This is a genomic window from Kitasatospora sp. NPDC004614 (genome assembly GCF_042873675.1).
Taxonomy (GTDB): Bacteria; Actinomycetota; Actinomycetes; order Streptomycetales; family Streptomycetaceae; genus Kitasatospora.
Genome location: NZ_JBIALR010000014.1, coordinates 1 through 115,343, shown reverse-complemented (window position 1 = coordinate 115,343; position 115,343 = coordinate 1). Strand labels below are relative to the sequence as shown.

The 115,343-nt window shown below is 72.1% G+C and carries 98 protein-coding genes (1 of these 98 running past the window's edge); 66 read left to right on the top strand and 32 right to left on the bottom strand.

What is annotated here, in order from left to right; all coding sequences use genetic code 11:
• On the top strand, positions 1-310 hold the 3' portion of the coding sequence (locus tag ACFYST_RS25875; RefSeq protein WP_387638595.1) for an HAD family hydrolase. It extends 296 nt beyond the left edge of the window; 310 of the gene's 606 nt are visible here — the last part of the coding sequence; its start codon lies beyond the left edge, outside the window; the stop codon is at positions 308-310.
• Between the two features lie 8 nt (positions 311-318).
• On the opposite strand, the gene ACFYST_RS25870 is transcribed toward ACFYST_RS25875, so the two are convergent.
• Positions 319-573, bottom strand: coding sequence for a hypothetical protein (locus ACFYST_RS25870; protein WP_387865787.1), 255 nt, complete (start codon positions 571-573; stop codon positions 319-321).
• A 169-nt stretch (positions 574-742) separates the two neighbouring features.
• Between ACFYST_RS25870 and ACFYST_RS25865 the strand changes: the two genes are divergently transcribed.
• Together ACFYST_RS25865 and ACFYST_RS25860 are read left to right on the top strand one after the other, a co-directional pair.
• Positions 743-1,876: an alpha/beta hydrolase gene (locus ACFYST_RS25865; protein WP_387865784.1), complete on the top strand. Its 1,134-nt coding sequence runs from the start codon at positions 743-745 to the stop codon at positions 1,874-1,876.
• A gap of 325 nt (positions 1,877-2,201) precedes the next feature.
• Complete coding sequence (locus ACFYST_RS25860) at positions 2,202-2,585, top strand: cold-shock protein (protein WP_387638587.1); 384 nt, start codon at positions 2,202-2,204, stop codon at positions 2,583-2,585.
• Positions 2,586-2,592: 7 nt separating this feature from the next.
• On the opposite strand, the gene ACFYST_RS25855 is transcribed toward ACFYST_RS25860, so the two are convergent.
• From ACFYST_RS25855 to ACFYST_RS25840, 4 genes are all read right to left on the bottom strand, one after another.
• Positions 2,593-3,444, bottom strand: a complete 852-nt coding sequence (locus tag ACFYST_RS25855; RefSeq protein ID WP_387638584.1) for a 1,4-dihydroxy-6-naphthoate synthase — start codon at positions 3,442-3,444, stop codon at positions 2,593-2,595.
• Between the two features lie 4 nt (positions 3,445-3,448).
• Positions 3,449-4,126: a futalosine hydrolase gene (locus ACFYST_RS25850; RefSeq protein ID WP_387865781.1), complete on the bottom strand. Its 678-nt coding sequence runs from the start codon at positions 4,124-4,126 to the stop codon at positions 3,449-3,451.
• An 11-nt stretch (positions 4,127-4,137) separates the two neighbouring features.
• Positions 4,138-4,656, bottom strand: a complete 519-nt coding sequence (locus ACFYST_RS25845) for a hypothetical protein (RefSeq protein ID WP_387865778.1) — start codon at positions 4,654-4,656, stop codon at positions 4,138-4,140.
• A 61-nt stretch (positions 4,657-4,717) separates the two neighbouring features.
• Positions 4,718-6,058 carry an MFS transporter gene (locus ACFYST_RS25840; RefSeq protein ID WP_387865904.1) on the bottom strand — a complete coding sequence of 447 codons (1,341 nt, stop codon included), beginning with the start codon at positions 6,056-6,058 and terminating at the stop codon, positions 4,718-4,720.
• Positions 6,059-6,558: 500 nt separating this feature from the next.
• On the opposite strand from ACFYST_RS25840, the gene ACFYST_RS25835 reads away from it, so the two are divergent.
• Positions 6,559-7,440 (top strand): DUF3027 domain-containing protein, encoded by an 882-nt coding sequence (locus ACFYST_RS25835; RefSeq protein WP_387638576.1) that lies wholly within the window; start codon positions 6,559-6,561, stop codon positions 7,438-7,440.
• A gap of 278 nt (positions 7,441-7,718) precedes the next feature.
• Positions 7,719-10,958 (top strand): sacsin N-terminal ATP-binding-like domain-containing protein, encoded by a 3,240-nt coding sequence (locus tag ACFYST_RS25830; protein WP_387865776.1) that lies wholly within the window; start codon positions 7,719-7,721, stop codon positions 10,956-10,958.
• Positions 10,959-10,974: 16 nt separating this feature from the next.
• On the opposite strand, the gene ACFYST_RS25825 is transcribed toward ACFYST_RS25830, so the two are convergent.
• Both ACFYST_RS25825 and ACFYST_RS25820 read right to left on the bottom strand, forming a co-directional pair.
• Positions 10,975-13,407, bottom strand: coding sequence for an HAD-IC family P-type ATPase (locus tag ACFYST_RS25825; protein ID WP_387638570.1), 2,433 nt, complete (start codon positions 13,405-13,407; stop codon positions 10,975-10,977).
• Between the two features lie 72 nt (positions 13,408-13,479).
• Positions 13,480-13,755: a DUF2530 domain-containing protein gene (locus ACFYST_RS25820; protein WP_387638567.1), complete on the bottom strand. Its 276-nt coding sequence runs from the start codon at positions 13,753-13,755 to the stop codon at positions 13,480-13,482.
• 204 nt (positions 13,756-13,959) lie between these two features.
• Here ACFYST_RS25820 and ACFYST_RS25815 point away from each other — a divergent pair, with 204 nt between their 5' ends.
• Positions 13,960-15,420 (top strand): NCS2 family permease, encoded by a 1,461-nt coding sequence (locus ACFYST_RS25815; RefSeq protein WP_387638565.1) that lies wholly within the window; start codon positions 13,960-13,962, stop codon positions 15,418-15,420.
• A 122-nt stretch (positions 15,421-15,542) separates the two neighbouring features.
• Positions 15,543-15,842: a type II toxin-antitoxin system VapB family antitoxin gene (locus ACFYST_RS25810; RefSeq protein WP_387638562.1), complete on the top strand. Its 300-nt coding sequence runs from the start codon at positions 15,543-15,545 to the stop codon at positions 15,840-15,842.
• Here ACFYST_RS25810 and ACFYST_RS25805 read toward each other — a convergent pair.
• Both ACFYST_RS25805 and ACFYST_RS25800 read right to left on the bottom strand, forming a co-directional pair.
• Positions 15,726-17,036: a diaminopimelate decarboxylase gene (locus ACFYST_RS25805; protein WP_387865774.1), complete on the bottom strand. Its 1,311-nt coding sequence runs from the start codon at positions 17,034-17,036 to the stop codon at positions 15,726-15,728. The two genes, ACFYST_RS25810 and ACFYST_RS25805, sit on opposite strands and share 117 nt — an antisense overlap.
• Before the next feature lie 280 nt (positions 17,037-17,316).
• Complete coding sequence (locus tag ACFYST_RS25800; protein ID WP_387865771.1) at positions 17,317-18,948, bottom strand: helix-turn-helix domain-containing protein; 1,632 nt, start codon at positions 18,946-18,948, stop codon at positions 17,317-17,319.
• Positions 18,949-19,166: 218 nt separating this feature from the next.
• On the opposite strand from ACFYST_RS25800, the gene aspS reads away from it, so the two are divergent.
• Positions 19,167-20,483, top strand: a complete 1,317-nt coding sequence (aspS, locus tag ACFYST_RS25795) for an aspartate--tRNA(Asn) ligase (protein ID WP_387865769.1) — start codon at positions 19,167-19,169, stop codon at positions 20,481-20,483.
• Between the two features lie 50 nt (positions 20,484-20,533).
• Here aspS and ACFYST_RS25790 read toward each other — a convergent pair whose 3' ends face one another.
• A complete protein-coding gene (locus ACFYST_RS25790; RefSeq protein WP_387865767.1) occupies positions 20,534-21,019 on the bottom strand; it encodes a hypothetical protein in 486 nt (161 codons plus the stop codon).
• 183 nt (positions 21,020-21,202) lie between these two features.
• Here ACFYST_RS25790 and ACFYST_RS25785 point away from each other — a divergent pair, with 183 nt between their 5' ends.
• The 3 genes from ACFYST_RS25785 to ACFYST_RS25775 all read left to right on the top strand — a co-directional run bounded on the left by ACFYST_RS25785 (position 21,203) and on the right by ACFYST_RS25775 (position 23,949).
• On the top strand, positions 21,203-21,748 hold the full coding sequence (locus ACFYST_RS25785) for an FHA domain-containing protein (RefSeq protein ID WP_387638551.1): 546 nt from the start codon (positions 21,203-21,205) through the stop codon (positions 21,746-21,748).
• Positions 21,749-21,821: 73 nt separating this feature from the next.
• Positions 21,822-22,256: a MarR family winged helix-turn-helix transcriptional regulator gene (locus tag ACFYST_RS25780; RefSeq protein ID WP_387638549.1), complete on the top strand. Its 435-nt coding sequence runs from the start codon at positions 21,822-21,824 to the stop codon at positions 22,254-22,256.
• A gap of 418 nt (positions 22,257-22,674) precedes the next feature.
• Positions 22,675-23,949, top strand: coding sequence for an MFS transporter (locus ACFYST_RS25775; RefSeq protein WP_387638900.1), 1,275 nt, complete (start codon positions 22,675-22,677; stop codon positions 23,947-23,949).
• Here the strand turns inward: ACFYST_RS25775 and ACFYST_RS25770 are convergent.
• Positions 23,946-24,476 (bottom strand): GNAT family N-acetyltransferase, encoded by a 531-nt coding sequence (locus ACFYST_RS25770; protein WP_387865764.1) that lies wholly within the window; start codon positions 24,474-24,476, stop codon positions 23,946-23,948. The two genes, ACFYST_RS25775 and ACFYST_RS25770, sit on opposite strands and share 4 nt — an antisense overlap.
• 52 nt (positions 24,477-24,528) lie before the next feature.
• Here ACFYST_RS25770 and thpR point away from each other — a divergent pair, with 52 nt between their 5' ends.
• Positions 24,529-25,065: an RNA 2',3'-cyclic phosphodiesterase gene (gene thpR / locus ACFYST_RS25765; RefSeq protein WP_387865762.1), complete on the top strand. Its 537-nt coding sequence runs from the start codon at positions 24,529-24,531 to the stop codon at positions 25,063-25,065.
• A 206-nt stretch (positions 25,066-25,271) separates the two neighbouring features.
• On the opposite strand, the gene ACFYST_RS25760 is transcribed toward thpR, so the two are convergent.
• Positions 25,272-27,038, bottom strand: a complete 1,767-nt coding sequence (locus tag ACFYST_RS25760; RefSeq protein WP_387865759.1) for a glycoside hydrolase family 35 protein — start codon at positions 27,036-27,038, stop codon at positions 25,272-25,274.
• A gap of 95 nt (positions 27,039-27,133) precedes the next feature.
• Here ACFYST_RS25760 and ACFYST_RS25755 point away from each other — a divergent pair, with 95 nt between their 5' ends.
• Positions 27,134-27,979, top strand: coding sequence for an AraC family transcriptional regulator (locus tag ACFYST_RS25755; RefSeq protein ID WP_387638538.1), 846 nt, complete (start codon positions 27,134-27,136; stop codon positions 27,977-27,979).
• A gap of 276 nt (positions 27,980-28,255) precedes the next feature.
• On the top strand, positions 28,256-28,597 hold the full coding sequence (locus ACFYST_RS25750; RefSeq protein WP_387865756.1) for a hypothetical protein: 342 nt from the start codon (positions 28,256-28,258) through the stop codon (positions 28,595-28,597).
• On the opposite strand, the gene serC is transcribed toward ACFYST_RS25750, so the two are convergent.
• Positions 28,554-29,678 (bottom strand): phosphoserine transaminase, encoded by a 1,125-nt coding sequence (gene serC, locus ACFYST_RS25745; RefSeq protein WP_387638532.1) that lies wholly within the window; start codon positions 29,676-29,678, stop codon positions 28,554-28,556. The two genes, ACFYST_RS25750 and serC, sit on opposite strands and share 44 nt — an antisense overlap.
• A 181-nt stretch (positions 29,679-29,859) precedes the next feature.
• Positions 29,860-30,960, bottom strand: coding sequence for a citrate synthase 2 (locus ACFYST_RS25740; RefSeq protein WP_387638529.1), 1,101 nt, complete (start codon positions 30,958-30,960; stop codon positions 29,860-29,862).
• 391 nt (positions 30,961-31,351) lie between these two features.
• Between ACFYST_RS25740 and pdxH the strand changes: the two genes are divergently transcribed.
• From pdxH to fxsT, 10 genes are all read left to right on the top strand, one after another.
• On the top strand, positions 31,352-31,993 hold the full coding sequence (gene pdxH / locus ACFYST_RS25735; RefSeq protein ID WP_387638898.1) for a pyridoxamine 5'-phosphate oxidase: 642 nt from the start codon (positions 31,352-31,354) through the stop codon (positions 31,991-31,993).
• Positions 31,994-32,181: 188 nt separating this feature from the next.
• Positions 32,182-32,586 carry a CU044_2847 family protein gene (locus ACFYST_RS25730; RefSeq protein WP_387865754.1) on the top strand — a complete coding sequence of 135 codons (405 nt, stop codon included), beginning with the start codon at positions 32,182-32,184 and terminating at the stop codon, positions 32,584-32,586.
• A 23-nt stretch (positions 32,587-32,609) separates the two neighbouring features.
• Positions 32,610-34,679: a trypsin-like peptidase domain-containing protein gene (locus ACFYST_RS25725; RefSeq protein WP_387865751.1), complete on the top strand. Its 2,070-nt coding sequence runs from the start codon at positions 32,610-32,612 to the stop codon at positions 34,677-34,679.
• A 108-nt stretch (positions 34,680-34,787) separates the two neighbouring features.
• The gene (locus tag ACFYST_RS25720) at positions 34,788-35,684 is read left to right on the top strand and encodes an AAA family ATPase (RefSeq protein ID WP_387865902.1); all 897 of its coding nucleotides are present in this window, start codon (positions 34,788-34,790) and stop codon (positions 35,682-35,684) included.
• Entirely contained in the window at positions 35,681-38,293 is a 2,613-nt protein-coding gene (locus ACFYST_RS25715) for an SAV_2336 N-terminal domain-related protein (protein WP_387865748.1), read from the top strand. The genes ACFYST_RS25720 and ACFYST_RS25715 overlap by 4 nt, the downstream gene beginning before the upstream one ends.
• A gap of 272 nt (positions 38,294-38,565) precedes the next feature.
• The gene (gene fxsA / locus ACFYST_RS25710; RefSeq protein ID WP_387865746.1) at positions 38,566-38,739 is read left to right on the top strand and encodes an FxSxx-COOH cyclophane-containing RiPP peptide; all 174 of its coding nucleotides are present in this window, start codon (positions 38,566-38,568) and stop codon (positions 38,737-38,739) included.
• 32 nt (positions 38,740-38,771) lie between these two features.
• Complete coding sequence (locus tag ACFYST_RS25705) at positions 38,772-41,153, top strand: FxsB family cyclophane-forming radical SAM/SPASM peptide maturase (RefSeq protein WP_387865743.1); 2,382 nt, start codon at positions 38,772-38,774, stop codon at positions 41,151-41,153.
• Positions 41,150-41,992: an aminoglycoside N(3)-acetyltransferase gene (locus ACFYST_RS25700; protein WP_387865740.1), complete on the top strand. Its 843-nt coding sequence runs from the start codon at positions 41,150-41,152 to the stop codon at positions 41,990-41,992. The genes ACFYST_RS25705 and ACFYST_RS25700 overlap by 4 nt, the downstream gene beginning before the upstream one ends.
• 102 nt (positions 41,993-42,094) lie before the next feature.
• The gene (locus ACFYST_RS25695) at positions 42,095-43,345 is read left to right on the top strand and encodes a TIR-like protein FxsC (RefSeq protein WP_387638511.1); all 1,251 of its coding nucleotides are present in this window, start codon (positions 42,095-42,097) and stop codon (positions 43,343-43,345) included.
• A 105-nt stretch (positions 43,346-43,450) separates the two neighbouring features.
• Positions 43,451-47,452, top strand: a complete 4,002-nt coding sequence (fxsT, locus tag ACFYST_RS25690) for an FxSxx-COOH system tetratricopeptide repeat protein (protein ID WP_387865737.1) — start codon at positions 43,451-43,453, stop codon at positions 47,450-47,452.
• Between the two features lie 206 nt (positions 47,453-47,658).
• On the opposite strand, the gene ACFYST_RS25685 is transcribed toward fxsT, so the two are convergent.
• The 3 genes from ACFYST_RS25685 to ACFYST_RS25675 all read right to left on the bottom strand — a co-directional run bounded on the left by ACFYST_RS25685 (position 47,659) and on the right by ACFYST_RS25675 (position 50,406).
• Positions 47,659-48,477, bottom strand: coding sequence for an alpha/beta fold hydrolase (locus tag ACFYST_RS25685; protein ID WP_387865899.1), 819 nt, complete (start codon positions 48,475-48,477; stop codon positions 47,659-47,661).
• A 65-nt stretch (positions 48,478-48,542) separates the two neighbouring features.
• Positions 48,543-49,505, bottom strand: coding sequence for a DUF4231 domain-containing protein (locus tag ACFYST_RS25680; RefSeq protein WP_387865734.1), 963 nt, complete (start codon positions 49,503-49,505; stop codon positions 48,543-48,545).
• A gap of 151 nt (positions 49,506-49,656) precedes the next feature.
• Complete coding sequence (locus ACFYST_RS25675) at positions 49,657-50,406, bottom strand: sugar isomerase domain-containing protein (protein WP_387865732.1); 750 nt, start codon at positions 50,404-50,406, stop codon at positions 49,657-49,659.
• Between the two features lie 206 nt (positions 50,407-50,612).
• Between ACFYST_RS25675 and ACFYST_RS25670 the strand changes: the two genes are divergently transcribed.
• Complete coding sequence (locus ACFYST_RS25670) at positions 50,613-51,302, top strand: metal-dependent transcriptional regulator (protein ID WP_387638500.1); 690 nt, start codon at positions 50,613-50,615, stop codon at positions 51,300-51,302.
• 414 nt (positions 51,303-51,716) lie between these two features.
• On the opposite strand, the gene ACFYST_RS25665 is transcribed toward ACFYST_RS25670, so the two are convergent.
• Positions 51,717-52,424, bottom strand: a complete 708-nt coding sequence (locus ACFYST_RS25665; RefSeq protein WP_387638497.1) for a bifunctional DNA primase/polymerase — start codon at positions 52,422-52,424, stop codon at positions 51,717-51,719.
• Between the two features lie 255 nt (positions 52,425-52,679).
• Here ACFYST_RS25665 and ACFYST_RS25660 point away from each other — a divergent pair, with 255 nt between their 5' ends.
• A complete protein-coding gene (locus ACFYST_RS25660) occupies positions 52,680-54,056 on the top strand; it encodes a transcriptional regulator (RefSeq protein ID WP_387638495.1) in 1,377 nt (458 codons plus the stop codon).
• 217 nt (positions 54,057-54,273) lie between these two features.
• Complete coding sequence (locus ACFYST_RS25655) at positions 54,274-55,449, top strand: hypothetical protein (RefSeq protein ID WP_387865729.1); 1,176 nt, start codon at positions 54,274-54,276, stop codon at positions 55,447-55,449.
• A 202-nt stretch (positions 55,450-55,651) separates the two neighbouring features.
• Here the strand turns inward: ACFYST_RS25655 and ACFYST_RS25650 are convergent, their stop codons facing one another.
• Complete coding sequence (locus ACFYST_RS25650; protein WP_387865727.1) at positions 55,652-56,926, bottom strand: ABC transporter substrate-binding protein; 1,275 nt, start codon at positions 56,924-56,926, stop codon at positions 55,652-55,654.
• A gap of 286 nt (positions 56,927-57,212) precedes the next feature.
• On the opposite strand from ACFYST_RS25650, the gene ACFYST_RS25645 reads away from it, so the two are divergent.
• From ACFYST_RS25645 to ACFYST_RS25615, 7 genes are all read left to right on the top strand, one after another.
• A complete protein-coding gene (locus tag ACFYST_RS25645) occupies positions 57,213-57,653 on the top strand; it encodes a hypothetical protein (protein ID WP_387638487.1) in 441 nt (146 codons plus the stop codon).
• Positions 57,654-57,766: 113 nt separating this feature from the next.
• Positions 57,767-58,630: a formyltetrahydrofolate deformylase gene (gene purU, locus ACFYST_RS25640; RefSeq protein WP_387638485.1), complete on the top strand. Its 864-nt coding sequence runs from the start codon at positions 57,767-57,769 to the stop codon at positions 58,628-58,630.
• 354 nt (positions 58,631-58,984) lie between these two features.
• The gene (locus ACFYST_RS25635) at positions 58,985-59,437 is read left to right on the top strand and encodes an ATP-binding protein (RefSeq protein WP_387638482.1); all 453 of its coding nucleotides are present in this window, start codon (positions 58,985-58,987) and stop codon (positions 59,435-59,437) included.
• A gap of 381 nt (positions 59,438-59,818) precedes the next feature.
• Positions 59,819-61,087 carry an MFS transporter gene (locus ACFYST_RS25630; protein WP_387638480.1) on the top strand — a complete coding sequence of 423 codons (1,269 nt, stop codon included), beginning with the start codon at positions 59,819-59,821 and terminating at the stop codon, positions 61,085-61,087.
• A gap of 92 nt (positions 61,088-61,179) precedes the next feature.
• The gene (locus ACFYST_RS25625) at positions 61,180-62,520 is read left to right on the top strand and encodes an MFS transporter (protein ID WP_387865725.1); all 1,341 of its coding nucleotides are present in this window, start codon (positions 61,180-61,182) and stop codon (positions 62,518-62,520) included.
• Positions 62,521-62,648: 128 nt separating this feature from the next.
• Positions 62,649-62,978: a DUF4229 domain-containing protein gene (locus tag ACFYST_RS25620; RefSeq protein ID WP_387638475.1), complete on the top strand. Its 330-nt coding sequence runs from the start codon at positions 62,649-62,651 to the stop codon at positions 62,976-62,978.
• A gap of 5 nt (positions 62,979-62,983) precedes the next feature.
• Positions 62,984-63,994, top strand: a complete 1,011-nt coding sequence (locus ACFYST_RS25615) for a LacI family DNA-binding transcriptional regulator (protein WP_387638472.1) — start codon at positions 62,984-62,986, stop codon at positions 63,992-63,994.
• Positions 63,995-63,998: 4 nt separating this feature from the next.
• Here the strand turns inward: ACFYST_RS25615 and ACFYST_RS25610 are convergent, their stop codons facing one another.
• Positions 63,999-64,433, bottom strand: coding sequence for a GNAT family N-acetyltransferase (locus tag ACFYST_RS25610; protein ID WP_387638469.1), 435 nt, complete (start codon positions 64,431-64,433; stop codon positions 63,999-64,001).
• A 43-nt stretch (positions 64,434-64,476) separates the two neighbouring features.
• Positions 64,477-65,667, bottom strand: coding sequence for an MFS transporter (locus tag ACFYST_RS25605; protein ID WP_387638467.1), 1,191 nt, complete (start codon positions 65,665-65,667; stop codon positions 64,477-64,479).
• Positions 65,668-66,094: 427 nt separating this feature from the next.
• Between ACFYST_RS25605 and ACFYST_RS25600 the strand changes: the two genes are divergently transcribed.
• Both ACFYST_RS25600 and ACFYST_RS25595 read left to right on the top strand, forming a co-directional pair.
• Positions 66,095-67,411 carry a dicarboxylate/amino acid:cation symporter gene (locus ACFYST_RS25600; RefSeq protein WP_387638464.1) on the top strand — a complete coding sequence of 439 codons (1,317 nt, stop codon included), beginning with the start codon at positions 66,095-66,097 and terminating at the stop codon, positions 67,409-67,411.
• Positions 67,412-67,532: 121 nt separating this feature from the next.
• A complete protein-coding gene (locus tag ACFYST_RS25595) occupies positions 67,533-68,093 on the top strand; it encodes a Uma2 family endonuclease (protein ID WP_387865722.1) in 561 nt (186 codons plus the stop codon).
• Positions 68,094-68,149: 56 nt separating this feature from the next.
• Here the strand turns inward: ACFYST_RS25595 and ACFYST_RS25590 are convergent, their stop codons facing one another.
• The 5 genes from ACFYST_RS25590 to ACFYST_RS25570 form a co-directional block, all read right to left on the bottom strand.
• Positions 68,150-69,682, bottom strand: a complete 1,533-nt coding sequence (locus ACFYST_RS25590) for an FG-GAP-like repeat-containing protein (protein WP_387865719.1) — start codon at positions 69,680-69,682, stop codon at positions 68,150-68,152.
• Positions 69,683-69,789: 107 nt separating this feature from the next.
• Entirely contained in the window at positions 69,790-71,151 is a 1,362-nt protein-coding gene (locus tag ACFYST_RS25585) for an FG-GAP-like repeat-containing protein (protein ID WP_387638456.1), read from the bottom strand.
• Between the two features lie 309 nt (positions 71,152-71,460).
• Positions 71,461-72,813, bottom strand: coding sequence for an FG-GAP-like repeat-containing protein (locus ACFYST_RS25580; RefSeq protein WP_387865717.1), 1,353 nt, complete (start codon positions 72,811-72,813; stop codon positions 71,461-71,463).
• A gap of 126 nt (positions 72,814-72,939) precedes the next feature.
• Positions 72,940-73,251 (bottom strand): hypothetical protein, encoded by a 312-nt coding sequence (locus tag ACFYST_RS25575; RefSeq protein WP_387638451.1) that lies wholly within the window; start codon positions 73,249-73,251, stop codon positions 72,940-72,942.
• 4 nt (positions 73,252-73,255) lie between these two features.
• A complete protein-coding gene (locus ACFYST_RS25570; protein WP_387638449.1) occupies positions 73,256-73,486 on the bottom strand; it encodes a hypothetical protein in 231 nt (76 codons plus the stop codon).
• A gap of 408 nt (positions 73,487-73,894) precedes the next feature.
• Between ACFYST_RS25570 and ACFYST_RS25565 the strand changes: the two genes are divergently transcribed.
• Positions 73,895-74,866, top strand: a complete 972-nt coding sequence (locus tag ACFYST_RS25565; protein ID WP_387638446.1) for a LuxR C-terminal-related transcriptional regulator — start codon at positions 73,895-73,897, stop codon at positions 74,864-74,866.
• A gap of 32 nt (positions 74,867-74,898) precedes the next feature.
• On the opposite strand, the gene ACFYST_RS25560 is transcribed toward ACFYST_RS25565, so the two are convergent.
• The 3 genes from ACFYST_RS25560 to ACFYST_RS25550 all read right to left on the bottom strand — a co-directional run bounded on the left by ACFYST_RS25560 (position 74,899) and on the right by ACFYST_RS25550 (position 76,930).
• Positions 74,899-75,450 (bottom strand): DUF1707 domain-containing protein, encoded by a 552-nt coding sequence (locus ACFYST_RS25560; RefSeq protein ID WP_387865714.1) that lies wholly within the window; start codon positions 75,448-75,450, stop codon positions 74,899-74,901.
• Positions 75,447-76,478 carry a bile acid:sodium symporter family protein gene (locus ACFYST_RS25555; protein WP_387865712.1) on the bottom strand — a complete coding sequence of 344 codons (1,032 nt, stop codon included), beginning with the start codon at positions 76,476-76,478 and terminating at the stop codon, positions 75,447-75,449. The genes ACFYST_RS25560 and ACFYST_RS25555 overlap by 4 nt, the downstream gene beginning before the upstream one ends.
• Before the next feature lie 248 nt (positions 76,479-76,726).
• The gene (locus ACFYST_RS25550) at positions 76,727-76,930 is read right to left on the bottom strand and encodes a cold-shock protein (protein WP_031063656.1); all 204 of its coding nucleotides are present in this window, start codon (positions 76,928-76,930) and stop codon (positions 76,727-76,729) included.
• Positions 76,931-77,319: 389 nt separating this feature from the next.
• On the opposite strand from ACFYST_RS25550, the gene ACFYST_RS25545 reads away from it, so the two are divergent.
• From ACFYST_RS25545 to rarD, 27 genes are all read left to right on the top strand, one after another.
• Positions 77,320-78,219 (top strand): menaquinone biosynthetic enzyme MqnA/MqnD family protein, encoded by a 900-nt coding sequence (locus tag ACFYST_RS25545; RefSeq protein WP_387638438.1) that lies wholly within the window; start codon positions 77,320-77,322, stop codon positions 78,217-78,219.
• A 105-nt stretch (positions 78,220-78,324) separates the two neighbouring features.
• The gene (locus tag ACFYST_RS25540) at positions 78,325-79,902 is read left to right on the top strand and encodes a serine/threonine-protein kinase (protein WP_387865710.1); all 1,578 of its coding nucleotides are present in this window, start codon (positions 78,325-78,327) and stop codon (positions 79,900-79,902) included.
• 75 nt (positions 79,903-79,977) lie between these two features.
• On the top strand, positions 79,978-81,186 hold the full coding sequence (gene mqnC, locus ACFYST_RS25535; RefSeq protein WP_387638433.1) for a cyclic dehypoxanthinyl futalosine synthase: 1,209 nt from the start codon (positions 79,978-79,980) through the stop codon (positions 81,184-81,186).
• Positions 81,187-81,196: 10 nt separating this feature from the next.
• Positions 81,197-81,796: a hypothetical protein gene (locus tag ACFYST_RS25530; RefSeq protein WP_387865707.1), complete on the top strand. Its 600-nt coding sequence runs from the start codon at positions 81,197-81,199 to the stop codon at positions 81,794-81,796.
• 258 nt (positions 81,797-82,054) lie between these two features.
• Positions 82,055-82,624: a hypothetical protein gene (locus ACFYST_RS25525; protein WP_387638428.1), complete on the top strand. Its 570-nt coding sequence runs from the start codon at positions 82,055-82,057 to the stop codon at positions 82,622-82,624.
• A gap of 44 nt (positions 82,625-82,668) precedes the next feature.
• The gene (locus ACFYST_RS25520) at positions 82,669-83,364 is read left to right on the top strand and encodes a demethylmenaquinone methyltransferase (RefSeq protein ID WP_387638426.1); all 696 of its coding nucleotides are present in this window, start codon (positions 82,669-82,671) and stop codon (positions 83,362-83,364) included.
• Positions 83,365-83,454: 90 nt separating this feature from the next.
• Positions 83,455-84,735, top strand: a complete 1,281-nt coding sequence (locus tag ACFYST_RS25515; protein WP_387865706.1) for a geranylgeranyl reductase family protein — start codon at positions 83,455-83,457, stop codon at positions 84,733-84,735.
• 207 nt (positions 84,736-84,942) lie between these two features.
• The gene (locus ACFYST_RS25510) at positions 84,943-85,881 is read left to right on the top strand and encodes a restriction endonuclease (RefSeq protein ID WP_387865703.1); all 939 of its coding nucleotides are present in this window, start codon (positions 84,943-84,945) and stop codon (positions 85,879-85,881) included.
• A gap of 532 nt (positions 85,882-86,413) precedes the next feature.
• Positions 86,414-86,773 carry an NADH-quinone oxidoreductase subunit A gene (locus ACFYST_RS25505; protein WP_014137597.1) on the top strand — a complete coding sequence of 120 codons (360 nt, stop codon included), beginning with the start codon at positions 86,414-86,416 and terminating at the stop codon, positions 86,771-86,773.
• A gap of 66 nt (positions 86,774-86,839) precedes the next feature.
• Positions 86,840-87,394: an NADH-quinone oxidoreductase subunit B family protein gene (locus ACFYST_RS25500; protein ID WP_035865125.1), complete on the top strand. Its 555-nt coding sequence runs from the start codon at positions 86,840-86,842 to the stop codon at positions 87,392-87,394.
• On the top strand, positions 87,391-88,110 hold the full coding sequence (locus ACFYST_RS25495; protein ID WP_387865700.1) for an NADH-quinone oxidoreductase subunit C: 720 nt from the start codon (positions 87,391-87,393) through the stop codon (positions 88,108-88,110). Before ACFYST_RS25500 ends, ACFYST_RS25495 begins: the two co-directional genes overlap by 4 nt.
• A complete protein-coding gene (locus ACFYST_RS25490) occupies positions 88,110-89,438 on the top strand; it encodes an NADH-quinone oxidoreductase subunit D (protein ID WP_387865698.1) in 1,329 nt (442 codons plus the stop codon). The genes ACFYST_RS25495 and ACFYST_RS25490 overlap by 1 nt, the downstream gene beginning before the upstream one ends.
• Before the next feature lie 17 nt (positions 89,439-89,455).
• A complete protein-coding gene (gene nuoE, locus ACFYST_RS25485; RefSeq protein ID WP_387638887.1) occupies positions 89,456-90,175 on the top strand; it encodes an NADH-quinone oxidoreductase subunit NuoE in 720 nt (239 codons plus the stop codon).
• A complete protein-coding gene (nuoF, locus tag ACFYST_RS25480; protein ID WP_387865695.1) occupies positions 90,175-91,533 on the top strand; it encodes an NADH-quinone oxidoreductase subunit NuoF in 1,359 nt (452 codons plus the stop codon). The genes nuoE and nuoF overlap by 1 nt, the downstream gene beginning before the upstream one ends.
• Positions 91,530-93,977, top strand: coding sequence for an NADH-quinone oxidoreductase subunit G (locus ACFYST_RS25475; protein ID WP_387865692.1), 2,448 nt, complete (start codon positions 91,530-91,532; stop codon positions 93,975-93,977). The genes nuoF and ACFYST_RS25475 overlap by 4 nt, the downstream gene beginning before the upstream one ends.
• A complete protein-coding gene (gene nuoH / locus ACFYST_RS25470; protein ID WP_387638411.1) occupies positions 93,974-95,308 on the top strand; it encodes an NADH-quinone oxidoreductase subunit NuoH in 1,335 nt (444 codons plus the stop codon). The genes ACFYST_RS25475 and nuoH overlap by 4 nt, the downstream gene beginning before the upstream one ends.
• Before the next feature lie 8 nt (positions 95,309-95,316).
• Entirely contained in the window at positions 95,317-95,898 is a 582-nt protein-coding gene (nuoI, locus tag ACFYST_RS25465; protein ID WP_387638409.1) for an NADH-quinone oxidoreductase subunit NuoI, read from the top strand.
• On the top strand, positions 95,895-96,746 hold the full coding sequence (locus ACFYST_RS25460; RefSeq protein ID WP_387638406.1) for an NADH-quinone oxidoreductase subunit J: 852 nt from the start codon (positions 95,895-95,897) through the stop codon (positions 96,744-96,746). The genes nuoI and ACFYST_RS25460 overlap by 4 nt, the downstream gene beginning before the upstream one ends.
• Positions 96,743-97,042 (top strand): NADH-quinone oxidoreductase subunit NuoK, encoded by a 300-nt coding sequence (nuoK, locus tag ACFYST_RS25455; RefSeq protein ID WP_043915678.1) that lies wholly within the window; start codon positions 96,743-96,745, stop codon positions 97,040-97,042. The genes ACFYST_RS25460 and nuoK overlap by 4 nt, the downstream gene beginning before the upstream one ends.
• 15 nt (positions 97,043-97,057) lie before the next feature.
• Entirely contained in the window at positions 97,058-98,953 is a 1,896-nt protein-coding gene (nuoL, locus tag ACFYST_RS25450) for an NADH-quinone oxidoreductase subunit L (protein WP_387865690.1), read from the top strand.
• Positions 98,953-100,566: an NADH-quinone oxidoreductase subunit M gene (locus ACFYST_RS25445; RefSeq protein ID WP_387638399.1), complete on the top strand. Its 1,614-nt coding sequence runs from the start codon at positions 98,953-98,955 to the stop codon at positions 100,564-100,566. The genes nuoL and ACFYST_RS25445 overlap by 1 nt, the downstream gene beginning before the upstream one ends.
• Entirely contained in the window at positions 100,563-102,200 is a 1,638-nt protein-coding gene (nuoN, locus tag ACFYST_RS25440) for an NADH-quinone oxidoreductase subunit NuoN (protein ID WP_387865688.1), read from the top strand. The genes ACFYST_RS25445 and nuoN overlap by 4 nt, the downstream gene beginning before the upstream one ends.
• A gap of 287 nt (positions 102,201-102,487) precedes the next feature.
• Positions 102,488-103,501 carry a polyprenyl synthetase family protein gene (locus tag ACFYST_RS25435; RefSeq protein WP_387865687.1) on the top strand — a complete coding sequence of 338 codons (1,014 nt, stop codon included), beginning with the start codon at positions 102,488-102,490 and terminating at the stop codon, positions 103,499-103,501.
• 115 nt (positions 103,502-103,616) lie between these two features.
• Positions 103,617-104,276: a response regulator gene (locus ACFYST_RS25430; RefSeq protein ID WP_387638885.1), complete on the top strand. Its 660-nt coding sequence runs from the start codon at positions 103,617-103,619 to the stop codon at positions 104,274-104,276.
• Positions 104,277-104,418: 142 nt separating this feature from the next.
• Positions 104,419-106,371 carry a 2-oxoacid:acceptor oxidoreductase subunit alpha gene (locus tag ACFYST_RS25425; protein ID WP_387865685.1) on the top strand — a complete coding sequence of 651 codons (1,953 nt, stop codon included), beginning with the start codon at positions 104,419-104,421 and terminating at the stop codon, positions 106,369-106,371.
• Positions 106,368-107,405 carry a 2-oxoacid:ferredoxin oxidoreductase subunit beta gene (locus ACFYST_RS25420; protein WP_387638390.1) on the top strand — a complete coding sequence of 346 codons (1,038 nt, stop codon included), beginning with the start codon at positions 106,368-106,370 and terminating at the stop codon, positions 107,403-107,405. Before ACFYST_RS25425 ends, ACFYST_RS25420 begins: the two co-directional genes overlap by 4 nt.
• Positions 107,406-107,507: 102 nt before the next feature.
• Positions 107,508-108,443 carry an EamA family transporter RarD gene (rarD, locus tag ACFYST_RS25415; protein WP_387638387.1) on the top strand — a complete coding sequence of 312 codons (936 nt, stop codon included), beginning with the start codon at positions 107,508-107,510 and terminating at the stop codon, positions 108,441-108,443.
• A 51-nt stretch (positions 108,444-108,494) separates the two neighbouring features.
• Here rarD and ACFYST_RS25410 read toward each other — a convergent pair whose 3' ends face one another.
• Entirely contained in the window at positions 108,495-109,694 is a 1,200-nt protein-coding gene (locus ACFYST_RS25410) for an outer membrane lipoprotein carrier protein LolA (RefSeq protein WP_387638385.1), read from the bottom strand.
• Between the two features lie 183 nt (positions 109,695-109,877).
• Here ACFYST_RS25410 and ACFYST_RS25405 point away from each other — a divergent pair, with 183 nt between their 5' ends.
• Positions 109,878-112,466: a bifunctional FO biosynthesis protein CofGH gene (locus ACFYST_RS25405; protein ID WP_387865684.1), complete on the top strand. Its 2,589-nt coding sequence runs from the start codon at positions 109,878-109,880 to the stop codon at positions 112,464-112,466.
• Positions 112,467-112,739: 273 nt separating this feature from the next.
• Complete coding sequence (locus tag ACFYST_RS25400; RefSeq protein ID WP_387638380.1) at positions 112,740-113,840, top strand: ADP-ribosylglycohydrolase family protein; 1,101 nt, start codon at positions 112,740-112,742, stop codon at positions 113,838-113,840.
• A gap of 70 nt (positions 113,841-113,910) precedes the next feature.
• On the opposite strand, the gene ACFYST_RS25395 is transcribed toward ACFYST_RS25400, so the two are convergent.
• Together ACFYST_RS25395 and ACFYST_RS25390 are read right to left on the bottom strand one after the other, a co-directional pair.
• Positions 113,911-114,117, bottom strand: a complete 207-nt coding sequence (locus ACFYST_RS25395; RefSeq protein WP_387638378.1) for a DUF397 domain-containing protein — start codon at positions 114,115-114,117, stop codon at positions 113,911-113,913.
• Positions 114,114-114,971, bottom strand: coding sequence for a helix-turn-helix domain-containing protein (locus ACFYST_RS25390; protein ID WP_387638375.1), 858 nt, complete (start codon positions 114,969-114,971; stop codon positions 114,114-114,116). The genes ACFYST_RS25395 and ACFYST_RS25390 overlap by 4 nt, the downstream gene beginning before the upstream one ends.
• Positions 114,972-115,343: the final 372 nt, after the last annotated feature.

The following is a 115,343-nucleotide window of genomic DNA, read 5'->3' as shown; positions in this document are numbered from 1 at the left end:
GGTGCTGGTGATCACCGGCAAGTGGGAGCCGAACGCGCGCCGGCACCTGGACGGCATGGGGCTGGAGGTGGACGTGCTGCTCGGCGACCTGTGGGCGGAGGGCAAGGGCGAGGCGCTGCGCGCGCACGGCGCGAACGTCTACGTCGGCGACCACCTGGGCGACATCCGGGGCGCCCGGGCCGCCGAGGCCGTCGCGGTGGGCGTGGCCACCGGCCCGTACAGCGCCGCCGAACTGGCCGCGGCGGGCGCGGACGTGGTGCTGGGCGACCTCACCGAGTTCCCCGGCTGGCTGTCCGCGCACCTGGCCTGACGGGCCGGTCAGCGCGCGGCGGCGGCCTCCCGGGCGGCGCGCCGGCGGCGGGACTCGGTGCGGGCGGTGACGAACAGCCCGACCAGCGTCACCAGCAGCCCGAACGGCATCATCATGGACAGGCCCCAGGCGATGGACGGCAGGCGCGGCAGGTCCAGGACGTACGGCACGAAGGTGGCGATGACGGCGAGCGTGCCGAGGACGAACACCACTCCGCCGACGCGGACCAGGGTGTCGCCGGCGTCGCGGGACTGACGGGTCACTTCTGCACTCCTTCGTGCGGTCTTTTGTGCCAGTTTCCCACGTACGCCCCCGCCGATCGGCGGGGGCGTGACGGTTCGCGCTCCACCTGAACGCTCAGGGTTCCCAGGAAACTCTCAGGCATTCTGATCCTCCGGGGGAAAACGGCGGGGAGCGAGGTCGCGCGCGGTCATGGGTCTTACCAGTCACAAGGTGCTTGCGCTGTCGGCACTTTTCTCCGCACTGATGATCGCGGGCACCGTCTGGTTGTGGCCCCGACTGGCCAAAAAGAGCTGGCAGGCGGTGCTGGGCCGGCTGGGCACCATCATCGGCACCCAGCTTGCCGTGATGTGCACCCTGGGTCTGGTGGCCAACAACTACTTCGCCTTCTACAGCAGCTGGGCCGACCTGCTGGGCACCAACGAAGACGGCCCGGTGACCATCCAGAACCAGATGCTGGGCCGCACCAAGGGTGTGGAGAAGATCAGCTCGGAGAACGTCCGCGACACCGGCGCGATGGGCCGCGACCCGGCGCAGGTCGGGCGGCTGGAGAAGGTCCGGCTGCCCGGCGCGGCCACCGGCCTGTCCACCGAGGGCTACGTGTACCTGCCGCCGCAGTACTTCCAGCCCGCCTTCCGGGACAAGCACTTCCCGGCGGCGATCGCCATCACCGGCTTCCCCGGCGACGCCAAGAACCTGATCACCAAGCTGAACTACCCGGCGGTGCAGCTGAAGCTCAGCACCGAGGGCAAGGCCAAGCCGACGGTCCTGGTGCTGATGCGCCCGTCCCCGGCGATGCCCCGCGACACCGAGTGCGAGGACGTGCCGGGCGGCCCGCAGTCCGACCGCTACTTCAGCGCCGACGTGCCGGCCGCGCTGCGATCGTCGTACCGGATCGCGGAGGGCCCGGGCAGCCTGGGCGTGATCGGCAACTCCACCGGCGGGTACTGCGCGCTGAAGCTGGCGATGCGTCACCCGGAGGTGTTCTCCGCGGCGGTGTCGCTGTCCGGCTACTACAAGGCCGCCGACGACCCGACCACCGGCGACCTGTTCGGCGGCGACCAGCAGCGCCGCGAGGAGGCCGACCTGAACTGGCGCCTCGCGCACCTGCCCGCGCCGGGCACCGCGCTGCTGGTCGGCGGCAGCCGCGAGGGCGACGGCGACTACTTCTCCGAGACGGAGCGGTTCCGGGCCGCCGCCAAGGGCACCGCGACCACCGTCAGCGCGATCACGCTGGACACCGGCGGGCACAATTTCAACACCTGGTCGCGGATGCTCCCGGCCTCGCTCGGCTGGCTCGGCGAGCACCTGGCCAACCCCTCCTGACCGGCCCGGCGTCACTGCGCGCAACTCGGTGCGCGCGAAGAGTTTCGACCCTCGTCGGGGCCGGGTATGCAGCCATCGCGCGGGCGGACCAGCGGCTGGTCCACGAGTAACCCGCCCGGAACCGATGGGGGGTGTGGACCGATGGAGGGCGCGACAGGCGCGAGGCACGGCCGCACCCCGGTCCGGAATCCCGTCGCCGCTGAGGCGCACGCTGAGGGATCATTGCCGCACTGAGTGGCACCGGCCGCCAGTTCCGGCAGCCGAGCCGCACATCCATCCGCGACCCGACGAGGTCGCTCGCACCCGACACCGAGGACTTTTCGAGATGCCCACCGGCCAGGTCAAGTGGTTCAACGAGACGAAGGGCTACGGCTTCCTGTCGCGCGACGACGGCGGCGAGGTCTTCGTCCACACCAAGGCGCTGCCCGCGGGCGTCACCACCCTGAGGCCGGGGCAGCGCGTCGAGTTCGGCATCGCCGCGGGGCACCGCGGCGACCAGGCGATGAGTGTGACGCTGCTGGACGCGCTGCCGTCGCTGGCCGTGGCCAACCGCAAGAGCGCCGACGACATGGCCCCGATCGTGCAGGACCTGATCACCAAGCTGGACAGCGTCCTGCCCGGCCTGCAGCGCGGCCGCTACCCCAGCAAGCCGGAGGGCCAGAAGATCGCCATGGTATTGCGCGCGATCGCCGACCAGTTCGACGTGTGACGCGGGCTCAGGGGAACGCCAGCGCGCCCGGGTCGACGGCGGGGACGAGTCCCTGTTCGGCGGCCCGGGTGAGCAGGCCGCGCACCGCCGCGTAGCCGTCCTCGCCGAGGTCGGCGGTGAACTCGTTGACGTACAGGCCGATGTGCTGCTCGGCGACGGCCGGGTCCATCTCCTGGGCGTGCGCCAGCACGTACTCCCGGGAGGCCGCCGGGTCCGCCCAGGCCTGCCGGACCGAGGAGCGCACGGTGGCGGCGAGTTCGCGCAGCCGCTCGGCGCCCAGCGAGCGCCGGGCCACGATCGCGCCCAGCGGGATCGGCAGCCCGGTCGCCGCCTCCCACGCCTCGCCCATGTCGGCCAGGCAGTGCAGGCCGTACTGCTGGTACGTGAACCGGGCCTCGTGGATCACCAGCCCGGCGTCCACCCGGCCGTCCCGGACGGCCGGCATGATCTCGTGGAACGGCAGCACCACGATCTCGCCGAACCCGCCCGGCACCGCCTCGGCCGCCCACAGCCGGAACAGCAGATACGCGGTCGAACGCTCGCTCGGCACCGCCACCCGCCGCCCGGCCAGCCCGGCCGCGTCGATGGGCCCGGCGGTCAGCACCAGCGGCCCGCAGCCGCGGCCGAGCGCCCCGCCGCACGGCAGCAGCGCGTACTCGTCCAGCACCCACGGCAGCTGGCCGTAGGAGATCTTCAGGACGTCCAGTTCGCCGCGCTCGGCCAGCCCGTTGGTGATGTCGATGTCCGCGAACCGCACCTCGGGGGCGTCCGCGCCGGCGACCTGGCCGTGCGCCCAGGCGTGGAAGACGAAGGTGTCGTTCGGGCAGGGCGAGTAGGCGACACTCAGCGGCTCGGCCATGGGGTCAGACCTCCTGGAGCAGACGGGACACCGGCAGCGCCGCGAAGGCCCGCTCCAGGGCCGCCAGCGCCTCACCGATCCGCCACGCCGCGCGGTCGCGCGGCCCGACGGCGTTGGACACGGCCCGCAGCTCCCCCGCCGCGAGCCCGAAACGGGCGGCCGCCTCGGCCACCCCGAACCCCTCCATGGCCTCGGCCAGCGCCCGCGGATGACGCGCCCTCAGCTGCTCGGCGCGCGCCGCCGAACCCGTCACCGTGGAGACCGTCAGCACCTCGCCGACCGCACCGCCGGTGGCCGCCGCGACCAGCTCCACCACACCGCCCGGAACCGCGTGCCGCACCGTGCCGAAGCCCAGCTCGGTGACGTCGGCGAAGCCGTCCGGCGTCTCGGCACCCAGATCGGCCGCCACCAAGGCGTCCGCCACCACCAGCGACCCGGTCGGCGCGGCGGGCGCGAAACCGCCCGCGATGCCCGCCGACAGCACCAGCCGGAACCGGCCGCGGGCCAGCGCCACCGCCGTACCGGCCGCCGCGGCGGCCGGGCCGACGCCCGCCGCCAGCACCTCGACCGGCGCGCCCTCGCCCAGACCCCGGCGGACCGCCTCGGCCTCCGCGGGCACGGCAACAACGACGAGCAGTCCGGCGGCGGGGCCGGACTGCTCGTCGGGACGCTCAGCGGTCATCGACCGGAGATTCAGCTCTTCTGGTTGTTCATGTTGAAGAACCACACCGCGTAGTACTCGTTGGTGTCCTTGTCGACCGCGGCGACCGTCACCATGGTCGTCTCGTCGCTGGTCATCAGACCGGAGGCCGACACCGAACCCGAGTAGGTCCGGCCGCTGGCGTCGGTGATGATCGGGGCGCGGTTCTGGCCCGAGCCGGTGAACGCGTACCAGCCCTTGTCCGCCAGGTCCTTCGGCACGCCCACGCCGACGCGGTCGCTCGCGCGCACGTCCAGGTTGGTGAGCTTCTTCTGCTCGGAGTCCTTCGAGGCCTGCTGGGCACACTTGGCGAGCTCGGCGTCGGAGATCGCCTTGCCGCCGTTGTAGCAGGTCGGCTCCGCCCGGACCGACGAGGTGCCGACGACCAGCGTGGCCTCGTTCTTGGGCGGCTTGCCGTTGTCCACGGCCTGGTAGACGCCGAAACCGACGAGGCCGGCACCGACGACGGTGGCGGCTGCGAGTCCGGCGGTGACGCTGGTGCTGAGGCTCATGCGCAAGAGGCTACTCGCCTTCCGTGATCACGTAACAGCGGGGTGGCCGAGTCGCGCGAGGTTACGCCACGCGCGGACGGGCCGCCGACCGGCGCGGCCCGATCCGCAGCAGCGACCGGAACGTCCACAGCAGCATCGCCGCCGTCACCCCCGCCGCCAGCCACAGACCCAGCTCCGCGTTCAACGGCAGCGAGATGCCCACCACGCCGCCCACCACCCAGCTCAGCTGAAGCGCCGTCTCCGAGCGGGCGAACGCCGACGTGCGCACCGCCTCCGGCACATCACGCTGGATCAGCGCGTCCAGCGCCAGCTTCGCCAGCGACGCCGCCATGCCCGCCGCCGCCGCCACCACCGTCACCGTCACGATGCCGTACCAGAGCGCCGCCGCACCCGCCGCCAGCGTCGCCAGCGCCAGCATCACCGTCACCGTCAACTCGGAACCGCGGGTGCGCAGCCACGAACCCAGCACCGAACCCAGCGCGTTGCCCAGACCCGCCGCCGCCGCGACCGCGCCCAGCGCCACCGTCTCCGGCAGCCCGCCCGGCGGGTTCTTGCGGATCAGGAACGCCAGGAACATCACCAGGAACCCGACCAGCCAGCGCAGCCCCGCCACCCCGCGCAGCGCCATGATCACCGACGGCCCGACCGCCCGCAGCACCCCCTTCGGACGCGCCTCGGACGGCTCCGCGAGCAACTCCGCCCGCTGCTCGCCCTTCGCCGAATCCACCTGGTGCGGCAGGTGAAACGCCATCAGGGTGCCGATCACGAACACCACGAACGCCCCGCGGAGCGGCCAGTCCGGCCCGATCAGGTGCAGCAGCCCGCCCACCCCGCCCGCCACCAGCGTCGCCACCAGACCCGCCAGCGTGACCCGCGAGTTCGCCTTCACCAACGACAACTGGGCCGGCAACAGCCGCGGCACCACCACGCTGCGCACCACCCCGTACGCCTTCGACGCCACCAGCACACCCAGCGCCGTCGGATACAGCGCCAGCCCGCCGCCGGGTACCAGACCCGCCATCACCCAGGCCAGTACCGCCCGGGCCAGCATCGCCATCGCCATCGCGGAACGCCGGCCGTTCGGCAACCGGTCCAGCAGCGGGCCGATCACCGGGGCCAGCACCGCGAACGGCGCCATCGTGATCACCAGGTAGAGCGCCACCCGGCCGCGGGCCTCGCCGGTCGGCACCGAGAAGAAGATGGTCGACGCCAACGCCACCGTGATCAGCATGTCGCCGAACGAATTCAGCGCGTGCAGCTCGATCAGCTTCGCCAGGCCCGACTCGCCCGCGCCCTCCGCCGACGTCGCCCGCCGGATCCGCCGCCCCGTGCCGTGCACCACCCGCCCCGTGCGCGCCCCCGCCGCCGACGCGCCCCGCGCCCACACCCCGCGCGGCTTCACCGTCGGAGGTTCCTTCGCGTCCTCCTGGCGCGCGGTCGGGCGTGGCTCGTCCGCCTCCGGCTCGCCGGGGGCTACGGGATGCTGCCGCGGCGCGTTCGACGGCTCCGGCCGGCTCTCGTCCTGCCCGGGGCGCAGTCCGTGCTGCGGCGGGTTCTCCTCCGCCACAAGCCCATCCTGCCCGACAAACGCACGCCGTACGAGTGATTGCCACGGGCGCGGCGCGCCCGTCCCCGCGGCCCCGGACTGTGCTCCACCGCCGACCGGCGGGTAGCCTGCACTACGCGCCTGCCCGGCCTGCGCAGGGGGTGGCCGACCGGGGCGGCGCGGCCCGGCCACGGAGCGGTCCCCGGTCGAGCAGAATAGATCGGTCCCGCGTCAGCGGGGGTTGCTCTGGTGACGTGGCAGCGGCAACCGGCGCGAGCCCGCCCTGTGCGGGGGCCGTCTCGGGACAGACCGCAGGATGACAGGACTGGGAGAGAACCGACGCCGTGAGTGCTGCGATGCGAAGCCGTACCCCTGACCGGCTCTGTGCCGAGGCCGTCGAGCTCGCCCGCCAGGCAGCCGTGGAGAGCGTCGGAGAGTCCGTCGTCGGCTCCCACGTGAAGGCCAACGCCGACGCCGAGCGCCTGGTCACCCACACCTTCGAGTGCCTCGACCCCGCCTACCGGGGCTGGCACTGGGCGGTGACCGTGGCCCGCGCCCCGCGCGCCAAGAACGTCACGCTCGACGAGATCGCACTGCTGCCCGGCCCCGACGCCGTCCTCGCCCCCCAGTGGGTGCCGTGGAGCGAGCGCCTGCTGCCCGGCGACCTCGGCCCCGGCGACCTGCTGCCCACCGGCGCGGACGACCTGCGCCTGGAGCCCGGCTGGACCGGCGAGGACGAGCCCGCCCCGAACTCGGTGCTGGTCGAAGCCGCCGAGGACGACCTGGTGATCACCGAGGCCGGGATCCAGCCGCCGCCGGCCCGCGCCGAGATCGGTGCCGTGGCCGACGAGCTGGGCTTCGGCCGCCCCCGCGTGCTCTCCCGGAGGGGCCTGCACCAGGCCGCCGAACGCTGGGAGACCGCGTACGGACCTCAGACGCCGATGGCGCAGTCCGCACCCGCCTCCTGCAGCACCTGCGGCTTCCTGGTGCCGATCGGCGGCTCGCTCGGGCAGGCGTTCGGCGTCTGCGGCAACGAGTTCAGTCCTGCCGACGGCCAGGTCGTCTCGCTCGCGTACGGCTGCGGCGCGCACTCCGAGGCCGCGGTGCTGCCGGCTCCGCCGGTGCCGTCCGAGCTGATCCTCGACGAGACGGTGGTCGAGCCGCTGCACATCCACGCGGACCGCGACTCGGGCTCCGTCGAGCCGGACGCTCCCGCTGAGGAGCTCGGGCACTCGTAGCGGGCGCGAGAACAGGGGCGGGGAACTGCGCGACAAGCGCTCACCACGTCCGCAAGGTCGCGATCAAGTGCAGGTCATTGTCCTGCGTCGCGATCTTGCGGTGGGGTGCCTTCCGCTTCGCGCAGTTCCCCGCGCCCCTGGTTGCGCTCCCTGCTTGTGGCTCTTGCCGTCGTTGGCCCCTGGCAGAATGCCGAGTCGTTACGCAGACCACGCGAAGGGCGGCTCGGCACGTGGAGTCTCGGATCATCGGCAGCGCGGCGGCACCCGAGGGGCCGGATGTGTTCGACACGGCTCGGCTGCGGCACACCGTGGTGGCTGCGTGGACGGCTGCGCCGGCGAGATTCCGGGAGGATGCGAACGCCGAGGAGGAGCTGGCGCTCGGGGGGTACCGGGATCGGCTGGTCGTCGAGCTGGCGCAGAACGCCGCCGATGCGGCGGCCCGTGCGGGGGTGGCCGGGCGGCTTCGGCTGACGTTGCGGGACGGGGTGCTGGCGGCGGCCAACACGGGGGCGCCGCTGGACGCGGAGGCGGTGGAGTCGTTGTCCACGCTGCGGGCGTCCGCGAAGCGTGGGGACGAGCGGCCGGTGGTCGGGCGGTTCGGCGTGGGGTTCTCCGCGGTGCTGGCCGTCAGTGACGAGCCGGCGGTGCTGAGCCACTCCGGTGGGGTGCGCTGGTCGCTCGTCGAGGCGCGGGCGCTGGTCGCGCAACGGCCGGAGCTGGCCGAGGAGTTGACGCGGCGGGAAGGGCACGTGCCGCTGTTGCGGCTGCCGTTCCCGGCGCAGGGGCAGGCCCCGGAGGGCTATGACACGGTGGTGGTGCTGCCGCTGCGCGACAGTGCCGCCGAGGACCTGACGGGCCGGCTGCTGGCGGCGATCGACGACGCGCTGCTGCTGACCCTGCCGGGCCTGGCCGAGGTGGTGGTGGAGACCGCCGAGGGCGTGCGGACGCTGACCCGCGGTGAGCGGGCGCCGCGGCCCGAGCAGCTGCCGGTCGTCACCGTCACCGACGGGGAGCGGAGCACCGGCTGGCAGATCGTCAGCGCGTCCGGGACGGCCTCGGCGGAGCTGCTGGCCGACCGCACCACCGAGGAGCGGGCCCGGCCGCAGTGGACGCTGACCTGGGCCGTCCCGGTGGACGGGCAGGGCCGGCCGCAGCGGCCCGATACCGCGGCCGTGGTGCACGCCCCGACGCCGAGCGACGAGCCGCTCGGGGTGCCCGCGCTGCTGATCGCCTCGTTCCCGCTCGACCCGACCCGCCGGCACGTCGCGCCCGGCCCGCTGACCGACTTCCTGGTCGAGCGCGCCGCCGAGGCCTTCGTCGAGCTGCTGCGGGCCCGCGGCGCCGACGCGCACTCGCTGGACCTGGTGCCGTCCCCGCTCGGCGGGAGCGCGCTCGACAACGCGCTGCGCACCGCGATCCTGGACCGCCTGCCCGGCACGCCGTTCCTGCCGCACCCGCGCGGCACCGAGGAGGGCACCCCGGCGCTGCGTCCGCGCGACGCGCTGGTGCTGGAGGGCGCCGACCACTCGGTGGTGGAGGCGCTCGCCCCGATCTTCCCCGGCCTGCTGCCGGCCGGCCTGGAGCGCCGCACCGAGCTGCGCACGTTGGGGGTGCGCCGGGTGCCGCTGGCCGAGGTGGTCGACCAGCTGGGCGGCCTGGAGCGGGATCCGGCCTGGTGGCGGAGCCTGTACGCGGCACTGGCCGGCGCCGACCCGGAGGCGCTCGGCGCGCTGCCCGTCCCACTGGCCGACGGCCGTACGGTGACCGGCCCGCGCCGGGTCCTGCTGCCGTCCGACGCCGCCGACTGGGCCGGCTTCGAGGGCTACCCCGAGTCGCTGGCCGAGGCCCTGGACCTGCTCGACCTGCGCCTCGCCCACCCCGAGGCCGCGCACCCGCTGCTGGCCAAGCTCGGCGCCGCCACCGCCACCCCCGGCGGCCTGCTGGAGACCCCCGAACTGCGCGCGGCCGTTGCTCGTTCGCTGGAGCTCGGCGAGGACGACTACGACGCCGCGGTGGACCTCGCGGACGCCGTGTTGGCCGTGGTGAAGGCCGCCGCGCCGGCCCCCGGCGAGTACCCGTGGCTGGCCCGGCTGGCGCTGCCCGACGACGAGGGCGAACTCGCCCGGGCGGGCGAACTGCTGCTTCCCGAAAGCCCGTTGGCGAACCTGGCGGGCGAGGACGACGCCGCGTTCGTGGACGAGGACCTGCTGGAGCGCTGGGGCCCGGAGGTGCTGGCCGCGGCCGGTGTGCTCACCACGTTCACCCTGGTGCGCGCCGAGGACGTCGTGCTCGACCCCGACGACCTGGAGCGCCTCGACCCCACCGCCCCCGCCGACCGCGCGGCCGGCGGCGCCCCCACCGGCCTGATCGACGAGGCCCCCGACGGCCTCGCCGACTGGTGCGAGGACGCCCTGGAGGCCCTGCACGCCGACGACGCGGGCGAGTTGGGTGTCCCGCCGGTCGCCGCCGAACTGCTCGCCGTCCGCGACCTCGACCTGGTCGCCGACGACGCCTGGCCCGAGGCGCTCGCGCTGCTCGCCCGCCCCCCGTACCGGGACGCCGTCGTCACGCCGGTGCGCACCCTGCTGCCCGACGGCACCTACACCGACCTGCCGTCGTACACCGCCTGGTGGCTGCGCGACCACCCCGTGCTGGACGGCCGGGAGCCCGCCGGCCTGCGCGCGGCCGGCGCCGACCCGCTGCTGCGCGGCCTGTACGACGAGGCCCGGACGAGCCTGGACCCGCAGTTCCTGCACGCCCTCGGGGTGCGCACCACGCTGGCCGCGCTGCTCGCCGAACCGCACGGCCCCGAGGAACTGATCGACCGCCTCACCGACCCGCTGTCCGACATCACCCACCGCCAACTGCACGGCGTCTACAGCGCGTTGGCGGCCCTCCCGGCCGAGCGGGTGGAGGGCCTGGACGTGGTGCGGGCACTGGCCCCGCTGGACGGCGGCACCGGCCGCCGGGACGACCGCACGGTGATCGTCGACGCCACCGCCGCGGTCGTCGCCGACGCCCCCGACCTGGTCGAGCTGCTGCACGACCACCCGGTGCTGCCCGTCCACCCCGCGCTCGCCCCCGCGCTCGCCGAGCGGCTGCACGTCTCGCTCGCCAGCGAGGTGGCCGGCGGCCGGGTGCTCTCCGAGGGCACCCTGCACCGCACCCCCGCCGTGGTCCGCGAACTGCTCCCCGGCTGCCCCGCCGTGTACGAGGAGCACGAGGAACTGCTGGTCGTCGGCCCCGACGGCGAGGACGCCCGGGTGGACTGGCGCTGGGACACCGCCGCCACCGCCCCCGAGCTGCCCTACGACCCCGAGGACGCGGACGAGGCCGACGAGAACGACGAGTTCGAGGTGCCGCCGGTGCCCGGACTGCTGCACGCCTCGACGCCCGAGGGCCTGGCCGCCGGCCTCGCCTGGTCCGTCCAGCAGTGGCACCGCCGGTTCGAGATCCTGGCCGCGCTCACCGAGCCCGACCGGGCGTACGAGCTGCTGGCGGCCCGCGACTACGAGTGACGCCCCGGGAGGAGGCCTACGCCGCGTGGGCCTCCTCCTTCTTCTCGACGTTCTTCTCGACGAACACCCGCGAGGTGATCTCCAGCAGACACCCGGCGACCGCCGCGATCGCGACGCCGATCAGGGGGTCGCGCCAGCCGACCAGCTGGAGCTGGAAGAAGTCGGACAGCCACGGCACTACCAGCACCAGCGCGAACGCGCCGGACATGGCGCCGATCAGCAGCAGCCGCCACCAGGTGTAGGGGCGGGCGACGATCGCCAGCACCCAGATCGCGGAGATGAACAGCGTCAGGGTGGCGACCGAGGTGTCCGCCTTCAGCTCGGTGGCGTGGTCGGCGCGGGCCAGCGCGTAGGCGACGAACGTGGCGGTGCCGCAGATGATGCCGCCCGGGATCGCCAGCCGCAGCACCCGTCGCACGAACCCGGTCCGGGCCCGCTCGTTGTTCGGGGCCAGGGCCAGGAAGAACGCCGGGATGCCGATGGTCAGCGAGGACAGCACCGTCGAGTGCCGGGGCAGGAACGGGTACGGGACCTGGGTGAACACCACCAGCAGTGCCAGCAGCACCGAGTAGACGGTCTTCACCAGGAACAGCCCGGCCACCCGCTCGATGTTGCCGATCACCCGGCGGCCCTCGGCGACCACCGACGGCAGGGTGGCGAACCGGTCGTCCAGCAGCACGATCTGCGCGACCGCCCGGGTCGCGTCCGAGCCGGTGCCCATCGCCACGCCGATGTCGGCGTCCTTCAGCGCCAGCACGTCGTTCACGCCGTCGCCGGTCATCGCGACCGTGTGGCCCTTCGACTGCAACGCGCCGACCAGCGCCCGCTTCTGCTGCGGGGTGACCCGGCCGAACACCGCGGTGCGCTCGGCGACCTCGGCCAGCTGCTCGGGGTCGGTGGGCAGCTTGCGGGCGTCCGTCGCGGTCTCCGCGCCGGGCAGGCCCAGGTGGGCGGCGACCGCGCCGACCGAGACCGCGCTGTCGCCGGAGATCACCTTCGCCCGGACGTCCTGCGAGCGGAAGTAGCGCAGGGTGTCCGCGGCGTCCTCGCGCACCCGCTGCTGGAGCACCAGCAGGGCGAGCGGCTCCAGCTGGGCTGCCGGGTCGGGGTCGTCCAGCGGCAGCGGGCTGCGGCCCAGCAGCAGCACCCGCAGGCCCTTCGCGCCGAGCTCGTCGACCTCGGCCAGCGCCGGATGCCCGGTCGGCAGCAGCACGTCGGGGGCGCCCAGCAGCCAGCTGCCCTCGGTGCCGCCCGGCTCCAGCAGCTGCACGCCGCTCCACTTGCGGGCCGAGGAGAACGGGATCGCCTCCAGCAGCCGCCAGCGGCCCTCCTCCGGCGGCCCGTACGCGTCGATGACGGCCCGCATGCTCGGGTTCGGGCGGGTGTCGGCCGCGCCGATCGCGCCGAGCGCCTCGGCGATCCGGGCCTTGTCGGCGGCGCCGATCGGGCGCAGGTCGATCAGGTCCATGCCGCCCTCGGTGAGGGTGCCGGTCTTGTCCAGGCAGACCGTGTCGACCCGGGCCAGGCCCTCGATCGCGGGCAGCTCCTGCACCAGGCACTGCTTGCGGCCCAGCCGGATCACGCCGATCGCGAAGGCCACCGAGGTCAGCAGCACCAGGCCCTCCGGGACCATCGGCACGATGCCGGCCACCATCCGGCGGACGGCCTCCTGCCAGTCGTGGCGCTGCACCGCGAGCTGGCTGATGATCAGGCCCAGCGCGGTCGGGATCAGCAGGTACGTGATGATCCGCAGGATCTGGTCGATGCCGGTGCGCAGCTCCGACTTGACCAGCGTGAACTTGCTGGCTTCCTCGGCGAGCTTGGCGGCGTACGCCTCCCGGCCGACCTTGGTCGCGGTGAACGCGCCCGCGCCGGCCACCACGAACGAGCCCGACATCACGTGGTCGCCCGGGTGCTTGTGCACTGGGTCCGGCTCGCCGGTCAGCAGCGACTCGTCGATCTCCAGGCCGTCCGCCTCGGTGACCGTGCCGTCCACCACGACCTTGTCGCCGACGCCGAGCAGCACGGTGTCGTCCAGCACGATCTCGCTGGTGGCGACCTGGACGGCCGCGCCTTCGCGACGCACCTGCGGGCGGGCCTCGCCGATCAGTGCCAGGCTGTCCAGGGTCTTCTTGGCGCGCAGCTCCTGCACGATGCCGATCGCCGTGTTGGCGACGATGACCAGGCCGAACAGGCCGTCCTGGATCGGGCCGACCACCAGGATGATGCCGAACATCACGCCGATGATCGCGTTGAACCGGGTGAACACATTGGCCCGGACGATCTCCCGCACCGAGCGGCTGGAACGCGCCGGCACGTCGTTGACCTGCCCGCGGGCGACCCGCTCCGCCACCTCGGCCGCCGTCAGGCCGGGTCGGTACGACCCGCCCGCGCCGGAGGGGTGCGCGCCGGGGCTCGCAGGGGCGGTGCCTTCCGCTGGGTGCGTCATGGCACCGACTCTAGGTGGGCGATTTGGGCGCTGCGCCGTGCCTCGGCCGTTTCGTGCCGGACGAGTGGAGCGTCACACCTTCTGGTCGGAGTTCTCCGCCGCCTCGGCGGCACGGGCGCGGCGGATCGCGTCCCGGCGGGCCCGGCAGTACTTCAGGCCGATCAGGCCGAGCAGGCCGCCGGACAGGCAGATCCACGGCCAGCTGCCGTGGTCGTGGTCGGACAGCCAGCCCTGGAACGGCAGCAGCACCACGAAACCGACGAACCACAGCACCGTGCCGGCGCCGACAATGGCGACGTCGTTCGCCTCGAGCGGCGGGGGAGCGGAGCGCAGCGCGGTCTTGGGCATGCGCCTAGCCTACGGGGCGGGCCAGGGCGGGCGGCGGGGTCCGGCGGGTGCGCCGCTGTTTCGTATTCGACCGATGCTGATCGCAAGAGGGTTGCGGGGGGATCGTAAGGGCCTCGCTCTACGCGCGAAGATGGCGCGTCCACGACGGGGATCGCCATACTGAAACTCCCCCCACCCTTGCCTCACCCGATCGAGGACGCCCGAATGTCTCAGGCCCAGTCGACCACCGCGTCGCCCGAGCCCGCCCAGCCTGCGCCGCAGCCCTCGTCCGGCGCGCTGGATCGTTACTTCAGAATCTCCGAGCGCGGCTCCACGCTGCCCCGCGAGATCCGCGGTGGTGTCGCCACGTTCTTCACCATGGCGTACATCCTGGTGCTCAACCCGATCATCCTGGCCTCGGCCACGGACATGAACGGCACCCACCTCAACAGCGCCCAGCTGGTCACCGCGACCGCGCTCACCGCCGGTCTGACCACCCTGCTGATGGGCGTCATCGGCAACGTTCCGATCGGTCTCGCCGCGGGCCTGGGCGTCAACACCATCGTGGCGCTCCAGCTCGCCCCCAAGATGACCTGGCCCGACGCCATGGGCATGGTGGTGCTGGCCGGTATCGCGATCATGCTGCTGGTCGCCACCGGCCTGCGCGAGCGCGTCATGAACGCCGTCCCGCTCGGGCTGCGCAAGGCCATCGCCATCGGCATCGGCCTGTTCATCGCGCTGGTCGGCCTGGTCGACTCCGGCTTCGTCTCCCGCATCCCGGACGCCGCCCACACCACCGTCCCGCTGCAGCTCGGCGTCGGCGGCCACCTGCACGGCTGGCCGGTCCTGATCTTCATCATCGGCCTGCTGCTCACCATGGCGCTGGTCGTGCGCAAGGTTCCCGGCGCGATCCTGATCTCGATCGCCGTGATGACCGCCGCCGCGGTGATCATCCAGCAGTTCGCGAACCTCGCCCCCGAGCACTGGGGCCTCACCGTCCCGGCCTGGCCCGGCAACCCCGTCGCCACCCCCGACTTCGGTCTGGTCGGCCAGGTCAGCCTGTTCGGCGGCTTCTCCAAGGTCGGCGTGCTGACCGGCATCCTGTTCGTCTTCACCGTGCTGATGAGCTGCTTCTTCGATGCGATGGGCACCATCCTCGGCGTCGCCGACGAGGCCCACCTGCTCGACGAGAAGGGCGACCTGCCCGGCATCAACAAGGTCCTGATGATCGACGGCATCGCGACCGCCGCCGGTGGCGCGACCTCGTCCTCCGCGAACACCTGCTTCGTCGAGTCCACCGCCGGCGTCGGCGAGGGCGCCCGCACCGGCTTCGCGTCCGTCGTCACCGGCGCGCTCTTCATGATCGCGCTCTTCCTCACCCCGCTGGCGACCATGGTCCCCGCCCAGGCCGCCACGCCCGCGCTGGTCACCGTCGGTTTCCTGATCCTGGCGAACTCGATCAAGGACATCGACTGGACCGACTACACCATCGCGATGCCGGCCTTCCTCACCATCGCGATGATGCCGTTCACCTACTCGATCACCAACGGCATCGGCTTCGGCTTCATCGCCTTCTGCCTCCTCCGCGTGGTCGCCGGCCGGGCCCGCACCGTCCCGATCCCGATGTACGCGGTTGCCGCGGTCTTCGCGTTCTACTACCTGATGCCGGCCCTCGGCCTGCTCTGACCTCAGGTCGTACGACGGCCCTTCCCCGCGAATCTTGCGGGGGAGGGCCGTTGTCGTTCTCGGTGTGGGGACGAGGAGGATCTCTCTATCGTGGTGTGGACGGTCCGGCGGAGGGACGATCCATGACGCGCACGGTCATCGACCTCGACGACGCCCTTCTCGCGGAGGCGCAGCAGCTCTTCGGAACGACCACCAAGGTCGCCACGGTCAATGCGGCGCTACTGGAGGCCGTGAAGCGGGCCAGGCGGACAGAACTTGCCGACGCTATTGCCAGCGGGGAGTTCGACCTCCTGGATGCGGACCGGTCAGGCGGTGGTGCGGGTGACCAGGTCGTCGATGGTTTGGGCGGGGCGGAGGGTTTCGAAGTGGATGGTGCCCGAGGCGTCGGTGCGGGCGCCGTACACGGGGGGTTCGGGGAGTGAGTTGTAGCTGAAGTGGTGGGAGGCGTAGTAGGCGCCGGTGTCGAGGAGGCAGACCAGGTCGCCGGGTTCGAGGAGGGGGAGGGGGCGGTTGCGGGCGACCAGGTCGCCGGCGAAGCAGCAGGGGCCGGCGATGTCCTGCGGGACGGTCTCGCCGTGCTTGGCGGCGCCGGACGGGGTGTGGGCGGTGAGGCGCAGGGGCCAGCTGTCGGGCATGAAGACGGTGCGGGTGGCGACCTGGGCGCCGGCATGGCCGACGGCGATGGCGCGGCCGCCGGCCTGCTTGGTGTATTCGATGTAGGAGGCGGTGAAGCCGGCCTTGGCGAGCACGGAGCGGCCGAATTCGGTGACGAGCCGGTAGCCGCCGTCGAAGAGCGCGGGGGCGTGCCGGCGCAGCTCGTCGACGTAGGTGTCCCAGCCGGGGGTGATCCGGTCGTCGGTGAAGTTGACGGGGAGGCCGCCGCCGAGGTCGATGCCGGTGATCTGGCGGCGGCCGAGCTCGCGGTTGACGCGTTCGGCGAAGTCGACGGTCGCGCCGACGCCGGCGGCCATCAGGGAGAGGCCGATGCCCTGCGAGCCGATGTGGCAGTGCAGCCAGGTCAGCCAGGGGCGGGCGCGGAAGGCGTCGATCAGGCGTTCCGCGTTGCCGGGGTCGGCGAGCGGGATGCCGAACTTGGAAGTGGCGGTCGCGGTGCTCATCGCCGCGATGCTGCCGCCGCCGACCTGCGGGTTGACCCGGACGCCGATCCGGGAGGTGGTGGGGCGGCGGGCGAGCAGGTCGTCGACGCGGGTGAGTTCCTGCCAGTTGTCGATGTTGACGGCGACGCCGAGGTCGAGCGCGAGGGTCAGCTCGCGGCGGGTCTTGGCGGGGGAGTCGAGTACGATCCGGTCCGGCGCGAAGCCGGCCGCCAGGGCCTGTGCGAATTCGCCGGGGCTGGCGACCTCGCAGCCCATGCCGAGGCCGCGGAGTCGGCGCAGTACCGGTCCGAGCGGGTTGGCCTTGGCGGCGAAGGCGTGCAGCACGTCGAGCCGGGCGGGGAACGCGGCGTGCAGGGCGGCGACGGTCTCGGTGACGGCGTCGAGGTCGAGGAAGGCGGCGAGCGGGGCGTCCTCCGGGTCGAGCAGGCCGTGCTGGACGGCCGCGCGGAGGACGAGTTCACGGCGTTCGGCGCCGATCAGGGGCTGGTGGTCGGTCATGGGGCACGCTCCGCGCGAGGTCGGCAGGAAGGGGGGCCGGGCCCGGTCGTGGTTCCGGGCCGTGGCTCCAGCGTGCGGTTCGGGGTGCCTTGGTGTCTGTGCCCGCCGCGCCGGGTTTCGGCGGGTGCGGCAGGGCGCGTGCACCGCCGGAGGCGCCCGTTCGGGTGAGGCCGGTGCGGGGCGGCGGTTCGGGCGGGCCGGGGGTGCGCGGGCGGACGGGCGGCGGGCGGGCGGAGGGCGGAGTGGTGTCCGGGCACCGGTTCGCCGGCCCGATGTGGTGTCAGGGCGTGGTGGGGTGGTCCAGCAGCCGGAGTTGGAGGTGGGCGAGCAGGCGGGCGTCGGAGTTGGAGACGTCCAGGCCGGAGATCTTCAGGACCTTGTTGTGGAACCGGTTGGCGAAGGTGGTGCGGGCCACGCCCAGGGTGTCGGCGGCGCGGCCGAGTTCGCGTGAGTGGTCGAGGTAGGCGCGCAGGGCGTCCAGTGGGGTGCGGTCGCCCTTCTGCTCGGCGTGCTCGACCAGCCGGGAGACCGAGGTGCGGACGGGGAGCGGCAGGTCGCGCAGGGCTTCGACGATGTGTCGCAGGGCGACCGCGTCGGCGACCTGGTCGACGGTGGCGCTGTTGAGCTCGCCCCGGCCGAACAGCAGCCCGCTGAGGGCGAGTTCGGCGGATTCGCGGGAGCGGGAGGCGTGGTCGAGGCGGTCCTGGACCGGGCCGAGGCCGACCAGGACGCGGGTCTTCAGGTGGGCGGACAGGTCGGCGGTCAGCCGGCGGCCGTAGTCGGCGACCTGGAGTTCGGCGGTGGGCAGGTCGGCGGCGAGGCCGGCCAGCAGGATCAGCACGCCGCGTTCGCCGGGGAGCAGCAGGGAGCTGCGGCCGGGGCCGGTGGGGTGCCAGCCGGCGTGCCGGGCGAGCCGGACCCGCAGGTCGTCGTCGAGGGGGCCGGTGACGCCGACGGCGAGGACGGCGCAGTGGGTGTCGGCGGGCAGGCCGCTGTGCCGGGCGAGCAGGGTGCCGGAGCCCCGGCCGTCCAGGACGGCGCGGGTGGCTTCGGTGAGCAGTTCGCTGCGGCCGTGGTGCCGGGAGTGGTGGTGCAACAGGTGGGCGGCGGCCAGTCGGGCGGCGACCCGCAGGGCTTCGACGGCGCTGTCCTGGAGGGTGTGTCCGTTCAGTGCGGCGACCCAGATCGAGCCGAGGCGTTCGCCGCCGGCCTGGACCGCCACCGCCATCCGTTCCGGGATGTCGCCGGCGGCGCGGCGGTGCAACACCTGTTCGGTGGACCAGAGTTCTTTGAAGAAGCCGTCCTCGGTCATCGCCCGGCGGCGTTCCTCGGGGACCTGGCCGGTGGAGATGGTGAGGATCCGGATCGGGTCGAGGGCGGCGCTCTCCGCGTAGTGCGCGAGGACCCGGGAGTCCGGGTCCTCGATGGTCACGGCGCCCTGTACCTGGACGGCGATCAGGCGGGCCAGTCCGCCGAGGTCGCCGAGCGGCACGTTGGCGCTGTCGGGGACGGGGCCGATCGCGGCGGCGGCTTCCAGGGTGCCGATCAGCCGCGGCCAGTTCATCCACGCGGCGCGGAACAGCAGTGCCGTACCGGCCTGTTCGGCGAGCGCCCGCAGCTCCTGCTTGCGGTCGAGGTGGCGGGCCTCGCGCAGCACCACGCCCGCCGCGCCGGCCGCTCCGGCCGTGCGCAGCAGGTCCTCGGCCTCGGTGCTGTGCGAGTCGAGGCCGGCGGCGACCACCAGGTCGCCCCGGCCGATCGGCCGGTCGAGCGGGTCGTGCACCACCAGCTGCCGGACGGTCGTCTGCGCCCGGGGCAGTGCCGCCACCTCGATCCGGGAGCCGACCAGGTCGATCAGCCCTTCCAGGGTCTGCGGCCGCACCATCGGCCGGTCCCACGCGTCCTCGCCCATCGGACGACCTCCCCAGCTGCGCGTATCGCCGTTCGGCCTTCAACTCCCCCTGGATTCAGCCGAGTCGGGCCATTCTAGGTCGCTCTGGCGTCGGCGGTGCGGAAAACCGGAAGCTCCGCAGGTGGGCGGGCCGCTAGTGTGGGCGCGTCCTAGGGCGGCTGTTTACCGCTCTCTTCGTGGCGCGAACAACGCGCCCGCAACCCAGGGAGTTGCTGATCATGGTACGTACCCTCGTCGGCGAGCTGCCGTCCGCACTGGACGGGACAGTGACGGTCAAGGGGTGGGTGAACACGCTGCGACTGCAGAGCAGGATGCAGTTCGTGGTGGTGCGGGACCACACCGGCATGGTGCAGGTGACCCACCGGCGCGGGGGTGACGGAGACCAACTCGACGAGATCCTGCGGGGGTTGACGCCGGAGTCGGCGGTGGAGATCACCGGCAAGGTGGTCGCCAACCCGGTGGTGAAGCTCGGCGGGCTGGAGATCCTGCCGGAGCGGATCGAGGTGGTATCGGCCGCCGAACCGGGCCTGCCGATCACCGCGGAGACCGGCCCGGAACAGCGCCTGAACTGGCGTTTCCTGGACTTGCGGCGCCCCGAGCGGCGGCTGGTGTTCGAGGTGCAGACCACCGTCGAGCAGGCGATGCGGGAGGTCGCCGCCGAGGAGGGCTTCACCGAGCTGCACACGCCGAAACTGATGGGCACGGCCTCCGAGTCGGGTGCCGAGGTGTTCAAGGTCGGGTACTTCGACCGGACGGCGTACCTCGCGCAGTCGCCGCAGTTCTACAAGCAGATGGCGATCGCCAGTGGTATCGACCGGGTCTTCGAGATCGGCCCGGTGTTCCGTGCGGAGCCTTCGTTCACCTCCCGGCACGCCACCGAATTCACCGGCGTGGACGTCGAGTTGGCCTGGATCGACAGCGTCGAGGACGTGATGTCCTTCCAGGAGCGGATGCTGCACCGGGTGCTGGCCCGGGTCGCCGAACGGCACGGCGAACAGATCGAGCAGCACGGGGACACCCGCGTCGTGGTGCCCGAACTCCCCTTCCCCCGGCTGACGATGGCCGAGGCCACGGCGAAGCTCCGGGCCGCCGGCTGGGACCAGGAGGGCGTGCGGGAGGACCTCGACCCGGAGGGCGAGCGGCTGCTCAGCGCGCTGGTGGCCGAGGAGAGCGGGCACGAGTTCGTGTTCGTCACCCGATTCCCGGCCTCGGTGCGGCCGTTCTACCACCACCGGCCCGCCGACGACCCGACCGTCACCGAGTCCTACGACCTGCTGTGGAAGGGCGTGGAGATCACCACCGGCGCCCAGCGCGAGCACCGGCACGGCCAACTCGTCGCGCAGGCGCGGGAGAAGGGCATGGACGCGAGCCCCGAAGGCCCGCTCGGCCGCTACCTGGACTGCTTCCGCTACGGGATGCCCCCGCACGGCGGCTTCGGCCTGGGCCTCGGCCGGGTGCTGATGCTGGCCCTCGGGCTGTCCTCGATCCGGGACGCGGTCTTCCTGTTCCGTGGGCCGAACCGGCTGGAGCCGTAAGGCAGTTCAACTTCCGGTGCGGGCCGAACCGGTTGGAGCCGTAAGGCAGTTCAACTTCCGGTGCGGGCCGACCCGGCCGGCCAGAGCACGTACACCGGCACCCCGGCGGCCCGGGCGGTGGCGACCATGTCGGCCGTCCCGCCCGGGCCGTTGCCCGGCCCGCCGTCCCAGACCGCGACCAACTCGTCTGTAAGCGCGAGCAGTTCGGTGTTGGCGGCGACGTAGGCGGCGTCGTCGAGCACGGCCGCGGGTAGCACCAGCACCCGATCGGCGGCGGCGCGCAGCCGGGCGAAGTCGGCTGCGGCGGCCGCGGGTTGCGGGCCGGGGTAGGACGGGCTCGGCAGCACGGCGACCAGGCGGCCGCCGCGGGCCAGTACGGCGTCCGCGAACAGCGTGTCCGCGCCCGGGGCGAGGCACGACAGCCCCGTCAACTCTCCAGCGGGGTAAGGCGCGAGGAGCGCGTCGAGGGCGGCGCGCACCGCGCGGGTGGTGGTCGGGGTGAGGTCCATGTGCCCGGTCACGGCGATCACGGCCATGTCGGCGCTCCCTCGTGCGGCGGATCGTGCTGCACCGGATCCTGCCAGGGCTTCGTTGCCGGGCCGGCGAGTTGACGGGGATTTCGCCGAATGGCGCACGGTGGGGGCGCAGTTGAGGACTGCGCAGATCAGGGGTGCGCCGCACGCTGGACAGCCGCGCCCCACCCGGCCGACAATCGCGCCATGAGCGCTCAGGAGTTCGGCACCGAGCTGGCCCGCCCCTCGCAGGGCGAGCGGGACAGCGCGCTGGAAGTGCTGCGGGACGGCGTCGGCAGCGGTCGGCTCTCCCACGACACCTTCATCCGCCGGATGGAACTGGTCCTCACCGCCCGCAGTCGCGCCGAACTCGCCGAGGTGGTCGGCGATCTGCGCACCTACGGCCCGGTCTCCCGGCTGCTGCTGCGCACCGTCGCCAAGGTCTCCTCGCTCAACGTCCGGCTGCGGCAGACCTGGCAGGCCGAGCAGCTCACCCGGCTCCAGCTCCCCGCCCCGGCCGTCGGCCGCCTGCTGATCGGCCGGATGACCGGCTCCGGCCTGCGCCTCGGCGACGCGACGGTCTCCCGCCGGCACGCCGAGCTGCGCTTCGAGGGCGGCGACTGGGTGCTCTACGACCTCGGCTCCAGCAACGGCACCTTCGTCAACGACCGCCGCCTGGCCGGCGGCACCGTCGTCCGCCCCGGCGACCGCCTGCGCTTCGGTCGGCTGGGCTTCCAGCTCAGCGCGGACTGAGTCTGCCGGGCCTCGGGCAGGGTTGATCGAAATCCAATTTTCTTTAGCTTTGGTAATGACGTAGGCTAAGGACATGCCCGAGATGTCCGAGGACGACCTGGTGGCGATCAGCCAGCTGAGGTCGTCCGCGATGCGTTTGGCCCGACGGTTGCGACACCAACGGGTCGAGGAGTCGCTGAGCCCCACCGAAATGGGGGTGCTCGGCACGCTTGCCCGCTGTGGCAAAGCGACGCCCGGTGAGCTGGCGCGCAAGGAGCACGTCCAGCCGCCCTCCATGACCAGGATCATCGCGATGCTGGAGGAGAAGGGCCTGGTGCGGCGCGAGCCGCACCCCGAGGACCGCCGGCAGGTGGTGGTCAGCAGTACCGAACAGGCAGAGCAGATCCTCAACGAGTCCCGCAGGCGGCGCAACGCCTGGCTGGCGGAGCTCGCCCACGGCCTCGACGAGGAGGAGTGGGAGCGGCTGAGAGATGCCGCGCCCGTGCTCTACAAACTGGCCCACCTGTAAGCGTTTTCAGACCGACTCGGACCGCCTCAGGGCAAACGAAGGGGCTAACCGCATCACCGCAACAACCACCAGTGCCACACACCGCGCCGCGGCCGTCGAAACGGCCGCGGCGCGTCGAGGGGAGACAACTGTGACACCGCCGGCCGCCCGCGCCGCCGCGATCCGCACCGCGACCATCCGCACCGACCTCCGAACCGACCCCCGACGCATCAGTGCCCGCCCCGCCGGGCAGCGCACCGACGAACCGTTCGCCGACGAGACGGCCGCAAACGAACCCGCGCCCACCGGCGCCCCCGCCGCGCAGAGCCAGGCACCCGCCCCCACGGGCCTGCCGGGCAGCGGCGACGACGACCCCGAGGAACGCACCGCGGCGGAGATCCCCGCCGCTTCGCCGGGCCGGTTCACCCGCCCGGGAGGGATGTTCTCGTCCCTGCGCATCCGCAACTACCGGTACTACTTCGCCGGTCAGGTCGTCTCGAACACCGGCACCTGGATGCAGCGCATCGCCCAGGACTGGCTGGTCCTCAGCCTCACCGGCAGCCCCTTCGCGGTCGGCATCACCACCGCCATGCAGTTCCTGCCCATGCTGCTGCTCGGCCTGTGGGGCGGCGTCCTCGCCGACCGGCTGCCCAAGCGCCGCCTGCTGATCGCCACCCAGGGCGCGATGGGCCTGCTCGCCGCCGGCCTCGCCCTGCTCACCATCACCGGCACCGTCACGCCCGTCGTGGTCTACCTGTTCGCGCTGCTGCTCGGCCTGGTCACGGTGGTCGACAACCCGACCCGGCAGGCCTTCGTCAGCGAGATGGTGCCCCCGCGCGACCTCGCCAACGCCGTCAGCCTGAACGCCGCCAACTTCCAGACCGCCCGGCTGGTCGGCCCCGCCGTGGCCGGTGCGCTGATCGCCGCGGTCGGCAGCGGCTGGGCGTTCGCCGTCAACGCGCTGTCCTTCGCCGCGGTCATCGGCGGCCTGCTCGCCATGCGCAGCAGCGAACTGCGCCCCGTCGAGCGGATCGCCCGCGAACGCGGACAGCTCCGCGAAGGACTGCGCTACGTCCGGGAACGCCCCGAACTGCTGTGGCCGATGGTGCTGGCCGGCTTCATCGGCACCTTCGGGTTCAACTTCCCGACCCTGCTCTCCGGCTTCGCCCGCGACACCTTCCACGTCGGCGCGGGCGCGTACGGCCTGCTCAACACCGCGATGGCGGTCGGCTCGCTGGCCGGCGCACTGCTCGCCGCACGGCGCGGCGCGCCCCGGCTGCGCCGCCTGGTCTTCGCGGCGCTGGCGTTCGGCGCACTGGAGATCATGGCCGCGTTCGCGCCCGGCTACTGGACGTTCGCGCTGCTGCTCACCCTGATCGGCATCTTCGGCCTGACCTTCAACACCTCGGTCAACTCGGCGCTCCAGCTCGGCACCGACCCCGAGATGCGCGGCCGGGTCATGGGCCTGCTGGTCCTGGTCTTCACCGGCGGCACCCCGATCGGCGCCCCGCTGGTCGGCTGGATCACCGCCGAGTACGGCCCCCGCCTCGGCCTGCTCGCCTGCGGCCTGGTCTCCGCCGCGGCCGCCGGCGTGGTCGCCCTGGTGCTCGGCCGGATCAGCGGCCTGCGGCTCAGGTTCGACCTGCACCCGGTGCGGACCCGCGGGCGGGTGTTCTCGGTGGTGCAGAAGAGCGACCTGGCGACTGCCTGCTAGTCGCGCGGGACGCGCTGTTCCAGCACCTGGCCCGGCCACGGGCCGGCCGGCTGGTCGAGGGTGAACGTGGCGGTCCGGGTGAACCCGAGCCGCTCGTACTGCTCGACCAGCCGGCCGTCGCCGCCCGCGTAGCAGTCCACCCGCAGCAGGTCGATGCCGCGGCCCCGGGCCTCCCGCAGCGCGTCCGCAATCAGCGCGGAACCGATGCCGGAACCACTGTGCACGCGGTCGGTGACCAGCCAGCGCACGTACAACTCCCGCTCCGGCACCGGCGGCGCGTACGACGGCGCATCCTCCGAGAGGACGCTGATGCCCAGCGCGTCGCCCCCGCCCGCGGCCCGCTCGGCGACCCGCACCAACTGCTCGCGGCACGCCTGCTCGGCCCGCGCCACCGACTCCGGACGCTGCGACCACGGCACCGACCCCCACTGCCCGGTACGGCCCTGCGCGGTCAGCCAGGCGACCGCGCCATCGATGAGGGAGAGCAGAGCGGGAGCGGAGTCGGGACCTCCGGTGCGGATGCGCATGGCCTCCTTTCTATCCGGTGGCGGCCGTCGGGCGGTAGGGCACGATGGCGGAATGAGGCTCTTCGTCGCCGTGAACCCGCCGGCCCGCGCCATCCAGGAACTCGTCGACGCGACATCTGCTCTTCGAGAGCTTCCCGGGGCGGACCGGCTGCGCTGGAGCGAGACGGCCGGGTGGCACCTCACCCTGGCCTTCCTGGGGGACGTTCCGGCGGACGAAGTGCCTTCGCTGTGCCAGAAGTTGGCGGTCGTCGCGGCTGAGCACCCCCGCCACCGCCTGCGGCTGGCCGGCGGTGGGACCTTCGGGGACCGGGTGCTCTGGTGCGGCGTTCAGGGCGGGACGGCTGCCCTGCGACGACTCGCGGACGCGGTCCGCGACGCGCTCGACGTCACGGACGACCATCCGTTCCACCCGCACCTCACTCTCGCCCGCAGCCGTTTCAGGGCGGGCGGGATGCGGGCGATGGCAGACGCGATCAATCACTTCCGGGGGGCGGAGTGGGAGGCCGGGCGGGTCCACCTGATGCGCAGCGAGACGGGGTTCGGGCCCGCGAGGTACACCGAGGTCGAGAGCTGGCGGCTGCGGGGTTAGAGGCGCGGGGAGACTTGCGCGAGCTGGCGGGCGACCGATCAGGGGCGCTGGGGGTACCCCCAGCGAAGCGAGGGGGCGGAACTGCGCGACAAGCGCAAGGCCCGTCCGCAAGCTCGCGATCAAGTGCAGGTCATTGTCCTGCGTCGCGATCTTGCGGTTGGGGTCTTCCGCCTCGCGCAGTTCCCCGCGCCCCTGGTTTCGCGCTTCTAGCCCAGTTCCGGGGCCTCGCGAAGCTCGATGCGCTTGGGCGCCGCCTGTCCCAGTTCCAGCAGGGTGAGCGTGTTGGTGCCCTCGTGGAGCAGGGGCTGGGGGCAGTAGAGGGTGACCTGGGGGCCGCGGCGGTCGTAGCGGCCGAGGAGGAAGCCGTTGATCCACAGGTAGCCGTGGTCGCCGTCGGGGACGGCGAGGAAGGTGTCGCCGGTGGTGGCGAGGTCGAAGGTGCCGCGGGCGAGCGTCTCGGGGGCGGGCTCGCCGGGGGTGTAGCCGGCGGTGGGGAGGGGGTCGAGGGCGAGGGGCTGTGCGTGCCAGCCGTGCAGGTACTGGCGTTCGTGGCGGACGCCGGTGATGCCCTTTGTTTCGCCGACCTGGGGGCCGTAGTTGACCCGGCCGAGCGATTCGACGAGCAGGGTGAGTTGGTCGCCGCCCGTGGCGGTGACGTCCGGTGGGGTGACGCCGCGTTCGAGCGTGGCGGCGTGCTTGCCGTTGATGTGGAGGGCGGCCCGGTCGCGCAGGTTCTCGACGGTGACCGGCTGGTCGGAGCTGATCGTGGGCACCGTCGTGGTGTAGCGGATCAGGCCGTGTTCCAGCCCGAGGTCTTCGAACAGCGGCGGTACGGGCGAGGCGACGGCGTCCCCGAACGGCAGTTCGGCGATCTCGTTGAGCGCGACCTCGCGAGCAGCCAACACCGGTACAGCGGGCGGCAGTTCGGCGACCCGGTCGTCCAAGTAGTGCACCAGTGACGGGTTTTCGGCGGCGAAGTCGGCGATGACCTGCTGGAAGGCGTGGAACTTGGGGCTGGGCAGGCCGCGTTCGTCGAGGGCGGCGTCGTAGTCGTAGGAGGTGGTGGTCGGCTGGTACGGGGAGTGCGTCCAGTCGGTGGAGTTGAACGGCGCGTCCTCGTGGTTGGCGCCGGCGGTGGTGCCGAAGTTGGTGCCGCCGTGGGCCATGTACAGGTTGACGGAGCCGCCGGCGGCGAGGATGCGGCGCAGCGAGTCGGCGGCGTCGGCGGCGTCGCGGGTGTGGTGGGGCTTGGCCCAGTGGTCGAACCAGCCGTTCCAGAACTCCATGCAGAACGGCGGGTCCTGGGGGCGGTGGCGGCGCAGCGTCTCGAACGCGGTCTCCGGGTCGGAGCCGAAGTTGACGGTGGCCAGGATGCCGGGGACGGTGCCGCCGCCGAGCATGTGGTCCTCGGGGCCGTCGGAGGTGAACAGCGGGACGGAGATGCCGCGTTCGCGCAGGCCGCGGGCCAGGTGGTCGAGGTACATGTGGTCGCTGCCGAACGAGCCGTACTCGTTCTCGACCTGGACCATCAGCACGGTGCCGCCGGGCCGCCCCCACTGGCGTTCGACGACCTGCGGCAGCAGGACGTCGAAGAACGCGTCGACGGCGGCCAGGTACTCCGGGTCGCTGGTGCGGGCGCGGCGCCCGACCTTGGCGGTCAGCCAGCCGGGCAGGCCGCCGTTGTCCCACTCGGCGCAGATGTAGGGGCCGGGCCGGACGATCGTCCACAGGCCCTGGCGGTGCGCCTCGTCGAGGAACGCGCCGAGTTCGTCCAGGCGCTCGAAGCGGCCGGGGGAGGGTTCGTGCAGGTTCCACGGCACGTACGTCTCGACGGTGTTCAGCCCCATCGCGCGCAGCGCGGCGAGGCGGGCGGGCCACTGCTCGGGGCGGGTGCGGAAGTAGTGCATCGCGCCGGAGAGGATGCGCAGCGGGCGGCCGTCGAGGCGGAAGCCGGTCGAGTCGTAGGTGAGCATGCCTCCTAGCCTGCTGGAACGCACCGGCCCGGACCATGGACAAAGCCCGGCGGCGTGTTGGACTTGTCCGGGAGGAAATCCGCGGACGGAGGACGATGGAGCGCTGGTGGCACTACCTGACGCCGGGGCCGGCGCAGTTGGGCACCGGCCTGGCGTGCCTGGGCGTGGGCCTGCAGCGCGGGCGGCTGCCGGTGGTCGGGCCGCGGGTGCTGGACCACTGGGTGGCGGTGGTGGTCGGTTCGGGGCGCGGCTGGTACGCGCTGCCGGGCGGCCGGCGGCTGCCGGTGGTGGCGCCCGCGGTGCTGTGGCTGCGGCCGGGGGTGCCGCACCACTACGGGCCGGACGCGGACGGCTGGGCGGAGTCCTTCGTGGACTTCACCGGCGCGGGCACCGCCGGGTACGCCGAGCTGGGCCTGCTGCCGGAGGCCGAGGTGGTGCCGCTGGATTCCGCGGAGACCGCGCTGCGGGTGATCGCCCGGATCGCGGCGGTCTGCCGCCGGGGCGGGCCGACGGCCGGCCCGGAGGCGTCGGCGGCGGTCCACGAGCTGCTGGTGGAGCTGCACCGGCACCGGGCCGACCTGGGCCCGGAGGGCGCCCCGGTGATGGAGGTGCTGCGCCGGGACGCCTGCCTGCCGCTGTCGGTGGCCGAGCACGCCCGGCGGGTCGGCATGGGCGTGGAGGAGCTGCGCCGCGCGGTGCGCGCGCAGGGCGCGACCAGCCCGAAGGAGTACCTGCTCACCGTCCGCCTGAACGAGGCCAAGCACCTGCTGGCGGCCAGCGAACTGCCCGTCTCCGCGGTGGCCCGCCGGGTCGGCTACCAGGACCCGGCGTACTTCACCCGCCTGTTCACCCGCCGCGTCGGCGTCGCCCCGACGGTCTTCCGCCAGCGCGAGTATCGCGGCGGTGCCCTGCCCGCGAAGCAGGGGCCGGAGCCCGGGTAGGTCGGGCGACCGACTAGTCTCGAAGCGTGGACCCGAAGACCCGTATGCGGATCGTCACCGGCGCGTTCGTCCTGCTGCTCGCCGTAGTGATCATCAGCGCCCTCGTGCAGAAGTAGCCCCCCCAGGCCGTTCCGGCGTTGGGGCCGGTTCGCGGGCGGTCGATCCGCAGGGGGGCGCGACGCGGGCCCGGCCGTGGGGCCTGCCGCGACGCAGGGGCTTCCATGGGTACACCCGGCGTACGCGATCGGTGACCTGGCCGACCTGCCGGAGGCCGACATGGCGGGCTTCGCCATGCAGCACGCCGAGGTGGTGGCGGAGAACATCTCCGCGCAGCTGCGCGACGAGCCGCCGACCGGGGCCTACCGCCCGCTCGGCCACCCGATGATCCTGCTGCCGCTGGGCAGCGGCGGCGGCGTGGGCCGGTTGCCCTCGCCGGACGGCCCGTTCGCCCCGATGGTCGCTGAGTTCAATGGCGCCGACCCGTTCGCCGGCCGCTTCCTCGGCCAGTTCGGCCCAACGCGGCATGAACGAAGGCCCTGGTCCGCGGACCAGGGCCTTCGAGGGCGACGGGGTGTCAGTCGTTCAGGTGCTCGACCACGTAGTCGATCGCGCCGGTGAGCTTCTCGACGTCCGCCGGGTCGATCGCCGGGAACATCGCGATGCGCAGCTGGTTGCGGCCGAGCTTGCGGTACGGCTCGGTGTCCACGATGCCGTTGGCACGCAGTGCCTTGGCGACCGCGGCGGCGTCCACCGACTCGTCGAAGTCGATGGTGCCGACGACCTGCGAGCGCTCCTCCGCCTTGGCGACGAAGGGCTGCGCGTAGGGGGACTTCTCGGCCCACGCGTACAGGATCGAGGACGACTCGGCGGTGCGGGACACCGCCCAGTCCAGGCCGCCCTGGCCGTTCATCCACTCCAGCTGGTCGGCCAGCAGGAAGAGGGTGGAGAGGGCCGGGGTGTTGTACGTCTGGTCCTTCGAGGAGTTGTCGATCGCGGTCGGCAGGTCGAAGAACGGCGGGATGTACCGGCCGGAGCCGGCGATCTCCGCGGCGCGCTCCAGGGCGGCCGGGGAGAAGGTGGCCAGCCACAGGCCGCCCTCGGAGGCGAAGGACTTCTGCGGGGCGAAGTAGTAGACGTCCGTCTCGCGGATGTCGACGGGCAGGCCGCCGGCGCCGGAGGTGGCGTCGACCAGCACCAGCGAGCCGGCGTCCGCGCCCTCGGGGCGGCGGATCGGCATGGCGACACCGGTGGAGGTCTCGTTGTGGGTGAGCGCGTAGACGTCCACCCCCGCCTCGGCGACCGGCAGCGGGTGGGTGCCCGGCTCGGTCTTGATGACGGTCGGTTCGGCCAGCCACGGGGCGGCCTTCACGGAGGAGGCGAACTTGGAGGAGAACTCGCCGAAGTTCAGGTGCTGCGACTTCTCGCGCACCAGGCCGAACGCGGCGATGTCCCAGAACGCGGTGGAGCCACCGTTGCCGAGCACGACCTCGTAGCCCTCGGGCAGCGAGAACAGTTCGGCGACGCCCTGGCGGACGCGCTTCACGATGTTCTTGACCGGGGCCTGACGGTGGGAGGTGCCCAGCAGGGAGGTTCCGGTGGCGGCGAGGGCACTCAAGGCCTCGGGGCGCACCTTGGAGGGGCCGCAGCCGAAGCGGCCGTCGTTGGGCAGATTGTCGGCGGGGATCTGAATCTGAGCCACACCCGCACCCTATCGCCCCGAATTGCCCGGCTGTACGGCCGTCCGGCGGCTGAGACGCGATCTTCGTGGCACCGGACAGCGCTCACCGGGGCGCGCGCCGCCCCTGGTCAGGGGTGGTGCGCGCGCCCGGGGGTGCCGTCACGGATGCTGACGGTCCGTCAGGTGTTCACCTGATCGGGTGTCAGCGGGCGATCTGGTCCCAGCCCTCGATCTCCTGCGGCGTGCGGGAGCCGGGGCCGATGTAGCGGGCGGCCGGGCGGACCAGCCGGCCGGTGCGCTTCTGCTCCAGGATGTGCGCGGACCAGCCGGCGGTGCGGGCGCAGGTGAACATCGAGGTGAACATGTGCGCCGGGACCTCGGCGAAGTCCAGCATGATGGCGGCCCAGAACTCGACGTTGGTGGCCAGCACGCGGTCGGGACGGCGGTTGTGCAGCTCCTCCAGCGCGGCCTTCTCCAGCGCCTCGGCGATCTCGAAGCGCGGCGCGCCGAGCTCCTTGGCGGTGCGGCGCAGCACTCGGGCGCGCGGGTCCTCGGCGCGGTAGACGCGGTGGCCGAAGCCCATCAGGCGCTCGCCCTTGTCGAGGGCCTTCTTCACGTAGCCGGCCGCGTCGCCGGTGCGCTCGATCTCCTCGATCATGCCGAGCACCCGGGACGGCGCGCCGCCGTGCAGCGGGCCGGACATCGCGCCGACCGCGCCGGACAGCGCCGCGGCGACGTCGGCACCGGTGGAGGCGATCACCCGGGCGGTGAAGGTGGAGGCGTTCATGCCGTGCTCGGCGGCGGACGTCCAGTAGGCGTCGACGGCCTTGACGTGCTTCGGGTCCGGCTCGCCGCGCCAGCGGATCATGAACCGCTCGACGATGGTCTCGGCCTTGTCGATCTCGCGCTGCGGCACCATCGGCAGGCCCTGGCCGCGGGCGGACTGGGCGACGTAGGACAGCGCCATCACGGCGGCCCGGGCGAGGTCGTCGCGGGCCTGCTCGGCGGAGATGTCCAGCAGCGGCTTGAGGCCCCAGACCGGGGCGAGCATGGCGAGCGCCGACTGCACGTCGACCCGGATGTCGCCGGAGTGAACCGGGATCGGGAACGGCTCGGCCGCCGGCAGCCCGGGGGCGAACCGGCCGTCCACCAGCAGGCCCCAGACGTGACCGAAGGAGACCTGGCCGACCAGGTCCTCGATGTCCACCCCGCGGTAGCGGAGCGCGCCGCCCTCGCGGTCGGGTTCGGCGATCTCGCTCTCGAAGGCGACGACACCCTCAAGGCCGGGTACGAAGTCCGACATGTAGAACGGCTCCTTCAGTGATCCGACACGACGCACGGCCGTGGTGGGGCGGCACGCCGGTACCGATGGTGGTTGGCACTCGGTGTCAGAGTGGCAGGCACGGAGTGCATTGCGCCATACACCACGACGGTGATGTTTCCCCCACGCGCCGCTCGAACCCCTGCCGCCCCGCGCGTTGTCGGCGGATTTTCCGGGACACTCTGGCCGAAATCCGGACGATTCACCGGGCGGTGGCGGCCGCGCACCCTGACTCCGGGTGTTTGCGCGGACGTAGCGGCGCTCGGCGCTTGTCGTACGGGATGATGTTGGCGTGCCTACCGCGGAACGCCACAGTCACCCGAACGCCCTGTCCACGCCGGCCGGGGAGCGGCCCGTGCCGGACCTGACCGTGATGCGCAAGCATTACCAGCACGAGGGCCTGGCCGAGGACCAGTTGGCCGAGGACCCGTTCCGGCAGTTCGCCCGCTGGTTCCACGAGGCCGTCGAGGCGGGCGTGGTCGAACCCAACGCGATGGTGGTCTCCACCGCCGACGCCGACGGCCTGCCGTCCTCGCGCACCGTGCTGCTCAAGGGCTACGACCCGCGCGGCTTCGTGTTCTTCACCAACTACGGCTCCCGCAAGGGCACCGACCTGGCCGCCAACCCGAACGCCTCGCTGCTCTTCCCCTGGATCGGACTGGCGCGCCAGGTGGTGATCGGCGGCCGGGTGGAGAAGGTCGGCCGGGACGAGACCGCCGCCTACTTCCGGACCCGCCCGCACGGCTCCCAGCTCGGCGCCTGGGCCAGCGAACAGTCCAGCCCGGTGGCCGGCCGCGAGGTGCTGGAGCGGCGCTACGCCGACCTCGCGGCCCGCTACCCCGAGGGCGAGGGCGTCCCCGTCCCGCCGTTCTGGGGCGGCTACCGGGTCGTCCCGCGCACCGTCGAGTTCTGGCAGGGCCGCGAGAACCGCCTCCACGACCGCCTCCGCTTCGTCGCCGAGGGCCCCGGGGGCGCGGGGGGCGGCGGGTGGCGGGTGGAGCGGCTCTGCCCCTGAGGCCCCTCACGAGCTGCTTCCTGTCCCGCACCGACTGCTGCTGGACGGTGCGCCCGGCCCGGTTCCCGCGCGGGCGTTCAACTCCTCCGTCCCGGTCTGTCGTTGGCCGCCAAGTTTGGCCGAAAAGCGTTGCTCCGATGGCACGTTGAGGCAGACACCGCCCTCCGAGCGGTGCGAGAGTGACGGGCATGACGGGATTCACCGACGTGATGCTCGCCGACGGCACGTCCGTGTTGCTGGAGGTCTCCGAACTACAGGCGCCCGACCGCGCTTCCGGTGACCTGGACCTGCCCGACGGCAGCGGTGAACTGGTGGCGGTCGGCCGGGCCCGGGACGCCGCCCGGACCACCGGCGAAGCGCTTCGGGAGGCTCTCCAGCCGCTCGGCGGCGTCCTCGACCTGGTGCACGGGGCGGTGCGTTCCGCCGTCCGTCCGCCCGACGAGGTCGAGGTCGAGTTCGGCGTCAAACTCTCCAAGGACCTGCGCCTGGGCATCGTCGCGGCGGGCGCCCAAGCGGTGCTCACCGTCCGGGCCACCTGGCAGGTCGGCCGGGAGGCCGGCGTCCCGGCCCGGGCCGACACCGAAGCCGACTGAGACTGAGCGGTTGGGGGACTGCTTTGGGACACACGCCGGACTCCCGGTGGCAACCCGGTTCGCTTTCGGGGGAGGACCCCGATGCGGCGGCCAAAGCCGCCCACGTCGCAGTCCACCGGGAGGGCGACCCGCGAGCCCACGGCGGCGGCCTGCTGCTGCCCGACGGCCGGGTACTGACCTGCGCACACGTCGTCAACCTGGCCCTCGGCCGGGACTCGCACGAGCGGAGCAGACCCGGCGAACGGGACGGGGCCGTCGACGGTCTGGTGTTCGCGCTGCCCAACCTCGCCCCCGGACGGCACTGGCGGGCCGTGCTCGAACAGTGGCTGCCACCCGGCCACGGAACGGACCGGCCGGTCCGGGACAGCGACCGGGAATGGGCCGCGGACCTGGCCCTGCTGACCCTGGTCGGTCCACTGCCCGAGCAGGCCCGGCCCGTAGCGCTCGGCCACCACCGGATCGGGCCGTCCGCGTTCGCCTGGTTCGGCAGCGGCAATGCCAGCACCGTCGCTGCCGTGACCGTCCAGGGCGTCACCGAGCACTGGCTGGTGCTCGACACCCCGGGCTCCGCGCAGGGACTGGTCGAGGGGTACAGCGGCTCCCCGCTGTGGGACCGCGAACAGCGCCGGATGGTCGGCCTGGTGGTGGGACGCCGCGACCGCCGGGCCTTCGCCATCCCCACCGGAGTGATCACCGCACACTTCCCGCACCTCGCCGCCGACCGGACCGGGCCGGATGGGGAGACGTCGGCCGAGGCCTGGCCGAACCTGGTCGACGCCGTCCGCCGCACCCTGCCCGACGCCGCCCGCCGGGCCGGACCCGCCTGGCGACTGGCCCGCGAACTCGGCGCCGCCCCGCCCCCCGACGACGCCCCGCCCGAGTGGTTCGCCCACACCGCGCTCACCGCCGACCACGGGACCACCACCCTGCTGGCGCTGCTCGCCGACCTCGCCACCACCCCCGAACAGCGCCTTGCCCTCCAGACCGAGGCCGTGTTCACCGCACCCGACGAACTGCTCACCGCCGCCGAACACCGCGAACTGCTCGCCCTGCTCGCACACGGCCCGGACCACCCGCGCGGGGTGGCCGCCCGGGCCGTACCGCTGCTGCCCGTTCCTGCGGACGCCGACTGGCCCGCGCTGGTGAGCTTCCTGGAGGGCCACCGGCCCCGCCACGGCAAGGTGCCGGCCCTGCTGCGCACCATCGAGTTCGCCGCGCAGGACACCGATCCGACCGTCGCGGCCGCGCTGCGGGCCTGGTCCGACGCGGTGGCCGAGCGGCTCGGCGTGGCCGCCGGACTCGCCGAGCACCGGGCCCAGGCCGCGGAGGCCGCCGCCGCCCGCGAACAGGACGGCGACGGCGCACCGCTGGTGCAGGTGCAACTGTGGCGCTCCGGCCGCACCGGACTGTTCGGCTGGACCCTCGAAGCCGTCGGCACCGACGGGACGGTCCTCCACCGCAGCGCCCAGGACGTCCCCGCCCGCCGCGAGGAGCTCCTGGAGCAGCTGGCCGGCCTGCTGGCCAGGACCGCCCGGGAAAGCCAGGCCGGCGTGCTGCCCCGGGTCGAGTTCTTCGTCCCCCAGGACGAGCTCGACATCGAGGTGGACCAGTGGGTGTACCGGCCGGACCCGCTGTTCCCCGGAGTGCTCGGCGAGGACTTCCTGGTGGTCCTGCGCTGCCCCGAACTGCGCCGCCCCGAGTACCTCCCGGAGCTTCGCTACCGCTGGCAGACCCGGCACAGCGCCCAGGTGCTGGCTCAGGAACGCCGCGAACCGGTGGTGCAGGAACGGGGCCGGCCCCGGCCGGTCGGCGGAGTGACGCTGTGCTGTCCGCCGGCCGACACCGGCGTGCTGCGGGCGATCGCCATGGCGGTCGGAGTCCCCGGGGTGGTGTGGGCCCGGCCCACCGCCGGCCGCGACAGCGGGGCCCGGCTGCGTGACCTGGCCGACGGATTGACTCCCGCCCAACTGCCCCGGGTGGTGTACCAGACCAGGGTCCGGCAGGCCGATGACGCACTGGGCAGGCACCTGGCACTGGTCTACGACGGCCCGGACGGCATCCCCGCGGCGCTGACCCTCGCCGATCCCTCCTGATCCCACCGACCCGCGACCGGCCTCACAGAAGGATGCACCGCAGTGACCGATGGATCGAGCAACTGGCAGCTGTACCGGGGCGACGGAGAGCCGCGCTCCATCACGGCCATGCCCGAACCGCCGCCGTGGCGGCGCTTCCCCTCGCGGGGTTTCGAACGGCGCGCCCGCACCTACCGGATCGCCCCCGACGACGTGCGGATCGTCAACGCCGCCCTGCACCTGCGCCGCCCCCTGCTGGTCACCGGCCCGCCCGGCACCGGCAAGTCGTCGCTGGCCTACTCCCTCGCCCACGAGCTGGGCCTCGGCGAACCACTGCGCTGGGACGTCAACAGCCGTACCGTGCTCGCCGACGGCCTCTACCGGTACGACGCGGTCGGACGGCTGCGGGACGCCGGGCTCGGCGGCGCGGCCGCACCCGGCGCCGAGTCGGACATCGGCGACTACCTCCAACTCGGCCCGCTCGGTACGGCGCTGGCCACCAGCCGGCCCGACCGGCCCCGGGTCCTGCTGGTCGACGAACTCGACAAGGGCGACATCGACCTGCCCAACGACCTGCTGGTGGTCTTCGAGGAGGGCGAGTTCCGGATCCCGGAACTGGCCCGGCTCGGCGAACGCCGCCCGGAGGTGGCGGTGATGGTCGAGGGCGACCGCGAACGTCATATCGTCCGGCACGGACTGGTCGGCTGCGCCGAGTTCCCGATCGTCGTCCTCACCAGCAACGGCGAACGTGACTTCCCGCCCGCCTTCCTGCGCCGCTGCCTCCGCCTCGACCTCAAGCCGCCCACCGGCGACCAGCTCCGCGAGATCGTCCGCGCCCACCTCGGCGACGGCGGCCCGCACGCCGACGCCCTGATCGAACGATTCCTGGCCCGCCGCGACACCGGCCAGGCCGTCCTCGCCACCGACCAGCTGCTGAACGCCGTCCACCTCTTGGCCGGGACCGGCCCGGACGACCGCCTGCTCGACGAGGTGCTGCGCTCGATCGACGCCGGACAGCCGCAGTGACCGGCGCGCGGCCACTGGAACTGCTGCAACAGGCCCTGGCCGCCGCCGGAACCGAGCTGACGGCCCGGGAACTGGCCGAGGCCGTCTGGCTCGCCGACCGCCTGCCGTCGTCCGGGCCGCCCGTCGGCCCGGGCGGCGCGTCCGCACCCTCCGGCGCCGCGCCGACCGCAGCCACCGGCGCCGACACGTGTCTCGCGCCGCCCGCGCCGTACCGCGGCACCGACGTGTACACGGCTGTCGGCGGTGTCGCCGACGGCACCGCCGCGCTGCCGGTGCTGGTGCCCGACGGCCGGGCGCTGCCCGGCCACTCCGCGCTGACCCGGGCACTGCGGCCGCTGCGCCGGTTCGCGCCCTCCCACCACGACAGCGACCTGGACGAGCGTGCCACCGCCGACCTGGCCGCCGAGACCGGGCTGCTCGACCCGGTGATGCGCCCGCGCCCGGAACGCCGCCACGAAATCGTCCTGGTCGTCGACGACGGCCTCTCCATGCAGCTGTGGCGCGAACTCGCCGGCGAACTGCGGGCGGTACTGGTCCGGGCCGGCGTGTTCCGGCGGCTGCGCAGCTACGGGTTGGACACCCGGCACCCGCACGGCCCCCGGTTGCGGGCCCGCCCGTTCGCGCCCGACGCGCCCGCCGTGCCGCCGACCGCGGTCCGTCCGCCGGGCGGCCGCGGCCTGGTCGTGGTCCTGTCGGACACCGTTGGCGAGCACTGGCGCGGCGGCGGCATGGATCGGATGCTGGCGGGCTGGGCCCGGAGCTGCCCGACCGCCGTCCTCCAGCCGCTGCCGCAGCGGCTGTGGTCGGGCGCCGGACTGCGTACCGAGGCCAAGGTGCTGCGGGCGGGCGCACCGGGCGGGCCCAACGCGTCCTGGCGGGTGATCGACCCGCTGCTGCCGTCCGACCTCGCTCCGTTCGACGGGCTCCCGGTGCCGGTGCTGGAACTGAGCCCCGGCGCCGTCGCGGGCTGGACGTCCTTCCTGACGGACGGGGGCGACCTGGCCGCCAGGGTCGCCGAAGTCCCCGGGCCTGCGGCGGCCCGGCCCGCCCCCGCCACCGGCTCCGCACCCGACATGCGTTCCCGGCTGGCCGGGTTCCGCTCGGCGGCCTCGCCGGAGGCGTTCCGGCTGGCCGCGCACCTGGCGGCGGTCCGCCCCCTCACGCTGCCGGTGATGCGGCTCGTGCAGCGCGCGGTGCTGCGCGGCCGGAGCAGCCCCGCGCAGCTGGCCGAGGTGCTGCTCGGCGGGCTGCTGCGACGCGACCACGGGCCCGGGCACCCGGAGCGCTACGACTTCCGGCCCGGCCTGCGCGAGCTGCTGCTGGAGACACTGCCCACCAGGGCCGCGCTCGGCACCGCCGCCCTGGTCACCGACCTGCTGCGGGACGGGGGACAGACCGGCCGGTACACGCCGGCGCTGCGGGCCGACACGGCCGGCACACTGGCGCTGCCACCCGGCGCGACCGCCTTCGCGGGCTCCGACACGCCGCTGTTCCGGCACTTCGCACCCGTCGCCGCGACCGGCGGTCCGGTCGAGGACGTGGCGATCGGCGCGCTCGCGTCCGCCGACCGCGCGCTGGCCGAGCTGGTCGCGGCCCAGCAGTGGAAGCAGGCGGTGGAGCGCGGCGAACAGGTGCTGGAGGAGCTCCTGGGCGCCCTCGGTCCCGACCACCCGGTGGTGCTCGGCGGCCGTCACGACCTGGCCCGCTGGATCGGCGAGGCGGGCTCCCCGCAGACCGCGCTGCGGCTGACCAGGGAGCTGTTGGTGGAGTGCGCGGCCCGGCTCGGCGACAGCCACCCGCGCACTCTGACACTGCGGGCCGCCGTCGCGCACTGGACCGGTCGGTCGGGCGACCGGGCGGCCGCCGCGGCCGCCTACGGTGCGTTGCTGCCCGAGCAGGAGCGGCTGCTCGGCGCCGACCACCCCGACTGCCTGTACTCCAGGCACCAGCGCGGCTTCTGGCTGTCCGAGTCCGGGGAGCCGGTGGATGCCCTTGAGACGTACCGCGATCTGCTGCCACGCCAGGTCCGGGTGCTCGGCGAGGAGCACCGGGAGACCCTGCGCACGCGTGCCAACATCGCCTCCCACACCGGGATCACCGGACATCCGGCCGAGTCGCTGGCGCTGTGGGAGGCTCTGCTGCCGGACCTGCGGCGGGTGCTGGGCCCGGACGAGCTGCTGACCCTGACCACCGAGGCCGAGATCGGCCACTGGAGCGCGGTCGTGACCGGCGATCCGGGCGAGACCGTACGGCGGATCGCGCCGATGATCCCGCGCCTGACCGAAGTGTTCGGGCCGCGTCATTCGTCCCTGTACGGTCACCGCCGGCGGTTGGCCACCGCGACCGGCGAACTGGGCGACCCGGCTGCCGCGGTCGCCCTGCTGCGGGAGCTGCTCGCCGACCTCAGCCGGTGGCTGCCGCCGGAGCACCCGGAATTCCTGGCCGCCCGCGCCGATCACGCCTATTGGACGGCGCTGGCGGGCGACCGGTCGGCCGGGCTGCGGCAGCTGCGGGAACTGCTCCCCGAACTGGAGGGCCTGATCGGTACCGGCCACCCGTACACGGTCGAGGCCCGGGCCGCGCTGGATCGCCTGGAGGGGGAGGGCTGACACGGGGCCGCTGGGGCCACCAGTTCGGCTGTCGCTAGCACGCTCGGTCGAACAGCGGTACCGCCGAACGGGTTCTCCATGAATGGCTGATGCGCAGTCAACTTCGGTGCGGCGCAAGCGATGAGGGTGTGATGGGTGGGTTTTCGACGGGAGGTCGCCGGGCTCGTCGGAGGCTATGCTGTGCCTCGGTGTCAGGCCGCAGTGACTCGCGACACTGGAATTCCGGCTGCGGCGATTCCCCGTCCGCACGCCTCAGTGAAAAGGCAACGCCGATGACCACTGCAATCGCCGAAAACCTGTCCGAGCCTCAGGCGGCTTTCGAGCACGCCACCCTGGCGGATCTCGCTGCCCTGGATGTCGAGGATCTCAACGCGCAGATCCAGCGGGTGATTCCGGCCGCCACCACCCGCCAGGTGGCGGTGGCCGCGTTCCAGTCCTCCATCTGACCGGGCGGAACTGTCGAATCGGTTCGCCTGTAATGTCCGGAACGGCGCCTTTCAGTCAGTTCGTCCTCAAAGTTCACAGCCGGTGTGATCTTGCCTGTGACCATTGTTACGTGTACGAACATCGGGACACGAGTTGGATCCGCAAGAGCAGGGCGGTCACGGACGAGGTGCTGGAGCGTACCGCCGGACGGATCGGCGAGCACGCCAGGACCCACCGGCTCCCCGCTGTGCACGTGGTGCTGCACGGCGGGGAGCCGCTGCTCGCGGGCCCGGCCAGGTTGCGGCGGGCCGCCGAACTGCTGCGGGCCGCGCTGCCCGAGTGGTGCGCGCTGGACCTGCGGATCCACACCAACGGGGTGCTGCTGAGCCGCCGGTTCTGCGAGCTGTTCGCCGAGCAGGGGATCAAGGTCGGCATCTCGTTGGACGGCGACCGCCTCGCCAACGACCGCCACCGGCGTTTCCCGGACGGCCGCTCCAGCCACGCCAAGGTACTGGCCGCGCTGTCGCTGCTGCGCGAGCCGGAGTTCCGTCACCTGTATGCCGGGCTGCTGTGCACGATCGACGTTGCCAACGACCCGGTCGCGGTGTACGAGGCGCTGGTCGCCGAGCAGCCGCCGCGCATCGACTTCCTGCTGCCGCACGCCACTTGGGACCACCCGCCGACCCGGCCCGAGGGGGCGGGGCCGACGCCCTACGCGGACTGGCTGCTCGCGATCCACCGCCACTGGACCGAGCGGGGCCGGCCGGTGCCGGTGCGGATCTTCGACTCGGTGCACCGCACGCTGCGGGGGCGCTCCAGCCTCACCGAGTCGCTCGGGCTGGACCCGGCCGACCTGGTGGTCGTCGAGACCGACGGGACGCTGGAGCAGGCCGACAGCCTCAAGACCGCCTACGACGGCGCGCCCGCCACGGGCTTCGACGTGTTCGCGCACAGCCTGGACGAGGTCGCCCGGCATCCCGGGATGCTGGAGCGGCAGTCCGGCCTTGCGGGCCTCGCGGCCGAGTGCCGCGCCTGCCCGGTGGTCCGGAGCTGCGGCGGCGGCCTGTACGCCCACCGATACCGAACCGGCGGGGGCTTCGACCACCCGTCGGTGTACTGCGGGGACCTCTTGAAACTCATCACCACCATCCGCGACCGGGTCTCGGCCCCGGTCGCCGTGCCCGCCGAGGCCGGGCCGTCGCTGACCGACCGGCACCTGGAGGAACTGGCTCACGGGCTCGGCGGGCCGGAAGCCGTCGCTGCCCTCGGCCGGGCCCAACTGGGGCTCTGCCGAAGGCTGGTGGCTGCCGTCGGCGGCCCCGGGAGCAGCCCCGCGTGGCAACTGCTGGTGGAGGCCGACCGGACTGCTTCGGGGGCACTCGACGCGGTGCTCGCCCATCCGTACGCCCGGGCCTGGGCGGTGCGCTGCCTGCAGGGCGACCCGCGCGGGGACGTGGGCGGACTGGCCGAGCTGGCGGCGGCGGCTGCGGCCCGCGGGCGGGCGGAGTTCGAACTGGTACTGCCGGTCCGGGCGGGTTGGCTGCACCTGCCGACGCTCGGCCGGCTGCGGATGGACGGCCGGACCGAGGCGGTGCTGCGTGGGGACGCCGACGGGCTGTCCTGCGGCGAGCACACCGTCCGGTGGGACCGGCCCGGCGATCACCTGTGGCAGCCCGTCCGCCGGGTCGCCCTGCCGGGCTGGACGGTCGCACTGGAGGACACCGACCCGCAGCGCGACAGCCACCAATGGGCGGTTGCCGACCGCCTGCCCGACGCCGAACTCCTCGACTGGACAGGCGCGTTGCGGGAGGCGTGGGAGCTGCTCGGCCGGGACCTGCCCGAGTACGCGGCCGGCCTCGCGGCCGGGCTGAGCACCGTCACCCCGCTCGCCCGCGGCACGGACGGACGCGACATCAGCGCCGCCGCCCGGCAGGCGTACGGGGCGGTCGGGATCGCCCGGCCGACCACCGCGCCGGTGCTGGCGCTGCTGCTCGCCCACGAGTTCCAGCACGTCAAGCTCGGCGCGGTGCTCGACTTCCACGACCTGTACGACCGGGAGGACGAGCGGCTCTACCACGCGCCGTGGCGGCCCGACCCGCGGCCGCTGGAGGGGCTGCTGCAGGGCACCTACGCGCACCTCGCGGTCGCCGCGTACTGGGCGAGCCGGGTGCGGGCCTTCGACGGCATCCGGGGCGACGCCGCCACTGCGGCCCGACTGCAACTGGCCACCTGGCGGGCGCACACCGCCGACGCGATCGAGACGTTGGCCGGGTCCGGCTCGCTCACCCCGCTCGGGCAGCGGTTCGCCGCCGGGATGCGTACGGCGCTCGCCCCCGCGCTGGAGGTGCCGGTCGGGGCGTCCACCGAGCAGGCCGCGAAGGAGGCCGTCGCGGCGAACCTGGCGGCCTGGCAGGGCGCGGTAGGGCGGCGGTGACCGACGCGGCGGTCCGTCCGGACGTGGCACCGGGTGCCGAGCCGGAGCGCCCCTGGGGGATCGGCGAACTCGTCGATCAGCTAAGGGCCTTGGGTGTACGGGACGGCGAAGTCCTGCTGGTGCAGGCCTCGCTGCGGGCGATCGGGCCGGTGGTGGAGGGCGCGATAGGGGTAGCGAAGGCGCTCGTCGAGGCGCTGGGGGTGCGCGGCACGCTGGTCGTGTACACCGCTACACCCGAGAACTCCCGCACCTCCCCGTACTACCGGGCCGCGACCGCGGGGCTGACGCCCACCCAACTGGAGAAATACCACCGGCAGATGCCCGCCTGGGACCGTGACCGGACTCCTGCCTCACCGACCATGGGCCACCTCGCCGAGGTGGTCAGGCGCTGGCCCGGCGCGCGGCGCAGCGCGCACCCGCAGACCTCCTTCGCCGCGCTCGGCCCGGCCGCCGAGGAACTGACCGCGGTCCACGCGCTCTCCTGCCACCTCGGCGACGAGTCGCCCGTCGGGTGGCTGTACCGCAACGGGGCACGCAGCCTGATGCTGGGGGCCCCCATGCGGCACTGCACCTGTCTTCACCTGCTGGAGTACTGGCAGCCGGACCGGCCCGAGCAGGTGTACACCTGCGTCCGGCGCACCGCCGCGGCGGAGCGGAAGGTCGAAGCGTTCACCGCCACCCGGCTGGATGACACGCACTTCGAGAAGATGGGCGAGATGCTCGGCCAGGATCTGGCGAGCCTGCGGCGCAGCCGGGTCGGACGGGCCGACAGCGTGCTGCTGCCGATTCGCGAGGCGGTCGATCTGGCCGCCAAATGGTTTCCGAACAGATGTAGTTGAGCCTCAGTCAGATCAAGGCCCTATTCCATTCCGGCGGCAGCCGTTCCTACACTTGAGTCCCTTTCGGGGAACAGGTGTCAGGCGGGCTCGGGGGAGGCGCGTGTGAACAGCCCAGCGGGCCGGGGGAAGGAAGCACCGAGGCCGTACTTCTTCCTCAGCTACGCGCACACCCCGCGGGTGAACTCCAGAGGTGCCGCGGATCCGAACCTCTGGGTGGCGAAGCTCTACCAGGACCTGTGCGAGGCGATACTGCAGATCACCGACCTGCCGGCGGGGCATCCGATCGGGTTCATGGACCGGTCCATGCACCAGGGGCAGAAGTGGGCCGAGCGGCTGTCGCGGGAGCTCTCCAGCTGCCGGGTGTTCGTGCCGCTGTACTCACCGCGCTACTTCAAGTCCGAGGCGTGCGGCCGGGAATGGCACCTGTTCACCCGCCGGTCGGTGTACCAGCGCCGCCCGACGGCCGAGCGGATGACCGGGATAGTGCCGGCGCTGTGGGTGCCGATGGACCACTACCCGCTGCCCCGGGTGGCCGGCGAACTGCAGTTCAACCACGACAGTTTCGGCGACGACTACGCCGCCGAGGGCCTGTACGCGCTGATGAAGATCGCCGCGTTCAGCTCGCAGTACCACCAGGCGGTGTGGCGGCTCGCCCAGCGGATCGTCGACGTCGCCGAGCAGACCGTCATCCCGGCCGGCCAGGTCTTCGACTTCGAGTCCCAGCCGTCCGCGTTCGACCAGCCGGACGTCGCCGACAAGGTGCGGATCTCGGTGTTCTCCTACAACCAACCGGAGTTGCCGCCGCAGCGCAGCGGCGCCTGGTACGGCGAGCTGCGCACCGACTGGCAGCCGTTCCGGCCGGACTCCAGCCGGCCGCTCGCGCAGGACGCCGCGGACGTCGCCCGGAACATGGGATTCCAGCCCACCGTACGGGAGTTCGAGGAGGAGTCGGAGCAACTGCTGACCGGCGAACGCCCGTCCGCGCCGTGCGTGCTGCTGGTCGACCGGTGGGCGTTCCTGGACGTGCAGCGGGTCGAGGCGGTGCGCCGGCTGGACCGGCGCAACCTCGGCTCGGTGGCCATCATCGAACCCTGGAACCGCGAGGACCAGCAGAGTCGCGACCACGAACGGATGCTCAACGACATCGGCGACAGCGTGCTGGCCGTCAGCCGTGGGGCGCTGCAGAAGCCCAGCCTGCGCGACGACGCCGCGGCCGGCGCCCCCGGCAGCCTCGAGGAGTTCCGCGGCGAGATGGAACGCGCCGTCATGCGCGCCTGCACCGCCCATGAACAGCACCACCGCGACCGGCCGGACGACGGCCCCACGGACCGCAGACCCAGCATCGGACCCTAGGAGCTGGGAGCGGGTGACAGCAGGACGCCGGACGGTCGGAACTCCGTTCGGCGGTACGGCGTGCGGGAACACGACGGGCACCAAGGGCCCGGGGGAGGGAACGTCATGACCGAGAGGCCGGCGAAGGGCCCGCAGATCCAGGCGCGCCGTCGCGACGCCACCGTGGAGAACCGTCACGGACGGATCGTCACCTTCTACTCGTACAAGGGCGGCACCGGCCGCACCATGGCGCTGGCCAACACCGCCTGGATCATGGCCGCCAACGGCTACCGGGTGCTGGTCGTCGACTGGGACCTGGAAGCCCCCGGGCTGAGCCAGTTCTTCCGGCCGTTCCTCAACCCCGAGATCGTCGCCGCCACCACCGGCATCATGGACCTGTTCGCCGACTACATCGAAGAGGCCCGGCGCCCGGTCGACCGCGACCCCGACTGGATCGAGGACTTCGCCCGGATCCACCCGCACGCGCTCTCCCTCGCCTGGCCGCACTTCCCCGGCGGCGGCCGGATCGACCTCGTCCCGGCCGGCCAGCAGAACCGCGACTACTCCGTCACCCGCCTCGACTGGGACCTGCTCTACGAGCGCTACCAGGGCCGGCGGTTCATCCAGTCGCTGCGCGCCGACATGAAGCGCCGCTACGACTACGTGCTGATCGACAGCCGCACCGGCCTCACCGACACCGCCGACATCTGCACCGTCGAGATGCCCGACGACCTGGTGGTCTGCTTCACCCTCAGCGACCAGTCCATCGACGGAGCCTCCCGGATCGCCCGGGTCATCGAGGACCGCTACGGCGACCGCGACATCCGCATCCTGCCCGTCCCGATGCGCATCGACGAGGGCGAGAAGGAGAAGGCCGACGCCGGCCGGGCGCTCGCCCGGATCAAGTTCGGCGGACTGCCCGCCGGCTTCGGCGAACCCGACCTGGCCCGCTACTGGGCCGGCGTCGAGATCCCCTACCGGCCGTTCTACGCGTACGAGGAGATCCTCGCCCCGTTCGGCGACCAGCCCGGCCTGCCCGGATCCATGCTCGCCGCCAACGAACGACTCACCCGGGAGATCACCCAGGGCCGGGTCGCCGGACTCCCGCCGATGCCCGAGGACCTGCGGCTGCGCCACCTCGACGGCTTCGCCCGCCGCCGCCCCACCGCCCCCGCCGACCTGTACCTCAGCTACGTGCCCGAGGACCGCGCCTGGGCGGACTGGATCTCCGCGCTGCTCACCGACGCCGGCTACCGCGTCGTGCCCCGCGACCTCGGCGCCGGCGCCAACCCGCGCGAGGCCACCGGCCGCGGCATCGACTCCGCGTACCGCACCGTCGCCCTGCTGTCCGCCGCCTACCTGCAGTCCCCGCAGGCCCAGGCGCTGTGGGACCGGACCGTGCTCGCCGACCCGGCCGGCGCCCGCCGCCAGCTCATCCCCGTCCGGGTCTCCGACGTGCGCCTCAACGCGCCCTACAACAGCCGCAACCCGGTCGATCTGATCGGGCGTGACGAGACCGCGGCCGCCACGGCGCTGCTGCGCGCACTCGGCCGCACCGAGACGGACCTGCCCGAGCGCAGCACCGGCGCGCCGCGCTTCCCCGGCACCAAGCCCACCCACTGGGAGGTGCCGCAGCGCAACCACTCCTTCACCGGCCGGGTCAAGGTCCTGGACGACCTGCGCGCCCAACTCGCCGGCGGCACCACAGCGGTGCTGCCACCGCCGCAGACCCTGTACGGCCTCGGCGGCGTCGGCAAGACCCAGGTCGCGCTGGAGTACGCGCACCGGTACATGTCGTACTACGACCTGGTGTGGTGGATCGACGCCGAGCAGAGCGAGAACGTCGTCGCCGACCTCGCCGACCTCGCCGGACGCCTCGGCCTGCGGGTCGGCGACAACGTCAGCGAAGCCGCCCAGGCCGCCCGCGACGCGCTCCGGCAGGGCATCCCGACCTCCAAGTGGCTGCTGATCTTCGACAACGCCGACGAGCCCGGCGAGATCCGGCGGTTCTTCCCCGACGGCCCCGGCCACATCCTGGTCACCTCCCGCAACCAGGGCTGGTCCGGGCAGGCCGGCGTGCTCAGCGTCGACGTGTTCGACCGCACCGAGTCCATCGACCACCTCACCCGCCGGGTCCGCGGCCTGAGCCGCGCCGACGCCGACCGGGTCGCCGAGGCCGTCGGAGACCTCCCGCTCGCCGTCGAGGTCGCCGCCGCCTGGCTGGAGACCACCCGCACCCCCGTCGACACCTACGTCAACCAGCTCAAGGCCGAGGCCACCAAGGTGCTCGCCGCCGGCGAGACCCCCGTCGACTACCCCACCCCCGTAGGCCTCACCTGGAACGTCTCCATCGCCCGGCTGCGCGAGCAGTCCCCCGCCGCCGTCCGGCTGCTGGAACTGTGCGCCTTCTTCGCGCCCGAGCCGATCTCGCTCAAGCAGTTCTTCTTCTCCGAGCAGATGCGGCTCGCCCTGGTCCCCTACGACGAGGAACTCACCGACACCTTCCTGCTCGGCAAGGTGCTGCGCGCCGTCAGCCGCTACGCCCTCGCCAAGACCGACGCCGGGTCCGACTCCTTCCAGGTCCACCGGCTGGTCCAGGCCGTCGTCCGCAGCGGAATGGACGAGAACGAACGCAACCTCGCCATGCACCAGGTGCATCGCATCCTGGTCAACGCCCGACCTCCCCGCGGCGACACCGACGATCCGGCCAACTGGCCCACGCTGGAAGCCATCTGGCCGCACCTCGGGCCCTCCCGCGCCCAGGACTGCGACGAGCGGGAGGTGCGCGAACTGCTCATCGACCGGGTCCGCTACCTGTGGAAGCGCGTCGACCTCGACCAGGCACTGCAACTCGGCCGGCAGCTCGACGCCGCCTGGACGGTGCGGGCCGAAGCCGAGGCCGACCCCGTCGAACAGCGCCTGTGGCGGCGCCAGATCTTCAGCCTGCGCTTCCAGGTCGCCAACGTGCTGCGCTCGAAGGGCTCCTACAACGAGTCCCTGGCGCTCAACCAGGCGACCCTGGCCGGCCAGCGCGAACTCCTCGGCGAACACCACCCGTACGCCCTGATGACCGCCAATTCGATGGCCGCCGACCTGCGGTACCTGAACCGCTTCCAGGAAGCCCTCACCCTCGACCAGGACACCTACAACCAGTTCATCGAACTGTTCGGCGAGGACGACCCGCGCACGCTCTCCGTCGCCAACAACCTCGCCATCGACCACCGCCTGGTCGGCAACAGCGTCGCCGCCCGCGACCTCGACCAGGACACCGTCGAACGCCGCTCCGCCGTCCTCGGCCCGCACCACCCCTACACCCTCGGATCCAAGTCCCACCTCGCACGGGACCTGCGCGAGATGGGCGACTACAAGGGCTCCGTGGACCTCCTGCGGGAAGTCACCGAGGCCTTCACCGACGTCGACGCCTCCGGCCTGCCCGAGGAGCTCCGCAACGCCAAGTCGCTCGCCGTCTCGCTGCGCCGGGCCGGCCAGTACTCCGAGGCCAGGGAACTCACCGTCCGTACCTACGAGCGCTACATCGCCCTCTACGGGCCGGACTTCGCCGATTCGCTGGCCTGTCGGCTCAACCTTGCTGCGGACTTCAGCGCCGCCGGGGACAAGGAGACCGCCCGCGACATCGCCACCGACGCCTACGAGGGACACCGGCGACTGTTCGGCGACGAACACCCCTTCACGTTCGCCTGCGAGAACAACCTCGGCATCTACCTGCGAGGATCCGGCGACACCGACGGCGCCATCCAGCACGGCCGCTCCGCGGTCGACGGACTGACCCGGGTGCTCGGCGCCGACCACCCGTTCACCCTCAACGCCGTCATCAACCTCGCCAACTCGCTCGCCGAGAACCGGGACCTCGACGAGGCCGAACAGCTCGGCCGCAGTGCGTACGACGGCCTCGCCACCCGCTACGGGGCCACTCACCCCGACACGCTGGTCTGCCAGGCCAACCTCGCCGTCACCCTCCGCGCGGCCGGGCGGCGCAGCGAGGCGGAGAGCCTGCGGATGCAGGCGGTCGCCGCGCTGGTCGAACTCTTCGGCGAGGAACACCCGTCCGTGGTCGCTGCGCGCAGCTGGCAGCGCAGCAACAGAGACCTGGAGCCGCAGCCGCTGTAAGGAGAAGGCAGACGGGTGCGAAAACAGGGGCGCGTGGGGTACCTCCCGGCCCGCCAGGGCCGGGGGAGAACTACGCGACAAGCGCAAGGCCCGTCCGCAAGGTCGCGATCAGGTGCAGGTCATTGTCCTGCGTCGCGATCTTGCGGTTGGGTGCCTTCCGCTTCGCGCAGTTTCCCGCGCCTCCGGCGTCGCACCCGCCCCCGGTCTCAGCTGCTCGCCGCCCAGCGGATCGCGTCCGTCATCTCCTTCAGGGCACCGAAGTGCCCCGCGCCCGGTTCCATGTAGAGCTGTGCGCCCGGGATGTGGTCGGCGAGCCAGGAGGAGTGGCCGACCGGCGAGAACTTGTCGTCCGCGCCGTGCCAGATGCGGACCGGGACGCGGATGGTGTCGACGGCGAAGCCCCAGTTGGCGATGAAGGCGAGGACGTCGTCGATCCAGCCGTCGGCGCCGTAGCGGAAGGCCTGGCGGTAGGTGGACTGGAGCATGCGGCGGATGCCGATGTCGGCGACCACGGTGCGGTCGGGCGGGGTGAGTTCGGGGACCAGGTTGCGGATGAGCTGGGCGGGGTCGCGGCGGATCACCTGGGAGCGGACCTGGAACGGGCCGGCGATCCGGGGCTGGCCCAACTCGGCCTGGCGGTAGGCGCGTTCGTTGGACGGGGTCATGCCGTCGAACCAGTCGAGGCCGTCCGCGTCGCGGGGGGCGAGGGAGACCTGGGTGGCGGCCCGGACCACCCGGTCGGGGAGCAGGGCGGCGCAGGCGAGCGCGTGCGGGCCGCCGCCGGAGCGGCCGACGACGGCGAAGCGGTCGAGGCCGAGGGCGTCGGCGATGGTGGTGACGTCCTCGGCGGCGGCGCGGACCCGGCGGCCGGGCAGCCGGGTGGACTCGCCGTAGCCGGGGCGGTCGAAGGAGATCAGCCGGACCCGCATCCGGGCCAGGACGGCGCTGCGCGGGGCGGGGCCGACCCGGCTGCCGGGGGTGCCGTGGAGCAGGAACACCGGCCTGCCGGTGGGGTCTCCGGACATCTCGACCGCGAGGATGCCCCCGTCCGGTGTGTCGATCCTGCGGGTGGCCACGCGGCGCCTCCAGGTCAGCTGGGGATGTCCAGGCTGCGCACCTCGCGGCGCGCCTGCCAGGTGGTGTGTTCCCGGGAGATGGCGTCCTCGGCGTCCCGGGCGAGTCGCGCCCAGTTCTCCTCGGCGTCCGGGGCGGACAGGTCGACGGCCGCCAACTGGGCTTCGACCTTGGAGAGTTCGGCGGCGGCGAGGGTGTAGGCGGCAGCCTGCGGACGGTACTGGCGCAGCTGGGCCCAGGCCGAGATGGAGGCGGCGACGGCGGAGATCGCGCCGAGCGCGTCGAAGGTGAATTCGCCGAGGGCGCGCAGGACGGCGAGGACCAGGCCGGCGGCGGGCAGGACGATGGCGAGCCGGCCGACCCGGCGGGTGGCGTTGCGGCACTGGATGGCCTTGGCCTGGTACCACTCGCGCTGGCTGTGCACCCGTTCACGCAGGTAGATCTCGCGGCGGACCGGCAGCGGCTGGTCGCGCAGCCGTTCCATGGTCTCGGTGATCTGCGGGTGCCGGGCCGGGGCGCGCCAGCTGCGCAGTTCCTCGGCGAGCCCCGGGGTGAGCCGTTCGGTGTCGAACTCGCCGAGAATGTCGGTGAGTTGCATGCCGTACAGGCGTTCGGCGTCGGGGAGCTTGCGGGGCGGCGGCCGGTAGGAGTCGGCGCGCACCGCGTACTTCCACACCAGGGTCTTGACCGATTCGGCGATCGCCCGGCCGTCGTACCAGAGCCGCTGCGGGTTCTGCCAGGCGACGGTGACGGCGATGAACAGCGCGCCGAGGTAGGCGACGGCGGCCAGCCAGGCGTACAGCGGGCCGTCGGCGGAGCCGGCGAAGGCCGCGCCGACCAGCAGCAGCAACTCCCAGCGGGACAGCGCCACCGCCCGGGCCTGACCTTGCAGGGACGCGCCGTCGGCGGCCCAGAACAGCCGCGGCAGCAGGTCCTGCTCCCGTACGAAGCCGATCGAACGCCCCGCTCCAGTTGCCATTTTTGCCCCCGCAGCGCCGTCTCACCGGTCTCGGGAGTCCTTCCCAGCGCCGGTCGAACTTACGCGACCGGCACCGGAGTTGGCCGAATGCGCGGGGTTGCGCCGGGGGCGCGGGGCGGTCAGCGGGAGGTCAGCGGAGGGCGCCCGGCGGTCACCAGGCGTAGAAGATGCGGTCCGCGTTGTCGGCGATCACCTTGTTGTTCCACTCGGTGCCGCCGTCCACGTTGCCGGAGCGGAACAGCGGCGGGGTGATGCCGCGGTCGGCGAGCTTGGCGGTGGCGGAGGCCATCACGGACTGCATCAGCGCGCTGGTGACGATGGTGGAGACCGAACCGAACGGGGCGCCCGCGCCGGGGTGGTCGAGTTCGCCGTCGCCGGGGGCGATCTTGCTGTCCAGCACCAGGTCGCAGTTGTCCTTGAGGTACGTGCCGGACGGGTGGTTGGAGCTCACCGCGGCCGGATACGCCAGCGAGGTCACGCCGATCACCCTCATGCCGCGGTCGCGGGCGTGCCGGGCGAGTTCGACCGGCATCACCTGGCGGCCGGACAGCGAGATCAGGAACAGCAGGTCGCCGCTGCGGGCGGGCGTGAGGTCGAGGGTGGTGGTGGCCAGCCCGGAGACCCGCTCCAGCGCGCTGCCGAGGTGTGCGGGCATCACGTTCACGCCGGTCATGCCGGGCACGTTGAGCAGATTCATCACCACCAGGCCGCCGGCCCGGTAGACCACGTCCTGGGCGGCCAGCGAGGAGTGCCCAGCACCGAAGGCGAAGATCCGGCGCCCGTGCTCGACGGCCTCGGCCAGCAGCTCGGCGGCGGCGTCGATGTTCTCGCCCTCCTCGGCGCGGATCCGCTCCAGGTGGGCCACGGCGGCATCCAGGTAACGGCCGACCAGTTCGGTCATCTCGTGCTCCGTCCGAGCGCGCGGGCGGTCCGGGGGCCCGGACCGCATGGGGACAGCTACGGCGTGCACGGTGGCCCCTGCCGCGCCCGGCTGTCAACCGTCGCGCAGGGCGTCCGGCAGCCGGGCACAACGACGGAGCGCACCGGGTTGTCACCTTCGTACGTCAGAATTGGCGGTGAGGACACCGAAGAACGGAGCCAGGGGCGATGTCAGGGCTGATCGACACCACTGAGATGTACCTCCGCACCATCCTGGAGCTGGAGGAGGAAGGCATCACCCCGATGCGCGCCCGGATCGCCGAGCGGCTGGAGCAGTCCGGCCCGACGGTGAGCCAGACGGTGGGCCGGATGGAACGCGACGGCCTGCTCCAGGTCGCCGAGGACCGGCACCTCGAACTCACCGTGGAGGGCCGCCGGCTGGCGGTGCGGGTGATGCGCAAGCACCGCATCGCCGAGTGCCTGCTGGTGGACGTGATCGGCCTGGAGTGGGAGCAGGTCCACGAGGAGGCCTGCCGCTGGGAGCACGTGATGAGCGAGACGGTCGAGCGCAAGGTGCTCGCCATGCTCGGCCACCCCACCCAGTCCCCGTACGGCAACCCGATCCCGGGCCTGGACGAGCTCGGCGACACCAAGGCCGAGGGCGAGGGCTTCGACGCCGGGCTGGTGACGCTGGAGTCGGTGGCCGGCAAGGACGGCGCGGACGTGGTGGTGCGGCGGATCGGCGAGCCGATCCAGACCGACGGCGAACTGATGCGCACCCTGCGCCGCGCGGGCGTCCGCCCCGGTGCGACGGTGCGGGTCGCCCCGGCGGCCGGCGGCGTGCTGGTCGGCACCGGTGACGGCGCGGCCGAACTGGGCAAGGAGATCGCGGCGCACGTGTTCGTCGCGCAGCCGTAGCGGGAGACGCTGCTGGGCCGGGCAGGCCCCGGGGCCTCGGAACACGCGGGGCCCGCGCTTCGGGGCACACGCTTCGGGGCCCGGTGTCCCCGCACCGGGCCCCGCCGCGCCTCCCTCCCCCGACTCCCTCCCTGATCCCCTCCGGTCCCTCCCTGATCCCCTCCAGCCCCTCCTGCTGCCGCACTCGGCTTCCCCGACCGAACGCCCTCCCGGCAGTCCCCCACGCTCTCGGCCCGCCCGCTCCTTCCGTTTTTTCGACCCCGTGCCGACGCTGAGAATGATCCCCTCGGTCGACGCCGCCAATCCTTGAGCGCTGTCACCCGATCGGTTGGCTTGTCCCGCTGACCTGCGGGTATGACGACTTGTTTCCGGAAGATCGCGTTCCGAGCGGTCGGAGGCGTGGCGCGCGGTCGCTCAGTGCACCGCGGCGGCCTCCCGCTGCGCGGGGCGCGGGGCCGAGGGGTCGCGCCGGCAGGCGTACGCCAGCGGGCTGACCAGATCCACCACGTCCGGCAGCCACCGGTTCTGTGCCGTCGGCGGCCGGGCCCAGATCGCCGTCCCGCCGCGGCCGGAGAACCGGGACGGCGGGGCCACCATCCAATCGCCCTCGCCGCGCGCCACCAGGTCCAGCCCGCCCGAGGTGCAGCCGATCTGCCGCAGCAGCTCCGGCAGTTTGGCGACCGCGCCGGGCATCACCAGGAAGTGCAGCCGCCGCCCGCGCCGCCCCGCCGCGGCCGGCACCGAGACCACCGGGCCGAGCGGCAGCCCCATCCGCTCCATCCGGGCCAGGGCGAGGCAGCCCGCCACCTCCGGCACGTCCAGCACGTCGAACGCCCTCCCGGTGGGCAGCAGAATCGATGCTTCAGGGTGCTCCGCCCACCACCCGCGGACCACCGCGGACCCGACGCTGGCCAGCAGCCCCCAGTCGGCGCCGACGGGGTGTGCGCCGGGGAGCGCACAGCGCGGATCGCCGCAGGAGCAGCGGGTGAAACCGTCGTCATCGACCAGCCACGCCCCGGGGACCACCTCCCAGTGGCGGACCTCGGCACAGCGGACGGCTTCGGCCAGTAGCGACGGCGAGTCGGGTTCGGGGGATTGGGAGGCGTTGTCCACGTGGAGCACAACTACCGTCCGTGAGTGAGGGTTACGGGCCGCCGCCGAACGATTCGAACGGGGCGGACGTTGTCACCCGGGACGGTGATCCTGGTCGGAACCCCCCGGCGCGACAGGGGCGGTAACGGGCGCAGTGGGGGCGCACAGGGGCATTCAGCAGGGCGCGTGGGGAGTGGGTACGTCACCGTGGGTATTCCGCATGGTGTTGCACAGTCGTCGCCCTCCGGTCGGGTCCGGACGGCGTTGGGGAGGCGGAAAAATCCCATGGCCGCGAGACCGCTCGTCGCACGAGAGCCGAACGAACGTCTGCAGCAGCTGATCCAGGAGGCAGGCTGCTCCAACGCGGGCCTGGCCCGCCGGGTCAACCTCTGCGGAGCCGAGCACGGGCTCGACCTGCGATACGACAAAACGTCCGTCGCCCGCTGGCTGCGCGGGCAACAACCACGCGGGCAGGCGCCCGCCGTCATCGCCGAGGCCCTCGGCCGCAAACTCGGCCGCGGTGTCACCGTGGACGAGATCGGCATGGCCGACGGCAAGAGCCTCAGCTCCGCCGTCGGACTCCAGTTCGCGCCCAGCCTGGCCACCGCGCTGGAGCAGATCTGCGAACTGTGGCGCAGCGACGTCGGCAAGCGCGACTTCCTGGCCGGCACCACCGTCGCCGCGTCCGCCCTGGTCGAACCCAGCCGGGACTGGCTGATCACCCCGCCCGACCCGGTGGTCGCGCGGACCGGCGGCACCCGGGTCGGCCTCGCCGACGTGGCGGCGATCCGCGCCACCACCCAGATGCTGGTCGACCTCGACCACCGCTTCGGCAGCGGCCACGTCCGCCCCGTCGTGGTGCACTACCTCAACAGCGTGGTCTCCGGCTTCCTCGGCGGCTCCTACCGGGACGAGACGGGCCGTCAACTCTTCGGCGCCGTCGCCCGGCTGACGGAGCTGGCCGGCTACATGGCGGTCGACACCGGCCAGTCCGGCCTCGCCCAGCGCTACTACATCCAGGCGCTGCGCCTCGCCCAGGCCGCCGACGACCGCGGCTACGGCGGCTACGTGCTGGCGGCCTCGATGAGCCACCTCGCTGCGACCCTCGGCAACCCCCGGGAGATCGCCCAACTCGCCCGCGCCGCCCAGGAAGGCGCCCGCACGGTGGCCACCCCCACCGCGATGGCCATGTTCTACGCCGCCGAGGCCCGCGGCCACGCCCTGCTCGGCGACGCGTACGCCTGCGAGGCGGTCGCCGCGAAGGCGCTCGCCTCGATGGAACGCCGCAACCCCGCCGACGACCCGGACTGGATCGTGCACTTCGACGAGGCCTACCTGGCCGACGAGTTGGCGCACTGTCACCGGGACCTCCAGCAGGGCGAGCGGGCCGAGCACTACGCCCGCACCGCGCTCGAACTGCACCCCGCGCACCGGGTCCGCCGGCGCGCCGTCGACCTGGTGCTGCTCGCCACCGCCCAACTCCAGCAGCGCGACCTCGAACGCGCCTGCGAGACCGGCACCGAGGCGGTCCGGCTGCTCAGCGGGCTGCGCTCGAACCGGGGCGTGGAGTACCTGGACGACTTCCGCAGCCGGCTGGAGCCGTACCGGAGCCACCGGGCGGTACGCGAGTTCCACGCCCGGATGGATGGGGAGGCCGCGTAGCAGGTGGGGTGGCCGCGCAGCAGGTGGGGCGGGGTCGGCCGGTACAGGTGGGGACGATCGGGCTTCGTGAAGCAATAGCACAGAACAACAGCCCACGTAGTCACCTGTGCCGGTGAACCGGTAGCGTGGCCTCGCAGTTGTGGTCCGTCGTCAGCAACCCGGCGGGGCAACCGAAAGGCCCGGGATCCCGGTGCCGTGCACAGGTGAGGTAATCGCGTTGAGCCAGCGCCGCTCGTATCCGAACTCCGGCGACTTCAATCTGGACGACCTGTTCCGGCCGGAACCCGCCACGGACGGTCAGGGCACCGGTACCCCGGTGCAGGCCGCCTCGCAGTCCCCGTACGCCCAGCCGCAGAACCCCGTTCCGCAGCAGCAGTCCGCCCCGCCGCTGGGGCAGAGCGGCAGCCCCGAGTACTGGGGCGCGCCGCAGCAGGCCGCGCCGGTCGCCCCGCAGGGGGACGTCGGGGCCACCCAGTACCTGCCGCCCTACCCGGCGGGCGACCCGTCCGTGGCGGCCGCGTCGAACGCGCCGACGCAGATCGGATTCCCGCAACAGGGCTACGCCGGCGGGACGTTCGGCGGGCAGCAGCAGTACGCGGCGCCCGCGCCCGCTCCCGCGCAGCCGAGCTACGGGGGTGCGTACGGGGCGGTCCCGCCGCAGCAGCAGGCGTACCAGGCCGCGCCGGAGGCCGGGTTTGGTGGATCGGCGAACGGTGGATCGGCGAACGGCGGGCCGGCGAACGGCGGTGGCCGCAAGCCCAACACCAAGGTGCTGATCGGTGCGGGCGTGGCCGGTGTCGCGGTGATCGCGGTGCTGATCGGTGTGTTCGCCAGTGGTGGCGGCGACGACACCAAGAAGAGCCAGGCCAAGACCAAGAGTTCGAGCAGCCAGTCACCGTCCGCGCAGGCCGGTGGCGGCGGCGCGGACGGCGCCGTCGGCCCCGAGACCAAGGCGCAGGCGCAGGCGATGTCCGACCTGCTCGGCACCGCGAGCGCGAGCCGCACCTCGGTGGTCAACGCGGTTTCCGCCGTTGGCAAGTGCCAGGGTCTGCCGGACGCGCAGGCCGCGCTGACCGCGGCCGCCGCGCAGCGGCAGGACCTGCTGAAGAAGCTCGGCGACCTGAAGGTGGACCAGCTCACCGACGGCGGCAAGCTGGTCGAGCAGCTGCAGAAGGCCTGGCAGGCGTCCTCCACCGCCGACTCCGAATACGCCCTGTGGGCCGGGGACATGGTCGCGGGCTGCGACGGGGGCAAGGCGAAGGACAACGACCACTACCGCAACGGCAACACCGCGAGTGGCTCCGCCACGACGGCGAAGGAGCAGGCCTCGAAGCTGTGGGGCGCGATCGCGTCGAAGACGGGGCTGGCGGAGAAGGGCGCGACGGAGCTGTAGGGCGAGGGAAACCAGGGGCGCGTGGGGGCACCTCCCAGCCCCCTAGGGCTGGGGGAGAACTGCGCGACAAGCGCACATCACGTCCGCAAGGTCGCGATCAAGTGCAGGTCATTGTCCTGCGTTGCGATCTTGCGGTCGGGTCCTTCCGCTTCGCGCAGTTCCCCGCGCCCCTGGTTGTGCTCTCCCTGGTTTCGCCCGCTATTCACCCCGCGAGGATGTTGCGGACGTTGGTGAAGCCCTGGTGCTGTTCGACCAGGCGGCCGTTCTGGACCTGCTGGAAGGTGACGGAGGTGTTCACCAGGCGGGGGGAGTCGGCGGTGGGGAGCATGTTGGTGACGCCCCAGCCGAGGGGTGGGGTGGTGCCGGCGGTGTCGATGGGGTCACCGCTGTCGAGGACGGTCTGCAGGGCCTTCGCGGTGAGTGGCCGGGTGGGGTCGATGCGGCCGGCGGCCTGGCGGAGGACGGTGTAGGCGACCCAGGTGGTCTGGACGCCGGGGTCGGTGACGTCGATGGTGGTGCCGTTGCCGTAGGTGCGGGCGGTGGCGCGCAGGTTGTCCCAGACGGGGGAGCTCTCGGCGGGGAACCAGCCGGTGGCGTACGCGCCGCGGAGCGGGCCGCTGTCGCCGCCGGTGGAGTCGACCACGGACTGCTGGAAGGAGCCGATGACCGAGGCGAGTTGGGTGTTCTTGGGGTTGGCGCGGCGGTAGGGGTCGAGCAGGTTGCCGGTGGGTTCGGCGCCGAGTGCGGAGAGTACGCAGTTGCCGGGGCGGTCGTCGCCGATGGCCCGCCGGGCGTAGGGGGCGTAGTCGGGGGACTTCTCGGGGGCTTTGATGTCGGTGACCTTGATGCTGGTCTGCTTGACGGCGGTGTTGAGGTAGCTGACCAGGGCGTCGCCGGCCCGGGTGTCGGGGCGGATCAGGGCGATCTGCTTGCAGCCGGCGTCGATCAGTTGGCGTCCGCTGCCGGCGACGAGGGCGGGGGTGCCGCCGTTGACGGGGTAGGACAGCGGGCTGCTGAACTCGGGGGTGGAGAGGCCGTATCCGCCGATGAAGGGGATGCCGGCGGCTTCCAGGACGGGGATGAAGTTGCTGCCGTACTGGCTGGCGGAGCCGACCACGGCGACGGCGTGTGCGCCGACGGCCTGGTTGGCGCAGGCGGTGGCGCCGTCGGTGGTGTCGTGCTCGTTGCAGGTGAGGACGGTGACCTTGCGGCCGTTCAGGCCGCCGTGCGCGTTGAGGTCGCGGCCGATGGCTTCGGCGAGGGCCGTCATGCCGGGGCGGTCGGCGGCGCCGGTGCCGGACGGGGCGAAGGTCATCACGGTGACGTCCCGGCCGGTGGCGTCGGCGGCGGCGGGGCCGCCGCAGGCCGTGGTGGAGAGCAGGGCGGGCAGCGCCAGGCCGGCGGCGAGGGCGGCGGTGGTGCGGTGGTGGCGGCCGCTGACGGCGGGTCTCGGGCGGGGGGTTCCGTTCCGCGTCATGGTGCTCTGTTCCTCCCTGGAGATGCTGCGGGGACTGACCCGTGCTTCTTTGCGCAGGTTCGGCGCGTCCAGCGTGGTGGGGGCTGCGCACGGCGAGAGGGACGTGATGTGAACGGTCCGTCAACGGGGGAGGAACACGGGGTTCGCGGGTGTGATGACGTCGCGTGTGGAGGGCGACCGGCCGGGGAACGTACGATCATCTCCCGTGTCCGACAGCGTGGATTCTCCGTACCGTTCTGCCCGAAACTCTTCTCGAACGGGCGGCCGCTCCAGCACGATGGGCGTCATGCCCCTGACTGACGTGCCCTGGTGGCGCTGGCGCGCCCGGATCCGTTCGGCGTTGCACATGCTTTCCGACCCCGGCTTCCAGCGGATGGCCTGGCTGGAGGGGCAGGGCGACTACGGGGATCTCCACGACGCGGTGTACCGGCTGGTCGAGGACAGCTGGCTGGACCGGTGGAAGGCGGCGGAGAAGTACGTCGGCTCGGTGTTCCGGGACTCCGCGGAGGCGGTCGCGGTGGACGCGGCGGTGCTGCGGGTGCTGCGGATCGTGAGCCAGGTCGGCGAGTACGCCCCGGCGGCCGTCTACCTCGGGCACCCGGACTGGCCGGAGGCGGTGCGGGCGGCGCGTGAGGCGCACCACCTGCTGGCCGTCAACGACGGTACGGACCCCGACCTGCCGCCGTCCACGCCGGCCGAGCTGCGGCAACTGACCGCGCACCGCTGAGCGGTGGGGGTGGCGCGCAGTCTCGGGTGGCGGGCGGTGGCCGCAAGGCGGGCGGATTTGTGCCAGGCTGGGCGATCCGTCCGCACCAGAGCCGAGAAACGGGACCCCGCGACATGGAAGAGACCGCCCACTCCCAGTACGTTCTGACGCTGTCCTGTCCCGACAAGCAGGGCATCGTGCACGCGGTCTCCAGCTATCTGTTCATGACGGGCTGCAACATCATCGACAGCCAGCAGTTCGGCGACGCCGGTACCGGGCTGTTCTTCATGCGGGTGCACTTCTCGGCCGAGCAGCCGGTGACGGCGGAGAAGCTGCGGGCGTCGTTCGCGGCGGTCGGCGCCTCGTTCCGGATGGACTGGCAGATCCACGAGTCCGCGGAGCGGATGCGGGTGCTGCTGATGGTCTCGAAGTTCGGCCACTGCCTGAACGACCTGCTGTTCCGCACCCGGATCGGGGCGCTGCCGGTGGACATCGTCGGGGTGGTGTCCAACCACACCGACTTCCGCGAGCTGACCGAGTCCTACGGCGTCCCGTTCCACCACCTGCCGGTCACCAAGGACACCAAGGAGCAGGCCGAGCAGCAGCTGCTGGACCTGGTCGAGCAGGAGCGGGTCGAACTGGTGGTGCTGGCCCGCTACATGCAGGTGCTGTCGGACGGGCTGTGCAAAGAGTTGTCCGGCCGGGTGATCAACATCCACCACTCGTTCCTGCCGAGCTTCAAGGGTGCCCGGCCCTACCACCAGGCGCACGCCCGCGGTGTGAAGCTGATCGGCGCGACCGCGCACTACGTCACCGCCGACCTGGACGAGGGCCCGATCATCGAGCAGGAGGTCGCCCGGGTCACCCACGACGTGACGCCGGAGCAGCTGGTGGCGCTCGGCCGGGACGTCGAGTGCCAGGCGCTGGCCCGCGCGGTGAAGTGGCACAGCGAGCGGCGGGTGCTGCTGAACGGCACCCGGACCGTGGTGTTCGCCTGACGAATGCTCGGCGGGCGCCGTTCGAGCGCCCGCTGGACATTTGTGGGAAGGGTGGTTCGCTCGTGGCGGCCCGGTGATGACGGGGCGTGGGGAGTACGGTCGGGAGTACCCGCGGTGGCGGTGCCGCCGACCGGTCGTGCGAACCCCGGCAGGGTGAGCGGGACAGTATGCACCGAGACATCCCCCGAACGCTGGAATATGCCCGAAGCTCTTGCTGCGACCCGGTCCCGGAATCATTCTGGGGCGTATTCGTGTCGATGCCATGGGCAGTGCGGATCGGCGGCCTCCACGAGGCACGGCCGACCGGACCGGCGGGATCAAGCGGGCCGAATACCGAGTGCGGGTGGTGGAACGGTGCAGGTACTTCAGGTACAGCTGGCGGTCCAGGCGGACCCGGCGGAGGTCTCACGAGCCCGGCGCTGGGTACGGGCCCGGTTGGAGGCCGGCGGTCTCGACCCGGACTCGCCGGTTGCCGAGACGCTGGTGCTGGTGGTCTCCGAACTGGTCACCAACGCGGTGGTGCACACCGGTTGTCCGGCGGTGCTGCGCCTGCTGATGCCGGCCGGTCCGGACGCCCCGCCGGGGGTCCGGGTGGAGGTCGCGGACGCCAGCTGCGCCGCCCCCGCCCCCCGGCACGCCGGGGCCGACGCGGAGGCCACCAACGGGCGCGGCCTGGAGCTGGTGGAGCTGCTGTGCGAGCGCTGGGGCTGGTACCCGGACGGCTCCGGCAAGCGGGTGTGGTGCGAGATCGGCCCGGTGGCGGCGGTGTGCGAACGGGCGGCGCAGCCGGTTGCTTCGGCGCGCTGAACGCCCGTCGGCGGGTCCGGGCGCGCCACGCGTGCGCTGTCCGCGCTCCGGGTGATCCATCTGAATTTCGGACAACCCATTGACGTGACGTATCCGACTGATCACTCTTGGGTGCGGCGTTCCGTTGCGAGGGGACGCCGAGGGAGCCCGGGCGGTGCCGACACTCAGGGGGTCGTTGGCCGCATCCGCCCGGAACCTCGGCGAAATCGGGACGCCCGGCGTCACGGCTTCAGGGCCCGGACGCAGACCCGGACGACAGCCCGCGGTGCCGTGCTCGGGGCGCGCACGGCGGGCTGTCGTCCGGTCAGTTGCGGGTCGGACGCCGCATCGTGATCCAAAAGCACTGGCAAACGGTGGTGGTCTACACCAAAACTGTGGGTCGTGACCGCACCAGAACTCGATACTGCCTCCACCGCGCGCGTCAGTACCCCCGCCGAACCCGCCATCTGGTCGGGCAATTTCCGGCTCTACTTCACCGCCCGCTCGGCCGGCCTGCTGAGCGACGCGATGCTCCCCGTGGCCGTCACCACCGGACTGCTGACCAGCGGGCACTCGGCCTCCACGGTCGGCTACGCGATGGCCTTCCTGCTCGCCCCGTTCGCCGGCCTGGTCCTGATCGGCGGCGTCCTCGCGGACCGCTTCACCGCCCGCCGGCTGATGATCTTCGCCGACCTGCTCAACCTCACCACCCGGGTGCTGCTCGCGCTGCTGTTCTTCCGCGGCGTCGACCAGCTCTGGCAGCTCTACCTGCTGCTCGCGCTGGCCGGCACCGCCGCCGCGATGTTCCAGCCGGGCGCCGCCTCCACCGTCCCGCTGGTGGCCCGCGACGTGCAGGGCGCCAACGGCATCCTGCGGATCTCCGAGGCGCTCACCGTCCTCGCCGGCCCGCCGCTGGCCGGCCTGCTGGCCGCCGCCTCCACCGGCTGGGTGATGGTCATCGCCGGCGTGATGTACGCGATCAGCGCCAGCTCGCTGCTGGTGCTGCGGCTCGGCCCCGTCCCCGCGCCGCCGCCCGGCGACAGCCTGTGGAAGAACCTGGTCGAGGGCTGGCACGAGTTTCGCTCCCGCAGCTGGATGTGGGGCGTCATCGTGATCTGGATGATCTTCACAGTGCTCTCCTGGGGTCCGCTCACCCCGCTGCTCGGCTCGCTGGTGGTGCCCGCGCACGGCGGCACCGTGTTCGGCATCCTGAACGGCATGTTCGGCGCCGGCACCGTGATCGGCGGACTGATCGCGATCCGGGTCAAGCCCGTCCGTCCGCTCGCCGCCGGTGCGTTCGCCCTCCTGGCCTTCCCGCTCCAGCAGTTCGCGCTCGCCTTCGACCTGCCCTGGCCGGTGCTCGGCGCGGCGATGACGGTCTCCGGCATCGGCATCAGCTTCTGGGGCGTCATGTGGGCCACCAGCGTGCAGACCCAGGTGCCCGGCGAGGTGCTCAACCGCATCCACGCGTACGAAGTGGCCGGCTCCGTCTGCATGTTCCCGCTCGGCTCCGCGCTCGCCGGACCCGCGATGGAGACCTTCGGCGCGCAGCACGTCCTGGTGGTCGGCGGCATCGTCACCGTACTGACCGCCACCGCCCTGCTGCTCAGCGCGCCCATCCGCGGCCTGCGCAGGGTCCCCGACGGCGGGCCGGTCGCCGGCGGGCACTGACGTCGCGGCCGCCCGGACGGCGTCCGGATCTCGATGGGAGATGGCAGCAAACCCCGTCGTGCGGGCGGGGCCGGGAACCGCAGACTCGGCGGGTGAACGAACTCACCACCACGCCCGTCGCCGACCCGGCCCCGCCACGGCCCGCCCCGCGCCTGCACTACGCCTGGATCGTCGCAGCCGTCTCGCTGGTCGTCCTGGTCGGCTCCGCCGGATTCCGCTCCGCGCCAGGCCTGATGATGGACGCCCTGCACAACGAGTTCGGCTGGTCGCACGCCACCATCTCCAGCGCCGTCTCCGTCAACCTCACCCTTTACGGCCTCACCGCCCCGTTCGCCGCCGCCCTGATGGACCGCTTCGGCGTCCGGCTGGTGGTGGTCTGCGCACTGCTCACCATTTCCGTCGGCGCCGGACTCACCGTCCTGATGACCGCCTCCTGGCAGCTGATCCTCTGCTGGGGCGTCCTGGTCGGACTCGGCAGCGGCTCGATGGCCGGCGCGTTCGCCACCACGATTTCCGGACGGTGGTTCCAGGCGCGGCAGGGATTGGTGACCGGCGTGCTGACCGCCGCCGGCGCGGCAGGCAACCTGATCTTCATGCCGGTGCTCGCCGCGCTCGTCGAACACCAGGGCTGGCGGACGGCGGTGGTGGTCGTTTCGCTCGCCGCCACGGCCGTCGCCGTCCCCGTACTGATCCTGATGCGCGAACGCCCCGCGGACCTCGGGCTGCTGCCGTACGGGGCCACCGAGGCCCCCGCGCCGCCGGTGGTCGACGGCTCGGCGATCGCCCGCTCCCTGCGAGTGCTGCGCGGGGCCACCCGCAGCCGGGCGTTCTGGCTGCTCGCCGCCTCCTTCGCGATATGCGGTGCGACCACCGCCGGTCTGGTCGGCACCCACTTCATCCCCGCCGCCCACGACCACGGCATGCCCGTCACCACCGGGGCCTCGCTGCTGGCGCTGATCGGGGTCTTCGACGTGGTCGGGACGATCGCGAGCGGGTGGTTCACGGACCGGTTCGACTCCACGCGGCTGCTGATCGCCTATTACGGTCTGCGGGGTCTCTCGCTGGTGCTGCTGCCGTCGCTGTTCGGGGAGAGCCTGCGGCCGCCGATTCTCGCCTTCGTCGTTTTTTACGGGCTGGACTGGGTGGCGACCGTGCCGCCGACCGTCGCGCTGTGCCGGCGGCACTTCGGGGCGGATGCGCCGATCGTTTTCGGGTGGGTGCTGGCGGCGCACCAGGTGGGGGCGGCGATTGTTGCCGGGCTGGCCGGGTTGGCTCGGGACAGCTTCGGGAACTACGACGCGACTTGGTACGCGGCGGGGGTGCTGTGTGTGGTGGCGGTGGGGTGCTGTCTGGCGCTTGCAGGGCGGACATTCAGGGGCTCGGGGAACGGCGAGGCCGAGCTGCGAGTGGTCGGGGACAGCGGGGGGTCGTGACTGCGGCGGGCCTCAGGCCCTGGCGGGGCTCCCCTCTGCGCTTGAAAGATGTGAGGTCGTGCTTCACTGGGAGGGCCATTACCCCCTCGTGCCCTGCGGCGCGACCCGGCAGTGAAGGACGATCCCCGGTGAGCAGCAAGATCAACGCGACGCTCCGCTACACCTCGCTGCGGGCGAGCATCTTTCTGGCCTGCCTGCTGGTCGCGTTGCTGCTGGCCCATTTCGGGGTGATTCCGGTGGTAGGTGACCTCGGGCTGATCCTGCTGTTCGCGCTGGCGATGGTGGCGTCCTCGGCGATCAGCTACGTGGTGCTGAGCAAGCAGCGGGACGAGATGTCGGCGCAGATCGCGAACCGGATCGACAACCGCAAGGCCCGCTCCGTCGTCCGGGACGCCGCCGAGGACGAGGCGGACGACGCGGCCCGGGCCGCTGCCGCCCGGCAGGCGCAGGCCGGCTGACCGGCGTGTCGGACTCCGGGTCCGGCGAGGGGGCGCGGCGGCGGCCGACCGGGCGGGACGTGGCCCGGCTGGCGGGGGTGTCGCAGGCGACGGTCTCGCTGGTGTTCTCCGGCAGCGCCGGGCACCGGGTCTCGGACGCCACCCGCCAGCGGATCACCGATGCCGCCCGGGAGCTGGGCTATCGCCCGCAGGCGGCCGGCCGGCAGTTGCGGTTGGGCCGCAGCGGCATGGTGCTGCTGACGGTGCCGAACCTGCTCGGCCCGTTCTTCGGCCGGGTGCTGACGGGCGTGCACGAGGAGGCGGCCCGGCACGGTCTTTCGGTGGTGGTCTCCAGCGGCTGGGACGCGGCGACGCTCGCCGAGGCCGCGGCCGCGGGCCGCTTCGACGGCATGCTGATCTGCTCCCCGGACGACAAGCAGCTCGGTGGGCTGCCCGCCGACACGGCGGCGGTGTTCCTGGACGCCGACCCGGCGGCCAACCCCGGCCGCCCCACCGTCGAACTGGACCTGACCGCGGGCATGCGGGCCGCCGTCGACCACCTGGCGGCGCTGGGGCACCGGCGGATCGGCTACCTGCGTTCGGTGCACTCGGCGTACACCTTCCGGGTCCGGCAGGCGGCGTTCGCGGCGGCGGCCGCGGAGCTGGACGTGCAGGAGCGGGCGGTCAGCCTGAACGAGGGCAACCGGGAGGCGGCGCGGGCGGCCCGGGAGCTGCTGGCCGGGCCGGACCGGCCGCGCGCCGTGGTGTGCGACGACGACGTGGTGGCGTCCGGGCTGTACCAGGCGGCGAACGAGCTGGGGCTGCGGATCCCCGGCGACCTGTCGGTGGTCGGCATGGACAACATTCCGGTGGCGGAGCTGCTCAGCCCGCCGCTGACCACCGTCGATCTGCCGGGGGAACAGCTCGGCCGGACCGGCCTGGCCACCCTGGTGGCCCTGCTGGGCGGTGAACTGCCGTCACCGGCCGACCCGTTGGCGACCACGCTGGTGGTGCGGCGGTCCACGGCGCCGGCCTGAGCGGCTACTGCTCGCCGAGCACCATCCACTTCTCCGGTAGCGCGAGCGGGTTGAACCCGACCTTGGCGTACACCTCGTGCGCGTCCCGGGTGGCCAGCATCAGGCGGCGCAGTCCGAGTGCGGCCAGCTCGTCGCGGACGGCGGCGGTCAGCGCGGTGCCCAGGCCCAGGCCGCGGGCCGGCGGGGCGATGTACACGTCGCACAGCCAGGCGAAGGTGGCCCGGTCGGTGACCACCCGGGCGTAGCCCACCTGGGCGCCGGAAGTCTCCTCGTACAGGCCGAAGTTGAGGGAGTGGTCGATCGCCCGGTCCTGCTTCTCGCGGGGCCGGCCGAGGGCCCAGTAGGCGTCCTCGGAGAGCCATTGGTGCACCGACTCCCGGTCGAGGAGCGCCGGATCGGTGGAGACCGTGTAGCCCGCGGGCAGCTGGAAGTTCGTCATGCGGCGCATCCAAGCAGGCCGCGGGCGGTGCGGGCGAGCGGTTTCAGGCGGCCAGCGCGACCTGGGCGGGGCGCAGCCGGTGGCGGGTGGTGAGGAGCAGCAGGCCGCCGAGGGCGGAGCCGGCGACGGCGCAGAGGGCGACGGCGTGCAGGGAGGTGTCGACCAGTGCGCCGGAGACGGCGTAGCCGGCCGCGTTGCCGGTGGCGAACAGGGTGACCAGCCAGGCGAACGCCTCGGTGACGGTGCCGGCCGGGGCGAGTTCGGCGACCAGGATGAACGCGGCGGCCAGCAGCGGGGCCAGGCCGAGGCCGGAGAGGAACGCGAGCGCGGCCATCGGCAGCGGGCCGGGCAGGAGCAGCAGCGGCAGGTAGCCGAGGGCCATGCCGAGCGCGAGTATCCAGGTGCGGGTGGCGGTGTCGGCCTTCCAGGCGGTGGCGCCGTAGCCGAGCGCGCCGAGCAGGCCGGCCAGTGCGGCCAGTGCCAGCAGGGTGCCGGCGCCGCCGGGCAGGCCGCCCGGGTGGCGTTCGGCGTAGGCGATGAACAGCACGTTCTGCGCGCCGACCGCCCAGCCGGTGCCGGCCAGGCCGAGCAGCAGGAGGACCAGGCCGGGGGAGCGCAGCGGGCCGAGCAGTCCGGCGGATTCGGCGCGCGGCGGGGCCTGCCAGTGGCGGGCGGGGGCGGTGGTGGCGACCACCAGCGAGCCGAGCAGGCCGAGCGCGGCGGCCGTCCACAGGGCTGTGGACGGCGAGAACGCGGCGGCCAGTCCGGCGACGGCCAGCGGTCCGGCGACGTACAGGATCTGCTGGGAGGCGGAGTCGAAGGCGTACGCGGTGTCGAGCTGCTTCTCCTCGACGACGTCGGGCCAGAGGGAGCGCAGGCAGGGTTCCAGCGGCGGCATGCACAGGCCGGCGATCGCGGCGCCGAGCGGGGCGGCGACGGGGGAGCCCGGGGCGAGCGCGAGCAGCGCGTAGCCGCCGCCGGCCAGGGTGGCGGAGGCGAGCAGGACGCGGGGCTGGCCGGTGAGGTCGACGATCCGGCCGAGGACGGGGCCGCCGATCGCGGCGGCGATCGCGTACGCGGCGGTGGCCAGGCCGATCCGGCTGTACGGGGTGCCGGCCTCGCGCAGGGCGAGGGCGATCACCAGTGCGGTCATGCCGGCGGGGAGTCGTCCGATCAGGGTGCCGACCAGCAGCCGGGTGACGTGCGGGGCGCGGAGCAGTGCGGCGTAGCCCATGGGCGTCCTTCTGGCGAGGTCTCGGTGAAGCCTCAAGTTATACGTATAACCAGAGGGGCGTCAAAGCTGCAGGCCGTGGGCCGTTCGAGCTGATGATCCGTCAGTGAAGGGTGGTTCGAGAACGATCTCAAACAAGTACTTTGAACATCTCAAAGGTTTGTTGCTAATCTACGGGGCATGACCACCGCAGACGCCGCGCGCCAGACCGGGACGAGCATCCCGCTCATGTCCCGCTGCCCGCGTCTGCCCGGTGCCGTGGACGGCCCGTGCCGCTGTCGCTCCGGCGGCTGTATGCGGGCGGCACGCCGCTCCTGACGCGCTGACAGCTCCGCTGTCGGCTCCCGGGTCTCCCCACCCGGCCCGCGTCCGGCGTGCCGCCGCCTCCGCCCCTCACCCCACCCCCGCACCTCACCGGAGTCGCACACCCATGTCCACCGCGCCCGTGCCCGCGCCCACCCTGCTGGGACGCATCCGACGCACCCCGTTCTGGGTCCAGATCGTCGGCGGCCTCGTCCTCGGCCTGCTGCTCGGCTGGATCGCCCGGTCCGGCGACGTGTCCTGGCTGAAGACCACCCTCGACACCATCGGCAAGACCTTCGTCCAGCTGCTCAAGCTGGCCGTCCCGCCGCTGGTCTTCACCGCGATCATCGTCTCGGTCGCCAACCTGCGGAACGTCACCAACGCCGCCCGGCTAGCCGTCCGCACGCTGTTCTGGTTCCTCGCCACCTCGCTGATCGCGGTTGCCGTCGGCCTCGGCCTCGGCCTGCTCACCGACCCCGGCAAGGGCGCCAACCTCTCCACCGCCGGCGTCAAGGGCGTGGAGAAGGGCGGCAGCTGGGTCGACTTCCTGACCGGCATCATCCCGACCAACATCGCCGACGCCTTCCTGAAGGTGAACGTCCTTCAGATCGTCTTCCTCGGCGTGGTCGTCGGCGCGGCCCTGCTCAAGCTCGGCGACAAGGCCGAGCCGGTCCGCAAGCTCTCCGAGGCGATCCTCGAACTCGTCCAGACCGCCCTGTGGTGGGTCATCCGGCTCGCCCCGCTCGGCACCCTCGGCCTGATCGGCAAGTCCGTCGCCGTCTACGGCTGGGACCTGCTCAAGCCCTTCTCCACCCTGACCATCGACGTCTACGTCGGCTGCGCGATCGTCATGTTCGGCGTCTACTCGCTGCTGCTGCGCTTCGTCGCCGGTCTCAACCCGCTGAACTTCTTCAAGGGCGCCTGGCCCGCGATCCAGCTGGCCTTCGTCTCCCGCTCCTCCGTCGGCACCCTGCCGGTCACCCGCCGCGTCACCGAGCGCCTCGGCGTCCCGTCCGAGTACGCGTCGTTCGCCGCGCCGTTCGGCGCGACCACCAAGATGGACGGCTGCGCTGCGATCTACCCGTCGCTCGCCGCGATCTTCGTCGCCCAGGTGTACGGCATCGACCTCGGCATCAAGGACTACCTGCTGATCGCCTTCGTCTCGGTGATCGGCTCCGCGGCCACCGCCGGCCTCACCGGCGCGATCGTGATGCTCACCCTGACCCTCTCCACCCTGGGCCTCCCGCTGGAGGGCGTCGGCCTGCTGCTGGCCATCGACCCGATCCTCGACATGATGCGCACCGCCACCAACGTGGCCGGTCAGGTCGTCGTCCCGATCCTGGTCTCGGCCCGTGAGAAGACCCTCGACCTCACCGCCTACAACCGCCCCACCGGCGACCTCCTCACCGAGGACCGTCCCGCCGCGGTTCCGGCCGCCGCCTGACACACACCCTGCCCGACGGCCCGCACCCCTCCTGGGGGTGCGGGCCGTCGCTCGTTGGGGTGAGATTCCTTTGGGACGAGCAGGGACGATCGGTAGCGTGGAGCCGACGAAGGAGGGGTCGATGAGTGCTCTGCCCAGCGAACTGCCGTACAACTCGGTCGATCCGGAACAGGCCCTGAAGTACGCGATCCAGCATCACGCCGGTGAACGCGTCCAGATCATTGAGGGGGTAATCGAGCCGATGGCACCGGGGTGGGACCACGAGGCGATCGCCAGTCATGTGCGCCGCCAACTGAACGACAAGGTCCACGCGCTCGACTGTGTGATGGGCGCGGGCGATCTCGATCTTCCAGGGTCCAGCAACTGGTTCATCCCGGACGTGGCCGTCGTACCCACCCCGTTGGCCAAGGGCAGCGGCGCACTGCTTCCCGACCAGACCCTGCTGGTGGTCGAGGTGACGTCCGACTCCAACGGCGACACCGACCGGGTGGTGAAGCGGCGGCGGTACGCCGAGTACGGGGCTCCGCTCTATCTGCTGATCGACCGCCGGGACCGGGCCTGCACGCTGTTCTCAGAGCCGGGCCCGCTCGGGTACACCCGGGCGATCGGGCCGCTGCCCTTCGGGGAGCCGGTCGAACTGCCGGAACCGTTCGGACTCCGGCTGGACACCTCGGACTTCTGACCGCCCGACGGCCCGCACCCCTTTCCGGGGGTGCGGGCCGTTCTGCTGGGTGGGGGTCAGACGCCGGTGGCGATCTGACCGAGGTCGGTCCAGCCGCCTCCGGTGTCGTCGCCGCCGTTGTTGGCGAAGGCGCGGGTGGGGCCGTTGACGATGAGGTAGTCGGCGCGGGCGTCGCCGGTGATGTCGGCGAGGTGGACGGTGTTCTGGTCGGTGGTGAGGCCGGCGGCGATCTTGGGGCGGAGGGTCCAGCCGCCGTGGGTGTCGCCGCCGTTGTTGGTGTAGCTGGTGATGGAGCCGTCCGGATTGATGACGTTGTAGTCGGCGCGGCCGTCGCCGGTGACGTCGGCGAGGCGGACCCGGGAGCGGTCGGTGGTGACGCCGCCGGCGACCTTGCCCTGGACGTTCCAGCCGCCGTGGCCGTCGCCGCCGCGGTTGAGGAAGACGTTGACGGCGCCGTCGTCGCCGATGGTCACGTAGTCGGCGCGGCCGTCGCCGTCGAAGTCGGCGAACCGGACCTGGTCGGGGTTGCTGGTGGTGCCGCTGGCGACCTGGCCGTAGTCCTGCCAGCCGCCGCGGCCGTCGCCGCCCTTGTTGAGGAAGACGTTCACCGCGCCGCCCGGCTGGATGACGATGTAGTCGGCCTTGCCGTCGCCGTCGAAGTCGGCGAACCGGACGCGGGACTTGTCGTTGGTGAGGCCGGAGGCGACCTGGCCGAGGTCCTGCCAGCCGCCGTGGCCGTCGCCGCCCTTGTTGAGGAAGACCCGGACGGCGCCGGAGTCCTCGACCACGATGTAGTCGGCCTTGCCGTCGCCGTCGAAGTCGGCGAACCGGGCCCGGCCCGCGCCGCCCGCCTCGGTGCCGGCCCGCGGGGCGGCGGGGCGGACGGCCAGGCCCTCGGTGAACGCCTGGTCGAGGCCGGCGGTGAAGACCTGGGCCATCCGCGCGTAGCCCTTGTCGTTGGGGTGCAGACGGTCGTTCATCTCGGCGGTGGTGAGCGCGGGCGGCGTGAGGTACCGGACCTTGCGGCCGGCGTCGGCGCGGCTCTGGAGCTGGGCCTGGACGGCGGCGTTGAAGGTCTGGGCGGCGCTCTCCAGCTGGCCGGTGGTCGGGATGAGGCCCTGGACCAGCACGGTCGCGGTGGGCCGGTCGGCGGCGATCCGGTCGACCAGGGCGGCGAGCCGGTCGGGGGCGTGGGTCCGGTCGCCGCGGTCGAGGTCGTTGATGCCGAGGTGCAGCAGGACCACGTCGGGCTGGGCGCCGGCCAGCCAGCTGTCGATGTTCTGGGTGATCTCGTCGATCAGGGCGCCGCTGTGGCCGTCGTTGTCCGGGTCGCCGACCGCGCCGCCGGACCAGGAGCCGACCAGGTCGAAGCGGTAGCGGGACTGTCCGGACAGCGTGTTGTAGAGCGGCAGCCGGTAGCCGGCGCCGGAGGTGCTGCCGACGCCCGCGGTGATGGAGTCGCCGAGCGGCATGACGCGCAGCGGGGCCGGGGTGGGCGGAACGGTGGCGGCGGAGGAGGGGGTGGCGGTCGCGGAGAGGACGCCCACGGCGATTGCGGCGGCCAGGGCGAGGGAGGTGGGGCGCTTCACAGCGATGTCCTTCGGCTCGTACGGGTGCGGTCGGAGGGCGGCGCCGGCCGGCCGCTCCCCGGGCGGGGACGGCGGGCCGGCGCTGCGGCGATGCGGTGCTGCGGGGGTCAGACGCCGGCGGCGATCTGGCCGAGGTCGATCCAGCCGCCGCCGGTGTCGTCGCCGCCGTTGTAGGCGAAGGCGTTGGTGGGGCCGTTGACGACCAGGTAGTCGGCGCTGCCGTCGCCCGTGACGTCGGCGAAGTGGACGACATTCTGGTTGGTGGTCAGGCCGGATGCGATCTTGGCGCGCAGGGTCCAGCCGCCGCCGGTGTCGCCGCCGTTGTTGGTGTAGCTGGTGATCGAGCCGTCCGGGTTGATGATGTTGTAGTCGGCCCGGCCGTCGCCGTTGATGTCGGCCCAGCGGACCCGGGAGCGGTCGGAGGTGACGCCGCCCGCGACCTTGCCGAGGTCCTGCCAGCCGCCGGCGCCGTTGGTGTTGCGGAAGACGCCCACCGAGCCGTCGGCCTGGGTCATGACGTAGTCGGCCTTGCCGTCGCCGTCGAAGTCCGCGAACCGGACCTGGTCGGGGTCGGTGGTGAGGCCGGTGGCGACCTGGCCGAGGTCCTGCCAGCCGCCGCGGCCGTCGCCGCCGTTGTTCTTGAACACGCCGACGGCGCCGTTCGGCTGGATGACGATGTAGTCGGCCTTGCCGTCGCCGTCGAAGTCGGCGAACCGGACGCGGGACTTGTCGTTGGTCAGGCCGGAGGCGACCTGGCCGAGGTCCTGCCAGCCGCCGTGGCCGTCGCCGCCCTTGTTGAGGAAGACCCGGATCGCGCCGGAGTCCTCGACCACGATGTAGTCGGCCTTGCCGTCGCCGTCGAAGTCGGCGAACCGGGCCCGGCCCGCGCCGCCCGACTCGGTCCCGGCGCTGCCGTTGATGACCTTCTTGTAGCGCAGCGCCTTGTAGTCACCGTTCGGGTGCGAGTCGAAGGTGGCGGCGTTGATCGACTGCCCGGTGACGTGCTTCACCGGGGTGGACCCGAAGGAGTAGTAGGAGAAGGTGGTGTGCGCGGCGTCGTCCCATTTCTCGAACAGCAGCACGTGGTCGTAGAAGCTGTTGAGGATGTCGCCCGGCTTGAGGTCGCTGCGCGAGATCTCGGTGGCGACGCCCGGCAGGGTCTGGGTGCTCAGGCTGGAACCCAGGTGCCAAGCCATCGAGACGTAACCCGAGCAGTCGGTGCGGTAGCTGCGGCCGGAGGAGTCGCCGTACGAGCCGCCTTGGTTGTAGGGGATCGACTTGCCCAGCCAGTACTGGGCGCGCTGGATGATCTCGCTGCGGGTGATCGGACCGTCCACCGAGGACGTGGTCGCGGCGTGCGCCGAGGTGGCGCCGAAGACGGCCGTGGCGGCGGTGGTGGCGACCGCGCCGGAGAGCGAGACGGCGGCGGCCAGGGCGAGGCGGGCGAGCTTGGACGCGTTTGCGGACATGGCGAATCTCCTTGTGGCGATGGGTGATTGATGGGCTGCGCCCCCGATGGGGCGGCGTGCTCGGGCGGACGGCTGTCCTGCAGGGCCAGCGGTCGGTTGTGCGAACGGGCTTGCCTGGTACGGGAGTTCAGTGCTCGGTCGGGGCGGGTGTCCGTGCCGCGCCAGGAAGCGTCGGCGCGGCACGGGGGAGCTGCGGATGCTGCCAATGGATGCGCGAACGTCGGTGCCCGGCGCGGGAGTTCAGTGCCCGGGCGGGGCGGGCGTCGGCGCCCGGAAGTGGCGAGGTCCGGCGGCTGTGGTGCTGCCGGGTCAGACGCCGGTGGCGATCTGGCCGAGGTTGATCCAGCCGCCGGCGTCGTCGCCGCCGTTGTAGGCGAAGGCGGTGGTGGGGCCGTTGACGACGAGGTAGTCGGCGTGGCCGTCGCCGGTGACGTCGGCGAAGTGGACGGTGTTCTGGTCGGTGGTCGTACCGGTGGCGATCTTGGCGCGTGTGGCCCAGCCGCCGCGGCCGTCGCCGCCCTTGTTGGTGTAGCTGGTGACCGAGCCGTCCGGGTTGATGACGTTGTAGTCGGCGCGGCCGTCGCCGTCGAAGTCGGCGAACCGGACCCGGGAGCGGTCGGAGGTGGCGCCGGTGGCGACCTGGCCGAGGTTCTGCCAGCCGCCGCGGCCGTCGCCGCCGTTGTTCTTGAACACGGCTACGGCGCCGTTGTCGGCGATGGTGACGTAGTCGGCGCGGCCGTCGCCGTCGAAGTCGGCGAAGCGGACCTGGTCGGCGTCGGAGGTGGTGCCGGTGGCGACCTGGCCGAGGTCCTGCCAGCCGCCGCGCCCGTCGCCGCCCTTGTTGAGGAAGGCCCGGACGGCGCCGCCCGGCTGGATGACGAGGTAGTCGGCGTGGCCGTCGCCGTCGAAGTCCGCGAACCGGACCAGGGACTTGTCGCTGGTCACACCGGTGGCGACGGTGCCGAGGTCCTGCCAGCCGCCGCGGCCGTCGCCGCCCTTGTTGAGGAAGGCCCGGATCGCACCGGAGTCCTCGACGACGAGGTAGTCGGCCTTGCCGTCGCCGTCGAAGTCGGCGTACCGGGTGCGGCCGGCGCCCGCTTCGGTGCCGGCGCCGCCGTCGACGACCTTCTTGTAGCGCAGTGCCTTGTAGTCGCTGTTCGGGTGCCCGTCGATGGTGCCGGCGGTGATCGACTGGCCGGTCACGTGCGTCACCGGGGTGTCGCCGAAGGAGTAGTAGGAGAACCTGGTGTGCGCGGCGTCGTCCCATTTCTCGAACAGCAGCACGTGGTCGTAGTAGCTGTTGAGGACGTCGCCCGGCTTGAGCTGATCGCGGCCGATCTCGGTGGCCACGCCTGGCAGAGTCTGGGTGTTCAGGCTGGTGCCGAGGTGCCAGGCCATCGAGACGTAACCCGAGCAGTCGGTGCGGTAGTTGCGGCCGCTGGAGTCGGGGTACGCGCCGCCCTGGTTGTAGGGGATCGACTTGCCGTACCAGTACTGGGCGCGCTGGATGATCTCGCCGCGGGTGATCGGGCCGTCCACGGCCGAGGCGGCCCGGGCGGTGGTGGCGGTGGCGAGGGTGACAGCGGTGGCGGCGACCGACCCCGAGACGGCGATGGCGGTGGCCAGGGCGACGCGGGCGAGCTTGGACGTGGCGACGGGCATGACGGATCTCCTTGTGGCATCGAACGGTTGACGGGCGATGCCCCCGAGGGGCGACGTGCGCGGGCGGACGGCTGTCCTGCAGGGTCAGCGGTCGGTTGTGCGAACGGGCTTGCCTGGTACGGGAGTTCAGTGCTCGGTCGGAGCGGGATCCGAGGTCGGCGCCTGGAAGCGTCGGCGCAGCACGGGGGAAGCCTGGTGGCTGCGGACGAGCAGGCTGTGGGCGGCGGCCACGGGTGGTGGCGTGCCGGCGCCGGGCCGGGGGGTGAGCAGGTAGAGCAGCAGGTCGAGGCGGTCGCGCTCGCTGCGGGCGCTCACGTGCTCGAGGTTCTCCTCGGGGCGGGCGTGCGCCCACAGGATGCCGAGGACCTCGCCCACCTCGTTGGGCGGGACCGGGTCGGTGGTGCTTCTGCGATGCAGGCTGGCGTAGACGATTTCCATCGGGTCAGCTGCCCCAGCCGAGGCTGTCGCCCTGGGCGATGTTGCCGCCCCAGCCGAGGCTGTCGCCGCTGACGATGTTGCCGCCCCAGCCGAGGCTGCCGTCGATCGGGCCGTCGGCGACGGTGGTGCGGGTGGTCGGGGCGGATTCGGCGGCGGCCACGGCGGCGGGGGCGGTGATCAGGGCGCCCAGGGCGAGCAGGACCGCGGCGGCCTTGGCGAAGTGGTTGCGAAGCATCGGTTTCTTCCTCAACTGTCGGTTTCGGCAAAGGGGTTGGTCGTTCCCGTGGAGGCGTCCCGCGGTTGACGCGCTCTCCGGTTCGCCGCCCGGCCGGTTCTCCCTGGCGGCAATGACTACTCTCGTCGCCCGGCCACCCGTCGAGAAGGCTTCCGGGCCGTCCCCAATCCGCCTGTCCGACTTCGGACACGGCAACATGTCCATGTCAATAATCTCCCCGCAATGCGGCCATATCGGCCGCAACGGTGATGTGCCGCACACGCAGGATCCTTCCGGCATCCGGTGCGAGAGCCCAGCAATGCCACATATTCGATCTTGTGAGCGATTCTCTGTGCTGAGAGGATTCCGTGACGCTTCGTGTGGGGGAGCTCACGAGGCTTGCACATCCGCCACCTGGAGGGGGTACTCATGCTGGAAGCACTCGGACTGTCGGCCCGTGCCGGTCGGGTCTATCAGGCCATGCTCGACCACCCGGCCGATTCGGTGACCGACGTGGCGGTGCGTTGCGGCCTGGCACCCGGAGACGTCCACGACAGCCTGGACGAGCTCGGCGCGCTGATGCTGGTTCGCGCCTCCGCCGAGCAGCCGGGCCGGATGCGCGCGGTCGACCCGTCGATCGGCCTGGCCGACATGCTGGCCCGGCAGGAGGCCGAACTCGCCTCCCGGCAGGCCGCGCTGGCCGCCTCCCGGGCCGCCGTCACCCGCATGGTCGCCGACCGCGCCGAGCACCACGCCGCGCACGGCGAGCGGCTCACCGGCATGGACGCCATCCACCGTCGGCTGGAGCGGATGGGGCGCGCCGCCGCCGTCGAGGTGCTGAGCAGCCAGCCGGGCCAGCAGTTCGCGGAGGACCTCGACGCGTCCCGGCCCGCCGATGCCGAGGTGCTCGACCGCGGGGTGGCCGTCCGGACGCTCTATCAGGACTCCACCCGCAGCCAGCCGCACGTGTCCGGATACGCGCACTGGTTGCTCAGCCGCGGCGGCGAGGTCCGCACCGCACCCGTCATCCCGCAGCGGATCGTGCTGGTGGACCGGCGGGAGGCGCTCGTCCCGATCGACCCGGACGACAACCGCAAGGGCGCGCTGCACGTCACCGAGCCCGGCATCCTGCGCGCCCTGGCGGACCTCTGCGAGCAGGCCTGGAACACCGCCGTCCCGCTCGGCGCCGCCACCCCCGACGACCCCGCCACCGGACTCACCCCCACCGAGCGGGAGTTGCTGCGGCTGCTCGGCACCGGGCTCACCGACGACACCGCCGGGCAGCGGCTGGGCATCTCCTCGCGCACCGTCGGCCGGCACATGGCGTCGATCATGGAGCGGCTGAGCGCGGCCAGCCGGTTCGAGGCGGGCATCAAGGCGGCGCAACGCGGCTGGCTCTGAACGGCCGGCTTCGGAGCGGCCGGCCGCGCAGGTCAGCGGCCGCGGGCGTGCCGGACGCGCAGGCGGCCGAAGCCGGGGGTGCCGGTGATCCGGATGAGCGGGCCGCCCGGGACGGCGTGCCGGGGTGGCCGGTAGCGGACGTCCTTCCAGCCGCCCTGGACGCCGGACACGTCGACGGTGGCGTTGTGCGGGACGGTGATGGTGGCGCGGCCGAAGCCCAGGCCGAGCTCGATGTCGACCACCGGGTGATCGATGATCGCGTGCGACAGGTCGAGCCGGACCTTGCCGAACGGGGAGGCGACCTTCAGGACGCGGGGCACCCGCCAGGCGCCGCGGCGGACGATCCGGCCGCCGCCGGTGGCGATGGTGGCGGTGTCGTCCCCGGCCGGCCGGTCCGCGGGCAGATCGGCGGTGACCAGGTCGAGTTCGGCCCGGGTGGTGGCGGTGAGCGCCTGCTGCAGGCGCTGCTCCATCTCCTCGTGGGTGATCCGTTCTTCGGCGTACGCCTGCTGGAGGCGTTCGGTGGTGGCGTCGCGCTCGGCGGAGCCGACCCGGGCCTGCGGGGTGTCCGGCAGTGAGGTCACCCGGGCAGCGTAGTAGCTGATGCCCCGTCAGGGGCATTCCTCGCCCAGCGCTGGGCGAGGACGGTGCAGACCATCAGCTGGATCTGGTGGAACAGCATCAGCGGCAGCACCGTCAGCCCGACCGCGCCCGCCGGGAACAGGATGGTGGCCAGCGGCAGGCCGTTGGCCAGGGACTTCTTGGAGCCGCAGAACTGGATGGTGATCCGGTCCGGGCGGGAGAAGCCGAGCCGCCGGGAGGCCACGTGGGTGAAGCCGAGGACGGTGGCCAGCAGCACCGAGGACAGCACCACGAGAGCCAGCAACTGCCCGACCGTGACCCGGCCCCAGATGCCCTCGCGGACGCCCTCGCCGAACGCGCTGTAGACGATCAGCAGGATCGAACCCCGGTCCACCAACTGGGTCACCAGCCGGTGCCGGGCGATCCACGGCCCGACCCAGCGGCGCAGCAGCTGACCGGCGGCGAAGGGGACCAGCAACTGCAGCACCACGTCCAGCACCTGGCCGCCGTCCACCGAGACGCCGGACGCGCCGGAGAGCAGCCAGGCGGCGAGCAGCGGGGTCAGCACGATGCCCAGCAGGCTGGAGAAGGTCGCGGCGCAGATCGCGGCGGCCACGTTGCCGCCGGCGATCGAGGTGAACGCGATCGAGGACTGCACGGTGGACGGCAGCAGGGTGAGGAACAGGACGCCGGTGAACAGCTCCGGCGGCAGCACCGCGTCGGGCAGCAGCCGGGTGGCCTCGCCGAGCAGCGGGAACAGCACGAAGGTGCAGCCGAGGATCAGCAGGTGCAGCCGCCAGTGCCGGGCACCGGCCAGCGCCTCCTGCGGGGAGAGCCGGGCGCCGTACAGGAAGAACAGCAGGCCGACGGCGAGGTGCACACCGCCGGTGACGGCACTCGCGGCGGCGCCCCGGGCGGGCAGCACGGTGGCCAGCAGGACGGTGCCGAGCAGCAGCAGGAGATAGGTGTCGATACCGATCCGGCGCAGCGTGCGGTCGAGGGTGCGGTGGGCGGATCGGAGGCGGTGCATGCCTCGATGATCCCCCCGTCGGGCCGCCGCCCGGATAGCGGGGTCGGGGCCGCTTCGGTGGTGGGGCCGGGGCCGCTTCGGCGGTGGGGTCGGAGGTTTATCGGAAATGCGTCCGGAATGCGGACGGAATGTGTCGGGAGGGGAAATTCGGGCGGAAAAGGCAGGGGGCCCGCCGATGGGCGGGCCCCCTTGGGGACTTCAACTCATACGGACCCGAGGGGCCGTGAGCGATCAGAAGTGCAGAGATGTCAGATAGCGACGACGTTCTCGGCCTGCGGGCCCTTCGGGCCCTGGGTGACGTCGAAGCTGACCGCCTGGTTCTCCTCCAGCGAGCGGAATCCGCTCGCGTTGATGGCGGAGTAGTGGACGAAGACGTCGGGGCCGCCGCCCTCCTGGGCGATGAAGCCGAAGCCCTTCTCGGCGTTGAACCACTTGACGGTTCCGGTCGCCATACCGTTCTCCTTGCAAGGGACGTAGTGGACACCACACCTTGTGGCGCCCGGGTCCGCTGCGCTGATCGCCCTGCCTCCGGACGAGCCCGGAGTTTTTTCGCACAGTGCTCAATCAATGCTCAATTGATGCCTGATGCTGCTGAAAAATTACAAAAAGCCTGCGGTTACATGCTCCGCAGGCTCCAAGTACTGCAAGGGGAATCAAACTGCAACTGGTGTGAACGGTAGCACGCGGTGGCGGCCCCGACCAGGGGCCGACGGAGGTGTCGGAGAGCGTGTCGGAGAGCATGTCGGAGCGCCCCCGAACGGTGTGTCGGGCACCGGGTGCGAGCCCCCCGGAGCGGCAGGCATACGCTGCCCGGAGAGCACCAACGGCAAGGGAGTACACGGTGAGCAGTCGGGAAGCCGAACGGCCGGCGGCCGCGGTCAGGCCGCGGGTCGGACACATTCAGTTCCTCAACTGTCTTCCCCTCTACTGGGGGCTGGCGCGCACGGGGAACCTGCTCGACCTCGACCTCACCAAGGACACCCCGGAGAAGCTGAGCGACCGGCTGGTGGCCGGCGAACTCGACCTCGGCCCGATCACCTGCGTGGAGTACCTGCGCAACGCCGACCGGCTGGTGGTCCTCCCCGACATCGCGGTGGGCAGCGACGGCCCGGTGATGTCCTGCGTGATCGTCAGCAAGGTCCCGCTGGACCAACTGGGTGGCCGCAAGGTCGCGCTCGGCTCGACCAGCCGCACCTCCGTCCGGCTGGCCCGGCTGCTGCTGGAGGAGCGCGAAGGGGTGCGCCCCGAGTACTTCAGCTGCCCGCCCGACCTGGACGCGATGCTCGCCGAGGCCGACGCCGCCGTGCTGATCGGCGACCCCGCGCTGCGCGCCTCGCTGGAGCAGGCCCCCCGGCAGGGGCTGGCCGTGCACGACCTCGGCGCGATGTGGAAGGAGTGGACCGGCCTGCCCTTCGTGTTCGCGGTCTGGGCCGCCCGCCGCGAGTACGTCGAGCGGAACCCGGAGCTGACCGCCGCCGTGCACCGGGCGTTCCTGGAGTCCCGCGACCTCTCGCTGACCGAGGCCGCCAAGGTCGCCGAACAGGCCGCCCGCTGGGAGGAGTTCGACGCGCCGCTGCTGGAGCGGTACTTCAGCGAGGCGCTGGACTTCTCGCTGGGCGAGCGCCAGTTGGCCGGTCTGGCCGAGTTCGCCCGCCGGGTCGCGCACGACAGCGGCTTCGCGCCGGACGTGGAGATCCGGCTGCTGGAGCCGGCCGGGGCCGAAGCGGCCGTTCCTGCCTGAGAATTGATGCACCGGACCTCCGATCATTTTGGGATGATCGGACCGGTCCTGGTGGGTGTCGCGGGCGGTCGAGGGGCGGCGGCCGGTGCCGGAGGGGGAACGGTCATGGAGCTGCTGACGGCTGACGACCCGTCGACGATCGGCGACTACCGGCTGCTGCGGCGGCTCGGCGCCGGCGGCATGGGGCGGGTCTACCTGGGCCGGACGGCGGGCGGGCGGACCGTCGCCGTCAAGGCCGTCCGCCCCGAACTCGCCGACGACCCGGAGTTCCGGGCCAGGTTCCGCCAGGAGGTGTCCGCCGCCCGCAAGGTCGGCGGCCGGTGGACCGCGCCCGTCCTGGACGCCGACACCGAAGGCCCCCGCCCCTGGGTGGCCACCGGCTACATCGCCGGCCCCTCGCTCGGCGCCGCCGTGCACACCGGCGGACCGCTGCCCGCCCCCTCCGTGCACGCCCTCGGCGCCTGGCTGGCCGAGGCCCTGGACCAGGTGCACACGCTCGGCCTGGTACACCGGGACGTCAAACCGTCCAACGTGCTGCTCACCCTGGACGGCCCCCGGCTGATCGACTTCGGGGTGGCCCGGGCGCTGGACGCCGCCGCCTCGCTCACCCACAGCGGGTACGTGGTCGGCTCGCCCGGCTTCATGTCGCCCGAGCAGGCCGCCGGTTCGCCGGTCGGACCGGCCGGCGACCTCTTCTCGCTGGGCGCCCTGCTCGCCTTCGCCGCCACCGGCACCGCCCCGTTCGGCGAGGGCGTCAGCGCCGCCGTCCTGCTCTACCGGGTGCTCCACGAGGAACCGGAACTGCGCGGCCTGGACGGTGAGCTGCGCGAGATCGTGACGGAGTGCCTGGCCAAGGACCCGGACCGCCGCCCCACCCCCGCCGAACTGCGCGCCCGGCTCGCCCCCGGCGCCGCCGCCGTCGGCCCCGAGACCTGGCTGCCCGGCCCACTGGCCGCCGCGGTCGGCCGCGCCGCCGTCGAGCTGCTCGACCTGGAGGCCGACAGTGCGCCTGGCGTCGCCGGCCCGGCGACGCCCGCCGTCGTGGACCGGGTGCCCACCGCGCTGGACGGCGGAGCGGCACGGGTCGCCCCGGGCGCGGTGACGGAACAGCTGGAACGCGGGCGGCGGAGCCGGGTGTGGATGGCGGTGGCGGCCGGGGTGGTGCTGCTGGGCGCGCTGTACGGCGGGCTGGCCGCGACCGGGAACCTGCCCTGGCAGTCCGGGACGCCGGGCGCCACGCAGTCTCCTGCCGCGCCGGTTCCTCCGTCGGGCGCGGCCGGTAGCAGCCCGTCCGGCGGCAGTTCCGGTCCGGCAAGCAGCGGGAAAGCGCTTCCCGGCGCGTTCCTCGGCACCTGGAAGGGCACCATCACCACCAAGGTGGTCGCGCTGCCGTCCACGTTCACGGCCACCTTCACCGCCGGGAAGGTCGGCGAGGACGTCGGACGGACCAGCAACGCCTCGGCGTTCAGCAGCACCGTCTGCCGCGGCGTGCTGACCCTGGTGTCGGCCGACGCCCGGACGATCACCCTGCGGGAACGGCTGGACGGTCCGCAGTCCGGGTGCGGCGTGGTGTCCGAGACGCAGACGTACACCGTCCTGGACAACGGTGCGGGCCTGCACGTGTCGGTCACCGGGGCGCAGCTCGGCACCGACCCGGAAGGGGACTTGCTGAAGCAGCAGTAGGGCTGAGCAGGGGCGGAAATGCCCTGGCGTAGTCTGGGCGGGACGCCCCTCCGACGATGAAAGCAGGCCCGCCAGGTGTCCGAGCAGAACCTTTCCGCCGCCCAGCTGCAGGCCGTTCTGGACCGTGCGGCCGAGGGCGGCCGGATCACCGCCGAAGAGGCGCTGGAGCTGTACCGTTCGGCCCCGCTGCACGCGCTCGGCGCGGCAGCCGACGCGGTGCGCCGGCGGCGGTACGCGGGCGTGGAGCACATCGCCACGTACATCATCGAGCGGAACATCAACTACACCAACGTCTGCGTGACGGCGTGCAAGTTCTGCGCGTTCTACGTCCCGCCGAAGAGCGACAAGGGCTGGTCGCGGGACCTCGAGGAGATCCTGCGCCGCTGCGCGGAGACCGTCGAGCTCGGCGGCACCCAGATCATGTTCCAGGGCGGGCACCACCCCGACTACGGAGTCGAGTACTACGAGCGGAACTTCTCCGCGATCAAGGAGCGCTTCCCCGAGCTGGTGATCCACTCGCTGGGCGCCTCCGAGGTCGAGCACATGGCGAAGATCTCCGGCGTCTCCATCGAAGAGGCGATCACCCGGATCCACGCCGCCGGCCTGGACTCGTTCGCGGGCGCCGGCGCCGAGCTGCTGCCGGAGCGGCCGCGCAAGGCGATCGCCCCGCTGAAGGAGTCCGGCGAGCGCTGGCTGGAAATCATGGAGACCGCGCACCGCCTCGGCGTCGAATCCACCTCCACCATGCTGATGGGCACCGGCGAGACCAACGCCGAGCGGATCGAGCACCTGCGGATGATCCGCGACGTGCAGGACCGCACCGGCGGCTTCCGGGCCTTCATCCCCTACACCTACCAGCCGCAGAACAACCACCTGAAGGGCTCCACCCAGGCCACGGTGTTCGAGTACCTGCGGATGATCGCCATCGCCCGCCTGTTCCTCGACAACGTCGCCCACATCCAGGGCTCCTGGCTGACCACCGGCAAGGAAGCCGGCCAGCTGTCGCTGCACTACGGCGCGGACGACCTCGGCTCGGTCATGCTCGAGGAGAATGTGGTCTCCGCGGCCGGCGCCAAGCACCGCTCCAACCTGCACGAGCTGATCCACCTGATCCGCACGGCCGGCCGCGTCCCCGCCCAGCGCTCCACCACGTACCAGCACCTGCGCGTCCTGGACGACCCCGCCAACGACCCGGTGGACCCGCGAGTCGCCTCGCACATCGCCTCCACCGCGATCGAGGGCGGCACCGCGCACCCCGAACTGACCATCCTGGCCACGAACTGACCACTGTCCCGTGCTGACGCTCCATCGCGCCCGTGAGGTCGTGGCCGACCCTGCCGCCCCGTTGATTGTGGACGGGGCGGTGCTGGTCGACGGGACGACCGTCGCCGCGATCGGGCCGTTCGCCGAGCTGGCTGATTCCTCGGCGCGGGTACGTGAGTGGGACGGCGTGCTGGTGCCCGGGCTGGTCAACCGGCACGGGCGGTGGCTGCTGGAGAGCGCCTACCACCCGGACCCGCGCGAGGAGTTGGGGGACCAGCCGCTGCTGCCGTCCGGCGAGTTGAGCGAGGAACGGTGGGGCGGGAGCGCCCGTCGGGGCCTCCAGCGGATGCTCGGGTTCGGCGCGACGGCCGTGACGGGCCCGTTCGACCGGGCGTCGGTGCGGATCGCGGTGGCGCGGTCCGGGTTCCACGTGGTGGCGGGTGATGGCGCGCCGGGGCCGCTCTCGCCGTTGGACGGTCGGCCTCTCGCGGCGGCGGCGCATCGGCCGTTGACGGTCGGCGGGCCGGCGGACTTCGCGGTGTTCGACGCCCGGACGCTCGAGGAGTTGGAAGCGGGGGCGAGCTGCTTGGCGACGGTCCTCGGCGGGCGGCTGCTCTATCGCAGGCGGTGAAGCGTTTCAGGGGCCCGGGGAACGGCGGGGCCGGGCTGCGGGTGGTCGGAGACAGCGGGGGGCCGTGGCTGCGGCGGGTCAAAGGCGGGGACCAGAAACGACGGGACCTCTTCGCGCCCTGTCGATCCTCCGCGGACTCGCCCTCGCCGTTCCCCGAGCCCCTGGTCGTTGACCCCAAATCCTGACGCATCGTGACCTGACGGCCTACCAGCGGCTACGATCCCGATTCAGTACTTCGCCGAGTCAGGAACAGGACGCATGCGACCCGCCACCTCCGATTATTCGCGGACCAGGTCCGGCCGGGGGTGGTACGTGGGGGCGGTGCTGAGTGCCGTAGTGGCCGTCACGATGTGTCTGCTGGGGTGGCGGCAGGCGGACCAGGCGGACCGGATCAATGCGCATCCGGTGCGGGTCGAGGGCACGGTGACCCAACTGCCGGGTGGCAGCGGGACGTACAGCCAGGTGAGCTATCTCGCGGACGGGCGGAAGCTGACGGCCGCGGACCTGTGGCTGCCGGAGGGCGCGAAGGTCGGCGATCCGATCTGTCTGGAGCGGGCGGCGGACGACGCGGGTGCGGTGCGGGTGTGCGGGAAGCGGTATCCGCAGCCGGTGGGTGTCGGGCTGGCGCAGACGAGTGTGCCGGTGGCGGTGCTGCTGTGCCTGGTGTGCGTGTTGCGGATCCGGCGGCTGAGGCGGGCGTACCCGGCGGACGGGCAGGCGGGGGCGGCCGGGATCACGGTGGCGTTCGCGGCGGAGGGGATGCCCGCGCTGACGCACGGGAAGCGGTCGCGTCGGCGCCGCAAGGGGGGCCGCCGCGCGCTGCGGTGAGCCCTGGTGACGGTCGTCCGGGGGGCTGGGTTAAGAATGGGGGCGTGACCCGAGCCCATCTGGACAAGCAGCCGCACGATGTCGCCGCCATGTTCGACGACGTCGCGGCCAAGTACGACCGCACCAACGACGTGCTCTCGCTGGGCCAGGCCCGGCTGTGGCGCCGCGCGGTGGCCGACGCGGTGGGGGCCGTCGCGGGCCAGCGCATCCTGGACCTCGGTGCGGGCACCGGGACGTCCTCGCTGCCGTTCCTGGAGGCCGGCGCGGACGTCGTGCCGTGCGACTTCTCGATCGGGATGCTGACCGAGGGCAAGAGCCGGCACCCCGAACTGGCGCTGACCGCCGGCGACGCGACCCGGCTGCCGTTCGCGGACGAGTCGTTCGACGCGGTGACGATCTCCTTCGCGCTGCGCAACGTGCAGGACCACCAGGGCGCGATGCGCGAGATGCTCCGGGTCACCAAGCCCGGTGGCAAGGTGGTGATCTGCGAGTTCTCCACGCCGACCTGGACGCCGTTCCGCACCGTGTACACCGAGTACCTGATGCGGGCGCTGCCGCCGGTGGCCACCAAGGTGTCCTCGAACCCGGAGGCGTACGTCTACCTCGCCGAGTCGATCCGGTCCTGGCCCGACCAGCCTTCGCTGGCCGCCGAGTTGCAGCAGGCCGGCTGGACGAAGGTGGCCTGGCGCAACCTGACCGGCGGCATCGTGGCCCTCCACCGCGGCTTCAAGGCCCCGTAGACTGCGAGGGTTCGGCACTCCGGGCCGTTTCCGACGACGGAGGGTCCGGACCCGACCCCCGTGACCCCGACGCGCTCAGGAGAGAGCCGAATGACCGAGACCGCCGTGGAGTCCACCGCCGACGTCATCGTGGTCGGGGCCGGTCCGGCCGGCTCCACCACCGCGTACTGGCTGGCCCAGGCGGGCCTGGACGTACTACTGCTGGAGAAGACCCAGTTCCCGCGCGAGAAGGTGTGCGGCGACGGCCTGACGCCGCGCGCCGTCAAGCAGCTGGTGGACATGGGCATCGACGTGTCCACCGAGAACGGCTGGCTGCCCAACAAGGGCCTGCGGATCATCGGCGGCGGCGTCCGGCTGGAGCTGGACTGGCCGGAGCTGGCCTCGTTCCCCGACTACGGACTGGTCCGCAAGCGCGCCGACTTCGACGAACTGCTGGCCCGTCAGGCGCAGAAGGCCGGCGCCCGGCTGTACGAGAACTGCAACGTCAGCGGCCCCATCCAGGACCGCACCGGCCGGATCACCGGCGTCACCGCCAAGCTCGGGCCGGAGAAGCGCGAAGTCGCCTTCCACGCCCCGCTGGTGGTCGCCGCCGACGGCAACTCCACCCGGCTGTCGCTGGCCATGGGCCTGCACCGGATCGAGTCCCGGCCGATGGGCGTCGCCTACCGGACGTACTTCACCTCGCCCCGGCACGACGACGACTACCTGGAATCCTGGCTGGAGCTGTGGGACACCCGCGGCGGGCAGAAGAAGCTGCTGCCCGGCTACGGCTGGATCTTCGGCATGGGCGACGGCACCTCCAACGTCGGCCTCGGCATCCTCAACTCCTCGCCGGCGTTCGGTGACCTGAACTGGCGCGAGGTGCTGAAGAGCTGGTGCGCCGGCATGCCCGAGGAGTGGGGCTACACGCCGGAGAACATGACCGAGCCGATCCGCGGCGCCGCCCTGCCGATGGCCTTCAACCGCCAGCCGCACTACACCCGGGGCCTGCTGCTGGTCGGCGACGCCGGTGGCATGGTCAACCCGTTCAACGGCGAGGGCATCGCCTATGCGATGGAATCCGGCCAGCTCGCCGCCGGCGTCATCGTCCAGGCCATGGCCCGCATCACCCCCGAGGGCCGCGAGCGGGCCCTGGCCCGCTACCCGCAGATCCTCAAGGACACCTACGGCGGCTACTACACCCTCGGCCGCGCGTTCGTGAAGATGATCGGCAACGACCGCGTCATGCGCATCGCCGCCGAGCGCGGCCTCACCCACCCGGTCCTGATGAAGTTCGTCCTCAAGCTCCTGGCCAACCTCACCGACCCCACCGGCGGCGACGCCGCCGACCGCATCATCAACGGCCTCGCAAAGGTCGCCCCCCGGGCCTGAGGACGCAGCGCCCTCAACAGGGCCCGCCGGAAGTATCGATCGCCTGAAGGACGCTCGCCGCACTTGATGCGGCGGGCGTCCTTTTCGTTGCCGCCAGCGGCGGGTCCACCCGGAGCCAGGGACGACGGGCGAAAAGGTCTGGCGGATGCTCGGGGCGATCGGGTACTTTTATAGGGTTAGATTTTCACCTAAATCCAGGGGGATCCAGTGAGTGACTGGAACATCGAGATCGGGCGCGAGCTCAAGCGGGTGGACATTCATGCCGAGTACGGCGGTCGCAGGCAGGGCGGGATCGGGCCGTCGCGCGTCGCGCCGGTCGTCCTGCTCTTCACCGACCCGGTGAAGGGGCACCGCCACGGCTACTTCGACGGGTGGGGCGCGGACGGCTGCTACCACTACGCGGGGGAAGGCCAGGTGGGCGACCAGAAGATGACCCAGGGCAACCTCGCGATCCTGAACCACCGCAAGGACGGAAGGGATCTCCACCTCTTCCAGGGCGTGTCGTCGGGGGTGACCAGGTACATCGGGCAGTTCGAGCTCCCCACGGACGACCCGTGGTACCTGACGGACGCGCCCGAGACGAACGACGGCCCCGTGCGCAGTGTGATCATGTTCCGCTTGCAGCCGGTGAAGGCCGCACCGCCCAGCGGCGTGCAGCTTCCGCACACGCCCGAGCCCGAACTCCTCGTGCGGGAAGTGGAGATCGAGCAGCAGTACGTCGAGCGAACCTACGTCGAGCCGCACCGTGAGCCGTACGAGGCCGAGCGCCGTGAGGCCAAGCTCGTCCGGGACTACGCGGATCACCTCCGCGCCGCCGGGCACGTTGTGGTCCGGCAGCGGATCGAGCCTGCCGGCGAGCTCAAGCCGATCATCACGGACCTCTTCGACAAGACGGCCAACCGCCTCGTCGAGGCCAAGGGCACGGTCACTCGCGAAGCGGTCAGGATGGCCGTTGGCCAACTGTTCGACTACGGGCGTCACTTCGAGCCGATCCCGAGCTGGGCCCTGCTGGTTCCGTCGAAGCCTCGGCCGGACCTGATCGCGCTCTGCGGCTTCGCGGGGGTGGAGGTCATCTGGCCCGAGGACGGCGGCTTCCACGAGGCGGGCAACCTGCGGGCTGCCGAGGAACGAGGAGCGGGCGCCTAGCGGGGAGTCGCGGTGCCGAGGGGCGGCGGGCGGACGGAAGCGTCTGTTCGCCGCCTTTTGCGTGCCGTGGAGGCGGGGCCGCGGGTGCCGTCGGGCGGGCGGTCCCGGGGGCTTGTGAACGAAGGGTCAAGCGGGTGGGGGTCGGGGTCCATCGGGTGGGTGAGGGGCTTTATCACGTAAACGTGATCATGCAGAAATTTGCTTGTTCCGCCGCAGAATTGATATAGGCCGTGGCCGAACAGCGGTTGTTTCGCGTTGAGTTGCGACTGTATGTGGCCAATTGCCTGCTCTGGGTCGAACAGTGGTGCCCTGTGCCGGTCTGTGCGGTTCGTCGGGTGGCGAAGATCACAAAGATCGTCGGGAACTGCGTGTCGCAGATCACAAGCAGACAGGCATAGGATGCGCTCCAACCTGGCTTTGTGAACTGCCTCACATGGAGCCGGATCTCACGAAGTGGATCATCGGTTCACCGCTGGTGACCTGGTGGTTCCGATCTGCAGTCAAGGACGACTGGACGGAGGGAGCGGGGGCTATGAATGCCTACGCGCCGATCCTCGTACTCGGTGCCATTGCCGCGGCGTTCGCGGTCGGCTCCGTGGTGATGGCCTCGCTCACCGGCCCGAAGCGCTACAACCGGGCCAAGTTGGAGGCGTACGAGTGCGGCATCGAACCGACCCCGCAGCCCGTGGGCGGCGGTCGGTTCCCGATCAAGTACTACCTGACGGCGATGCTGTTCATCGTCTTCGACATCGAGATCGTCTTCCTCTACCCGTGGGCGGTCAGCTTCGACGCCCTGGGGATCTTCGGGCTGGTCGAGATGCTCCTGTTCATCGCCACCGTGTTCGTCGCCTACGCCTATGTGTGGCGCCGCGGCGGCCTGGAGTGGGACTGACCCCCGACCCCGTGTTTGTGAACGGGCGGACAAGCCACCGGACTCGAAGGCATTGAGAGGGAACTGATGGGTATCGAGGAGAAGCTGCCGAGCGGCTTTCTGCTCACCAGCGTGGAGGCCGCCGCGGGTTGGGTGCGGAAGGCTTCGGTCTTCCCGGCCACCTTCGGGCTCGCCTGCTGCGCGATCGAGATGATGACCACGGGGGCGGGCCGTTACGACCTGGCCCGGTTCGGCATGGAGGTGTTCCGCGGGTCGCCGCGGCAGGCCGACCTGATGATCGTGGCCGGCCGGGTGAGTCAGAAGATGGCTCCGGTGCTGCGCCAGGTGTACGACCAGATGCCGAATCCCAAGTGGGTCATCTCGATGGGCGTGTGCGCCTCCTCCGGCGGCATGTTCAACAACTACGCGATCGTCCAGGGCGTCGACCACATCGTGCCCGTGGACATCTACCTGCCGGGCTGTCCGCCCCGTCCGGAGATGCTGCTGGACGCGATCCTCAAGCTGCACGACAAGATCCAGCACGAGAAGCTCGGCGTGAACCGCCGCCGGGCCGAGGAGGAGGCCGAGCGCCTCGCGCTGCAGGCCACCCCGACCAGTGAGATGCGGGGGCTGCTGCGATGAGCGAGCAGGAGAACGGCGAGCAGGCCGAGGTTCCGGCGACGCGGCGGGAGATTCCGGTCGAGGTGGTCGGCACCCGGCAGGGGATGTTCGGTGCGCACGGTACCGGCGACACCTCGGGTTTCGGTGGACTGAACGCCGCGATCGTGCTGCCCGGCCCGAGCGAGCGGCCGTACGGCGGCTACTTCGACGAGGTGGCGGACGAGTTCGAGGGCGCGCTGGAGGAGCAGGGCCTCGACGTCGACGACGTGATCGAGAAGACCGTCGTGGACCGCGGCGAGCTGACCTTCCACGTCGCCCGCGAGCACCTGCTGAAGGCGGTGCGGATCCTGCGCGACGACCCGGCGCTGCGGTTCGAACTGTGCCTGGGCGTCAGCGGCGTGCACTACCCGAGCGAGGTGGGCCGGGAGCTGCACGCGGTCTACCACCTGCGTTCGATCACCCACGGCCGGCTGATCCGGATCGAGGTGACCGCGCCGGACGCGGACCCGCGGATCCCGTCCGTGGTGAGCGTCTACCCGACCAACGACTGGCACGAGCGGGAGACCTACGACTTCTTCGGCCTGGTCTTCGAGGGCCACCCGGCGCTCACCCGGATCATGATGCCGGACGACTGGCTGGGGCACCCGCAGCGCAAGGACTACCCGCTCGGAGGCATTCCCGTCGAGTACAAGGGCGCCCAGATCCCGGCGCCCGACCAGCGGAGGTCGTACACCTGATGAGCAGCACACAATACGAAGCGGGCTCCAGGGAGACCACCGAAGGACGGGTGTTCACCGTCACCGGTGGCGACTGGGGCGAGGTCGCCGAGGCCGTCGCGGGCGCCGACGACGAGCGGATCATCGTCAACATGGGCCCGCAGCACCCGTCCACCCACGGCGTGCTGCGGTTGATCCTGGAGATCGACGGCGAGACGGTCACCGAGGCCCGCTGCGGCATCGGGTACCTGCACACCGGCATCGAGAAGAACATGGAGTTCCGCAACTGGGTGCAGGGCACCACGTTCGTGACGCGGATGGACTACCTCACTTCGCTGTACAACGAGACCGCCTACTGCCTGGCCGTGGAGAAGCTCCTCGGGATCACCGCCGACATTCCCGAACGGGCGTCCGTGATCCGGGTGTTGATGATGGAGCTGAACCGGATCTCCTCGCACCTGGTGGCCCTCGCCACCGGTGGCATGGAGATCGGCTCCACCACCCTGATGATCTACGGCTTCCGCGACCGCGAGACCATCCTGGACATCTTCGAGCTGGTCACCGGCCTGCGGATGAACCACGCCTACGTCCGCCCGGGCGGGCTGGCGCAGGACCTGCCGCCCGGCGCGGTCGACAAGATCCGCGAGGGCGTCAAGCTGCTCCGCTCCCGGATGCACGAGTACGACAAACTCGCCACCGACAACCCGGTGTTCAAGGCCCGCCTGGTCGACGTCGGCTTCCTCGACCTGCCCGGCTGCCTGGCGCTCGGCGCCACCGGCCCGATCCTGCGCTCCACCGGGCTGCCGCACGACCTGCGCAAGACCGACCCGTACTGCGGGTACGAGAACTACGAGTTCGATGTCGCGACGGCCGACAGCTGCGACTCCTACGGGCGGTTCGTGATCCGCCTGGAGGAGATGAAGCAGTCGCTGCGGATCGTCGAGCAGTGCCTGGACCGGCTGAAGCCCGGACCGGTGATGGTCGCCGACAAGAAGATCGCCTGGCCCGCCCAACTCGCCGTCGGCCCCGACGGCATGGGCAACTCGCTGGACCACATCCGGAAGATCATGGGCACCTCGATGGAGGCGCTGATCCACCACTTCAAGCTGGTGACAGAGGGCTTCAAGGTGCCGGTCGGGCAGGCGTACGCGGCCGTCGAGTCGCCCAAGGGCGAGCTCGGCGTGCACGTGGTCAGCGACGGCGGCACCCGGCCCTACCGGGTGCACTTCCGCGACCCGTCGTTCACCAACCTGCAGACGATGGCGGCGATGTGCGAGGGCGGCCAGGTGGCCGACGTGATCGTGGCAGTGGCCGGGATCGACCCGGTGATGGGAGGCGTGGACCGGTGAGCAGCACAGAACTCGGCCTGCCGGCGCTGCCGGCCAAGCCCTACCCGCCGGAGGTCGAGCAGCGACTGGCCGCCGACGCCGCCGAACTGATCGCCCGCTACCCGCACTCCCGCTCCGCGCTGCTGCCGCTGCTGCACCTGGTGCAGGCCGAGGAGGGCTTCGTCTCGGCGACCGGAATCCGGTTCTGCGCCGAGCAGTTGGACCTCACCACCGCCGAGGTCACCGCGGTCGCGACCTTCTACACCATGTACCGGCGCCGCCCGGCCGGCGAGTACCACGTCGGGGTGTGCACCAACACGCTGTGCGCGGTGCTCGGCGGCGACCAGATCTTCGACGAGCTGAAGCAGCACCTGGAGATCGAGAACAACCGCACCACCGAGGACGGCGCGATCTCGATCGAGCGGATCGAGTGCAACGCGGCCTGCGACTACGCGCCCGTGGTGATGGTGAACTGGGAGTTCTTCGACAACCAGACACCGGAATCCGCACGGGAGTTGGTGGACCGGCTGCGCGCGGGCGAAGAGGTCCGGCCGACCCGCGGCGCGAAGCTCTGCTCGTTCAAGGAGACCTCCCGGATCCTGGCCGGTTTCGCCGACGAACGCGAGGGCGCGGTCGACGAGTCCGGGGCCGGCGGCGCGCCCTCGCTGGCCGGCCTGCGGCTGGCCAAGGGCGAGGCACTGCCCGGCACCCCGGGCGCCAAGGTGGTCTCCCCCCGGCAAGAAGGGACGGAAGCGTGATGACCTCCGCCGAGCCGGCCGAGAAGCTGCTCTCCCCAGTCCTCTCCGCGTCCTGGGACGACCACCGCCCCTGGACGCTCGAAACCTACCGCCGGCACGGCGGCTACGACGGCCTGCGGGCCGCCCTGGCGATGGCCCCCGACGACGTGATCGCCCTGGTCAAGGACTCCGGCCTGCGCGGCCGCGGCGGCGCCGGCTTCCCCACCGGCATGAAGTGGCAGTTCATCCCGCAGAACGACGGCAAGCCGCACTACCTGGTGGTCAACGCCGACGAGTCCGAGCCGGGCACCTGCAAGGACATCCCGCTGATGTTCGCCAACCCGCACTCGCTGATCGAGGGCATGGCGATCGCCTCCTACGCGATCCGCTGCAACCACGCCTTCATCTACCTGCGCGGCGAGGTCGTCCCGGTGCTGCGCCGCCTGCAGGCCGCCGTCGCCGAGGCGTACGCGGCCGGGTTCCTCGGCAAGGACGCCCTCGGCGAGGGCAACGACCTCGACATCACCGTCCACGCGGGCGCCGGCGCGTACATCTGCGGCGAGGAGACCGCACTGCTGGACTCGCTGGAGGGCCGCCGCGGCCAGCCCCGGCTGCGCCCGCCGTTCCCGGCGATCGCCGGCCTGTACGCCTGCCCGACGGTGGTCAACAACGTCGAGTCGATCGCCTCGGTGCCGCCGATCCTGGCCCGCGGCAAGGAGTGGTTCAAGTCGCTGGGCACCGAGAAGTCGCCCGGCTTCACGCTGTACTCGCTGTCCGGGCACGTCACCAACCCCGGCCAGTACGAGGCCCCGCTGGGCATCACGCTGCGCCAGCTGCTGGACATGTCCGGCGGCGTCCGGACCGGGCACCGGCTCAAGTTCTGGACGCCGGGCGGCTCGTCCACCCCGATGTTCACCGACGAGCACCTCGACGTCCCGCTCGACTACGAGGGCGTCGGCGCGGCCGGCTCGATGCTCGGCACCAAGGCCCTCCAGGTGTTCGACGAGACCACCTGCGTGGTGCGGGCCGTCACCCGGTGGACCGAGTTCTACGCCCACGAGTCCTGCGGCAAGTGCACCCCCTGCCGGGAGGGCACCTACTGGCTGGTCCAGCTGCTGAAGCGGATCGAGGCCGGCCAGGGCGTGCCCGGCGACCTGGAGAAGCTGCTGGACATCGCCGACAACATCAACGGCAAGTCCTTCTGCGCGCTGGGCGACGGCGCCGCCAGCCCGATCGTCTCCTCGCTCCAGCACTTCCGCGCCGAGTACGAGCAGCACATCAACGAGCACCGCTGCCCGTTCGACCCGGCGGCCTCCACCGTCTGGGCCGACCGGGCCTCCGTCCACGAGTCCGCCACCGAGAGGGAGGTGCACGCGTGACGGTCACGGAGCCTTCGTCCACCCAGACCGAGCTGGTCACGCTCACCATCGACGGCGTCGAAGTCAGCGTCCCCAAGGGCACGTTGGTGATCCGCGCCGCCGAGCAGATCGGCACCCAGATCCCGCGCTTCTGCGACCACCCGCTGCTCGACCCCGCCGGGGCGTGCCGCCAGTGCATCGTGGAGGTCGAGGGGCAGCGCAAGCCGGTCGCCTCCTGCACCATCCCGGTCGCCGAGGGCATGGTGGTGCGCACCCAGCTGTCCTCGCCGGTCGCCGAGAAGGCGCAGCGCGGCGTGATGGAACTGCTGCTGATCAACCACCCGCTGGACTGCCCGGTCTGCGACAAGGGCGGCGAGTGCCCGCTGCAGAACCAGGCGATGACCAACGGCGACGCGGAGTCCCGGTTCGAGGGCGTCAAGCGGACGTACGAGAAGCCGATCCCGCTCTCCACCCAGGTGCTGCTGGACCGCGAGCGGTGCGTGCTGTGCGCGCGCTGCACCCGGTTTTCGCAGCAGATCGCCGGTGACCCGTTCATCGACCTGGTCGAGCGCGGCGCGCTCCAGCAGGTCGGCACCGGCGTCGACCAGCCGCTGGACTCGTACTTCTCCGGCAACACCATCCAGATCTGCCCGGTCGGCGCGCTCACCTCCGCCGCCTACCGGTTCCGCTCCCGCCCGTTCGACCTGGTGTCCTCCCCGTCCGTGTGCGAGCACTGCTCGGCGGGCTGCGGGCAGCGCACCGACCACCGGCGCGGCAAGGTGCTGCGGCGCCTGGCCGGCAACGAGCCGGAGGTCAACGAGGAGTGGAACTGCGACAAGGGCCGGTTCGCGTTCCGCTACGCCCAGCAGCGGGACCGTTTCACCTCGCCGATGGTGCGCCGTGACGGCGAACTCGTCGCGGTGTCCTGGTCGGAGGCGCTCGCCGAGGCCGCCGAGGGGCTGCGCGGCAAGCGGGCCGCGGCGCTGGCCGGCGGCCGGGTCACCGTCGAGGACGCCTACGGCTGGGCCAAGTTCGCCCGCCTGGCGCTCGGCACCAACGACGTCGACTTCCGTTCCCGCCCGCACAGCGCCGAGGAGGCCGAGTTCCTGGCCGCGGTCGTCGCCGGGCACGGGACGGATGTGGACGGCGGCGGGGTGACGTACCGCGAGCTGGAGGCCGCACCGGCCGTGCTGCTGGCCGGACTCGAAGCGGAGGAAGAGGCGCCGATCGTCTTCCTGCGGCTGCGCAAGGCCAACCGGGCCACCGGACTGCGGGTGTTCTCGATCGCCTCGCACGCCACCCGGGGCCTCGCCAAGCTGCACGGCGCGCTGCTGCCCGCCGCCCCCGGCACCGAGGCCGAATGGCTCGGCGCGCTCGCGGGCGACGAGGTGCTCGCCGACGACGCGGGACGCTGCGCCGACGCGCTGCGCTCCCCGGGCGCGGTGATCCTGGTCGGCGAACGGCTCGCCCAGACCGCCGGCGGCCTGACCGCCGCGCTGCGCCTGGCGCAGACCACCGGGGCGAAGCTCGCCTGGGTGCCGCGCCGGGCCGGCGAGCGCGGCGCGGTCGAGGCGGGCGTGCTGCCCGGGCTGCTGCCCGGCGGCCGGTCCGTCGAGGTGCCCGCCGCCCGCGCCGAGGCCGCCACCCACTGGGGCGTCGACGAACTGCCCGCCGCGCCCGGCCGCGACACCGGCCGGATCCTGGCCGCCGCCGCGGCCGGCGAGCTGGACGCGCTGGTGATCGGCGGCGTCGGCCTGGACGACCTGCCGGACCCGGTGCTCGCCGAACAGGCCCTGGAGAGCGTTGAGTTCGTGCTCTCGCTGGAGCTGCGCCCGTCCGCCGTGACGGCGCACGCCGACGTGGTGCTGCCGGTCGCGGCCGTCGCCGAGAAGGCCGGCACCTTCCTGGACTGGGAGGGCCGGGTCCGGATGTTCGAGCCGGCCATCAAGCCCGACCAGCTGATGGGACGCCACCTGCACGCCGACGTCCGGGTGCTGTCGATGGTCGCGGACGCGCTGGAGCGGCCGATCGGCCTGCCCGACGTCCGGGCGGCCCGGCTGGAGCTGGACCGCTTCGCCCCCTGGCAGGGCGACCGCCCCGCCGAGCCCGCCGCGCACCCCGCCGCGCTGCCCCGCCCCGTCACCGGGCAGGCCGTGCTGGCCGGGCACCGGATGCTGCTCGACAACGGCTCGCTGCAGGACGGCGACGAGCACCTGGCCGGCACCCGGCACCCCGTGGTGGCCCGGCTGTCCGCCGCCACCGCCGCCGAGATCGGCGCCACCGGCGCGCTGCTGCGGATCTCCGGCCCGGCCGGGTCGCTGACCCTGCCGCTGGAGGTCACCGGGGCGATGCCGGACCGCACGGTCTGGCTGCCGCTCAACTCGACGCCCGGCGGCGGCGTGCACCGCACGCTCGGCACCACGCTCGGCCACCTGGTCACCATCGCCCCGGCGGAGGAATCATGACGGACCTCGCTGCTGCGTACGACACTTTGGGCTACTTCGGCCGCGACCCGTGGTGGCTGGTGCTGCTGAAGGCGGTGTTCTGCTTCGCCTTCCTGGTGCTGACGGTGCTGATCGCGATCGTCTGGGAGCGCAAGGTCGTCGCCTGGATGCAGCTGCGGATCGGCCCGAACCGGCACGGCCCGTGGGGTCTGCTGCAGTCACTGGCCGACGGTGTGAAGCTGGCGCTGAAGGAAGACCTGGTGGTGAAGGGCGCCGACAAGGCGGTCTACATCCTGGCGCCGATCGTCGCGGCGATCCCCGCGTTCATGGCGTTCGCGGTGATCCCGTTCGGCCCGGCGGGCAACGAGGTGTCGATCTTCGGTACCCGGACCCCGCTGCAGCTCACCGACCTGCCGATCGCGCTGCTGTACATCCTGGCCACCGCCTCGGTGGGCATCTACGGCATCGTGCTGGCGGGCTGGTCGTCCGGTTCGACGTACCCGCTGCTCGGCGGTATCCGCTCGTCCGCCCAGATGATCAGCTACGAGATCGCGATGGGCCTGTCGTTCGCGGCGGTGTTCATCTACTCGGGCTCGATGTCGACCTCGGAGATCGTCTCCTCGCAGCAGCCGACCTGGTTCGCGGTGCTGCTGCCGGTGTCGTTCATCGTCTACATCATTGCGATGGTCGGCGAGACCAACCGGGCCCCGTTCGACCTCCCGGAGGCCGAGGGCGAGCTGGTCGGCGGTTTCAACACCGAGTACTCCTCGCTGAAGTTCGCGATGTTCATGCTGGCCGAGTACGTCAACATGGTCACCGTCTCGGCGGTCGCCTCGACGCTGTTCCTCGGCGGCTGGCGGGCCCCGTGGCCGATCTCGACGTTCTGGGCGGGTGCCAACCACGGCTGGTGGCCGATGCTGTGGATCGTGCTGAAGATCCAGCTGCTGCTGTTCTTCTTCATCTGGCTGCGCGGCACGCTGCCCCGGCTGCGCTACGACCAGTTCATGAAGCTCGGCTGGAAGGTGCTCATCCCGGTCTCGCTGGTGTGGCTGGTGATGGTGTCCGCGGTGCGGGCGCTGCGCAACGAGGGCTACGACTTCACCAAGGTGCTGCTGTACGTGGGCGCCCCGCTGGCGGCGATCCTGCTGATCGCGCTGGTGGCGGACGTGATCCGGAAGAAGCCCGCGGAGCCGCCGGCCGCCGCCCCGCCCGCGGCGTTCGACCCGATGGCCGGCGGCTACCCGGTGCCGCCGCTGCCCGGTCAGCAACTGCCGCCCGTCCCGCGCCGCCGTCGCCGGACCCCGCAACTCCAGGACGCCCTCAACGGGGCCGACCATTCCGAAGGGAGCTGAGCCCCGCCATGTCTGACGAATCTTCGGAAAAGTCGGTCCTCGGGCCGGCCGCCGGCTTCGGCGTGACCTTCAAGGCCATGTTCAAGAAGCGGCTCACCGAGCAGTATCCGGAGTACAAGAAGCCCACCGCTCCGCGTTTCCACGGCCGCCACCAGCTGAACCGGCACCCGGACGGCCTGGAGAAGTGCGTCGGCTGCGAGCTGTGCGCCTGGGCCTGCCCGGCCGACGCGATCTACGTCGAGGGCGCCGACAACCATGACGACGAGCGGTACTCGCCCGGCGAGCGGTACGGCGCGGTCTACCAGATCAACTACGCCCGCTGCATCCTGTGCGGGCTGTGCATCGAGGCCTGCCCGACCCGGGCGCTCACCATGACCAACGAGTACGAACTGGCCGACGACAGCCGGCAGGACCTGATCTTCACCAAGGAGCAGCTGCTGGTCGGGCTGACCGAGGGCATGGTCGACTCGCCGCACGCGTACTTCCCGGGCGCCGACGAGGGCGCCTACTACCGGGGCGAGATCACCGGCGCCGCGCCGGGCACTGTGCAGCAGGAGAAGCACGCGCACGACAAGGAGGCGCAGTCATGACCTCCACCGGCGAGGCCGTGCAGTTCTGGGTGCTGGCCGTGATCGCGGTCGGCGGGGCGCTCGGCATGCTGCTGATGAAGAAGGCGGTGCACTCGGCGCTCTGCCTGGCCGCCACCATGCTGTCGCTGGCGGTCTGTTACCTGGCGCAGGGCGCGGTGTTCCTGGGTGTGGTGCAGATCGTGGTCTACACCGGCGCGATCATGATGCTGTTCCTGTTCGTGGTGATGCTGGTCGGCGTCTCCTCGGCGGACTCGCTGAAGGAGCAGCTCAAGGGCCAGCGGATCGCCGCGGTGCTCTGCGGCGTGGGCTTCGGCGTGCTGCTGATCGCCGGTCTGGCGAACGCCAAGCTGTCGCACTTCACCGGCCTGTCCGAGGCGAACGCCGAGGGCAACGTGCAGGGCCTGGCGAAGCTGATCTTCACCAAGTACGTCTGGGCGTTCGAAGTGACCGGCGCGCTGCTGATCACCGCGGCGGTCGGCGCGATGGTGCTGACCCACCGCGAGAAGGTCCGCGACCGCCTGACGCAGCGTCAACTCGCGGCGCAGCGCGTCAAGGACAACATCCAGGTGCCGCCGATGCCCGCCCCCGGCGTGTACGCCCGGCACAACGCGGTGGACATCCCGGCGCTGCTGCCCGACGGCACCGTCGCCGAGGACTCGGTGATGAGCACCCTGCGCGAGCGCGGCCAGATCCGCGACGTCAGCCAGGAGATGCTGCGGCGGATGGCCGAGCTGGAGGAGAGCACCGCCGACTGGCTCGGCCGGCCGTCCTCCGCCCGTCCGAAGGTCACCGGGCCCCGCCAGGCGCTGGAGACCGTGCCGACCCCGAGCAAGGAGGAGGCGGAGTGAACCCGGTCAACTACCTGTACCTGGCCGCGCTGCTGTTCACCATCGGCGCCTCCGGCGTGCTGATCCGGCGCAACGCGATCGTGCTGTTCATGTGCGTGGAGCTGATGCTGAACGCCTCGAACCTGGCGCTGGTCACGTTCTCCCGGCTGCACGGCAACCTGGACGGCCAGATCCTCGCGTTCTTCACCATGGTGGTCGCGGCGGCCGAGGTCGTGGTCGGCCTCGCCATCATCGTCTCCATCTTCCGGACCAGGCACTCCGCTTCGGTCGACGACAGCAACCTGATGAAGCTGTAGGCGGAGGGCCCTTCAGTGAACTCTCTCATTCCGCTGCTGGTCGCGGCGCCGCTGGCCGGCGCTGCCCTGCTGCTGCTCGGCGGACGGGCCCTGGACCGTTTCGGGCACTGGATCGCGACCGCTCTCGCGGCGCTGTCCTTCGCCTTCGGCCTCACCCTGTTCGCGGACATGCTCGGCCGTGACACCGCGCACCGGGCCGTCATCGAGCGGCTGTACACCTGGATCCCGGTGGACGGCTTCCAGGCCGACATCTCCTTCCAGCTCGACCAACTGTCCATCGTCTTCGTGCTGTTGATCACCGGCGTCGGCACCCTGATCCACCTGTACTCGGTGGGCTACATGGCGCACGACGAGCGCCGCCGCCGGTTCTTCGGCTACCTGAACCTGTTCGTGGCCGCCATGCTGCTCCTGGTGCTGGCCGGCAACTACCTGCTGCTGTACGTCGGTTGGGAGGGCGTGGGCCTCGCGTCCTACCTGCTGATCGGGTTCTGGCAGCACAAGCCGAGCGCCGCGACGGCCGCCAAGAAGGCGTTCATCGTCAACCGGGTCGGCGACATGGGCCTGTCCATCGCGATCATGCTGATGTTCGCGGAGTTCGGCTCGTTCGCCTTCGGCCCGGTGTTCGGCGCGGCCGGCGACGCGAGCCAGGGCAAGCTCACCGCGATCGCGCTGATGCTGCTGCTCGCCGCCTGCGGCAAGTCCGCGCAGGTGCCGCTGCAGTCCTGGCTGGGCGACGCGATGGAGGGCCCGACCCCGGTCTCCGCGCTGATCCACGCGGCCACCATGGTGACCGCCGGCGTCTACCTGATCGTCCGCTCCGCGGCGATCTTCGACCTGGCCCCCGACGCGCAGACCGTCGTCGTGGTGGTCGGCGCGGTGACGCTGCTGTTCGGTGCGATCGTCGGTTGCGCGAAGGACGACATCAAGAAGGCGCTGGCCGGCTCGACCATGTCGCAGATCGGCTACATGATCATGGCGGCCGGCCTCGGCCCGATCGGCTATGCCTTCGCGATCATGCACCTGGTCACCCACGGCTTCTTCAAGGCCGGACTGTTCCTCGGCGCCGGATCGGTCATGCACGGCATGAACGACGAGGTGAACATGCGTCACTACGGCGGCCTGCGCAAGTACATGCCGGTCACCTTCTGGACGTTCATGGCCGGCTACGCGGCGATCATCGGCTTCCCGTTCCTGTCGGGCTTCTGGTCGAAGGACCAGATCATCGACGCGGCGTTCGCCAAGGGCGGCACCGAGGGCTGGATCCTCGGTGTGTGCGCGCTGACCGGTGCCGCGATCACCGCGTTCTACATGACCCGGGTGGTGCTGCTCACCTTCTTCGGTGAGAAGCGCTGGCAGCCGGACGAGAACGGCAACCCGCCGCACCCGCACGAGTCGCCGAAGAGCATGACCGTTCCGATGGTCCTGCTGGCCTTCGGCTCGGTGTTCGCGGGCGGGCTCTTCACCCTCGGCAGCTCCTTCGTGAACTTCCTGACGCCGGTCACCGGCCACGAGGAGGGCCACTCCCCGATCAACTCGGTGACCGTCAGCGTGATCGCCACCGTCTGCATGCTGGCCGGCGCCGGCCTGGCCTATGCGATGTACGGCCGCAGCCCCGTCCCGGTGCAGGCACCGGTCGGCTCGCTGCTCACCCGGGCCGCCCGCCGCGACCTGCTGCAGGACGACTTCAACCACGCCGTCCTGGTCCGGCCCGGCTCGGCGCTCGCCGCCACCCTGGTCTGGTTCGACAGCAGGGGCCTGGACGGCTTCGTCAACGGCCTGGCCGCCGCCATCGGCGGGCTGTCCGGGCGGCTGCGCCGGATCCAGACCGGATACGTCCGGACGTACGCGCTCTCCATGTTCGGCGGCACGCTGGTGCTGGTCGCCTCCACTCTCCTGATGAGGTCGGTCTGATGAGCTACCTCCTCTCCGCCACCTGTGCCGTCCCGGCCGCCGGAGCAGTGCTCACCGCTGCCCTCCCGGCCGGCACCGGCGAGGCCCGGCGGCGCACCACCAAGGCCGTCGCGCTCGCCGTCTCGGCGGTCACCCTGGGGCTGGCCGTCGCGGTCGCCGTCGCCTTCGAACCCGGCGGCCCCCGTTACCAGTTGACCGAGTCCTACAGCTGGATCCGGTCCTTCGGGATCAGCTTCTCGCTCGGCGTGGACGGCATCGGCGCCGTGCTGGCACTGCTCACCGCGGTGCTGGTGCCGCTGGTGATGCTGGCCGGCTGGCACGACGCCGACCCCGCCGCTCCGGAGGGCTCGTTCGAGTCCAAGCGCCGCACCCAGGGCTTCTTCGCCCTGATCCTCGCCGTCGAGGCGATGGTGCTGGTGTCCTTCCTGGCCACCGACGTGTTCGTGTTCTACGTGTTCTTCGAAGCCATGCTGATCCCGATGTACTTCCTGATCGGCGGCTTCGGCGACCGGGCCGGCGGACCCGACTCGGACCGCCAGCGCTCCTACGCCGCAGTGAAGTTCCTGCTGTACAACCTGCTCGGCGGACTGGTCATGCTGGCCGCCGTGATCGGCCTGTACGTGGTGGCCGCCGACCAGGGGCACGCGACGTTCAGCCTGCCCGCGCTGACCGACGCGATCTCCTCCGGCAAGCTGGTGATCGACCCGACCGCGCAGCGCGCGCTGTTCCTCGGCTTCTTCTTCGCCTTCGCGGTGAAGGCCCCGATGTGGCCGCTGCACACCTGGCTGCCGAACGCGATGGGGGAGTCCACCGCCGGAACCGCCGTGCTGATCACGGCAGTTGTCGACAAGGTCGGCACCTTCGCGATGCTCCGGTTCTGCCTCGGCCTGTTCCCGGACGCGTCCAAGACCTTCGCCCCGGCGATCCTGGTGCTGTCGCTGATCGGCATCGTCTACGGCGCGCTGGTCGCCATCGGACAGAAGGACATGAAGCGGCTGGTCGCCTACGCGTCCATCTCGCACTTCGGGTTCATCATCATGGGCATCTTCGCGATGACCAGCCAGGGCCAGTCCGGCGCCACCCTCTACATGGTCAACCACGGCATCTCCACCGCCGCGTGGATGCTGGTCGCGGGCTTCCTGATTTCCCGCCGCGGCTCGCGCCTGATCGCCGACTACGGCGGCGTGCAGAAGGTCGCCCCCGTGCTGGCCGGCACCTTCCTGATCGGCGGACTCGCCACCCTGTCGCTGCCCGGCATGGCCCCGTTCGTCAGCGAATTCCTGGTCCTGGTCGGCACGTTCACCCGCTACCCGGTGATCGGCATCATCGCCACCTTCGGCATCGTGCTGGCCGCGCTGTACGCGCTGATGCTGTACCAGCGCACCATGACCGGCCCGGTGAAGGCCTCCGTGCAGGGCATGCCCGACCTGAAGGCCCGTGAACTCGCCGTCGTAGCCCCGCTGGTGGCCCTCACCCTGCTGCTTGGCGTCTACCCGCAGCCGCTCACCAAGATGGTGAACCCGGCCGTGAACGACACCCTTGGCCAGGTCCACCGGACCGACCCCGCGCCCGCCCACCCGGTCGCCGCCACCAACGGAGGTGAGCAGAAGTGATCGCCACCCACGCGCTGGCCGCCGCCGGCGGCAACAGTCCGAGCATCCCCGCCCCGCACATCGAGTACGGCCAACTCTCGCCGATGCTGGTGGTGTTCGGCGCCGCCCTGATCGGCATCCTGGCCGAGGCGTTCCTGCCGCGACGGCTGCGCGCCTCCAGCCAACTCGGCATCTCGCTGACCGGCCTGGTCGGCGCGTTCGTCGCCGTGGTGGTGCTCGCCGCCCAGGGCCACGCCTCCACCAAGGCCGGGCTGCTCGCGATGGGCTCGGTCGCCATCGACGGGCCCGCGCTGTTCCTGCAGGGCGTCATCCTGCTGACCGCCGTCCTCGCCGTCCTCACCTACGCCGAGGGCCGGCTGGAGCCGCGCATCAACGGCCACCGGATCGACGCGTTCACCGCGCAGGCCGCCGCCGTCCCCGGCGGCGAACAGGAACGCGAGGCCACCCGCGAGGGCCTGCGGACCACCGAGATCTACCCGCTCACCCTGTTCGCGGTCGGCGGCATGCTGCTCTTCCCCGCCGCCAACGACCTGCTGACCATGTTCGTGGCGCTCGAAGTGCTGTCCCTGCCGCTGTACTTGATGTGCGCGATCGCCCGGCGCCGCCGCCTGCTCTCGCAGGAGGCCGCCGTCAAGTACTTCCTGCTCGGCGCGTTCGCCTCCGCGTTCTTCCTGTTCGGCACCGCCCTGCTGTACGGCTACGCGGGCAGCGTCCGGCTCGGCGACATCGCCGATGTCGTCGCCGGCACCGCCCCCGTCACCCCCGCGCTCGCCGTCACCACCCAGAACGACGCGCTGCTGCTGGTCGGCCTGGCCATGCTCGCCGTCGGCCTGCTGTTCAAGGTCGGCGCGGTGCCGTTCCACTCCTGGACGCCGGACGTCTACCAGGGCGCGCCCACCCCCGTCAGCGGGTTCATGGCCGCCGCCACCAAGACCGCCGCGTTCGGCGCCATGCTGCGGCTGTTCTACGTCGCCTTCCCCGGCATCCGCTGGGACTGGCGGCCCGTCATGTGGGGCGTCGCCATCCTCACCATGGTGGTCGGCTCGATCCTCGCCGTCACCCAGCAGGACGTGAAGCGCCTCCTCGCCTACTCCTCGGTCGCGCACGCCGGCTTCATCCTCACCGGCCTGATCGCCACCGACCGGCGCGGCGTCGCCGCCGTCCTCTTCTACCTGCTCGCCTACTCCTTCGTCACCCTCGGCGCGTTCGCCGTCGTCACCCTGGTGCGCGACTCCAAGGGCGAAGCCACCCACCTCTCCAACTGGGCCGGCCTCGGCCGCCGCTCACCGCTGCTCGCCGCGGTCTTCGCGCTGTTCCTGCTGGCCTTCGCGGGCATCCCGCTCACCTCCGGCTTCACCGGCAAGTTCGCGGTCTTCCAGGCCGCGGCCGCCGGCGGCGCCACCCCCCTGGTGATCGTCGGTGTGCTGTCCTCCGCGATCGCCGCCTTCTTCTACATCCGCGTCATCGTCCTGATGTTCTTCTCCGACCCCCAGCCCGCCGGCCCCGCCGTCGCCGTCCCCAGCGCCCTCACCGCCACCACCATCGCCTTCGGCGTCCTGGTGACGCTCGGCCTGGGCCTGCTCCCGCAGTACTTCCTCGACCTGGCCTCGAAGGCGTCCGTCTTCATCCGCTGACGTTCTTCAGCACGATCCGGCCCCCGCCCGCACTACCTGGTGGGGGCCCGGTCGTTGTCTGTGGCAGGGGGCAACAGGGAGTTCGGCCTGCCGTCCGACTTCGAGCTGGACCTCACCCGGATCATCCCCCGCTGACCTGCGGCCCCCGTCCCCCGGCCCCGCCACCAGGGGCGGAAGGTCCATGCCCGTGCAGTGATCCACTCGGGACCGGATACGCTGCCTTGTATGTGCATCGGCGGCGCTGAGGGACCGGCCCGCTGGATCGACCAGGGACAGGAGTGGTCAGCGTGACCGTCGTGGGGCCCTTCGGGCTGAGCGTGCAGGACCGCGATCTGACCCGTGACGTCCAGGCCGGGATGGAGGCCGTGGAGGCCGCCCTGATCGAGGCCGTCAAGTGCGACGTGCCCTTCATCACGGTGACCGCCAGCCACCTCATCGAGGCAGGGGGGAAGCGGTTCAGGCCGCTGCTGGTGATGCTCGCCGCCCAGTTCGGCGACCCCGCCGCGCGCGGGGTGGTGCCGTCCGCGGTGGTGGTCGAACTGACCCACCTCGCGACGCTGTACCACGACGACGTGATGGACGAGGCCCCCGTGCGGCGCGGCGCCCCCAGCGCCAACAGCCGCTGGGACAACTCGGTCGCCATCCTCACCGGCGACTTCCTGTTCTCCCGCGCCTCCCAGGTGCTCTCCGACCTCGGCCCCGAGGCCGTCCGGGTCCAGGCCGACGCGTTCGAACGGCTGGTCACCGGCCAGATCCTGGAGACCGTCGGGCCCCGCGCCGAGGACGACCCGCTGCAGCACTACCTGGACGTCCTCTCCGGCAAGACCGGCTCGCTGATCGCCGTCTCCTGCCGCTTCGGCGCGATGATGGCCGGTGCCGAACCGTGGATCGTCGACCTGCTCACCCAGTACGGCGAGCGCATCGGCACCGCGTTCCAGCTCGCCGACGACGTCCTCGACATCGCCAGCGACGGCCACGAGTCCGGCAAGACCCCCGGCACCGACCTGCGCGAGGGCGTCCCCACGCTGCCGGTCCTGCTGCTGCGTCAGATGCCCGTCGACCCGGCCGACCCCGAGGACGTCCGGCTGCGGGAGCTCCTCGACACCGATCTGGCGTCCGACGACGACGCCCACGCGGAAGCGCTGCGCCTGCTGCGTCGGCACCCCGCGCTGGAGCGGGCCCGCCGCGAGACGCTGCGCTACGCCGAGGAGGCGCGGGCGCTGCTCGACCCGCTGCCGGACTGCCCGGCGAAGGCGGCGCTGCAGGAGCTCTGCGACACGGTGGCGATTCGCACCATGTGACCGTCCGGTTGGGCGCTCTCACGTGCAAGTCGCCGTCCGTGCCGCGATCCTGCGATCGGGTGCGTTCCCCTTCGCGCGGTTCCCCGCGCCCCTGCGCGCTAGGGTTCGGGCTATGTTGCGTGTGGTGATCGCCGAGGATTCCGTGCTGCTCCGGGAGGGGCTGACGCGGTTGCTGACGGACCGGGGGATGGAGGTCGTGGCGGGGGTCGGTGACGGGGAAGCGCTGTTGCGGGCGGTGGACGGCCTACACGGGGAGGGCTCGTTGCCGGATGTGGTGGTGGCGGATGTGAGGATGCCGCCGACGCACACCGACGAGGGGGTGCGGGCGTGCGTGGAGTTGCGCAAGCGGTACCCGCAGTTGGGGGTGCTGGTGCTGTCGCAGCACGTGGAGGAGCAGTACGCGGGTGAGCTGCTGGCGGGTTCGACCCGCGGGGTGGGGTACCTGCTGAAGGACCGGGTCGCGGAGGTGCGGGAGTTCGCGGACGCGGTGACCCGGGTCGCGGAGGGCGGCACGGCGCTGGACCCGGAGGTGGTGCAGCAGTTGTTGAGCCGCAGCCGGCAGGTGGACACGCTGGCGAATCTGACGCCTCGTGAGCGTGAGGTGCTGGGGCTGATGGCGGAGGGCCGGACCAACGCGGCGATCGCCAAGCAACTGGTGGTGTCCGACGGGGCTGTCGAGAAGCATGTGTCGAACATCTTCCAGAAGTTGCGTTTGGGACCGAGCCAGGAGGATCACCGGCGGGTTCTCGCGGTGCTGGCGTATCTGGAGTCCTGACCGGCTTGCGGACCCGCGTGGCGGTCTTCGCGAGTTCCCTTCCAGCGGTGCTCTGCCCGCTTAGGATTCCCTTGGTGCGCCAGGCGGACGGGGCACACGGCTCACGCCCGCTGCTGGCTCCCCTTCGAGGAGGTCCGCGGCAGTGACCAGTCAGGTCGATCAGTCAGAGGCAGTGGACGGCCCGGGCGGCGAGCGCCGGTCGGGTCCGGCCTCGGCCCGGTCCGGGCGGCCGGCCAAGCCGATCCGGCGGTTGGACCGGGTGATCATCCGGTTCGCCGGTGACTCGGGCGACGGTATGCAGCTCACCGGCGACCGGTTCACCTCGGAGACGGCGGCGTTCGGCAACGACCTGTCCACGCTGCCGAACTTCCCGGCCGAGATCCGGGCCCCCGCAGGCACCCTGCCGGGTGTGTCGAGCTTCCAGCTGCACTTCGCCGACCACGACATCCTGACGCCGGGCGACGCCCCGGACGTGCTGGTGGCGATGAACCCGGCGGCGCTGAAGGCGAACCTGCCGGACCTGCCGGCCGGCGCCGAGATCATCGTCAACACCGACGAGTTCACCAAGCGCGCGCTGGCGAAGGTCGGGTACGACAAGGACCCGCTGGCGGACGGTTCGCTGGAGTCGTTCCGGCTGCACCCGGTGCCGCTGACCACGCTGACGCTGGAGGCGCTGAAGGACAGCGGGCTGGCCCGCAAGGACGCCGAGCGGGCGAAGAACATGTTCGCGCTGGGCCTGCTGTCGTGGATGTACCACCGGCCGACCCACGGCACCGAGCTGTTCCTGCGGCAGAAGTTCGCGAAGAAGCCGCAGATCGCCGAGGCCAACGTGGCGGCGTTCCGGGCGGGTTGGAACTTCGGCGAGACCACCGAGGACTTCGCGGTCTCCTACGAGATCCCGCCGGCCAAGCTGCCGGCCGGCACGTACCGCAACATCTCCGGGAACCTGGCGCTGTCGTACGGCCTGGTCGCGGCGGGGGAGCGGTCCGGGCTGCCGGTGTTCCTCGGCTCGTACCCGATCACCCCGGCCTCGGACATCCTGCACGAGCTGTCGAAGCACAAGAACTTCGGCGTGCGGACGTTCCAGGCCGAGGACGAGATCGCCGGTATCGGCGCGGCGCTCGGCGCGGCGTTCGGCGGCGCGCTGGGCGTCACCACCACGTCCGGTCCGGGCGTGGCGCTGAAGTCGGAGACCATCGGCCTGGCGGTGTCGCTGGAACTGCCACTGCTGGTGGTCGACATCCAGCGCGGCGGCCCGTCCACCGGCCTGCCGACCAAGACCGAGCAGGCGGACCTGCTGCAGGCGATGTTCGGCCGCAACGGCGAGGCCCCGGTGCCGATCGTCGCCCCCGCGACGCCCGCCGAGTGCTTCGACGCCGCGCTCGACGCGGCCCGGATCGCGCTCACCTACCGCACCCCGGTGTTCCTGCTCTCCGACGGCTACCTGGCCAACGGCTCCGAGCCGTGGAAGATCCCGGACGTCGACGAACTCCCGGACCTGCGCGTCGAGTTCGCCACCGAGCCGAACGGCCCCGACGGCACCTTCCGCCCCTACCAGCGCGACCCGCACACCCTCGCCCGCCCGTGGGCGGTGCCCGGCACCCCCGGCCTCGAGCACCGGATCGGCGGCATCGAGAAGCAGGACGGCACCGGCAACATCTCCTACGACCCCGCCAACCACGACTTCATGGTCCGCACCCGGCAGGCCAAGATCGACGGCATCGAGGTGCCCGACATCGAGGTCGACGACCCGAGCGGCGAGGCCCGGGTCCTGGTGCTCGGCTGGGGCTCCACCTACGGCCCGATCACCGCCGCGGTGCGCCGGGTCCGGGCCGACGGCGGCCAGGTCGCCCAGGCCCACCTGCGCCACCTCAACCCGTTCCCGGCCAACCTCGGCACGGTGCTGAGCCGGTACGAGCGGGTGATCGTCCCCGAGATGAACCTCGGGCAGCTCGCCCTGCTGCTGCGCGCGAAGTACCTCGTCGACGCGCAGTCCTACAACCAGGTGCGCGGCCTGCCGTTCAAGGCCGCCCAACTCGCCGACGTGCTGCACGCGGCGATCGGCACGCTCGACGCGGAGGCGACGACCCGATGACCGACTTCCCCGCCCTGCGGCTCGTCCCCAAGGCTGACGGCCCGCAGACCGCGAAGGACTTCAAGACCGACCAGGAAGTGCGCTGGTGCCCCGGCTGCGGCGACTACGCGATCCTGGCCGCCGTCCAGTCCTTCATGCCGGAGCTCGGCATCCGCCGGGAGAACACCGTCTTCGTCTCCGGCATCGGCTGCTCGTCCCGCTTCCCGTACTACATGAACACGTACGGCATGCACTCGATCCACGGCCGCGCCCCGGCGATCGCCACCGGCCTGGCCGCCTCCCGCCCCGACCTGTCGGTGTGGGTGGTGACGGGTGACGGCGACGCGCTGTCGATCGGCGGCAACCACCTGATCCACGCGCTGCGCCGGAACGTCAATCTGAAGATCCTGCTGTTCAACAACCGGATCTACGGACTGACCAAGGGCCAGTACTCGCCGACCAGCGAGGTCGGGAAGATCACCAAGTCCACCCCGATGGGTTCGCTGGACGCACCGTTCAACCCGCTGTCGCTGGCGATCGGCGCCGAGGCTTCGTTCGTGGCCCGGACGATCGACTCCGACCGGCAGCACCTGCAGTCCGTGCTGCGGGCCGCGGCGCAGCACGAGGGCACCGCGCTGGTGGAGATCTACCAGAACTGCAACATCTTCAACGACGGCGCGTTCGAGATCCTCAAGGAGCCCGGCACCCGGGACGAGGCGCTCATCCGGCTGGAGCACGGGCAGCCGGTCCTGGTCGGCGCGGACCGGCACGTGGTGCGGGGCGCGGACGGGGAGCTGCGGATCGCTCCGCGGAGCGAGGGTGAGGCGCTTGTGCACGACGCGCACGCCAGCAGTCCCGCGACGGCGTTCGCGCTCACCCGGCTGACCGAGACGGACCTGCTGCACAACACGCCGATCGGTGTGCTGCGGGATGTGAAGCGGGCTGTTTACGACACGCAGATGGCCGACCAGCTGGCGCTTGCGGAGGAGCAGAAGGGGCGTGGGGAGCTGGCTGGTTTGCTGGCTGGGTCCAGCACCTGGACGGTGACCGCCTAGCCCGGAAGCTGTCAGCAGCAAAAGTTCCGTTTGGGGATGACACCTTCACCCGCGTGCCGCTACCTTTCGTAGGACGTTTCGTGCGCGGGTGAAGGGCAGGCCATGGCGGAGAGTGCGCGGGAGGCCAGGGTCGGGCTCTGGAACGGCTTTGCGGCGTACGGGATGTGGGGGCTGTTCCCGCTGTTCTGGCCGTTGCTGGAGCCGGCCGGGGCGGCGGACATCCTGGCGAACCGGATGGTGTGGTCGCTGGTCGCGGTGGTGGTGATGCTGCTGATACGCCGGCGCTGGGGGTGGATACGCCCGCTGTTGCGTCAGCCGCGCAGGCTGGCGCTGCTGGCGGTGGCGGCGGCGACCGTCTCGGTGAACTGGGGCGTGTACATCTGGGCCGTGAACGCCGGGCATGTGGTGGAGACCAGCCTCGGGTACTTCATCAATCCGCTGGTGACGATCGCGTTCGGCGTCCTGGTGCTGCGCGAGCGCCTGCGTACCGCGCAGTGGGCGGCGGTCGGGGTCGGTGTGGCGGCGGTGGCGGTGCTGACGGTGGCGTACGGGCGGCTGCCGTGGATCGCGCTGACGTTGGCGCTGTCGTTCGCCACGTACGGTCTGCTGAAGAAGAAGGTCGCGCTGGGCGGTGCGGAGAGCCTGGCGGTGGAGAGCGCGGTGATGTTCCCGTTCGCGCTGGGGTTCCTGGTGTACCTGGGCGTGCGCGGTGAGGGCAGTCTGACGCACTACGGCTGGGGTCACACCGCGCTGCTGGTGGCCAGCGGGGTCATTACGGCGGTGCCGCTGATGTGCTTCGGGGCGGCGGCGCTGCGGGTGCCGCTGACCACGCTGGGCCTGTTGCAGTACCTGGCGCCGGTGTTCCAGTTCCTGATCGGGGTGACGGTCTTCCACGAGTCGATGTCACCGGCCCGCTGGGCGGGTTTCGGGCTGGTGTGGGTGGCGCTGGTGGTGCTGAGCGTGGACGCGCTGCGCCGGGTGCGGTCGGAGCGGCGGCAGGTCGCGGTGCCGGTGCCGGCGGAGACGGTCGCCAACTGACGACGCGGGGCCCCGGGCGGTCCCGGGGCCCCGCGTGGTCGTGTGTGGTGGTTACTTGCCGGAGGCCGCGGCCTGCTCCAGGGTCTCCGGGGTGACGGCTCCCATGTAGACCTTGCCGTCCTTGGTGACCAGGGCGTTGACGATGCGGGTGGACACCAGGGTGCCGCCCTTGACCTCGCGGCCGGCGAACTTGGCGATGCCCTTGGCGGCGTCCGCGCCGGCGTCGCCGTGGGCGATGGCCGTCCAGCCCTCGCCGATGACGCCGCCCTTGGCGCCGTCCTTGGCGCCGTCCGTGCCGCCGCCGGTGGGCAGCGAGGGCAGGCCGGGGATGGACGGCATCGGGTTGGCGGTGTGGTCCTTCGCGGACTGCTCGATCACCTTGGCGCCCTTGGGGACGCTGAACTGGAAGGTCTTGGCGTCGGGCTTGTCGTAGGACAGGGTGCCGAAGCGCACGTCGAACGCGGTGGCGCCGTCCACGGTGCGCAGCTGCACGGCCAGCGGCATGCCCTTGTCGGCGTCGATCGAGACGCGGATCTCGGCGACGGTGGAGCCGGCCTGCTTGGGCTTGATGCTGAGCTTGTACGCGGCGTGCCCGGCGACCCGCTCGGTGCCGTCGACCGTCACCGAGGTGGTGGCGGAGGAGTGCTCGAGGAGCTGCTTGGCGACGTCCTGCGGGGTGATGGAGCCGATGCCCTCCTTGCCGTCGGGCCGGTGGCCGTCGGTGCCCGTGCCGGTGAGGTGCAGGGCCTGCTGGGAGCTGCGGTCGTACGCCCACACCTGGTCGCCGTTGTGGACCAGCTCGTAGCCGGACTTCTGGCCGGACAGGGTGAGCCGCTGGCGGTCCGGGCCGTCCGAGGAGACGGACAGGGTGTGCGAGCCGCCGAGCAGTTCGACGGCCTTCATCTGCGGGTCGGCACTGCCGGTCTTGGCGCCGGCGCCGCGGGCCATCTCGCCGAGCGGGCCGGAGCCGGAGGCGAGGTCGGTCAGCGCGGTGGGCAGGCCCAGGTCGGCGTTGACCCGGACGGTGCCGCTGAAGGTGTCGGTGTTCGCGGAGATGGCCTTGGCGATCAGGTCCTGGGCGCTGATGGCCGGCAGGTTCGGCGACTCGTCGCTGGCCAGTGCGGGCACCAGGCCCATGCCGATGGCGACGACGGTGGCGATCGCCGCCGGCACGCCGATCCGGACGGCGGTGCGGCGCCTGCCCGCCCGAACCGCCGTCATGTCCTCTACTGCGGTGGCTTCCTGGTTCACTGCGGCCCCCTCCAGAGCTCGTCTGCTGTCACTGTCCATTGAAGCCCCGCGGCACCCCTCGACGCGTCGCCCGGCGGCAGCAGATCGCGCTACGTCTCGCGTTGTATCCGGAGTATTGCGACCCTGAGACGCCGTCAGGGTCGTGTCCATCCGGAGGTGTACGCCTCGCGTAGGGTCGGGCCCATGAGCCACCAGCCCCCGCTGCCCGCCCCTTCCTCGCCCACCCCGACCGCGATGCGGCGTGCGCTGCGCCGGGCCCGTGACGGGGTGGCGCTGGACGCCGCGGAGGCGGCGGTGCTGCTCCAGGCGCGCGGCGCGGACCTGGCGGAGCTGTGCGGGGCCGCGGCGCGGATCCGGGACGCCGGGCTGGAGCAGGCGGGCCGTCCGGGCGTCATCACGTACTCGCGCAAGGTGTTCATCCCGCTGACCAGGCTGTGCCGGGACCGCTGCCACTACTGCACCTTCGCCACCGTGCCCGGCAAGCTCCGCAAGGACGGCCACGGGCTGTACCTGTCCCCGGACGAGGTGCTGGAGATCGCCCGCCGGGGTGCCGAACTCGGCTGCAAGGAAGCCCTGTTCACGCTCGGCGACCGCCCCGAGACCCGGTGGCCCGAGGCCCGCGAGTGGCTGGACGCGCACGGCTACGACGACACCCTGGCGTACGTGCGGGCGATGGCGGTGCGGGTGCTGGAGGAGACCGGGCTGCTGCCGCACCTGAACCCGGGCGTGCTGTCCTGGACGGACTTCCAGCGCCTCAAGCCGGTCGCCCCGTCGATGGGCATGATGCTGGAGACCACCGCCACCCGCCTCTGGTCGGAGCCCGGCGGCCCGCACCACGGCTCCCCGGACAAGGAGCCGGCGGTGCGGCTGCGGGTGCTGGAGGACGCCGGGCGCAGCGCCGTGCCGTTCACCACCGGGGTGCTGATCGGCATCGGCGAGACCTTCGAGGAGCGGGCCGAGTCGCTGCTGGCGATCCGCAAGGTGTCCCGCGCCTACCAGGGCGTGCAGGAAGTGATCGTGCAGAACTTCCGGGCCAAGCCGGACACCGCGATGCGGGCCATGCCGGACGCCGAACTGTCCGAGCTGGCGGCCGCGGTGGCGGTGGCCCGGCTGGTCCTCGGCCCGGCCGCCCGGATCCAGGCGCCGCCGAACCTGGTGGACGCCGAGTTCGCGCTGCTGATCGGCGCGGGCATCGACGACTGGGGCGGCATTTCGCCGCTGACGCCCGACCACGTCAACCCGGAGCGTCCCTGGCCGCACATCGAAGAGTTGGCCGAACGGACCGCCGAGTCCGGGTACCTGCTGCGCGAGCGGTTGACGATCTACCCCGAGTACCTGAAGCGCGGCGAGCCCTGGCTCGACCCCCGGCTGCTGCCGCACGTGCGGGCGCTCGCCGACCCGGCCACCGGCCTGGCCGTCGAGGGCCGCCGCCCCGCCGGCCTGCCCTGGCAGGAGCCCGACGAGCCGATGACCGGCGGCGGCCGAACCGACCTGTTCCGCACCGTCGACACCGAGGGCCGCACCGGCGACCGCCGCTCCGACTTCGACGAGGTCTACGGCGACTGGGAGTCGCTGCGCGAACAGGTCGCCGTCCCCGCCCCGAGCCGCCTGCCCGCCGACGTCCGCGCCGCACTGTCCACCGCCGCCGACGACCCGACGAAGCTGACGGACGACCAGGCCCTCGCGCTGTTCCAGGCCGACGGGGACGCGCTGGACGCGCTGTGCCGGATCGCCGACGAGCTGCGCCGCGACACGGTCGGCGAGGAGGTGACGTACTGCGTCACCCGGAACATCAACTTCACCAACGTCTGCTACACCGGCTGCCGGTTCTGCGCGTTCGCGCAGCGCCGCACCGACGCCGACGCGTACACCCTGTCGCTGGACCAGGTCGCCGAACGGGCCGAGCAGGCCTGGGAGGTGGGCGCGACCGAGGTGTGCATGCAGGGCGGCATCCACCCGGACCTGCCGGGCACCGCCTACTTCGACATCGCCCGGGCCGTGAAGCAGCGGGTGCCGGGCATCCACGTGCACGCGTTCTCGCCGATGGAGGTGGTCAACGGCGCCACTCGCACCGGGCTTTCGATCCGCGACTGGCTGGCCGCCGCGAAGGAGGCCGGCCTGGACTCCATCCCCGGCACCGCCGCGGAGATCCTCGACGACGAGGTGCGCTGGGTGCTCACCAAGGGCAAGCTGCCCGCCGCGACCTGGGTGGAGGTCGTCAGCACCGCGCACGAACTGGGCCTGCGCTCCTCGTCCACCATGATGTACGGGCACGTCGACACCCCCAAGCACTGGCTGGGCCACCTGCGGCTGCTGGCCGAAGTCCAGCAGCGCACCGGCGGGTTCACCGAGTTCGTCACGCTGCCGTTCGTGCACACCAACGCCCCCGTGTACCTGGCGGGCATCGCCCGGCCCGGTCCGACCGCGCGCGACAACCGGGCGGTGACCGCGATGGCCCGGCTGCTGCTGCACCCGCACATCCCCAACATCCAGACCAGCTGGGTGAAGCTCGGCGCGGAGGGCGCCGCCGAGATGCTCCGCAGCGGCGCCAACGACCTGGGCGGCACGCTGATGGAGGAGACCATCTCCCGGATGGCGGGCTCCGGTTGGGGCTCCTACAAGTCGGTCCGCGACCTGGAGGCGATCGCCGCCCTGGCCGGCCGCCCCGCCCGGCAGCGCACCACCGACTACGGCCAGGTGCCCGCCGAACGCCGCGCGGCGGCCCTCGCCTCGGACGGCCACCTGCCGCGGCTGCTGCCCGTGTTGGACTAGTGCCGCAACAGGCAACCTTTGCCCCGTCGCGGCCCGATGCATCCCGCCTGGACGCACCGCCAAAGCACCCAAGTACACCCAGTACGAGGGCGCTTCGGCGGCACGCCCAGCCGGGCGCCTCGGGCCGCTCCTTGACGGGCAAAAGTTGCCTGCCGCGGCACTAGTGCCTGTCGGGCGGATGGATGTTCGGTGGAGCCCGGCGGTTTCGGCCGGGCCTTCGAATACAGTGCGTCTGCTGTCCGACGCCCGCCGACCGAAAGGCCCCCACCCGTGATGCCCCTGTGGTCACGCGCCCAGCAGCAGGACTTCCGCAGCCGGGTGCGGGGCTGTCTGCTCGGTGGCGCGATCGGCGACGCCCTCGGCGCCGGCATCGAGTTCGAACGGCTGGGGCAGATCCGCGCCACCCACGGCGAGGCGGGCGTCACCGGCTATGTCCCCGCCTACGGGCGGCGCGGCGCCGTCACCGACGACACCCAGATGAGCCTGTTCACCGTCGACGGCCTGATCCGCGCCCACATAGGCCGCGACACCGGAGCCTGGCACCCGCCGTCCGACGTGCACCGCGCCTACCTGCGCTGGTACGCCACCCAGCAGGACTGGGGCCCGGACGAGCGCCGCAAGGACCTCGGCTGGCTGGGCCGCGAGGAGTGGCTGTACGAACGCCGGGCCCCCGGCAACGCCTGCCTGTCCGGTCTGGCCGGTACCGGGGACGGGCCGCCGGCCACCGTCGAGGAGCCGCGCAACCCGAACTCCAAGGGCTGCGGCACCGTGATGCGCGCCGCCCCGTTCGGGCTGCTCACCGCCTGGGACCCGGCCCTGGTGTTCCAACTCGCCGTCGAGTGCTCGGTGCTGACCCACGGCCACCCCACCGGCTACCTGTCCGCCGGGGCCTTCGCGGTGATCGTCCACGCGGTGGCCCGCGGCGGCACCCTGGAGGAGGGCGTCCACCTCGCCCTGGCGCTGCTGTCCGAGCGGCCGGGCCACGAGGAGACCACCGCCGCGCTGCGGGCCGCGCTGGACGCCGTCCGGGCCGGCGTGCCGTCCGCCGAACGGGTCGAGCAGCTCGGCGAGGGCTGGACCGCCGAGGAGTCGCTCGCCATCGGCCTGTACTGCGCCCTGGTCGCCGAGGACGTCCGCAGCGGCCTGCTGCTGGCCGTCAACCACTCGGGCGACAGCGACTCCACCGGCTCCATCTGCGGCAACCTGCTGGGCGCCCTGCACGGCGAGACCGCGCTGCCGCCCGAGCTGCTGGCCGAACTCGAGGGCCGCGGCACGATCCTGGAACTCGCCGACGACCTGGTGCTGGAACTGCTGCACGGCCCCGCGCTGCACGGCACCGAGGGCTGGAACACCCGCTACCCCGTCGGCAGTTGACGCTCCTCGGTACGACGGTGCCCGCCGCGGGGGAGCGACGGGCACCGGGAGTTGTGCAGGGAGCCGTGGATCAGACCTCGCCGAAGGCGCCGGTGCCGGCAGCCGCCGCGAAAGCCGCCCAGCTCTCGTTGGAGAAGTGCAGCTGCGCGCCGTGCGGGTCCTTGGAGTCCCGGACCGCGACAGAGGCAGAAGTCGGGACGGCGATCTCGACGCACGCGCCGTTGCCGCCGCTGTAGCTGCTCTTGCGCCAGGTCAGGGTCTCGATGGCCTTGCTCATTTCATGAACTCCTCTGCCAAATCGGTGATCATCGACCGGCTTTCCGTGACACTCATCGCCGCGGCTCGCAGGTGGTCGTAGAGATTGGTATAGCGGCGTACGTCGGCTTCCTTCTCCAAGTAGAGATCGGCCGTCACTCCTTCGAAGTAGACGACTGTGGAATCCGCTGACTCGGGGAACTCCATCAGGGAGAATGTCCCGGTCATCCCGGGGTGGGCACCGTGCTTGAACGGTATGACCTGCAGGTTGATGTTCGGTCGTTCGCCGAGCTCGACCAGCTGGAACAGCTGCTCGGCCATCACCCGCGGCCCGCCGACCTGGCGGCGCAGCACCGCCTCGTCTACCACCACCCACAGGCTGCCGAGCTGGTCGTCACCGTGTATCCGGAGCTGGCGCTTGAGCCGCACCTCCACCCGGCGGTGGATCGCCGCCGGATCGGTGTCCGGCTGGGTGCCGGCCACCACCGCCTCCGCGTACTCCCGGGTCTGCAACAGCCCCGGCACGAAGGAGGATTCGTAAGCCCGGATCGACGAGGCCTCCGCCTCCAGTCCGATGTACACGCTGTAGGGGATGTCCCCGAACTCGTGCCACCAACCGCGCTGGCGCGACTCCTTGGCCATCTCCATCAGCCCGTTGCGGACCCGCTCGTCCTCGACCTCGTAGACCTCGCACAGGTCGCGCACATCGCGCGGGCTGATCGATCGGCGGCCGTTCTCCAGTCGGCTGATCTTCGACTGGGAGACCATCAGGCGGCCGGCCACCTCCTCGGCGGTCATCCCCCTGAGCTCGCGCAGCCGCCGGAGCTCGGCGCCGAGCCTGCGGCGGCGAACCGTCGGATTCACGCTGGCGGACACATCGACCTCCGGCCCTACTACTGGCAACAGTGCGGTAATTGGTACCAACCCCCTGACGCTGAGCAGCATGCCACCTCAACTGCGGTCCACGCCCGGGAATCGAGGCAGCACGGTAGAACAGATCATCGGAAAATAGCTCAATCGGGATGGGGGTACTTGCGGACCACCCGCCCCACGCGCTAAAGGGCATTCCTTGCGCCCCAAGACACTTGACGCGGCGCCGGGAAAACGCCCGCCGGGAGAGAACGCCCAAAGGCGGGGGGGGGGGGGGGGGGGCCCCCCCCCCCCCCCCCCCCCCCCCCCCCCCCCCCCCCCCCCCCCCCCGCCCCCCCCCCCCCCCCCCCCCCCCCCCCCCCCCCCCCCCCCCCCCCC

Excerpts from the sequence above, each read along its gene's own strand:
- ACFYST_RS25865 (WP_387865784.1), top strand. The coding sequence starts at position 743 with ATGGGTCTTACCAGTCACAAGGTGCTTGCGCTGTCGGCACTTTTCTCC.
- ACFYST_RS25860 (WP_387638587.1), top strand. The coding sequence starts at position 2,202 with ATGCCCACCGGCCAGGTCAAGTGGTTCAACGAGACGAAGGGCTACGGC.
- ACFYST_RS25855 (WP_387638584.1), bottom strand. The coding sequence starts at position 3,444 with ATGGCCGAGCCGCTGAGTGTCGCCTACTCGCCCTGCCCGAACGACACC.
- ACFYST_RS25850 (WP_387865781.1), bottom strand. The coding sequence starts at position 4,126 with ATGACCGCTGAGCGTCCCGACGAGCAGTCCGGCCCCGCCGCCGGACTG.
- ACFYST_RS25845 (WP_387865778.1), bottom strand. The coding sequence starts at position 4,656 with ATGAGCCTCAGCACCAGCGTCACCGCCGGACTCGCAGCCGCCACCGTC.
- ACFYST_RS25835 (WP_387638576.1), top strand. The coding sequence starts at position 6,559 with ATGCGAAGCCGTACCCCTGACCGGCTCTGTGCCGAGGCCGTCGAGCTC.
- ACFYST_RS25825 (WP_387638570.1), bottom strand. The coding sequence starts at position 13,407 with ATGACGCACCCAGCGGAAGGCACCGCCCCTGCGAGCCCCGGCGCGCAC.
- ACFYST_RS25820 (WP_387638567.1), bottom strand. The coding sequence starts at position 13,755 with ATGCCCAAGACCGCGCTGCGCTCCGCTCCCCCGCCGCTCGAGGCGAAC.
- ACFYST_RS25815 (WP_387638565.1), top strand. The coding sequence starts at position 13,960 with ATGTCTCAGGCCCAGTCGACCACCGCGTCGCCCGAGCCCGCCCAGCCT.
- ACFYST_RS25810 (WP_387638562.1), top strand. The coding sequence starts at position 15,543 with ATGACGCGCACGGTCATCGACCTCGACGACGCCCTTCTCGCGGAGGCG.
- ACFYST_RS25805 (WP_387865774.1), bottom strand. The coding sequence starts at position 17,036 with ATGACCGACCACCAGCCCCTGATCGGCGCCGAACGCCGTGAACTCGTC.
- ACFYST_RS25800 (WP_387865771.1), bottom strand. The coding sequence starts at position 18,948 with ATGGGCGAGGACGCGTGGGACCGGCCGATGGTGCGGCCGCAGACCCTG.
- aspS (WP_387865769.1), top strand. The coding sequence starts at position 19,167 with ATGGTACGTACCCTCGTCGGCGAGCTGCCGTCCGCACTGGACGGGACA.
- ACFYST_RS25790 (WP_387865767.1), bottom strand. The coding sequence starts at position 21,019 with ATGGCCGTGATCGCCGTGACCGGGCACATGGACCTCACCCCGACCACC.
- ACFYST_RS25785 (WP_387638551.1), top strand. The coding sequence starts at position 21,203 with ATGAGCGCTCAGGAGTTCGGCACCGAGCTGGCCCGCCCCTCGCAGGGC.
- ACFYST_RS25780 (WP_387638549.1), top strand. The coding sequence starts at position 21,822 with ATGCCCGAGATGTCCGAGGACGACCTGGTGGCGATCAGCCAGCTGAGG.
- ACFYST_RS25775 (WP_387638900.1), top strand. The coding sequence starts at position 22,675 with ATGTTCTCGTCCCTGCGCATCCGCAACTACCGGTACTACTTCGCCGGT.
- ACFYST_RS25770 (WP_387865764.1), bottom strand. The coding sequence starts at position 24,476 with ATGCGCATCCGCACCGGAGGTCCCGACTCCGCTCCCGCTCTGCTCTCC.
- thpR (WP_387865762.1), top strand. The coding sequence starts at position 24,529 with ATGAGGCTCTTCGTCGCCGTGAACCCGCCGGCCCGCGCCATCCAGGAA.
- ACFYST_RS25760 (WP_387865759.1), bottom strand. The coding sequence starts at position 27,038 with ATGCTCACCTACGACTCGACCGGCTTCCGCCTCGACGGCCGCCCGCTG.
- ACFYST_RS25755 (WP_387638538.1), top strand. The coding sequence starts at position 27,134 with ATGGAGCGCTGGTGGCACTACCTGACGCCGGGGCCGGCGCAGTTGGGC.
- ACFYST_RS25750 (WP_387865756.1), top strand. The coding sequence starts at position 28,256 with ATGGCGGGCTTCGCCATGCAGCACGCCGAGGTGGTGGCGGAGAACATC.
- ACFYST_RS25740 (WP_387638529.1), bottom strand. The coding sequence starts at position 30,960 with ATGTCGGACTTCGTACCCGGCCTTGAGGGTGTCGTCGCCTTCGAGAGC.
- pdxH (WP_387638898.1), top strand. The coding sequence starts at position 31,352 with ATGCGCAAGCATTACCAGCACGAGGGCCTGGCCGAGGACCAGTTGGCC.
- ACFYST_RS25730 (WP_387865754.1), top strand. The coding sequence starts at position 32,182 with ATGACGGGATTCACCGACGTGATGCTCGCCGACGGCACGTCCGTGTTG.
- ACFYST_RS25720 (WP_387865902.1), top strand. The coding sequence starts at position 34,788 with ATGCCCGAACCGCCGCCGTGGCGGCGCTTCCCCTCGCGGGGTTTCGAA.
- fxsA (WP_387865746.1), top strand. The coding sequence starts at position 38,566 with ATGACCACTGCAATCGCCGAAAACCTGTCCGAGCCTCAGGCGGCTTTC.
- ACFYST_RS25705 (WP_387865743.1), top strand. The coding sequence starts at position 38,772 with ATGTCCGGAACGGCGCCTTTCAGTCAGTTCGTCCTCAAAGTTCACAGC.
- fxsT (WP_387865737.1), top strand. The coding sequence starts at position 43,451 with ATGACCGAGAGGCCGGCGAAGGGCCCGCAGATCCAGGCGCGCCGTCGC.
- ACFYST_RS25685 (WP_387865899.1), bottom strand. The coding sequence starts at position 48,477 with ATGTCCGGAGACCCCACCGGCAGGCCGGTGTTCCTGCTCCACGGCACC.
- ACFYST_RS25680 (WP_387865734.1), bottom strand. The coding sequence starts at position 49,505 with ATGGCAACTGGAGCGGGGCGTTCGATCGGCTTCGTACGGGAGCAGGAC.
- ACFYST_RS25675 (WP_387865732.1), bottom strand. The coding sequence starts at position 50,406 with ATGACCGAACTGGTCGGCCGTTACCTGGATGCCGCCGTGGCCCACCTG.
- ACFYST_RS25670 (WP_387638500.1), top strand. The coding sequence starts at position 50,613 with ATGTCAGGGCTGATCGACACCACTGAGATGTACCTCCGCACCATCCTG.
- ACFYST_RS25660 (WP_387638495.1), top strand. The coding sequence starts at position 52,680 with ATGGCCGCGAGACCGCTCGTCGCACGAGAGCCGAACGAACGTCTGCAG.
- ACFYST_RS25650 (WP_387865727.1), bottom strand. The coding sequence starts at position 56,926 with ATGACGCGGAACGGAACCCCCCGCCCGAGACCCGCCGTCAGCGGCCGC.
- ACFYST_RS25645 (WP_387638487.1), top strand. The coding sequence starts at position 57,213 with ATGCCCCTGACTGACGTGCCCTGGTGGCGCTGGCGCGCCCGGATCCGT.
- purU (WP_387638485.1), top strand. The coding sequence starts at position 57,767 with ATGGAAGAGACCGCCCACTCCCAGTACGTTCTGACGCTGTCCTGTCCC.
- ACFYST_RS25610 (WP_387638469.1), bottom strand. The coding sequence starts at position 64,433 with ATGACGAACTTCCAGCTGCCCGCGGGCTACACGGTCTCCACCGATCCG.
- ACFYST_RS25605 (WP_387638467.1), bottom strand. The coding sequence starts at position 65,667 with ATGGGCTACGCCGCACTGCTCCGCGCCCCGCACGTCACCCGGCTGCTG.
- ACFYST_RS25600 (WP_387638464.1), top strand. The coding sequence starts at position 66,095 with ATGTCCACCGCGCCCGTGCCCGCGCCCACCCTGCTGGGACGCATCCGA.
- ACFYST_RS25595 (WP_387865722.1), top strand. The coding sequence starts at position 67,533 with ATGAGTGCTCTGCCCAGCGAACTGCCGTACAACTCGGTCGATCCGGAA.
- ACFYST_RS25585 (WP_387638456.1), bottom strand. The coding sequence starts at position 71,151 with ATGTCCGCAAACGCGTCCAAGCTCGCCCGCCTCGCCCTGGCCGCCGCC.
- ACFYST_RS25580 (WP_387865717.1), bottom strand. The coding sequence starts at position 72,813 with ATGCCCGTCGCCACGTCCAAGCTCGCCCGCGTCGCCCTGGCCACCGCC.
- ACFYST_RS25575 (WP_387638451.1), bottom strand. The coding sequence starts at position 73,251 with ATGGAAATCGTCTACGCCAGCCTGCATCGCAGAAGCACCACCGACCCG.
- ACFYST_RS25570 (WP_387638449.1), bottom strand. The coding sequence starts at position 73,486 with ATGCTTCGCAACCACTTCGCCAAGGCCGCCGCGGTCCTGCTCGCCCTG.
- ACFYST_RS25565 (WP_387638446.1), top strand. The coding sequence starts at position 73,895 with ATGCTGGAAGCACTCGGACTGTCGGCCCGTGCCGGTCGGGTCTATCAG.
- ACFYST_RS25555 (WP_387865712.1), bottom strand. The coding sequence starts at position 76,478 with ATGCACCGCCTCCGATCCGCCCACCGCACCCTCGACCGCACGCTGCGC.
- ACFYST_RS25550 (WP_031063656.1), bottom strand. The coding sequence starts at position 76,930 with ATGGCGACCGGAACCGTCAAGTGGTTCAACGCCGAGAAGGGCTTCGGC.
- ACFYST_RS25540 (WP_387865710.1), top strand. The coding sequence starts at position 78,325 with ATGGAGCTGCTGACGGCTGACGACCCGTCGACGATCGGCGACTACCGG.
- ACFYST_RS25525 (WP_387638428.1), top strand. The coding sequence starts at position 82,055 with ATGCGACCCGCCACCTCCGATTATTCGCGGACCAGGTCCGGCCGGGGG.
- ACFYST_RS25515 (WP_387865706.1), top strand. The coding sequence starts at position 83,455 with ATGACCGAGACCGCCGTGGAGTCCACCGCCGACGTCATCGTGGTCGGG.
- ACFYST_RS25505 (WP_014137597.1), top strand. The coding sequence starts at position 86,414 with ATGAATGCCTACGCGCCGATCCTCGTACTCGGTGCCATTGCCGCGGCG.
- ACFYST_RS25500 (WP_035865125.1), top strand. The coding sequence starts at position 86,840 with ATGGGTATCGAGGAGAAGCTGCCGAGCGGCTTTCTGCTCACCAGCGTG.
- ACFYST_RS25495 (WP_387865700.1), top strand. The coding sequence starts at position 87,391 with ATGAGCGAGCAGGAGAACGGCGAGCAGGCCGAGGTTCCGGCGACGCGG.
- ACFYST_RS25490 (WP_387865698.1), top strand. The coding sequence starts at position 88,110 with ATGAGCAGCACACAATACGAAGCGGGCTCCAGGGAGACCACCGAAGGA.
- nuoF (WP_387865695.1), top strand. The coding sequence starts at position 90,175 with ATGACCTCCGCCGAGCCGGCCGAGAAGCTGCTCTCCCCAGTCCTCTCC.
- nuoH (WP_387638411.1), top strand. The coding sequence starts at position 93,974 with ATGACGGACCTCGCTGCTGCGTACGACACTTTGGGCTACTTCGGCCGC.
- nuoI (WP_387638409.1), top strand. The coding sequence starts at position 95,317 with ATGTCTGACGAATCTTCGGAAAAGTCGGTCCTCGGGCCGGCCGCCGGC.
- ACFYST_RS25460 (WP_387638406.1), top strand. The coding sequence starts at position 95,895 with ATGACCTCCACCGGCGAGGCCGTGCAGTTCTGGGTGCTGGCCGTGATC.
- ACFYST_RS25445 (WP_387638399.1), top strand. The coding sequence starts at position 98,953 with ATGAGCTACCTCCTCTCCGCCACCTGTGCCGTCCCGGCCGCCGGAGCA.
- ACFYST_RS25420 (WP_387638390.1), top strand. The coding sequence starts at position 106,368 with ATGACCGACTTCCCCGCCCTGCGGCTCGTCCCCAAGGCTGACGGCCCG.
- rarD (WP_387638387.1), top strand. The coding sequence starts at position 107,508 with ATGGCGGAGAGTGCGCGGGAGGCCAGGGTCGGGCTCTGGAACGGCTTT.
- ACFYST_RS25405 (WP_387865684.1), top strand. The coding sequence starts at position 109,878 with ATGAGCCACCAGCCCCCGCTGCCCGCCCCTTCCTCGCCCACCCCGACC.
- ACFYST_RS25400 (WP_387638380.1), top strand. The coding sequence starts at position 112,740 with ATGCCCCTGTGGTCACGCGCCCAGCAGCAGGACTTCCGCAGCCGGGTG.
- ACFYST_RS25395 (WP_387638378.1), bottom strand. The coding sequence starts at position 114,117 with ATGAGCAAGGCCATCGAGACCCTGACCTGGCGCAAGAGCAGCTACAGC.